This is a genomic window from Sedimentitalea sp., assembly GCF_039973035.1.
Lineage (GTDB): Bacteria > Pseudomonadota > Alphaproteobacteria > Rhodobacterales > Rhodobacteraceae > Sedimentitalea.
In genome coordinates this window covers 56,425-170,485 of sequence record NZ_JBDWLR010000020.1, presented here as the reverse complement: position 1 = coordinate 170,485, position 114,061 = coordinate 56,425, and the positions used below count along the sequence as shown (strand labels likewise).

Below are 114,061 nucleotides of genomic sequence, written 5' to 3'. Positions count from 1 at the left end.
GTCTCAGTTTTGCGTTGATGGGATTCATCATCGGGATCTGGGCGGGAAATTTTGAACAGCTGCAATTGGTGCCCCTGTTGATCGTGACGCCGTTGATCTTTCTGGGTGGGTCGTTCTATTCGATCTCGATGCTGCCGCCGATCTGGCAGACGATCACGTTGTTCAATCCGGTGGTCTACCTGATTTCAGGCTTTCGCTGGTCGTTCTTCGGAACCGCCGATGTGCCGGTTGGTCTGAGCCTGTTGGCGATCGCCGGGTTTACCGTGCTTTGCGTGACGGTGATCTGGTGGATCTTCAAAACTGGTTGGCGCATTCGGAGCTAGGTCTGCAACCCACGCGGTTGTTACTGTCGCGCGAAGTGGCAATTTTGCCCGACGTTGCGTGAATTGCGGGTAGGGCGCGGATCTGTTCGGGACGACATCTTGTTTGTCGGGGGGAGGCATTCTACATCGATTGCATGAACTTTCGCATCCCCTTCCGCAAAAAGTCTCCTCTGGTCTCTGTCGTCCGGTTGCACGGGGCGATTGGCATGGCCGGGCGACGGTCGCTTAGCGATCACGCCCTCGCACCGATCCTCGAAAAGGCGTTCCATCGCGGCAAGCCCGACATGGTAGCACTCGAGATCAACTCGCCCGGTGGCTCTCCGGTGCAGTCCTCGCTGATCGGCGCTCGTATCCGGCGGCTATCCGAGGAAACCAAGGTCCCCGTGGTCGCCTTTGTCGAAGACGTCGCCGCATCGGGCGGCTATTGGCTGGCTGCGGCGGCGGATGAAATCTGGGCTGATGAAAGCTCGGTGGTCGGGTCCATCGGCGTGATTTCCGCCGGGTTCGGCGCACAGGTGTTTCTGGCACGACAGGGGATCGAGCGGCGGGTCTATACCGCTGGGAAATCAAAATCCATGCTCGACCCGTTCCGCCCGGAAAACGAAGAGGATGTCGCCCGTCTGCGTGTCCTGCTCGGTGATATCCACGACAATTTCATTGCCCATATCAAGGCCCGCCGCGGGCACAAGCTGGATACCACCAAGGATCTGTTCACCGGCGAAATCTGGCTGGCGCGGCGCGCGACTGATCTAGGCCTGATCGATGGCGTCGGACATCTGAAACCCAAGATGAAGGCCCGGTTTGGCGACAAGGTAAAATTCCGGCGCCACGAAATACGCCGCCCGTTTCTGTCCCGTTTCGGCGCGCAGATCGTAGACGATGCGGTTTGCGGCATCGAGGAGCGCGCCGCCTTTGCGCGTTTTGGTCTCTGATTTGATCATCAAGATCGTCACCTTGTTCCTGATCGGCATGGGTGTGCTTGCCATGTTTGGCAAACTGCGCCTGCCGGGCAGCCGGCGGCTGGCTTCGGCTAAGTGCCCGTCCTGCGGCCGGTACCGTATCGGCAAAGGGCCATGTTCCTGCGGCCATGGAGGGCGCGGATGACTCCCTGGCTGTTGTCGATGTTGGGGCTGGTCATTCTGCTGATGGCAGGAGACGCCTTGGTGCGCGGGGCCGTGAACCTCAGCCTGCGGCTGGGTGTTCCGGCGCTGATTGTCAGCCTGACGATCGTGGCCTTTGGGACATCGGCGCCTGAATTGCTGATTGCGATCAGCGCGATCCAGGACAATGCACCGGGCATCGCACTTGGTAACGTGGTCGGATCGAACACCGCCAACATCCTGCTGGTGCTTGGTATACCGGCGATGATGACGACCTTGCACACCAGCGAATGTGACAGCCGTAAAACCTATGTCTTCATGATCGCCGCTTCGGTTGTTTTCATCGCGCTCGCGTTCTGCGGTACGTTTACGCTTGGCAGCGGGTTGATCCTGTTGGCGCTGCTCGGGTTGGTGCTGTTTGACATGATGCGCGAAGCCCGCGCCCACCGCCGCTGCGGTGTTCCCGATGGGATTGTAGATATCGATGAGGCCGATCCTGACATGCCCTATTGGCGCGTCGGCCTCTATCTGCTCTTGGGTCTGATCGGCTTGCCGCTTGGCGCGCATCTGTTGGTCGAAAACGCGTCGCTGATCGCGCAGGAATACGGTGTCAGTGACACGGTGATCGGGTTGACGCTCGTGGCGGTGGGAACATCGCTGCCGGAACTGGCAACCACGGTCATGGCAGCGCGAAGGCGGCAGGCAGACGTGGCACTTGGCAATGTCATCGGGTCGAACATGTTCAACCTGTTGGCGATTGTGGGTATCGCCACATTCTTTGGCGATATTCCAGTTGATCCCGAGTTCTTGCGAATGGATCTTTGGGTTATGCTGGGCGCGTCGTTGTTGTTGATCCCGTTTGTATTCTTCCACGTGAACATGACGCGCATCTGGGGCATTGCTCTGACCGCGCTCTATGCGGTTTACATCATCGCGATATTGATCTGACGAAGAGAACCCGCATGTCACGCAGTCTCGTCACCGGAGCAGGAAAACGACTTGGGCGCGCGATGGCGCTGTATCTTGCTGCACGCGGGTATGACGTCGCGGTACACTATGCGCATTCGGCTGACGAGGCAGATGCTGTCGTTTCCGAGATCAAGGCGATGGGGCAGGCCGCCGTCGCACTCAAGGCGGACCTGCTGGACGAAGCCCAGTCGACTGCGTTGCTGCCAGCCGCAGCAGAGGCCCTAGGCGGGCCCGTGACCTGTCTGGTCAACAATGCATCAATCTTCGAGTACGATTCCCTCCAGAGCGCCACGCGTGAAAGCTGGGATCGGCATATGGGCAGCAACTTGCGCGCCCCGTTCGTGCTGACACAGGCGATGGCAGAACAGCGGTTGGTTCCTGCGATCGACGACGCCGGGGAACCAATGGCCTCGGGTCTGATTGTGAACATGATCGACGAGAGGGTGCGCAAGCTGACGCCCGAGTTCATGACCTACACATTGGCCAAGATGGGACTTTGGGCATTGACCCAAACGTCGTCCCGCGCGCTTGCCCCGGCCATTCGTGTAAATGCGATCGGACCCGGCCCGACCCTGCAGGGAGAGCGCCAGTCCGGCGCGCACTTTGCCGCACAGCGGGCGGCGACGATTCTTGAACGCGGAGCAAACCCGAACGATATTACTGCTGCCTTGGGCTACTTTCTGGATGCTCCTGCGGTGACAGGTCAGTTGCTTTGCGTAGATGGCGGGCAGCACCTTGGCTGGCGCACTCCGGACGTTCTGGGGGTGGAATGACGGTCTCGCTTGACGCAAGTTTTGCACCGATCACCTGGATGTTACGTTTCTGATACAAATTTGTGTTGAATATCATTAACTTGCGTCGCGCCGTAAAAAGTTTCGTTGTATTTCAACGGCTTAAATATCTGCCTAAAAATTAGACAATTCGGCGAAATCAGCCGAAACTAAGGGAAATATCCCGATCCCCGAAAGATATCATCAGACTTATCCACACAATCAGTGGATTTGTTAGGGGTTGATCCGTCCGGGTCAAGATTGCAGCCAGACGCAGAGAATCATAAGTATGCCCAATGACAGACGAGATCGAACATACTGCGACTCCGGTGCCAACCGGGCATGCCCGAATTCAAGGGTATCTGAAGACGCTTGATACCTCGCCCGGCGTTTACCGGATGCTGGATTCCGAAAGCCGTGTTCTTTATGTGGGCAAGGCGCGCAATCTGAAAGCGCGGGTGTCCAACTATTCCCGACCCAGTGCGGCGCACAGTGGGCGGATCGACCGGATGATCCGCGAAACCGCCAGCATGATGTTTCTGACCACCCGTACAGAGACCGAGGCATTACTGCTTGAGCAGAACCTGATCAAGCAGCTAAAGCCGAAATACAATGTGCTCCTGCGTGACGACAAAAGCTTTCCCAACATTCTTGTGGCGCGCGATCACGCCTTTCCGCAGATCAAGAAACATCGGGGAGCCAAGAAGGAAAAGGGCACTTACTTCGGTCCGTTTGCAAGTGCGGGCGCGGTCAACCGAACGCTGAACCAGCTACAAAAGGCGTTCCTGTTGCGCAACTGTTCGGACGCGATGTTCGAAGGTCGCACGCGGCCATGCCTCTTGTATCAGATCAAGCGATGCTCCGCGCCTTGCGTCGGACTGATCTCTGAAACCGATTATGTCGAAAGCGTCCGTGACGCTGAGCTTTTCCTGTCCGGCCGATCCACGCGAGTGCAGGAGGAGTTGGCCGAACAGATGGCTGCGGCCTCGGACGCGATGGAGTTTGAACGCGCCGCCGCGCTTCGCGATCGCATTCGGGCGCTGACGCAAGTGCAGTCCACGCAAGGCATCAACCCGCGCGGCGTGGCCGAGGCGGATGTCATCGCCTTGCACATGGATGGCGGGCAGGCCTGTGTTCAGGTGTTCTTTATCCGCGCCAATCAGAACTGGGGTAATCGCGACTTTTACCCGCGTGTCGGGCCGGATGTGTCCGCCGCCGAGGTGATGGAAGCGTTTGTCGGCCAATTCTATGACAACAAGGAACCGCCGCGCCAACTGATCCTGTCCGATGCAATTGAAAATGTCGATCTGATGGCCGAGGCCCTGACGGGCAAGGCAGGCCGCAAGGTCGAGATTCTGGTACCTCAGCGCGGTGAAAAGGCCGAACTGATATCAGGCGCATTGCGCAATGCACGCGAGTCGCTGGCGCGTCGGATGTCCGAGAGCGCCACGCAGGCAAAACTGTTGCGGGGACTGGCCGAGGCCTTTGATCTGGATGCACCGCCCGAGCGGATTGAGGTTTACGACAACAGCCACATCCAGGGGACCAACGCGGTTGGCGCAATGATAGTGGCGGGGCCAGATGGGTTCATGAAGAACAGCTATCGCAAGTTCAACATCAAGGGCGATGATCTGACGCCCGGCGATGACTTTGGCATGATGAAAGAAGTTCTACACCGCAGGTTTGCGCGGCTATTGAAAGAAGACCCGGAACGGAACAAGGGACACTGGCCTGACTTGTTGCTGATTGACGGCGGGGCCGGGCAGGTCAGCGCGGTTGCCGAGATCATGCGGACCCACGGGGTTCAGGACATTCCGATGGTGGGCGTGGCCAAAGGTGTCGACCGCGACCATGGCAAGGAAGAGTTTCACCGCACCGGGGCGCGTCCCTTTGCATTGCAGCGCAATGATCCAGTGCTGTATTTCGTACAACGTTTGCGGGACGAGGCGCACCGCTTTGCCATCGGCACCCACAGGGCCAAGCGGGCCAAGGCCGTGGGCGCAACACCGCTGGACGAAGTGCCCGGCGTCGGAGCAACGCGCAAGCGGGCACTGCTCGCGCATTTCGGCAGCGCCAAGGCGGTGAGCCGCGCCAATCTGAACGACCTGAAAGCAGTAGATGGTGTTTCCAACAGCCTTGCCGAAATCATCTATGATTTCTTTCACGACAAGGGGTAACTTGTCGCCGCGCTTGGGATCGGTGTTTTCCGCCGGTGATCGGCGTTTGGACTGAACATACACTTTTATGTTCCAAATCCGCGATGTAGGGTTCGGGAATGACTTGGAACCTGCCAAATATCCTGACAATCCTGCGGCTGCTCGCGGCACCGGGGCTTGCCGTCATGTTCCTATATTTCCAACGGCCCTACGCGGATTGGTTCGCGCTGCTGTTGTTTGTCAGCGCATCCCTCACGGATTGGGTCGACGGGTACCTCGCCCGCGCGTGGAAGCAGGAGACCAAGATTGGTGCGATGCTGGACCCGATTGCCGACAAGGCCATGGTCATTATCGCGCTGATGGTAATCGTTGGATATTCGTCGATGTCGCCCTGGCTGGTACTGCCGGCGACCGTGATCCTGTTTCGCGAGGTTTTTGTATCGGGGCTGCGCGAGTATCTTGGGGACACGGCGGGCACGCTCAAGGTAACCAACCTCGCCAAGTGGAAGACAACCGCACAGATGGTTGCCATTGCCGTGTTGTTCTTGCAGGGCATACTCGAACACTATCTGGGGCTTTCGACCACAGGTTTGGATCCGCAGATGGTTGGTGAAATTCTGAATGGCGATGCTGCGGACTTGCGTGGCTTGCGTTGGAAATCCGCAGCGATGGAATGGACAGGGCGCGCCGGTCTTTGGCTGTTGTGGCTGGCGGCCGCATTAACCTTGCTGACCGGGTTCGACTATCTGCGCAAGGCATTGCCGTTTCTCAAGGAGGTGCGCTGATGGATGTTCTGTATTTTGCATGGGTGCGCGAGCGGATTGGTCTGCCGCGTGAAAAGGTCGAAACCAGTGCGACCACCGTGGCCGAATTGGTGGCGGAGCTGAGCAACCGCGAGGAACGCTATGCAATTGCGTTTTCCGACCTGAGCGCCTTGCGTGTCGCCATCGATCAGGAACTCGCCGACTTTGATGCGCCGATTGCGGATGCGCGCGAGGTGGCGTTCTTTCCGCCAATGACCGGAGGCTAGGCGATGCGCGTAAGCGTGCAAGAAGCTCCATTTGACCTTGCTGCCGAGCTGCATGGCTTTGGAGGCGACGGTATGGGAGCAATCGTAACCTTTACCGGCGTCGTGCGGGACAACGCACAGGGCAATCTGGTGGCGATGGAGATTGAGCATTATCCCGGCATGACCCAGAGTGCGCTGACCCAGATCGCAACCGACGCGATAGAACGCTGGTCATTAGGGGATGTGCTAGTGATTCACCGGCACGGGCGTTTGAAACCGGGAGAGCAGATCATGATGGTCGCCACCGCCTCGCGCCACCGCAAGGATGCCTTTGAGGCCGCAGAATTCCTGATGGATTATCTGAAATCCCGCGCGCCGTTCTGGAAAAAGGAAATCACCGGTGGCGGTGCGGATTGGGTCGCGGCGCGTGACGAAGACGAGGCGGCGCTGGATCGCTGGTAGCGGCGTGCCTGCTTTACCCCATCCGGCCGCGCAACTCTTCGGCCTCAAGGCGGGCATCACGCAATCCGTCCATTGCTGCGCTCAGTTCCGCCTCGGTTTGGGACAGCTGGTTGGTCAATTCGGATTCACGCTGCTGTAGATAGGTGATCGCCTGATCGCGGGTTTCTTCGGCCTCGTGCAATTCCTGGCTCATCCGGTCGAGATCGGCGACATCGCTCTGTTTCACGCGGGTAAAACGGTGGACCAGCCAGTTTGCGAACCAGCCTGCCGCAAAGGCGACAAACAGGATGATGGCCGTGGCAATGATGAACTCAGTTCTGTTCATTTTCTGATCCTTGTTCGTCGTCGCTGGATTCTTCGGTCTCGGCCGCATCCTCGTCAGCGTTGGCGTTTTCCGCAGCAGATTGTTCTGCCACCGCTTCGAGGGTGGTCTGCTTTTCCTTGATCGGCTCTGGCCGGATCAAACGGAATTCGATGCGCCGATTGGCTTCGCGACCGGCCTCGGAATCGTTGCTTTCGATCGGGTTGGCTTCACCATAACCGACAGCGACATAGGTCGAGGTCAAAACCCGACGCGCACGCAGCTCGTTCAGCACCGATTGCGCCCGCGCCTGGCTAAGCTGCTGGTTCATGCTTTCACGGCCCTGACTGTCCGTGTGCCCCTGAATTTCCAGCCGGATTTCACCGCAGGCTTTCAGCACGTCGGCAATATCGTTCATCGTATCCAGCGATTCGGCTGCGATGGTGGCAGACCCCGGTTCGAACTGAATCTTGTTGATCGCCTGGATCTCGGCCAGTTCTGCTTCGCAGACATCCGGGTCGGGCGGCACGTCAACCGGTGGCGGCGGAGGCCGATAGGTGACATCGATGCTATAGGTTTCTGCTTCGCCCAGCTTGTCCGACAACAGGCCCGAGATCGAGGCGTTGGCGTCGTCGCGGGTGCTGACGCCGCGCAGTTCGACTTTTTCAGGCGTGACGATCACAGCGCCATTGTTGAGAAGTGCCAGTGCCTCAAGCCCCGACAGAACCCGGATGGGCCAGTCCTGCGGCAGGTCACTGACCAGCCGCGTTGCAGTATAGACCACGTCCGAGCCAAACCGTGCCTTGGCATAGCTGTCCACGGCCTGTCGCAGGGTCTCGTCACTCAGCCGGCCACGCAGCTGTACCAGCCCTTCAGGGCTGAGCGTGGCAACAAACTCGGGTGGGCCGGACGGTAGATCTCCGGGAGGTTCGGGCAGGACCGCATGCAGCGCAAAGACATCAGGCAATTCGGTTTCAAGCTCGCCCACGACCCGATCAAACACTGCCGCATTGATACCTTGCGCGGCAACCAATGTGATATCTGCATCTGCGATTGTCACTGATCCGCCGCCCAGCTCGGCCAAGGCGCCAATCGCCAGTTCGCTGGCGCGGGACCATTGTGGCGATGGAACACCCATCCCGATGGTACAGCGATCATTGCCCGACAGGCCTGCGCGAAAGGCGGCATTTAGAATGCGGTCTCGTGATTTCTCGTTTTCGGCGGAGCACGCATCAAAGCGTGCGCCGTCCTCGTCGATCAGAAAACGCATGGTAAAGGGCGTGATGACCGGACGGGGCGCGGCGATATCCATCGACATGCGAAGTCCCGGTGGCGCTGCGCGGGTGAGTTCCTTTTCCAGTGCGGCGCGGGCCTCGGCGCTGTCTGATATCGCCGTGATCCGCACAAGACCGGCTTCGACAGACAGTTTCGAACGGGGCAGGCGCGACAGGGCGGTCGCGGCAAAGCCAAGGGCATCGTCCCAACCGCGTGGCACGGGATAGGCCGCGGTTTCCAGAAGATCCGTCACCGGCGTGTCGCCAGCGATTTCAGTCAGCCGCTCGATCAGTGCCTCGCGGTCAGTCTGTGCCGGGATCAGGCCGATGATCGAAATGCCGCTGTCGTTGCGAAGAATCTCGGCGGAAAACTGCGGAGCGGCAAGGGCGGCAGTCGGGCGCACATCCATCTGGTTGATGACTCGTGCGGCGTCGACCACGGTGCCGACCCGGCTGATGGCATCAAAGCGTTTTGCCTCGGTTGGAGAGGTGCCGGTCAGGACGACTTGCAGACCATCGGCCTCGACCTCGGCCCAATCATATTCCGCTTCATCAAGGACCCGGCGCACCTCGATCTCGGAACCGTCTTCGATCGCCGTGACTGCAAAGCTGGCCGTAACCAGACACAACGCGCCGCCGATGGCGAATGAAAGCAAGGCAATAAGAAACGGAGATTGGCGCATGGGCGGTGTAGATTTTCCTAGATACCCGGCTGTCATAACGGTCCAAGCGCCGGGGTTCAATCAAGCGAACAGCGCCGCGCAAAAGAAGATGAGCGGAATCAGGCCGGTGTCGCGATTGAGCCGAAACAGGTGAAGCATCCGTTTGTCATCACTCGTATCAAAGCCCCGTAACTGCCATGCCATGTGCCAGCCCATGGCCCACGGCCCGGTCAACGCCAGAATCAGGGCGAGCAGCGAGGCGTTTGGAACGGCCGCATCGACGACGCCAATGGCCATCAACGCGACAACGGCCACAAGGAAATACTTCAGCCAATGCGCGGTGTTGTCGCCAAACAGACGTGCCGTCGATTTCACCCCGATCAGCGCGTCATCCTCGGTATCCTGATGCGCATAGATCGTGTCATAGAACAGGGTCCAGCAGATTCCGGCGAGATAGAGCAGCACGGCTGCCAGCTCGACCTTGCCTGTGTGGGCCGTCCAGGCGAGCAGCGCGCCCCAGTTGAACGCGAGGCCCAGAAAAATCTGCGGCCACCAGGTAAAGCGTTTGGCAAAAGGATAGATCGTGACCAGCAGCAGCGACAGGATACCAAGTGATATCGCCATCCGGTTGAACGTCAGCAAGATACAGAAGGCCAGCAGGGATTGCGCGCACATCCAGATCACCGCGCCCCATACGCTGACCTGCCCAGAGGGGATAGGGCGCGACCGGGTGCGGGCAACCTTTGCGTCAATATCGCGGTCGGTGATGTCGTTCCAAGTACAGCCCGCCCCGCGCATCAGCCACGCCCCGAGAGCACACCCAAGCGCGATCCATGCGTCCTCCCAACGGGGCAACTGATCCGACAGCATGGCCAAGGCCAAACCCCACCAGCACGGGATCAGCAACAGCCATGTGCCAATGGGCCGATCCGCCCGGCTGAGCCGCAGATAGGGCCGCGTGGCTTCGGGTGCGTATCGGTCAACCCAGTTATCGCTGGGCGCGTCGGCGACCTGACCATCTGGCATTGGCGCTTTGCCTTGCATATGTAGTCTCTCATGAACGCGAAAATCAGACTGTTTGTAGAGCAGCCCTTGGGGCAGGGGCAATCGGTTCCTTTAAACCGGGAGCAGGCGCATTACCTATTCGGGGTGATGCGTCAGAGCGCTGGCAATGCCGTACTGTTGTTCAACGGGCGCGATGGCGAATGGCGCGCCACAGTGACCGAGGCGGGCAAGCGAGGCGGTGTCTTGACCTGCGAAGAACAGACACGCGCATTGATGATGCCACCCGATCTGTGGCTGCTGTTTGCCCCGATTAAAAAGGCCCGAACCGATTTCATTGTCGAAAAGGCTGCCGAGATGGGGGCCGCGCGCATCCTGCCTGTGCAGACCGCGTTCACCAATGCCGAACGAATTCGGCAGGATCGGCTGCAGGCTCATGCTGTCGAAGCGGCAGAGCAATGTGGCGGCACCTTTGTGCCCGAGGTTGCGCCCCTGCAAAAACTTGACCGGCTGCTGGCCGACTGGCCCAGCGACCGGCAACTCATGTTCTGCGATGAAGTCGAAGTTGGGGCGAAACTCGGCTTGGCGCCGGGGATCGCCGCGGGTCCGTGGGCGATTCTCATCGGTCCCGAAGGCGGGTTTTCGAACCCCGAACGCGCGCGTTTGGCAGCGATGCCTCAATCTCACGTTGTCAGCCTCGGCCCCCGAATCCTGCGCGCGGATACCGCAGCCGTAGCGGCGATGACCTTGTGGCAACAGGCACTGGGGGATTGGCGGTGAGCTTTATCCGCCCGGAACTGCGTGCCGCCCTCTGGCGGTGGCGCGAGGCTTTGGCCGGAGCGGCGATGATCCTGCTAGGGCTTTGGTGGGTGCTGGGGCCCGGAGGGTTGTTGGGCTGGGTCGGTGGCGCTTTGATGCTCGGTGGGGTGGCGCAGAGCTTTGTCGGCGTGCAAAAGGCTCGGTTCCGCTCGGGCGGTGGCGGGCCGGGCGTTGTGCAGGTGGACGAAGGCCAGATCACCTATTTTGGCCCACTTGGCGGCGGCGCGGTCGCGGTCGCGGATCTGAACAGTATCGTATTGATTCCCGGCGGAAAACCGGCGCATTGGGTGCTGGCGCAATCTGGGCAACCAGAGCTGCAGATACCGGTCAATGCCGAAGGGTCCGAGGCTCTGTTTGATGTCTTTGCGGCGCTGCCGGGTATCCGAACCGAGCGGATGTTGGCGGAACTCCAGAATGGGCCGCTACACCCGGTTGTGATCTGGTCGCGTGGTTCATTGCGCCCCGAACACCAAAGGCTGCATTGACAGCCCGGCGAATTCACCGCACTCCTGACCGCCAAAACATCGACAAAGGTTCGGAGCGTACTCATGTCTATTCCACAGTCCGGCGGCGGACAGATCGAACGTTACGAACAGCTTGCGGAATACCTGGCGGATGGGTGCAAACCCAAGACCGATTGGCGCATTGGCACCGAGCATGAAAAGTTTGGCTACTGCAAGGATACGCTTTTGCCGATTCCTTACGAAGGGAAACGGTCGGTCAGGGCGGTTCTGGAAGGGCTACGTGATGCGCATGGTTGGTCGCCAGTCGAAGAAGGTGGCAACCTAATCGGGCTGGAAAAGGACGGCGCCAATGTCTCGCTCGAACCGGGTGGGCAGTTGGAGCTGTCCGGAGCACCACTGGAAACCATTCACGAGACCTGTGACGAGGTGAACGAACACCTGCGCGAAGTGAAAGACGTGGCCGACAAGGTTGGTGTTGGCTTTATCGGGCTGGGGGCTGCCCCGGTCTGGTCGCACGAGCAAATGCCGCTGATGCCCAAGGGTCGGTACAAGTTGATGGACGGCTACATGCAAAAGGTGGGCACTATGGGCACTACCATGATGCGCCGCACCTGTACCGTGCAGGTCAATCTCGATTTCGCATCCGAGGTGGATATGGTTCAGAAACTGCGGGTGGCCATTGCCTTGCAGCCTGTGGCAACGGCGCTGTTTGCCAATTCACCGTTTCTGGATGGCAAGCCGAACGGGCATAAGTCCTGGCGCTCGCGGGTGTGGCGCGATCTGGATGCGGACCGTACCGGCATGGTGCCCTTTGTGTTCGAAGATGGGTTCGGCTTTGAACGCTGGGTGGAATACGCACTCGATGTGCCGATGTATTTTGTCTATCGCGATGGCGAATATATCGACGCGCTTGGCCAGTCTTTCCGCGACTTTCTGCGGGGCGAGCTGCCGGCATTGCCCGGGGAAAAACCGCAGCTATCGGATTGGGCAGACCATCTGACCACGCTGTTCCCCGAGGCGCGGATCAAGAAGTTCATCGAAATGCGCGGCGCTGATGGTGGGCCGTGGCGCCGTTTGTGCGCTCTGCCTGCGTTCTGGGTTGGGTTGATGTATGATCAGGCTGCGCTGGACGCGGCGTGGGACATCGCCAAGGACTGGGACAGCGAAATCCGTCAGGCGCTGCGTGTCGCCGCGAGCGAGCAGGGCTTGCAGGCCCGCGTCGGGGACATCCAGATGCACGAGCTTGCACGCGAAGTGGTGGCAATTGCCAACGCCGGATTGCAAGCACGGGCGCGGCCGGGGGCGGGGGGCATGGTCCCCGACGAGACCCACTTCCTGAACGCCCTCAAGGAAAGCCTCGAAAGCGGTCAGGTCCCGGCTGACGAACTGCTCTCCCGGTATGAGGGCGACTGGAATGGCGATCTTGACCGGATTTATGCGGATTACAGCTACTGAAACGCACATCAGCCGCAGCTAGATAAAGCTGCGGCTGATGCAATGATAGCCTTTTCCCGAGGCGCAATGTGAAATTCGCCTCGGGCAGGGTCAGGACGTCAGCTGATCGAAATCAGGCCCTGCGGCGTCGCCGTGCGGCAACTGCGCCCAAGCTGCCAATTCCCAACATGAGCATCAGCGCAGTCGCTGGGAGTGGAACCGGTGTGGTGGCGATTTCGCCTCGGAGCACATAATCCAGATCGCCGACAATACCCGAGAAAGCGCCGCTGCTGAGCCCGCTGATACCGTGCCCGTATGCCATCTGGTCTTCGTTCCCGAAGATCTGGGTTGTCGAGGCATTCTCACGATCGCCCATCACAAAATAATAGGTCGAGCCGGTTTCCAGCGTGACGTCCCGCTCGAAGGTCCAGAACCCATCTTCAAAACCGTTGCTCTGCGCCAAAAAGCCCGAAGTCGACGCACCAAGATCTGCAGGGGCGCCAAGATGGTCCTCGGTCAGAATAAAGAGATCGCCCTCGGAGTAGGGATCAAAGCCTGCGCCGCTCTGCATGTCGAACGCGAAAGAGATGGTGTCCCAATCGTAGCGCGTCCCGATGGTGATGCCTTGGCTGTAGTATTGTTGGTCAATACCGACCGAGTTGTGAGTTATGCTTTGAACTGTCGTCGCCTGTGCGGCAGTTGCACCGATCATCAAAGCCGCTGCTGACGACAGTGCCGCCAGAATACTGCTCATACTTACTTTCATAACTAGTTCTTCCTATCCCGCGAACACTTACACAAACAAACAAGGCGCCGCGAAACATGCGGGAATCTACGGGCCTTGCCATCCTCCAAAACTCAGCGGAGTAGCGCTCATTTATGTCAGCGTTCTTCCGAAATCAACCATATGATCCGGGGGGTTAACAGAAAGTTGTTCCAACGGACAAGATCTTGCAATCACCGCGCGAGCGCCTGAATTTCGGCACAATTTTAAGTGTGAAATAAGTGGATAATTGAGGGTTTGAATCCGCCCGCCCTCAACTTCGTTCCTATCCTTGCAAGCTCTTGACGCCAACGTCCCCTTCGGCCTGCGCCTTGATCGCAAGTGCCGCGGCGTGGCTGCCGGCGGCTGTGGTGAAATAGGGGATCTTGTCATAAAGCGAGATGGTGCGGATCGATTTGGAATCCTCGACCGCTTGCGCGCCTTCGGTAGAGTTCATCACCAACTGCACGCCACCGTCTTTCATCATGTCGGTGACGTCGGGGCGGCCCTCGTAGACCTTGTTGACGACACCGCAAGCAATGCCCTGATCCGCCAACCAGCTTTGCGTTCCGCGTGTGGCGACAAGGGTAAAGCCGAGGTCGGTCAGTATCTGCGCAGCCTCGATGATCTGTGGAGTCTTGTCGTCATCCTTAATCGACAGGAACGCGCAGCCCGAGGTGGGCAGCACCATGCCGGCCCCCATTTGCGCCTTGAGAAAGGCGCGGGGGAAATCGCGGTCCCAACCCATGACCTCGCCGGTCGAGCGCATTTCCGGCCCCAGAATGGTGTCGACGCCGGGGAAACGGGCAAAGGGCAGGACGGCCTCTTTTACCGAGAACCACGGCATGTTCGGATCGGCCAGCGTCATCGGGTCCGCCAGTGGCAATACCGTGTCATAGCCTGCGTCGACGTCATAGGGCGCGCGCATCGGGAAGTTTGACAGCGGTTCGCCCGCCATCACCCGGGCCGCGATCGATGCAATTGCGGAATCGGTGGCCTTGGCAACAAAGGGTACGGTGCGGCTGGCGCGGGGATTGACCTCGATCAGAAAGATCTCGCCGTTCTTGACCGCAAACTGGATGTTCATCAGGCCGACGACGTTCAGCGCACGCGCCAGTGCACTGGTTTGGGCTTTGACCTCTTCGATAATCGCAGGCTCCAGCGAATAGGGTGGCAGCGAACAGGCGCTGTCGCCAGAATGCACGCCGGCCTCTTCGATATGCTGCATGATGCCCGCGACATGCACATCAGTGCCGTCGCAAATCGCATCTACGTCCAGTTCAACAGCTCCGGAGAGATAGCTGTCAAGCAGCACCGGGCTGTCGCCGGAGACCACAACCGCTTCTGAGATATAGCGTTCAAGCTGCGCCTGATCGCGCACGATTTCCATGGCACGTCCGCCCAGAACGTAGGAGGGGCGAATGACCAAAGGAAAGCCAATGTCCTTGGCAATTTCAAAGGCCTGAGCGTCGGTGCTGGCGATGCCATTATGCGGTTGCTTAAGGCCAAGGTTCTGCACCAGTTGCTGGAACCGCTCGCGGTCCTCGGCCAGATCAATCGCATCTGGTGTTGTGCCAAGGATCGGGATGCCTTCGTCCTGCAGGGCATTGGCCAGTTTCAGCGGGGTCTGTCCACCGAACTGCACGATGACGCCATGCAGGGTGCCGTTCTGTTGCTCCACCCGCAGGATTTCGAGCACATGCTCCAGGGTGAGCGGCTCAAAGTATAGCCGGTCTGACGTATCATAATCGGTCGATACTGTTTCCGGATTGCAGTTGACCATAATGGTTTCATAGCCCGCGTCGGTCAGCGCATAGCAGGCGTGGCAACAACAATAGTCGAACTCGATCCCCTGACCGATTCGGTTCGGGCCCCCGCCGAGAATAACGACTTTCTTGCGGTCGGATGGGCGCGCTTCGCATTCGATCTCGCCCATCATCGGCATTTCGTAGGTCGAGTACATGTAGGGCGTCTGCGCCTCGAATTCGGCGGCGCAGGTATCGATGCGCTTGAACACGGCGGTGACATCAAGATTGTGCCGGGCGCGGCGGACATTGGCCTCGTCCCGCCCGGTCAGGAAACCAAGCCTTGCATCGGTAAAGCCCATGATCTTGAGCGCGCGCAGGTCTTCGGTGTTTGTGGGCAACCCAGACTTACGCAAATTTGCTTCGGTCTCAACGATCTCGCGGATACGGGCGAGGAACCAAGGATCGAACATGGTGACGGCGTGGATTTCGTCGTCGTCCATCCCGTGGCGCATGGCCTGCGCAATGGTGCGCATCCGGTCTGGCGTCTGCTGACTGATGGCCTTGATGACGGCGGCCTTGTCCTCGACAATGTCCCAAGTGCCAACGGTGACGCCGGGAATTTCGATCTCATCAAACCCGGTCAGGCCGGATTCCATGCTGGCCAGCGCCTTTTGCAGCGATTCGTGGATCGTGCGGCCGATCGCCATCGCTTCACCCACGGATTTCATCGCAGTTGTCAGATAGGGTGTGGAGCCGGGGAATTTCTCAAAGGCGAATTTCGGGATCTTGGTGACGACATAGTCGATGGTCGGCTCAAAAGATGCCGGCGTCACCTTGGTGATGTCGTTGTCCAACTCGTCCAGCGTGTACCCCACGGCCAGTTTCGCGGCGATCTTGGCGATGGGGAAACCGGTGGCCTTGGAGGCCAGCGCCGAGGACCGGGAAACCCGTGGGTTCATCTCGATCACAACCATACGGCCATCGGCGGGGTTTACCGCCCATTGCACGTTTGATCCGCCGGTTTCGACACCGATCTCGCGCAGCACGGCGATGCTGCCGTTGCGCATGATCTGGTATTCCTTGTCGGACAGCGTCAGGGCCGGGGCCACGGTGATCGAATCACCGGTGTGCACGCCCATCGGATCGACGTTTTCGATGGAGCAGACGATGATGGCGTTGTCGGCAGTGTCGCGCACCACCTCCATCTCGTATTCTTTCCAGCCCAGCAGGGATTCATCGACCAGGATCTGTCCCATCGGGCTGGCGTCCATGCCCGAGCGGCAGAAATGTTCATAATCGTCGCGGTTATAAGCGACGCCGCCGCCGGTGCCGCCCATGGTAAAGGCGGGGCGGATGATGGCGGGCAGACCGACCTCTTCCAGCGCCTCAAGCGCGATGCGCACGCCTTCGGCGAGATCTTTCTTGCCGTTCGCCCCTTTGGGCGCGGTGACAATGGTTGCCTTTGGGTTTTCGATGCCCAGACGGTCCATCGCGTCGCGGAACAGCTTGCGGTCTTCGGCCATTTCGATGGCTTCGCGCTTGGCGCCGATCATCTCGACCCCGTATTCCGCCAGAACTCCCATTTCTTCGAGCGCCAACGAGGTGTTCAACCCGGTTTGCCCGCCCATGGTCGGCAACAGCGCATCGGGGCGTTCCTTGGCGATGATCTTTGCGACGACTTCGGGGGTGATTGGTTCGATATAAGTCGCGTCGGCGAGTTCCGGATCAGTCATGATCGTCGCCGGGTTCGAGTTGACCAGAATGACCCGGTAGCCTTCTTCGCGGAGCGCCTTGCAGGCCTGAGCACCTGAATAGTCGAACTCGCAGGCCTGTCCGATCACGATGGGTCCGGCTCCGATGATCATGATCGACTGGATGTCGGTTCTCTTCGGCATGGCGCGGCCCCTTTTGGCTGGTGAATCTCAGGCACCCCCAATGTGCCCAAATTGTCCTGCGTTATAGGGATGGACCGCGCATGTGCAAGGCCAGAAGCGGCAAGAATCTGTAACGGCGCATATGCATTGGTTGCCGGGTTGCGACGATGTCGCTATGAGGGCGCGATTATCGGGGGTCTTTGACGCAGTTGGATATTCGCTTTGATCATGGGCCGCAGGCACTGGGCGACTGGTTTCGCGATCCGGTACAGCTGATCCGCGCAGATCGTCCAGACGAGGTCGCGACAGCGCTGGCCGAACTGGACGCCGCGCAAGCGGACGGGCGTTGGCTGGCCGGGTATTGCAGCTATGAACTGGGCTATGCGCTGGAACCTAAGCTGGCCGGGCTGATGCCGGATCAGCGGCGATTGCCGTTGATCTGCTTTGGGGTCTATGACGCTCCGAGTCAAGGAAACTTGAACCGCGGCCCGGCTGGTTTAGGGGCGTTTGAACCGGATTGGAGCCGCGAGCAGTACCGCATTGCATTCGAGCAGGTGCACAGCCTGATTCGCGCCGGGGACATCTATCAAGCGAACCTGACTTTTCCGTTGCGTGCGACCGCACATGGTGGAGCGCAGGATTTGTATGCGGCGTTGATGGAACGGCAACCTGTCGGGTTCGGCGCGTTGGTTGAACAGGATGGATTGCCCGACCTGCTGTGTCGTTCGCCTGAGTTGTTCTTTCGCACTGATGGCGCCGGGGCAATCGAGACAATGCCGATGAAAGGCACGCAGCCACGGGGCGCAGATGCCGCCGACGATGCCCGCCGAAAGGCGTTTTTGGAAAGTGACATCAAGAATCGTGCCGAGAACCTGATGATCGTTGACCTGCTGCGCAACGATCTGTCCCGTGTCAGCCAGCCGGGATCAGTGCAGGTGCCGCGCCTCTATCACGTTGAGAGCTATGCGAGTGTGCACCAGATGGTGTCACAAGTGACCGCGCAGTTGCGACCGGGGGTCGGGTTGAGTGAGATCGCCAAGGCACTGTTCCCCTGCGGTTCGATCACGGGCGCCCCCAAGATTCGCGCGATGGAGATTATCCGCGCATTAGAGAGCGATGCGCGCGATATCTATTGCGGCAGTATCGGCTGGGTCGCGCCGGATGGGCGGAGCAGCTTTAACGTCGCGATCCGCACGATCTTGCTTGAAGACGGGCAGGCGCGGCTGAATGTGGGTGGCGGCGTGGTCTATGACAGCGATGCGGACAGCGAATATGAAGAGGCGCTATGGAAAGCCCGGTTTTCGGCGATATCCCACCCGGTACACGGCTGATCGAAACCTTCGCCTGGCGGGCGGGGCAGGGTGCGATCAATGTCGATCCGCATCTGGACCGGATGGCAGGATCAGCGCGCGCATTGGGAATTGCATTCGATCACAACGTGGCGCGTTCACAATTGGAGTCGGTGGCAGGGGATCAATGGCAACGCTGTCGCCTGACGCTGGGCCTCGACGGTCGGTTTGATCTGACAACAACACCGCTGGGTCCACCTGCATCTGTCTGGACTTTGGCCGTGGCGCGCGATCGGGTGGCGTCGGCTGACCCATGGTTGCGTCACAAGACCACCAATCGCGACCTTTATGATCGCGCGCGCGCGGCATTGCCCGCGGGGGTGGACGAGTTGCTGTTTCTGAACCAGCGCGACGAACTTTGCGAGGGCACGATCACCAACCTCTTTCTTCGGCTCTGCGGTGGACGACACGTCACACCGCCCCTGTCCTGTGGTCTTTTGCCCGGGGTGCTGCGGGGGCGGTTGCTCGCAAGCGGTGACTGGACCGAACAGGTGCTGACATTGGATGATTTGGTGAATGCAGAGGCCGTTTGGGTCGGAAATGCGCTGCGCGGGCTGATCCGGTGCCGGTTTCAAGGCGCTGACGGGGTCATCACGGCTTGACTTTTGCGGCGCAGCCTTGTGTACCGGCGCGACGCCAGAAACCACCCAAAACGAGGCAAACCCCATGCACGCCTATCGCAGCCAAACCTGCGCCGAACTGACTGCCGCCAATGTCGGCGATTCCGTCCGCCTGTCCGGCTGGGTCCATCGGGTCCGAGATCATGGCGGGGTTTTGTTCATCGACCTGCGCGACCACTACGGCGTGACGCAGATTTTGTGTGACGGCGACAGCCCCGCCTTTGCAGAGCTGGAAAAGGTGCGCAGCGAGTGGTGCATCCGGATTGACGGGACCGTCAAGGCGCGAGACGCCGAGTTGATCAACGCCAAGCTGCCCACCGGCGAAATCGAAGTCTACGTGCGCGAACTTGAAGTTCTGGGCGCGGCGGCCGAACTGCCGTTGATGGTCTTTGGCGATCAGGAATATCCCGAGGAAACCCGCCTGCGGTATCGCTATCTCGATCTGCGGCGCGAGGCGATGCAGGCAAACATGACGCTGCGGTCCGATGTCGTGGCGTCGATGCGCCGCCGCATGTGGGATCGCAAGTTCCGCGAATACCAGACGCCGATCATCACTGCGTCCAGTCCCGAAGGCGCGCGCGATTTCCTCGTGCCAAGCCGCCTGCATCCGGGCAAGTTCTATGCGTTGCCACAGGCACCACAGCAGTTCAAGCAGCTGATTATGGTCAGCGGGTTCGACAAGTACTTCCAGATCGCGCCCTGTTTCCGCGACGAAGACCCGCGCGCCGATCGTTCGCCCACCGATTTCTACCAGCTCGACCTCGAGATGAGTTTTGTCACTCAGCAGGATGTGTTCGACACGATTCAGCCGGTCTTGCAAGGCGTATTCGAAGAATTCGGCGAAGGGGCCAAGGTCGACACTGACTGGCCACAGATCAGCTATCGCGACGCGGCCCTTTGGTATGGCACCGACAAGCCCGACTTGCGCAACCCAATCAAGATGCAGGATTGTTCCGAGCATTTCCGTGGATCCGGTTTTGCGATCTTTGCCAAGCTGCTGGAGCAGGACGGCACCGAGATCCGCGCCATTCCGGCACCCACTGGCGGGTCGCGCAAGTTCTGCGACCGGATGAATGCTTTTGCCCAGAAAGAGGGTCTGCCCGGGATGGGCTACATCTTCTGGCGCGATCAAGGGCAGGGCATGGAAGCCGCCGGACCGCTGGCCAAGAACATTGGCCCGGAACGTACCGAGGCGATCCGTGAACAACTGGGTCTTGGTGTCGGCGACGCAGCGTTCTTTCTGGGCGGCAAACCCAAGGCGTTTGAAAAGGTTGCTGGCAAGGCGCGCGATGTTATCGGAGTAGAGCTGAAGCTGACTGAACAGAACCGCTTTGCCTTTGCTTGGATCGTTGATTTCCCGATCTACGAACAGGACGAGGAAACCGGCAAGATCGACTTTGAACACAACCCGTTCTCCATGCCGCAGGGCGGGATGGAAGCGCTGGAAGGCGATCCGCTCAAGGTGCTCGGTTATCAATACGACCTGTCCTGCAACGGCTATGAGTTGGTTTCGGGCGCGATCCGGAACCACAAGCCCGAGATCATGTTCAAGGCGTTTGAGATCGCCGGATATGGCAAGGACGAAGTCGAGAAACGCTTTGGCGGCATGGTCAACGCGTTCCAATATGGCGCGCCGCCGCACGGTGGTTGTGCCGCCGGTATCGATCGCATCGTGATGCTGCTGGCGGATACGGCGAATATCCGTGAGGTTATCATGTTCCCGATGAACCAGCGTGCCGAAGACCTGATGATGAACGCGCCGAGCGATCCGACCAGCGATCAGCTGATGGAGCTTGGTTTGCGAGTGATACCGCAGGAAGACTGATGCTGGACCGGTTGCGCGAACTGGGATTTGATATCGCAACGCGCAACCATGCGGACGCTATCCTGTCGTTCGATTTTTCTGATGACCTCGCCGGGCTGGTGGCCCGGCTGGCCGATTTTCGCATCCACATCAGCGAGTTGATCGGTGGAGGCGGCGGTGAAAGTGGACAGACCCAAAGGCTGCGCCGCGCCTTGGATGCTGGCGGTTGGCGCAAGCATCATTTTTCTGTCGAAACCATCGTCGACGGCCAGACCCGCGCTGGCGTGAGCCACGAAGTCGACCATGTTCGCTTTGCGGGAAGCGGCACCTTGGCGCTTGAGATCGAGTGGAACAACAAGGACCCTTTCTTTGACCGCGATCTCGAAAATTTTCAACGGCTGCACGGGCTGTCGGCGATCTCGGTCGGGATCATTGTGACCCGTGGTGCGTCGATGCAGGACGCCTTCCTGCCACGGATCACCGGTTGGATGAAGGCACAGGGGCTGGACAGTGAAGAACATCTGGAACGCCTAGGCATCACCGAACGCACCCGTGCGCAACGCGATGCCGTTGCCCGTCAGGTGGAACGCGGCGTACCGTTTGCAGAGGCGTTTGCCAAGACCTTTGTCGCCAGTAAATTCGGGCAGGCTTCGACCCATTGGTCCAAATTGGACGACCGCGTGGCGCGGGGGGTTGGTAACCCTTGCCCCTTGTTGCTGGTCGGATTGCCTGCGGGTGTTCTGGTGGATTCGCCCGAGGACGTGAATGCCGATACCGCAGTCACCCCTGACTTGTTCAGCAGGGACAGCTAGGCCGTTACTCGGCGGCGACGCCGGAATTATAGGCGTATGTCTTCCACCCGGGTTTGTAATCGGCGTCCGCCTGATTGCCCCAGACGGTCCAGCCATCCCTCACACCACGTCCGAAAAGCTCCAGATATGGTCCCCAGGAGCAGCTTTCGATCAGATCATACTGTTCATCAGGCTTGCGCGAATGTTCACGCTTGCGGGTCTGCATCATGTTTACCTGCCGCCGCCCGGGCGCCAAAGTACGGGCATTCTTGCCGCGCGTGCCAAATAGCAAGATTTCGGTCACGTTGCGGAAATAGAATCCAACACCACGCCCATCGCTGCCGCCATCCTTGCGAATCTTGTGCCAGATGATGTTGGATTTGTAATCAAACCCCCAAGCGCTAAGCACCTGCAACCCTTCGGGTAGTAGCGCGTTGGGCACCCACAGATAGCAATGCGCGCGATCCTCAAGATGATCTGCAACCGGCAAGGCGCAGATGTCATCAAGTGTCATGGTCGGATAGCGCGCAAGACGCTTGTGTTCAGGCGCGACTTTGCCGGTGCGGTTGGTGAACCGCCACGGAGGATCGGCCATCACCGTCGCAAAACGATCGGATCCGAGGAATTTTGACAGATCTTGTGAGGGGCTATCAGACATATCCCACATATTGCTGGATCTCCGTCCTCTTGTCACTAGAACAATACGGAAACATGGCGGCTTTCACAAATGTTGAACGGTGGCGATTTAAGTGGCGCATGGCGTTTTCCTGCGCGGTGAGCGACGGAACGCCTGAAATATGACGTGTAATTCCAAAGGTCGGTGATCTGAGTCGCGACTTTGGTGTAGAAAGCGAAGTAACTGAACCCAAGACAGGTGCAACATCGTGCCCATATCTTCTGAACAGGCGTCGATCCGATTTGGTTGTGGGTTGTCGCCGGAATTGCCGGCCCAGACTGCTGACGACCTGCTTGCAGGGCTAAACGAACCGGACGGAATTGCGGAGCGTTTTCCCATCGAATCGTTTTCGGTCTACGCGCAAAATCTGGAGGCAGCCGCGCGCCTCCGGCACGAGATCAAGACGGCGAAAAAACAAGGCAAAACCAAACGTGCGATTGCGGCGCGTGACGAAATCGCCGCGATGCGCAAGACGCTCGCCAGTCAAAGCCATGGGTGGTATGCCAATACCCTCTTGCGGTGGAGTTGGACCGAGGTTCCGTTGCGCGAGCGTCTGGCGATGTTCTGGGCGGACCATTTCACCGCCAAGGGCAAGAATCCGATCATCATGCCGGCGACCTTTCCATATATCGAGGAATCGATCAGGCCAAATGTGAACAGGCGTTTCGGGGACCTGTTGGTTGCTGCCGTGACGCATCCGTTGATGTTGCACTTTCTCGATCAGTCCTATTCGGTCGGCCCGGGCAGTGCTGCGGCGGCGCGCTCCGAGCGGTTGGGCGGGTTGAATGAAAACCTGGCGCGCGAGGTGCTGGAATTGCACACGCTGGGCGTTAACGGGCCGTATACGCAAGGCGATGTGCGTCAGTTGGCCGAACTGTTCACCGGGCTGAGCTACAAGACTGACGGCACGTTCACGTTCCGGAAGGGTTTTGCCGAACCCGGTGCGGAAACGGTTCTTGGGGTGAGCTATGGCGAAGGAAAGACCGGCATCGAACCTGTCGTTGATGCGTTGCATGACATCGCCGTGCATCCGGTAACAGCAAAGCATATAGCGTGGAAGCTTGCGGTGCATTTCGTGTCGGATGATCCCGACCAGGCGCTTGTGGATCATGTCGCCGAACGGTTTGTTGAGACGGATGGCGATCTGCTCGAGGTTTATGCCGCATTGTTGGATCATCCTGCAAGTTGGGCAGAGGGCACAGGGAACGTCAAACCGCCGTTTGACCTGATTGCGTCGAGTTGCCGGGCGATTGCCGTCAAACCAAAGGTGATGCAGAATCTGGAACCGCGCGAGATCCGGCGCGCCCTTCTGCGGCCCTTGGCGGAGATGGGGCAGCCGTTGATGAACCCGGGTGGGCCGGATGGCTGGGCCGAGGAGGATGAGGCGTGGATTACGCCGCAGGGGCTTTCGGCGCGGCTGCGGTGGGCGATGTCCGCGCCCTCTGTCCTGCGGCCAAAGTTGCCCGAACCAAGCGCGTTTGTGGACACGGCACTTGGCCCCCTTGCGACAGAGCCGGTCCGTTTCGCGGCACGGGCAGCCGAGAGCCGGTCTGATGCCATCGGGCTGGTTCTGAGTTCCCCCGCGTTTCAGCGCAGATAGGAGATTGCCAATGTCATCCGTGCGAAATCTGAGCCGCCGTGCTTTTCTGGGCCGGTCTGCCCTGATCGGGTGTTCGGTGGCGGCCAGCCCCTTGTTGACACCTGTCAGCTTTGCAGCGGCCCCTTGGGATACCCGGCTTGTGGTGATTGTCCTGCGTGGTGGAATGGACGGCCTCGACGTGGTGCAGCCCTATGGCGCACCGGAGTACACGTCACTACGCGCCGATTTGAAAGGTGGGGCCAAGAACGGTGCGTTGGACCTTAACGGGTTTTTTGCGCTTCATCCGGGGCTTGCGCCGCTGATGCCGCTTTGGCGCAAGGACGAACTCGGTTTCGTACACGCGGTGTCGACCCCATACCGGGATAAACGCAGCCATTTTGACGGCCAAGATTTGCTCGAAGCAGGGACCCCAACGCTGTCAGGTGTACGTGACGGTTGGTTGAACCGGATGCTGGGGGAATTGCCGGGGGTGGAACCGCGCACGGCCTTTGCGATCGGGCATGGTGAAATGAAACTGCTCGAGGGCCCGGTCGAGGTGGCCGACTGGGCGCCGGATGCAGATCTTGCAATCAGCCCGCAGGCAATGCAACTCGCCGAATTGGTTATGCAGGAAGATCCCGCCTTTCACGCGGCGCTTAGCGAGGCAAGAATGCTGACCGGGTCAGGGGGCGGCGCCGCGCGCGGCAAGCCACACATCAAGGTGGCCGAGTTTGCGGCGGAACAGTTGCGGGGTGACACGCGCGTTGCGTCGTTTTCGATCAATGGTTGGGACACCCACAGACAGCAAGATCGCAACCTAAACCAGGCTTTGGGTCGACTTTCCGACACGATCCTGACGTTGCAATCGGGTCTTGGGCCAGAGGTCTGGGGCAAAACAGCGGTCGTCGCGATGACCGAATTTGGCCGGACCGTGCGCATTAATGGCACGGGGGGAACCGATCACGGAACTGGTGGTGCGATGGTACTGGCCGGTGGCGCGATCCGGGGTGGCCGGGTGCTGGGCGACTGGCCGGGGTTGGATGAGGCGGATTTGTATGACCGGCGAGATCTCATGCCAACTGGCGACGTGCGTGCCCCTGCAGCGTGGCTGATGCGTGGCCTTGCGGGGCTAGATCGTGGATCACTGGAACGCGTCGTTTTCCCAGGATTGGATATGGCGAACGATCCGGGGCTATTGCGATAGGAACGAAGGTTTCGGTACTCCGTGTGACTGTCGCACTGCGCAGCGCGACGGTCGTTCGCTCAGAATATCCGTATCGCGGGTTTCAGATCGCTCTCTTCTGTTCCAGCCTTTCCTGAACCAGCCCTGCGATGCGCGCCATATCGGTTGCGACCGGCCCACCACGCCTGCGCGCGGCTGCCAGCGAATCCGCTGCATTGGCCAGAGTGGCGTCCTGTGCACTGCGTGCGACCCCGCCGACAAACTGTGCGAGATAGTCCAAAACCTTGTCGCCGGCCAGATCGTTCAAAACATCGGCAACGTGTGCCATGTCATCGTGAAAGGCCATTTTGTCAGGTTCGATCACCTCATCGCGTATTACGCGCGGCCCGATTGGCTGTTGATTGGTCGGCAGGCGCGACAACACGGCTTGTTGAAAGGTGGTTAGCGAGGTAACCGGCTTGGTAAGAAAGCCATCGGCGCCGGCGGCAATAGCCGCGTTTTCGGCATGATCGTCGCCAGACGTGCCAAGGATGACTGGGACGCGAGGCGTCGCGTGCGCCACTTCATCGATCAAATCAATGCCAGACCCGTCCGGCAGTCCAAGATCGGCGACCAGGACCGACGGGCGATAAACCTGAAGATGCCGACGCGCCGATTTCAGGCAATCGGCCCTTCGGATTCGCGCGCCACTCCGCAAACAGAGGAGGCGCATCGCCTCGCAAGCAAAACGGCTGTCCTCAACAACAAGAATGGTTAGGCCCAGCAATGGCCGGTTGGCAGTCGGCGCACGGGGCGGGGCGGTGAACGGATCAAATTCGTCCATGGTGGGTTCCTCTCAGCAGACCCGACTCACGCTAGGCCGCGATGGCTAACGCAAGGTTAAGATCAGTGAGAATGTTCCCTAGAAGAGGTTTCCGAACCCCCCGCCGTGACGCAGGGGATTCAGCTTCCGGATGTGAGTGCCGTGGCCGGCCAAGTTAGCCCCACTCACCTGCGAACCCTTTGGGGATCAACAAGTTGTCCCTGCTGAGATCGGCTACATCCGTGACGCCACACAATCCCATGGACAGGTCCAATTCGTTATGGATCACCTCGAGTGCCTTGGTCACGCCTTCCTGTCCCATCGCACCGAGTCCATAGATATAGGCGCGCCCGATATAGGTGCCTTTCGCTCCCATTGCCAAAGCCTTCAACACGTCCTGACCTGATCGAATTCCGCTGTCCAGATGGACCTCGATCTTGTCGCCAACCGCTTCGACGATCTCTTCCAGTACCCGGATCGAGCTGAGCGCACCGTCCAGTTGCCGGCCGCCGTGGTTGGAGACGATGATAGCGTCGGCACCAACATTCAGTGCCTCGCGCGCGTCGCGGACATCGAGGATGCCCTTGATGATCAAAGGACCATCCCACATTTTACGGAATTGGCGGATGCGGTCCCAGTCCAGCGCCTGATCAAAGGACTCGTTGGTCCAGTTGCCCAGCGATGATGGGTCTTTGACACCCTTGGCGTGGCCGACAATGTTACCAAAGAAACGACGCTTTGTACCCAGCATGCCAAGGCCCCATTGGATCTTGGTCATCATGTTGGTGACGGATTTGACGGTCAGTTTTGGCGGAGCAGACAGCCCGTTCTTGAGGTCCTTGTGGCGCTGTCCGAGTAGCTGAAGATCGACGGTGATGACGGCAGCGGAGCATTTGGCGGCCTTTGCCCTGTCAAACAGCCGCTGCATGAAGTCGTCGTCTTTCAGCGTGTAGACCTGCAGCCAGAACGGTTTGTTGGTGTTTTCGGCAACATCCTCGATGGAGCAGATCGACATCGTGGACAGGGTATAGGGCACGCCAAAGAGCTCGGCGGCCTTGGCGGCCTTGATCTCGCCATCGGCGCATTGCATCCCGGTCAATCCGACCGGAGCCAGCGCCACCGGCATTGCCACATCTTGCCCGATCATCTGGCTGTTGGTCGTGCGCCCGGTCATGTCAATCGCAACCCGCTGGCGCAGGCGGATATCGGCAAAGTCGCTAGTGTTGTCGCGAAAGGTCTGCTCGGTCCAGCTGCCGCTTTCGGCGTAGTCAAAAAACATCCGCGGCACGCGCCGCTCATAGATGCGTTTGAGGTCTTCGATATTGGTGATCACCGGCATTCCGCAGCCATCCTTTCGCCTTGTCCCGCATATCGATAGCGGCGGGGCAAGGGAAACTCAATGCGGCAGGACCGTTCAGGCGCTATGCGCCCCGTCAGCCAGCGACTTTACGAACGCCAGCACTCCATCGACCGGTTCGCCATTGCCGATCTTTGCGACGATGGCAGAGCCGACAACGGCGCCATCAGCAACACCTGCAATCGCGCGCGAGGTCTCGGGTGACTTGATGCCGAAACCGACAATCACCGGCAGTTCGGTCTGCGACTTGATCCGCGCAACTTCGGGGGCGACGTCCACGGCCTCGGCCTCGGCTGCACCGGTGATCCCGGTGATCGACACATAGTAGACAAAGCCTGACGTGTTCTGCAATACCTTGGGCAGGCGTTTGTCATCGGTTGTCGGCGTCGCTAGGCGGATAAAGTTCAAGCCTGCCTGTTGCGCAGGAATGCACAGCTCGTCGTCTTCTTCGGGTGGCAGATCAACCACAATCAGCCCGTCGATTCCTGCGGCTTTGGCATCCTGCAGAAACCTTTCTACGCCCCGGCTGTAAATCGGGTTGTAATATCCCATCAGCACGATCGGCGTGGTGTCATCGCCCTTGCGGAATTCCGTGGCCAGTTGCAGTGTCCGTTCCAGCGTCATGCCTGCGTCCAGCGCGCGCTGTCCTGCAAGCTGAATGGTCGGCCCGTCGGCCATCGGATCAGTAAAGGGCAGGCCCAGTTCGATGACATCGACCCCGGCAGCCGGCATGCCTTTGACCACTTCCAGTGACGTGTCATAATCCGGATCGCCCGCCATAACATAGGCGACAAACGCCTTTTTGTTGTTTGCGGTCAGCTCTGCGAACTTGGCGTCGATGCGGGTCATGGGCGTATTCCTTGTGGCTTGTTCTGCCCATGCCAAATGCGGGCTCGGAAATCAATGAGCAACCTGTGGACACGGCCCAACTGACGCCTCCCCGAGATCCACGCCAGACTGGTCATTCTGTCGGCAATTGCGCCGTAGACACCGGGCTCGAAAGTTCCCATACGTCGTTTTAGTGTAACGATCATTGACGCTTGCAGGATCAACGGGGATCATCTTCTCGTTTTGATGGCGAGTACCAGAGCCCGAGATGGATAAAGAGTTGATGGATCAAGACGCACGGCATATCGCGCAGGATTTTCTTGATCGTCAGGGGGCTGTGACAATTTCGGGGGATGTGGAAGCGACTCTAGGCTGGTGCGACATTCCCTGCACACTCGAGAGTGCGGGGCAGCGCGTGATCGTGACGGAGCAGGCCGAAATGCGCTCTATCTGTTCGACATTCATCGACCGATTGCGGTCAAGACGGCTGACGCACATGATCCGTCGCTGTCTGGTCGCCAGCTATCAGGATGCTGATACCATTTCGGCGACCTATGAAACACGCTATGTGCGCGATGGCCATTTGCTGACCGAGGACCCCTATGCCGGTTTTGTCGTTCTCAGACGGAGGGAGTCCGGTTGGAAAATCAGCAACATGCAGTTTGATGTGAGCAGTGATAGCCCTGCGAACGCCACGCTGCGGGATCGACATTCTGACTGAGTAGCCGTTTGCGCTTGGAATTGAACTGAAGACCGATAAATGAGGCGCGTTGAACCTGAATGGGCGATCTGCTTGCAAGACTGGCGCTTGCGCCTCCTTGCTCCGGTCTCTAGAAGCAGGCCGAATTCAGACCGGAGGCCAGCATGGGCTTTAAGATGGGAATCGTGGGGCTGCCGAATGTCGGCAAATCCACCTTGTTCAACGCGTTGACCCGTACCGCCGCCGCACAGGCGGCGAATTTTCCGTTCTGCACGATCGAACCCAACGTGGGCGATGTTGCCGTACCTGACGCACGTCTCGACAAACTTGCCGAAATCGCAGGGTCCAAGCAGATCATCCCCACCCGCATGACCTTTGTCGATATTGCCGGTCTGGTCAAAGGCGCCAGCAAGGGCGAGGGGTTAGGCAACCAGTTTTTGGCCAATATTCGCGAAGTTGACGCAATTGCCCATGTGTTGCGCTGTTTTGAAGATGGCGACGTGACTCATGTGGAAGGCCGGGTCGATCCGGTCGCCGATGCCGACACGATCGAAACCGAACTGATGCTCTCTGATCTTGAATCGATCGAAAAGCGGCGCGCGAACCTCGTTCGCAAGCTCAAGGGCAACGACAAGGAAGCACAGCAGCAGGATCGCCTGCTCGCGGCGGCGCAGGAAATGCTGGAAAACGGCAAACCTGCGCGTCTAGTCGATGTTGATGACGAAGACCTGCGTGCCTGGAAACTGCTGCAACTTCTGACGACGAAACCGGTTCTTTATGTTTGCAACGTTGGCGAATCCGACGCCGCAGACGGCAATGAACATGCCGCCCGTGTCGCCGAAATGGCAGCGGCAGAAGGAAATTCGCACGTCATCATCAGCGCCCAGATCGAAGAAGAGATCAGCCAACTCGACTCCGAAGAAGCGCAGATGTTTCTCGAGGAAATGGGCCTGCAAGAAGCTGGCCTCGACCGTCTGATTCGAGCGGGCTATGAGCTGTTGCATCTCGAGACCTACTTTACCGTCGGCCCGAAAGAGGCCCGTGCCTGGACCATCCGCGCCGGGACCTCGGCACCGCGCGCGGCCGGGGTGATTCATGGCGATTTCGAAAAAGGGTTCATCCGGGCGGAAACCATTGCCTTTGATGATTTTGTCACGCTCGGCGGAGAGCAGCCCGCAAAAGAAGCCGGAAAAATGCGCGCCGAGGGTAAGAGTTACATCGTCAAGGATGGCGACGTTCTGCATTTCCTCTTCAATACCTGAGCGTAAAACACGCGTGAATGCGACGCGCCTGCGGTTTTATGGGCGCTTCGCTTGAAAAACGACCGTGAAATGGCACAATAGACTCCTATTACGTGTTAGGATTTATCTGGCTCGTGCCGTGACAAGTTGAGATGCCGGCCTCGCCGGCCAACCTGAACTCGGCATATCTGGCATGAGTGTCCTGATTTGGTTGGTTTGTTTGCGCGATGTATGAAACCTTTTTCGATCTGAAGACGTTACCGTTCAAGATCACGCCGGACCCGTCTTTTATGTACTGGGACGTTGCCCATAAGCGCGCCGCCAGCGTATTGGCCTTTGGCATCGAGCAATTGGTTCCGATCACCGTGGTCACTGGCGATGTCGGGACCGGCAAGACAACATTGCTACAGCACTTTCTTGAAGAGGCACCGCGCGAGACGACGGTCGGGATGCTCTCCAATTTCTGGAGCGGAATGGGCGGGCTTTATCAATGGATCCTGAGTGCCTTTGATATTCGCGCCGAAGGAACCACTGTTCAGCAATATCGGGCCTTTGAGGATTTCGCGATTGCTGAATATGCCGCCGGACGGCGCTGTGTCTTGATCGTCGACGAAGCACAGAATATTTCCGATGAAGATCTCGAACAATTGCGCATGCTGACCAACATCAATGCCCGCAAGGATTGCCTGGTGATGCTGTTTCTTGTCGGGCAGCCCGAACTGCGCGACCGTCTGAAACAGCCGAACAATCGCCAGATTGCACAGCGGGTCGGGGCCGCTTTTCACCTCGGGCCGATGTCTCTTGAGGATACCGGACATTACATTCGTCACAGGATCGCTGTCGCCGGCGGCACCCGTGAATTGTTTGACGAAGGTGCGATCGATCGTATCTACGAAGTGTCCGGCGGCATACCGCGTCTGATCAACGTGGTGTGCGAACTCGCGCTGGTCACTGCGTTTGGGGATGGTGTCGATCACATTGACGCCGTCTTTATGGATGAATTTCTCGAAGAGGCGTCTGAAACAGGCTTGATCGCACATCTCCCGATCAAGCCACCGACGACGGTGGGGGGCGCGAAACCGCCCAAGACCGTCAAAGGGCCGACAGGCAGTGCGAGTCCTTCTTCGTTTCGCAAGCCAGCCTCGCATGGCAATGGCAAACCGAGTATCAGACTGGTGTCCGATCCATGGGACACGCAAGAGACCATCAGCCCCGAGGACAATCCACAGGCGCCCGCCGCACGAGCCAATGAACCGCCCGAGGAGGAGCCGGAGGAGGTCATTGCAGACCCTGTAAAGGAAGAGATTGAAGCCGAAGCTCTGGCCGATGATGAGGCACTGGGATTGTCGTCGCCCGAGCCTTTGACGACTGTGGAGCCACAGGCGGAACCTGAGCCACTGCCCCAACCGACCGTCGAAGTTTTCGACGAGGAACCGGAACCAGAGTCGCAAGACGAAGTGGATGCTGATCTGGCCGCTGCCCTGCGAGAAGAGCCCGCGCAACAGCGCGAGCGCGCCCCTGTAATGCGCGGCCTTGGAGCGCGAATCCTTGACGATGGCTTTAACGTGGCGCTCATCGGTCTGACGGTCTTGGCCGTTTTTGGAGCAGGCATCTGGAGCGTGCGTGAATCAAGGCCCCGTGTGGTCGAGGATCAGGTAACTCCAGAAGAGCCGACTGAACTGGCGGAAACGCCAACTGAAGCTGTCGTTCCTGACGCCCCCGTAGAGCCATTTGACGGCGATACAAGTGCCCAGAACGCGCCTGTGGCGGAGGATACCGCCCTTTCGTTACCTGACAACAGCGCGCCCGGACCCGACGTGACGATCGCGGAAGACCCAGCGGTCGACACAACGAACGGGATCGTGTCATTGGATCATCCCACCGGGAGCGAGCTTCTTGAGAGCGCCCTGACTGCGAGCCCTTCTGATCCCTTTGCAGCTGTCATTGACTATTCGCGGGCGGCATTGCGGGGCGAGGATCAGGCCGCATATTATCTGGGCCAGTTGTTTGAGACCGGTGCAGGTGTCCCGCGCGACGTAGCCGCCGCCCGTGCATGGTACCAACACGCCCAACCCAACGTGCGCAGCGCTAAAAGGCGGCTTGCGGGTCTGGAACCGGTCGAAAGCACCGGGGCACTAGCGCCTCCTGTCCCCTTGCTTGGCGGCCCGCTGCCCGACGGCACGGCGGAATTCGTCTGGTCTGGTGGCATAGGCGCGGCTCCGGAGTATTTCGTGGTCGAATTGGCCGCCGCGCCGGATGCGCCTGCGGTCCGCCTTGATCCGACAGGCCTCACCGCCATCTCAACACCGGATATAAGCACCGAAGAGCAGGTCTGGCGCGTATTGGCAATCCGCCCTGCATTGTCGGATTACACGGTGTCGAATTGGTACGCGTTGGGTCAGGATGGCGAGCGCCTTACAATCGAAGCTAGACCGGTCCGCCCTGAGGTTTCACTGTCCTCTGTTGACGGAGCGGATAGCGACGCGATCGATGCAGCCATCGCCATTCTTAGCGAAGCGGGAATTGCATCGACAGCTGACGAAACGTCTGATGCTACTGTTGCTGGGGGCGTCGTCAGGTACGCCTACGACGCCGACCTTGCGGCGGCGGAACAGGTGATTTCGCTGTTGGGGAATGATCTGGAACTGGAGCAGATACCGGCACAGCCGTCAGGGAACACGCTGATCATGCCGGGGCAACTCTCGGTCATACTCAACTGATCCATCTCGATGCGTGAGAGCCAGCCCGGCACGGTTCACTGCGCTTGGGCGTGAGGCGGAGCGAGGGTTCCCTCCGCCTCGTCGTGTATCAGCAGCCGATGGTGGCGCAGATTTGGCGGCGATAGGCCGAATTGGCCTCGCTCTCCGGGGCAGACTGACCAGTCGCTGCAGTGGGCTCGTCGCCTTCGCATGCCAGCGGATAGTTCGGATCAAGCCCGGCATTCACACAGGAACCGATGTTCCAACCGGGGGGCAGGGCTGTCGGGTCTACCTGTTGCCACTTGGGATGGCCATTGGCTTGCAGCTCGCCAAACCGGGTGCTGATCAGGTGTGAAATGTCAGAGACCGCCTTACAGCTTTCGCGGTGGTAGGCATTGCGGTTCGGATCATATTCATAGGTCATCAACACGGCCTTGACCGCAACGACATCCACCGGATCGCTCTGGAACGGATAAGAGCCTGCCGGGATGGTGGCGGGCTCGTAAACTGCCTGCAGCGTTGGATCGCTGATGGGAACGAGATGGAACCGCGCCGGGTCAATGTCCGGAGACTGGAAAATCTTGGTCGGTGCACCCGCAACATAGAAGAACGCGTCGATCTGGCCGTCTGTCAGAGCCTTGAGCGAGGCATCCGCGTCAATTGTCAGGCGCTCGGCAGGATTGACCTGGGCAAGGTCCAGAACCAGTGATGCGGTCAGGAACGTACCGCTGTCCTCGACTCCGACGGCGATGCGTTTGCCGTCGAGATCAGCGAGAGAATTGATGTCCTTTGTGCCTAGAACATGCACTTCTTCGTTATAGAGCGGAAAGGCGATCCGGACCCCGAGGATGGCCCGCGCGACGCCGGGATCGTCAGCGGCAAAGGTCTTGAGGTACTCAAGAACATCCGATTGCACGATGCCGAACTGGGTAAACCGCCGCTTGCGGACGCCCAGAAAATTCTCCAACGAACCGGCGCTTTCCTGCACTTGCAGATCTACGCCGCATGCGGCGGCGATTTCGCTGACGTTGCGACCAAATTGAATGTATGTTCCGTTTGGCCCGCCTGTCAGGATGTTCTTTTCGAACACCTGCGCCTGCGCCGGCAGCGACATTCCAGTCAGCAAGACCGCAAGGGCGACGAACCGCGCCAGAATGGAATTCTTCTTTATCTTCATGTCATGCTCTCCAATTCAAACGATAAATGTTCGTCAGCATCCGCCCAGTGTCTTGATCAGATAGACCAGCGTATGCCGGTTGATCGCGCCAAATGATTGTTGCAGCGCATCGGTCGCGCAATTGCCCTGAACCAACAGATCGTAAAGCTGGTTGACCTGCGGCGTCCGCTGAGATGGCAGGCCGGGGGCGTTGCTGATCGCTGCATTTACTGCTCCTGGCGCGCGTGGGCTGCCTTGTTGCGCGGCGGCAGGTTTTGGCGTCACAGACGGCGTAGGTGCGGTCACGGGCTCGGGTGCCGGTGTCGCGGCCTGAGCGGCGGCGATTTGTTGTTGCAGCGCGGCAATGTCGGCTTCGCGTTCGGCCCGAGTCTGATCCAGCGCCGCAATCTCGGCCTGCATCTGCTCGCGCTGTTTCAACAGGTCGTCGGCAACCGACCGGTCGCCCTGAATCTGCGCCTGTAGGGTTTGGGTCTCTTTCTGCGCCGCCTCGAGCGCGGCTTCCTGCGCCTTGGCCTGATTGTTCAACTCTGCGACGCGGGCTTCCAGACGGGTGTGCTCCGCCTCTGCGGCCTTCTGCGCTTCGGCAAGCGCGGCACGTGCCTCGATCCGCTCTTCCAACGCGGCTTTGCGGGCCTCTCCGTCACTGATCTGGGCTTCAAGCTCCGTCAGCCTCGACCGTGCCGCGTCAGTCTGTTCTGACAGTGTCTTGTCGGCGTCTGCCACCATGGCGTCCAGCTCGGCCGTTTTGGCGGTCAGCGTATCGGATACCGTTGCTACCTGCGCGGACACATCCGCCAACTGCGCTTCTTTCTGCGCGATGTCACTGGACAGGCTGTCAAGATTGGCATTCAGGTCCGTCTCGCGCGCCCTAGCATCGGCAAGGCTTGCGTCGAGCGCCTCGGTCTGGGCCGTCAGTTCCGCGTTTTGTGTGCGGCTGGCCTCGGCGGCGGCTTCGGCTGTCGCAATCTCTTCGGTCAGCGCTGCCTTGCGCGTTTCTGCGTCACTCACCTCGGCTTGAACAGCATCAAGGGCCGTCTGCGCCTCTGTTTGGGCGCTCGCCAGTTCGGCGGCTTTGGCTTCGGCTTGTTCAAGCTCTGCGTTTTTGGCCTCAAGTTTGCTGTTCACATCTGCAAGTTCAGCCTGAGCCGCATCGCGGTTAGCTTCGGCCTCGGTACGTGCAGCCTCTGCCTCGCTCGACGCGCTCTGAGCGGCCTCCAAGGCGGCCTGCGCTTCGGTTTGTGCACTTGTCAGCTCTGCGGTTTTGGCTTCGGCCTCTGCCAGCTCTGCTCTGGCTGCTTCCAGTTTGCTGTTGATCTCGGCAAGTTCGGTTTCTGCGGCTTCGCGTTTGGCTTCGGCATCGGCACGCGCGGCTTCGGCCTCCGCTTTTGCGGATTGCGCCTGTGTCAATGCGGCTTGTGCCTCTGAAAGCTCTGCACCCTCTGATTCAGCGTTGGCCGTCTGGGCGGCATCGGCCGATGTGCTGGCATCGGCAAGTTCGCTTTGCACACGCTCTAGTTCCGCACGTGCGTCGTCGACTTCGGTCACGAGAGCGTCGCGCTGTGCCTGAAGGTCGGTGACAGCGGTCTGGGCGGCGTCGCGCTCCTGGATCGCGGCATCCCGCTGGGATGTCGCCGTGGCAATTGACTCATCCAACTCCGATTGCTTTGTTGCCGAGGATTGCTCGACCTCATCCAGTGCGGCCTGGGCCTGTGCCAGTTCAGCCTTAATCTCTTCGAGCTTTGCCGCCTCGGCGTCGCGTTCATCGCCTATCTCGGCAATGTCGGCTTCCAACGCTCCGATGTCTTCTTCCAACAAGCCTATAATTCGTCTGAAGGATTCGGCCTTCTGCGACAACTCAGCCGCGTCCGATGCGGCCTCCTGCGCGCTTCCTGTTGCTGGATCAAAAGTCGCCAATCCGAAAACCATGGCACTACACACTAAAATCTTGATGTGCCGCATGTCCAATTCGCCCCTCACAAATGCATTAACTTCTAGCATACGCAAAACTTGGCACACTTGTCACGGTTGGTCGAATCTTCAATGCAATGAGGCGTTGAATCTGTTTTTGCTCTCGTGGTTGAGCGAGGCATGACAATCGGCAAGCTATGGCAGTGGGCGCGGTTTACACCGAGTCGGGCAAACCCACTGGCTTGACCGGCTCAAATGTGATGTCGATCCGCAATCCCGGTGCGTTGTCGCGCAGAACCAGATTTGCTCCGTGCAGACGGGCCACGACCGAAACAAAGTTCAGCCCGAGGCCGCTGCCCGGCGTCATTCGGCTGCGGTCTAGTCGATAGAGTCGCTGCAGGACATTTTCGGTTTCCCCGTCAGGAATGCCCGGCCCGGTATCCGCGACACTCAGGACCACGCCGTCTGGCTGCTGTTTCAGTTCGAGCGTAATCTCGCTGCCCTCGGGCGTATGGCGCAGGGCATTTTCGATCAGGTTTGCCAGCAGTTGCAGCAACAGATTGCGGTCGCCCATGATCGGGGGTGTGTCCGGGGCAATGCGGGTGCTCAGATCATGGCGGCTATCGCTGGCTGACGGTTCATAAAGCTCGACGCAGGTGCCGATCAGATCTGCAAGGTCCAATGGCACAAAGGCCGATTTGGGAGTGCCGGATTCGATTTGCGCGATCTGCAGCAGCGACCGGAACACCGACACCACGCCATCCAGTTCGGTCCGCGCCTGATCGACCAAATCGCGCGCCGGAGGGGCCAACTCCTCGCGGTTGGACAGGTCCTCCAGATGCACGGCAACCCGCTGGATCGGCGTTTTCAAATCATGGGCAATATCGGACGACACTTGTCGGATTGCGGCAACCGAACTTTCCTGCGCGCGGGCCATCTCGTCGATCTTGGTGCCGATTTCGGCCAAGTCCTCGGACCAGTCGGATTCGGGTCGCACCCGTGCCTGCAAATCGCCCGATGTCAGCCGATCCAGCGTCTTGCCGACGGCCGCGACGTTGCGTGCGCTGCGCCGCGCCAGATAGACTGCACCCGAGAGTGCGATCAGGACGGTGGGCAGTAGGCTCAGCCCTAGAATGTTCAGAAACACGGCCCGCAATGCTTCGATTTCCGACAGGCTGCGTGCGATGGTCAACTGCCCCCCTTGCAGCGATGTGGTCAGGGCGAGGTAATCGCCGCTCAGATCGGGGCTTTCCTGTGACAACGACAGGACGTGATAGCCCTCGGCGTCCCGTGCGATCACGGCGTTGCCATATTGCCTGCGGTTGGGTGCGAGATAACTGAGGGCCAGTCGCTCAGGGTCGGTTTCGCGTGCTTCTGCCTCGACCAGCGTGGATAGGGCTGCGGCGGTGGGGGCCGCACGAAACCCTGCAATGCGTTGGCTCAGATCCGCGCGGATCGCCTGTTCGAAGGACCGTTCAGTCAAGACATAGCTCGCGGCAAGGCTGATCAGGCTAACGGTCGAGAACAGCACCACCAGCCCGAGGGCCAAGCGCAACGGCATTGATCGCAACAGGCTCGACAAGCGGCTGGTCACGCGTCGATCCGATAGCCGGCACCGCGCACGGTCTTGATCAATTCGTGATCAAAGGGCTTGTCCACTTTGGCGCGCAACCGGCTGATATGGGTTTCGACCACGTTGGTCATCGGATCAAAATTGATGTCCCAGATCGCCTCAAGCAACATCGTGCGGGTCTGAACCCGGCCCTTGCGGCGGATCAAGTGTTCGAGAATGGCAAATTCGCGCGGCAGCAAGTCAATCTCGACCCCGTCGCGTGTGACCTTGCGGGCGATCAAATCCATTTCGAGTGCGCCAGCCCGCAACACCGCTTCCTGTTCGACCGCCGGAGGGCGGCGCGCGAGCGCGCTGACCCGCGCCGACAGCTCGCCAAAGGCGAAGGGTTTGACGAGGTAATCATCACCGCCCGCGTTCAGCCCGCCGATCCGGTCCTCAACGCTTCCCAGTGATGTCAGAAATAGCACCGGTGTCCGATTGCCAGCGCCGCGCAAGGTCTTGACCAGAGTCAAACCGTCGATCTCCGGCAGCATCCGATCAACGATCATCACGTCATAACTACCACCGGTCGCCTGAATGAGCGCCTCGCGCCCATCTGTGACCAGATCAACCGAATGACCCTCTTCGCGCAATCCGCGCGAAATGAACGCCCCGGTGGTGGCATCATCTTCGACAGCCAATATTTTCATGCACCCTCGCAACCCTTGCGTCCGACAAGGGATAGTTAAGCAACCCTTGCGTCCGACAAGGGATAGTTAGGCGATGCAGGGCGGCCCGCCAACCGCCGCGTTTCACGATGACATATTTGTATAGTAAGCCAAAGACGCCTGTAAGGGCGGTCCCCCATCTGTTGTTGGTCAGTTTAACGAACGGAGCTACTCCATGACCACGACTTATTATAACAGCCGTCTTGCCAGCGTCACGCTGGTCGCGGCGCTCGCGTCCTCCAGTGTTCTCGCTCTGGCCCCCTCTACTGCGCTTGCGGTGCCTCCGGGTGGCTATGGCGACCTGGTCGAGGCGGTGTCTCCCAGTGTCGTCTTTATCGAGGTAACCGGCCAGAGTACCGGATCGGAAAAGACCAGCGGGTTGTCCCAAGGCATGCCCGAAGAACTGCGCAAGCAGTTTGAAAAGATGGTCCCCGGTGACCGCGACATGACCCCGCGCAAAGGCGTTGGTTCAGGTTTCATCATTTCCGATGATGGCCAGATCGTGACCAACCATCACGTTGTTGACGGTGCAGACAGCGTGACGGTCAAGCTTGCAGACGGTCGCAGTTTCGAGGCGACCGTTATTGGCAGCGACCCCATGACCGATGTAGCTTTGCTGCAGCTTGAAACCGAAGAAACTCTGCCGGTCGTTGCCTTTGGCGAGTCCGACACCATGCGTGCAGGTGACGAAGTGGTCGCGGTCGGCAACCCCTTTGGCCTTGGTGGCACGGTCACTTCGGGCATCATCTCGGCCGTGTCGCGTGACATTCATTCCGGCCCTTACGACGACTTCATCCAGACCGATGCCGCGATCAACCGGGGCAATTCGGGCGGTCCGCTCTTTAACAATGATGGCGAAGTCATCGGCGTGAATACGGCGATCTTTTCACCGGATGGCGGATCCGTGGGTATTGGCTTTGCGGTGCCATCGGATCTCGTGCAGACGGTTGTCGCTGATCTTCAGGATGACGGCATGATCACACGCGGCTGGCTGGGCGTGCAAATTCGTCCGATGTCAGAGGAAGTTGCCTCGGTTCTCGGGTACGACGGCCCCAAAGGCGCGGTCGTGGAAGCGGTCAGCGAAGACAGCCCGGCCAATAAAGGCGGTCTTGAAAAGGGTGACATCATTATGTCGTTCAACGGCAAAGAGATCGTGGAACTGCGCGACCTGACCCGGGCCGTCGCAGATACCGCACCCGACAAGTCAGCCGATGTCGAGATCTTGCGCAAGGGTGAGAAGATTACACGTCAGGTCACAGTCGGCACTCTCGGCCAACAGGACGCCTAAGCGTGTCACGATCAGGGTGAGCAATATCTCATCCTGATCGGGCAACACGATGAACAGCCATTCCATCTGCGGGCATCCGGCCCTCGTATGGATAGTCCCGCAAGACAAGGGATGTTGCAGTCCGGTGCTGGGGAGGCGCCGGGCTGCGATGTCGTTTTGCCAATGGCGTTCTCTGGAAATCCTGACCCCGTTCCAGTGTTAACGATATCTGCGCCCGTGAAAAAACTTTCCACTTTTGGTCAAACCCCCTGTATCAAAGAGATTAGTCGGATTCGCGTCAGGGGTCCGGAGCAAAGGGCACGGACATGAAACGGATAGCAACGCTTATCGCTGCATCAGCGCTCTTTGCCGGTCAGGCCAGCGCCCAAAGTTCGGAATGGAACTACACCGCGACGCTCTATGGCTGGTTTGCCGGGTTGGATACCTCTGTTGAAACCGATCTTGGTACACTCAACGCCGAGCTCAGCAGCAAGGATGTGCTGGAGAATGTCGATGCCACGTTGATGGCCGCCTTTGAGGCCCGTCGCGGGCCTTGGGGTTTTGTGATCGACGGTGTCTACAGCGATCTGTCTGCCAGCAAGAACTACCCATTCGGTGACGACTATTCCGAAGCGGTGGTCGAGACAAAGCTGAGTCAGGTGACCGGACTCGCGCTCTATCGCTTTCACTCAAGCCCAACCCTCAAATTTGACGCCGGGGCAGGGTTACGCTGGTTTGATGTCGACATGGGGATAACGCTCACACCTGGAGCGCTGGGCATGTCGCGCTCCTCTTCTGTGGGGGAGAGCTGGGTTGATCCGGTGCTCGCAGCACGCGTTATCGTACCGATCAACGATACTTGGACGGCGACAGCGCTTGTCGATTACGGCGGTACGGGTTCGGACGACAAAACATGGCAGGCTCTGGCCAGCGTCAAGTATCAATTCAACGACAAATGGTCCGCAGCCTTCGGATATCGCAGCATGAATTTGCAGCACGATATTGGTGGACGGGCAAACGAAATCACGCTGTCGGGCCCATTCGTTGCCGCCGGTTTCCGTTTCTGACAAGAAAGCGACGTGGAGCTGTGATACGGGAGATTGCAGTTTGAAACCTTGTCGGAATCTCTGCTATTAACTGACGCAATAGACCACATCTGCAAAGAACCGCCCGCGAGGGAACATCATGACCAGCGGCCCGACGCTGCCCTCGTTGAAACCAGTCAGTCTTCGCACCTTTCGGTGTGCAATTCTATTGGTCGCGGTGATGATCATTTCGCCGCAAGCTCCGATTTCGGCGGAAGAGAAAAAGATCGACCTCACCCCGTTTTCAGACGGAACGGGCGATTGGCGCACTCGTGAACTGTTTACCGGCGCACTGGTGACATTCTACGGGCAACTCTCGCCTGCAATTCTGAATTATGACGACGGCGCGGTGGGACGCACCTATGCACCGGTCGGAAACTCCAACAAGACATCGCGCATTGGTCTGCGCTGGCACATCCGGCAATTGGGGGATTGGCGCCCCGTGTTCCGGGCCGAAATCGGCATCACGCCGCGTCCTTCCAACAGTGTCAACCTTGACACACCACACAACGTGGACTGGATCGCGGATGAAACCAACATCCGCAAACTCGAACTGATCCTGAACCATTCGAGGCTGGGTGCTCTGAGTTTTGGACAGGGCAGCATGGCCACGGACAGTATCACCGAGGTCGATTACTCAGGCACCAAGGTTGCGGCCTATTCCGATGTGTCGGCCATTGCGGCGGCACAATTCCTGCGCCTTACGAATGGTACTCTGTCAACGGCGCAAGTGGGCGAATTCATCGACAACTTCGAGGGCTCCAATATCACCGGCACATATCCCGACGGTGACCGAAAAATGCGTGCGCGATATGATTCCCCTGAATTCCACGGTCTGATCTTTTCCGCAGCGGTCGGGAACGAGGTGCTTCGGGACGAAGGCGGAACCAACGCCGATGCGGCGTTGACCTATGAGAGAGAATTCGGAGATTACAAATTCGCGTCCGGCATCGGATACAGCTGGGAGTCGGATACGAAGGTCTTGTCAGGCTCGATGTCCGCGCTTCACAAACCCAGCGGACTCAATTTGACCATGGCACTGGGGGGGCAGGACGACGGTGGCGATTTCAGCTATTTCAAACTTGGCCTGTTGCGGTCCTATTGGGCGTTCGGCGAAAGCGCTCTGTCGATAGACTTCTATCAAGGGAACGATATCTATTCTGCGGGGTCCCGATCGCGGTCTGTCGGGCTTGCCTTCGTTCAATCCTTTGATCGCCTAAACCTGCAGGGCTTTGCCTTGCTGCGCCGCTATTCGTTCGATGCAGCCGACCTGGATTTTCTGGACAGTACGGCGATGATGACTGGTCTTCGCTGGGTCTTCTAACATCCGTCTCCGCGACTAGATGACGATGCGGTGAGATATCGCAAGCCAGGGCTGTGCCATGATGGGCGACAGTTACTGATGCGAGGTTAAACGCCGACAGGATCGCAACGTCGGCTGGGTTGCGGGGTGATATCTGCGCTAGGCACCGGTCGGACCTGAGCATCCACGGCAGGACGCTCCGGAATCGCAGGGTAACGATTAAGCTCGGAAGAGCACGCTGTCATTCAAATTCAACTACTTAACCAAGGGACCATATAATGAAGCTCAATATTCTAGCGGCAATCGTCTTCAGCGGACTTCTTGCGGCATGCGCCGATACGCCGGACACACCTGCCGCGCAGACTCCGGGCGATGGCGCTGATCTTGCCGGCTTTGCTGGTGCAAAGGCGGGGCAGGCCGAGAACGGATTGCAGGTGCGTGGCTATAACCTTGTGCGCACCGAAGGGCTGATCGGCTATTGGTACAATGCGACCAATTTGACCTGCGCCAAGATTGTGACCTCGCAAGGGCTGTACAGTTCGGTCGACGTTGTCCCCTTGAGCAATTGCGACCTTTAGAACCGCACCATGCGCCTGTGTTGAAGGGGCAAACTATCCCTCAAGGCGGGTGATGGCGGCTCCGATCGCCGTCAATTCTGCCGGCTTCAGTCGCGCAGGGCAGGCAGCCCCACTCCGGTGCTCTCGAACCCGCCATCAGAGGCAATGATCTGACCGGTGACATAGCTTGCCTTGTCCGAGCACAGGAAGGTGATGACCTCTGCAATCTCGCGCTCGGAGCCATATCGGTTGAGCGGGATAGCGTCGTGGTAACTGGCGATGATTTCCGGGGAGTGTACCGCCATCGCCAGTTTCGTGCGCACAGGACCGGGGCAGACGCAGTTTGCGCGGATGCCATATTCACCCAGTTCGGCAGCTTGTTGTTTGGTCAACTGAATGACGGCCGCCTTGGATGTCCCGTAGGCGACTCGTAGGGTAGAGGCCCGCAAACCAGAGATCGACGCGATATTCACCAAGGCACCACGCGTTTCACGTAAGGCGGCAATGCAGGCTTGCGATACCAGAAAGACTCCGTCCAGATTGGTCGCCATGACTGTGCGCCACCGGTCAAACCCGGTGTCTTCGATGGGGCCAAAATCGGCGACACCGGCATTGTTCACGACCGCATCGATCCGTCCAAATGTCTCGCGGACACCGTTCACCATGTCGTCGACCTGCGTGGGGATCGAGACGTCAAATTCAAACGGGCTGGCTTTGTTCAGCCCCGAGGCCGCATCCTTTAGGGCATCTCCGTCGCGATCAACCATCGCCACACGCCAGCCCTGCTCGATGAACAAATGCGTGGTCGCAAGGCCGATCCCGCGGGCCGCTCCGGTAACTAGGACTACTTTTTCCGACATTCTTGGCCTTTCGTGGATCGCTGCGGTTTCTATTGCATTATCGTCGATCAAACTTCGTGCAAAGCGCAATCCCTGTTTCGCTATTTTCTTGATGTCGCACTCACTATGAAAGAACTGTTTGCGCCCGCAACCTCCGGTGCCATAGACGTTGATTTTCCGGTTCCTGTCCAGAATCCGAGAAACGGATTGCCCATTGCGCCCTTGGGGTAAGCGGGTAATCTGCAACGCAGCATTCTGGAGGGCACCCATGGGTCATGTGATCGCTATCGCACAGCAAAAGGGCGGGTCAGGCAAGACAACGCTTGCTGTGAACCTCGCCGTCGCATTTGCGCGCGATGGCAAGTCGGTGGCCTTGATCGATACCGATCCGCAAGGCAGCGCCGGGCGTTGGTTCATGATGCGATTGGAAGCAATGGAAGATCCGGGGATCGAGTTTTCCACTGCCTCGGCCTGGGGTATTTCCTATGAATGTCGCAAGCTGGCGACAAGCCATGACATCGTGATCATTGACACGCCGCCCAAGGCCGACAGCGATCTGCGCCCGGCCTTGCGGGCCGCTGATCTGGTGCTGGTGCCGGTGGCAACCTCTCATGTCGATCTCTGGGCGGTCGAGGCCGTTCTGGAACTGGCTGAACGCGCAGGAAAACCGGCTGTCATGGTGATGACCCGCGCGCGCGCCGGGACGCGGTTGTCGGCGGATGTGGGCGAGAAAGCCGCCGAGATGGCAGCGGATATTGTCGATGCGCCGATGAACAATCGGGTGGTCTATGCCGAAACGCTGGGGCAGGGCCGTGCCGCGCTGGAAGCACCGAAAGGACCGGCACACGCCGAGATGCAGACGCTGATGAATGAAATTTCGGCAAGGCTGCCACAGGTGTGATAGTCTGAACCTGTAGCGAGGAATAGGCCGATGCAAACCATCATCAAAGACAGCGGACACCAAACCGTCATAACCACTTTTGAAATGTCACCGGGAACTTGTCAGGACCTGCTGGATGCGCTCACCGACGCCTATGAGGCGTTTATCAGCAAGCAACCCGGGTTCATTGCCGCAAGCCTGCATGTCAATGACGCGCAAACCCGGATTGCCAACTATTCCCAATGGAACCGGCGCGAAGATTTTCAGGCGATGCTGCGCAGCGACGAGATGCGCAAGCGCAACCGCAAGATAAACGAGCTGTGCCGGTCCTTTGAGCCGGTGATGTACGAAGTTGCGGGCACTTTTGGCTGAACGCGGCGCGCGTTCTGTTTTCTGACTTGGATCAAGGATAGATATGTCTGATTGATGCATCCTCTCCTTGAACATATGGAGGGTTTCTCATGTATCAGAACATACTTGTACCGATCTCTTTTGACGCCGAGCGCGACACGTCTGGCCCACTTAAGCTGGCGCAATTGCTGGCGTCGCCCGGTGCAAAGATCACGCTGTTGCACGTCGTCGAGCATATCCCGGGATATGCGATTTCCTATATGCCCGAGGACTATCTGAAAGCAGCACGGGATGCGATTCAGGAGCAGCTTGATGACATGGCCGCAACGTTGCCAAACGCCACCGGCACTGTGATTGAAGGGCATTCGGGCCGGTCGATTCTGGAATGGGCAGAGAGCAACTCACCAGATCTGATAATCATAGCGTCCCACCGGCCGGGGATGCAGGACCTGCTTTTGGGCTCGACCGCCTCGCAGGTGGTGCGTCACGCGGCCTGTGCGGTGCATGTGGTGCGCTAAAGTCAGGTTTACGAGCGCAGGAATACCTTTTCCGAATCCAACGCGCTGGCGATCCGTGCAAAGTGATCGCCGCTGGAGCCGGCAGATCGGAGCAACTGGGTTGTGGCTTCGTCAAGTGCCTCCGTAAAGGCAGCCTTGGACCTTGGGATGGCGGCCTCTGATATCGCGGCATAGCGCTTGCCCCGGCGTCGCAGTGGTTTTGCCGCCGGGTCAGCATTGGCGTTCAGTACACCCGCCAGCGTGTTTTCCACATCGCGCAGCGCCTGTTGGGCAGGCGCATAGGCGGGGTTTCCGGTGAGTTGCTTCCCTGCGGCCTGATAGTTCTGGCGGTAACAATCATAGCGATACACCGAGTCCAGCGCCTGGCATTGCCGCAAGCCCTGTTCCAGGAGACGTACGACGCGATTGGTCGTGCGATCACTCAGACCTGACTTGGAATTCCCGTAACCATAGCCTTGCGCATGGCTAAGTGTTGTCGTGAGTACAAGGATCAGAATGGCAGGGAGCAGACGGGGCATACTACAAGGTCTCTCTGGGTTCATGGGCGAGTGCCGCAGCGCGATTCTCAGGCACTCGATTCCATCCTATCAGGCATAGACGCCTTCTGCGGCTTCGCGAATGGCGCGGATATTGGTGCCGTAAGGATCGGGGTTCGTGACGGACCCGCCCCGGAATACTGCCGACCCGGCGACCAGCACGTCGGCTCCGGCACGTGCCACCAGCGGTGCAGTGGTCGGATCAACGCCGCCGTCGATCTCAATATGCACCGGGCGCTCTCCGATCAACGCGCGCAGACCGCGAATCTTGTCGGTCATGTCGATGAATTTCTGTCCGCCAAAGCCGGGGTTTACGGTCATCACACAAACCAGATCGATCATGTCGAGCAGGGGTTCAATCGCGCTCGCCGGCGTGCCGGGGTTGAGCGCGATGCCTGCCTTGGCACCGGCTGCGCGGATCGCCTGTAGGGTGCGGTGGATATGTGGACCCGCCTCGATATGGGCGGTGATCACATCGGCTCCGGCGGCCGCAAAGGCGTCGATATAGGGGTCAACCGGCGCGATCATCAGATGCACGTCCATCACGCCCTTGATATGCGGGCGGATGGCTGCGCAGGTCGCCGGCCCAAAGGTGATGTTAGGCACGAAATGCCCATCCATCACATCGACATGCACCCAATCAGCGCCCTGTGCCTCGATTGCTTCGCACTCCGCCCCGAAATTGGCGAAGTCGGCGGCGAGGATGGACGGGGCGATCTTTATCTTGCGGTCAAAAGTCATGGGGCACCTTTGGGCTGAGTTGACACCCATATAGCCCCGCGGGCGCGCAGGCGGAAGGGTCAGCTACGATAGAACAGATAGCGGTCAGGCGCGATGGTGTCGGGGCCGGTGATCTGTTTGAAACCGACCAGGGGCTGGCCCGACACAATCAATCCGCCCGGGCGCATGACCTGCGCGAGCAACGGGCTGAGCCGCGCGGCTTCGGCTACGTCGTCGGCCTTGATGCCCGATCCGAAATCGTAGTGTGCCAGAGCAAACTGTGCACCAAGCTCTGCCAGGCGTTGCAACATCGGTTCAGCTTCGCCTTCCAGAAAATCTTTGGCGGGCGGTGTGCAGGACGGGTGGCATTGCAGCACGCGGTCGATCACGCGAATGCGTCGGTCGGGCAATATCTCGCGCAGATGGTCATAGGTGCGACCGTTGCCGAGCCCCAGATCAAGCACGTCTCCGGGCAGTTCTGCGATCTGCTCGGCAGCCCAGTTCAGCCCGTCTCGCTGGGCAGTAAAGCGGCGCAACATCGAATCAAGTCGGCTCATTCAGGGTCTCCGTGGGCTGTGCGGTCCAGATTTGAACGGGGCCTTGCAAGAGGCGTGAGAGCAGCGCCTCGGTAAAGTCCCAGATTGAGCTGTCATGAACCAGATGATGGGTCAGGATGCCATAGGGTTCATCGCGATCGGCCCGGTTTTCGCGCCTGTCCACCAATTGGGTCGCGACCTGCCGTATCAATACATCGGGGTCGTGCAAACTCTTGCCCGCACGCCAGTTGATCGGATCAAGATGAGTGTTGATTTGGATCAGGCCCGGCGCGGCAAAGGCGTTGTCGCGGGGGGTGAATGTGGACAGAACCTCGTAACCCCGAGTTGGCAGGATCGGGAGAAGATCGGCGGCGACGCGGTTCCACGGTGGAACGAACATCGGCACAAGCGCGTCACCAAACAAGGTTCGCAGTCGGGTCAGGCCCTGGGCGGTTTCAGCGCACATTGCTTCAATTGTACGGTGCGCGCCGAATTCGGCCTTTTTCGCGCCATCCGGAGCGTGATTGGTGTGAGACCAGCCATGGACCACCGGAATCAGGAAAGGATCGATCACTTCGGCAAGCGACGCCTCGGCCTCTGCCGGGATCACGGCCATATGGACCGGCATGGACAGGCGCTGGGCGAGGCCATGCAAATAGTCCAAGGCAGATGTCCGGGCAACAGCGTCGTCATCGCGCCACCAGAGCGAGAGTGTCAGACCCTCTGTGCGCCAGCGATCGAGTTCGATGTCAAGCGGCGTCCAGTCCGGTGTCATGTGCGTGCCTCTGCCATGCTGGTCGCGATTGCCACGGATTGCGCCGCGCCGTCAAATCGCAGGCTGCCCTGTTCGCGCCGTGGCGCAGCCAACACCTGCCTGACCGTGGCGCAGAGCGCATCAGCGGTCAATTCGGCGCTTTGCAGGGTCGCGATGCCTGACAGATCCGACAGGCTGCTTGCGCGAAGGGATTGTTCGACCTCGTTGCCATCATCAAAGGGGACGAACACGGCGGGCGCACGCGTCTGCAACACATCCATCGCGGTGTTATAGCCACAGAGGCTGACCGAAGCGGCGGCCCCCGCGAGCATGTTGCGAAAATCCGGGCGGGCCGGTTCGACGATTGTGGAACTGTCTCGTGCCAGATCGCGTAACCTTGCGACCCGCTCAGCATCGCCCGCGACAAGCAGCCGCCAGCGATACCCGGGCATCAGCCTTGCCGCCGCAATCGCGGTTTCGAAAAGGGCGGTTCCGACATTGCCGCCACCTGCACTGACCAGAATTTCGCCTTCGCCTATGCGCTCTGGATGCGGGGTTGGGGGCGGTTGGGTGACGTAGCCGGTATAACGCAGCTTGGCTGACACGGCTTCGCTAATTGGCCAGCTTTGGTCGAGCGTGGTGCCATGGGGGTCCGAATGCACTAGGACGGCATCATAGTAGTTCGTGATCAATTCTTCTGCCCGCTCGGCTTTGGAGGGTTTGGATGGCGGTGCAAGGATGTCGCGGATCGAAGACAGGATCACCGGAGGCGACGCGCGCCTTTGGGCCGCGTCGAGCAGTGCGATGAACTCTGCACTCAACACGCGACGACCAAACGGAAAAAGCTCTGTGATCAGGATATCGGGTTCGAAATCCGCAATTGCATCACAAAGCATGGTTTGGCGACGGGCCAGCCCTGCATCATCTGCAAGCTGGTCCGCATCGTCCAGAAGCCGGGAGAAGTTGACGCCGTCCGATCGCAGCGGCGGCAGCTGCAAGATCCGGGTCCCGTCTGGTGTGGGCAAGTTCAATGGCATTCCACCGCTGGCCAGCAGCACGCGGTGCCCAACGGCGGCGAACGCATCGGCGAGCACCAGAGCGCGGCGTAAATGTCCTGTGCCAAGCAAATGCGTGACAACGATCATCACATTCATCCGCACCGCTCCAGCCGTACAGGGTCAGGATCGGCGGTTAGGATGCCATCAGAAAACGTAAGTAGGAACAAGCGGTTGCGTTTGATGCGGAACGGGGCGCCGCCCGCGAAATTCCAGCCATGCGCACGGGCAAGCAGCACCCGCATGACGCCGATATGGCAGACCACCACCGCGTCTTGGGTCAGCCCCGCGAGCCAGGGACGCAGGCGATCTTCGAGTTCTGCAGGGCTTTCGCCACCCGGCGCGCGATAGTCCCAGCCCCAGTCTTCAATGTGGCGAAAGCCCGAGTCCGGCTGTGTCAGCAGGTCAGCGCCGCGCAACCCTTCCCAATCGCCCCAATGCATCTCGGTCAGGGCATCCGCGATGCGCGGTGCGCGGCCAGCGACGATCCGGGCCGTTTCGGCGGCACGTGTCAGAGGACTGGACCAGAGTTCTGCGTGTTGCCATGGAGCCGGCAGACGAAACTGGCGCAGTTCCTTGCGGGCGTCGTCGTCCAGTGGGATATCGCTGCTGCCTTGTATGCGGCCAGCGCGGTTCCACTCGGTGTGACCGTGGCGCAAGAGTGCGATGCGGATCATAACTTGCGATCCAGCAGGGGCGTTACGGAAGACCAGAAGGTCGCATGGGCGCTGCCGATAAGGTGGTTGCGGGCAATCGACTTTCGCGCTGTCGCCCCAAGTGTGCGGCAAAGCTCTGCATCTTTCAGAATGCGAGTGATCTGTGAAGCAAGGGCGGCAGGCCCATCCTCAGGCGCCGGGTAGGTGCCGGGCGCCAGGACGTCGCGGACGCCGGGGCGGTCCTGCGCAACCACTGGTACTCCGGCCGCCTGCGCTTCGAGATAAACCATGCCAAAGCCCTCGTTTATTCCGGGCCAGAAAAACACGGCCGCGTGGTTATAGGCATCCGCCATCTGTTCGGCATCGAGTTGCCCGAGAAACTGAACCTGGTCGCCATAGGGGGCCATGAGGCGCTCGACCTCGGGACGGGCGGGGCCATCGCCCGCGATATCGAGTTGCCAGTCGATGCCATTCAGACAGGCGAGCGTTTCGGCGATTATCTGGTACGAGCCGAGCTTGTCCCCATGGCGCATCATGCCCGCGGTCAGCATCCTTGGCCGGTTCCGGGCCGGATCTGCAGCGTCTGGCAATTCATCGTGAGGCAGAAAGGGTTTCAGGTTGATCAGGCGCTGCCTCGGCGGACAGTGCCGTTCAAGAGTGATCAGATCGTTGGCGGTGAGGTAAAAGACCATATCGGCGGCGTCTATAGCGGCCTCGGCGGCGGTGGCGAACGCGCCCCATGGTCCTGTCAGGCGCTTTTTGGCACGGCTCGCTTCGATCTGGACATAGGGTATTCCGAGAGCGGAGGTGACGGCATGGCCGATGAAATCCGGAGCCTTGTAGTAGTTGTGATAGGTGACCCAAAGGTCTGGCGGCTCGGTCGCAAACTGATTAATCAATCGGGTGGCTTCTGCGTCGGCAGCGGCACGCAGAATGTCCTGTCGTGCAGGATCCCCTTTGCTATCATGTGTCTGGACGGTCGAAACCAGATTGATCTCTGTGTCACCGGTTGTAATCGCGGCCATCAGCGCACGGGCAAAGGCGCGATCACCCGAAGGCACTGGGTGGGTCGGGGGTTTCATCGGGGCGTAAAAGGCCACGCGGGGCATGGATCAGACGCCTTCGGTCAGGCTGGTCAGTCGCTGTGACAGACGCACGATACCCGGTTCCATCACAAACTCGGCGCGCAGGCGGGCGAGTGCGGTGTCGGCCATCTCGCGCGCCCCGGCAGGTTTAGAGGCAAGCCTAGTGATGGCGGCAGCGAGAGCGTCTGGTGTGTCTTTGGACAAGGTGCCGTGAACGCCGTCGTCTATGAATTCAGGGATCGCCGAAACGGCGGTGGTCAGAATTGGCAGGCGCTGGCTTGCAGCTTCCATCAGTACGTTCGGCAAACCATCGCGATCGCCGTCTTCGGCAATACGGCTGGGGAGCACGAACAGATCGGCGTTCCGCATATGGTCAATGACCTGCGGTTGATCACAGGGGCCGCACCAGGTGATCCGTGCGGCGATGCCTGCGGTTTCAGCCTGTTTCTCCAGCGGCTCTGACAACGGTCCGCCGCCGATATGGGTCCAGTGCCAATCCAGCGACGAAGGCAGCTGCGCTAGTGCGGCGATCAACCGGTCAAAGCCTTTTTTTTCCACAAGTCGGCCCACTGAAACGAGGCGCAGCGGATCATCGGCCCGGCGCGGCGCGTGATCGGGTGGGTCGGGAAAGCGGCTGAGATCGAGACCATGATAAACCAGATCAATCCGTGCCGGGTCGGCAGACAGGCGGCGCAATTGGGCGGCGCCGTAGGCCGTGCAGGTGGCCCCGAAGGTGGCACCGCTGGAGGCATCTGAGAGCTTCTCAGAGATCTCCCAATCGGGTGAGGTCCAGATATCTTTGGCGTGGGCGGAAAAGCTCCAAGGCAGGCCCCGCATGATCGCGGCATAGCGGGCAACAGAGGCCGGGGTATGAAGAAAATGTGCATAGAGACCGCGTGTTTCGGCGGGCAATTCGGCGGCCAGCACGCAGGCCTGTCCGAACCGGCGAATGCGGTTCTTGTCAAGATCGCGGGCCAGATCGCGTCGCCAGATGTCATAGGCGGCGGCGTATCCGGGCAGGGTTTTGGCAATGGCGCGGGCCTGCCAGACGCGAGCCGGGTCGTGGTGAAGGTATTCCGGAAGATAGCGCACCTTTGCCTTCAGCCGATCATGCAGCGGATGGGTCTTGGTGTCGGTCGGATGACGCAAGGACCAGATATCAAGGTCATGGCCCGCCTCTTCGAGAGCGACCAGTTCTTGCGCGATAAACGTTTCGGATAGACGCGGCCAACCCTTGACTACAACAGCGAGTTTTTGGGTCATTCTGCCGCCTTGTCTGCACTGCGGGCCAACAGCGCTGCAACGCGCTCAGTGACATAGCTGAGCCCGTCAAGCAGCCCGTCGGAATGCGCCTCGGAAGGTTTGGGTTGATTTGGTAGGGATCGGATCGCGTCGATCATGGACTGCGTGTCCATATCGTCGCCGGTGTCGCAAAGCATCTGCACCAGGCCCAATTCCTCGGCGCGGCTGGCACGAATGTATTGTTCAAGCCGGGGCACCGTACGCGGCACGATCACGGCGCGTTTGTCAAACGACAGAACCTCGCAAAACGTGTTGTATCCGCCCATGCTGACCACGCCGTCCGCTCCGGCAAACAGTGACTCGATTTGCGATTCGAACCCCACAGCGGTCACGCGCCCGTTCAGGTTGGCAACGCGGGTTTCAAAGTCGGCGCGCGTATCGCCTGACAGAAATGGCCCATAGACCAACACCGCACGGGGGCCGAGCGTCGGGTCCTGTTCATAGGAAGACAGGACCAGATTGACCATGGATTGCCCGTCGCCACCGCCACCCGGCGTCACAAGAATATAGGGATCGGTGACTTTGGGGCTTTTGGTGTTCAACCCGCGACGCAGATAACCGGTCCAGTGCATGCGTCGTTTGATGCTGTCACTCAACGCGAGGCCCTGGGTCGGGTCATAGATCGAGCGCAGCCCGTAAATCCAGAGTTCGTCATAATAACGTTCGGTGGCTTCAATCGCACCTTTGCGGTCCCATTCTACGGCGAGAACGGCGGGTTCGTCCAGCACATCGCGCAGACCAAGCACCATCCGCGCGCGCCCCTGTCCGGACAAAAGGTCCAGCGTCGGCAGCAGTTCTCCGCGAAAGCCGGTTGGCTCCTTGTCGACGATCAGGATGTCGGGATCGTACTGCTCTGCCGTCGCCCGGATCAGACCTGCGCGCAATTCGGTGGTTTGTTCGATATCCATGCCCAGTGTCTGGGATTCATAGCTGCCATCACGCAGCTTGGTCACGCCCGGCAGGCGGACGTGGTCGACACGGGTGGGAAATGTAAATCTCCCGGCCACGGGAGAGCCGGTGAGGATGAGCGCCGATGCCGTAGGATTTGCACGGGTAATGGCCTCGGCCAAGGCGCGAGAGCGGCGAAGATGCCCCAGCCCGAACGTGTCGTGGCTGTAGAGCATGATGCGAGGGGGGCGGTCTGCCTGCACGGCGCCGGTTCGGGTCATGACATCCCCCGATGCATTCGGACGAGTAGCCTCTGATATCTGGCGGGCACCGTGAGGCGCGCATGTCGAAAAAGTACCATGTCGTGTCTTGTGCCTGCCTTTGTGGCCGACCCGGGACGGCCACAACCTTGGTTTCGCATATCCGGGCCAAACGATGCCGTCCGGCAGGACTGGCAGTTCATCTCGGACCGCCCTTTCCCTACTAGTAGACCTGCCGTTGGTTGCAAACCACAAATTGTTCAAGAAATGCAGACTGTGACCAAAGCGGTTTGCACAGACATAGACGCTCCTATAGCGTTTGCAGGCAAAATGCCCTTGGGAAATTCAATGCGAACGAGCCGTGTACTGCTTCAACTGGCGATGGTCTTGTGCCTCGCCTTCGGTTTCGCGGCCTCCGGCAGTGCGCAAACGCTGCTCGGATTTGGCTCCAGCAGCAGTTCGCGCGAGGCCGATAGTGCGGACAGCGAACTGAGTGCCGCGATCAAGCAGGCCGCCGAAAGCGGTGTGAATGTCATCATCCTGGATGGAAACGGCAAGCTGGTTGCTGCGGCGGCACCAAAGGATCCAGCACCTACCACGCCAGATGCGACTGGCCAGCCAATGGATCGTGCATCGCCGCTGATGCAAACACAGGCCGAGGTGAACCAGTTCCGCGAAACGCTGGCCAACCGCCTCGCGGCATTGCCCAATTCGGTAAACGAGGTCGCGTTCATCCTGCGCGCCACCAGCCCGGACGGTCAGATTTCAACGTATCTCCGGGTGTTGGTGATAACCCTTGGACTGTTCGTTGTGGCCTGGTTCGCCATGCGCGAGATTTATGGAAAGCGGATCGTAAGAGATTTCGTGGTCTCGCGGGTTCTCGAGAATCCGCAGGGGTATCGCGAAAAGATGCCGTTTCTCGTCTTTCGCTTTTTCATGGGGATTGGTGGCACGCTGTTTGCTATGCTGGTGGCCTATCTGCTCGGGGCGCTGTTTTTCAGGGAAGAGCCGGACCAGTCGATCCAGCTTACGGTTGCTGCGATCTTTCTGACGTTTTTTCTGGCGCGAACACTGGCCGATCTCTGGCGGATGCTCTTGTCGCCTTTCCTGCCGCAATACCGCATTCCGGTTCTGTCGGACAAGGATGCGCTGCGCTTACATCGATGGGCGGTGATCCTGGGAAGTTATAGCATCGCAGCGATCATGTTCAGCACCTGGATCGCGGATTTCGGGCTGAACTATAACGTCTACGCGATTCTTTACGGCGCGCTCGAACTGGTGGCCGCATTGGGCAACATCGCGATGATCTTGTTCAATCGGCGGGCGATTTCAAACGCCATCCGGGGCGGACGTGAAATGTACGAACTGCCCTGGCTGATCCGCACTCTGTCCGTGGCCTGGGCGCCGGTGCTGATCGGATATGTGATTTTTGGCTGGTTTGAGCTGGCCTTTGATCTGGTGATGGAGCGGAACGAGTCGATCCCGTTGGTTGCTGGTGCCTATTTGGTGTTCCTGTCCATCGTCGTGGTCTACGGCGTCATCAACTATGTGATCGAACGTCTGTTCGAGCGTATCCGCCATGTCGAACAGATCAATACCGAACACGACGCCGCCGAGGCGGTAGAGCGGATCGAAGACCTGCCCGATGACGACGACGCGCCGCGCGAAGCGCCAGTAAAGCGGCATCTCATGACCTATGAAGCCTTGGCGCGTCGGGTCTCGGGAATTCTGGCTTTCGTGGCTGGTGCATACGCCTTGCTGCGGGTCTGGGACCCGGAGAACCTGTTGCTGCCGGATTCGGTGATTGGTCGGTTGCTGGATGTCGTGAGCATCCTCTTCATCGGCTATATCGTCTACAACTTCTTCCGCATCTGGATCGACAGCAAGATCGCAGAGGAATCGGTGGACGAAGCCGAGGCCGAACTGGGCGATGAAGGCGGAGCCGGAAGTGCCAGCAGACTGGCCACCCTTTTGCCGTTGTTCCGGGGGGCGATTTTGGCGATCGTGCTGGTGTCGATTGCGCTGATCGCCCTGCTGGAACTCGGTATCAACGTCAGTCCGCTTTTTGCCGGTGCCGGTGTTGTCGGACTTGCCGTCGGCTTTGGCGCGCAGACATTGGTGCGCGATATCTTTTCCGGGGCCTTCTTTCTGATCGACGACGCATTCCGCAAGGGCGAGTACATCGACATTGGGGATGTAAAGGGAACCGTGGAAAAAATCTCTGTCCGTTCATTCCAATTGCGCCATCACCTTGGCGCGCTGAACACCATTCCATTCGGCGAAATCAAGGTGCTGACCAACTATTCCCGCGACTGGGTGATCATGAAATTGCCGCTGCGTGTGACGTATGACACCGATGTTGAACGGGTGCGCAAGCTTATCAAGAAACTTGGGCAGGAATTGCTTGAGGACGCGGTGATTGGCGACAACTTCATTCAACCGCTCAAGAGTCAGGGTGTGATTGAAATGCAGGACAGCGCGATGATCATCAGGGTCAAATTCATGACCAAGCCTGGCGATCAATGGCTTGTGCGCAAGAAGGTTTACGAAGACATCCGTGCGCTGTTTGCGCGCGAGGGCATCCATTTTGCGCATCGTGAAGTGACGGTACGCTTGGCGGATGCAAAACAGGATGATCTGACGCTAGCCCAGAAAGAGGCCGTTGCAGGCGCTGTGCACGGTGCGATCGACGAAGATTATCTGGACGATATAGGACCCGGCGGAGACGACCGTTAATCAAAGAAGGAGAGATCTGTGCAAATGAGCATCGTACGCGGCGCCATAATCGCTTCCACCATTGGCATGGCATCTTCAGTATCGGCCCAAGAGGAAACAGGCGTTAGCTATCTCTTCGGGGTGGACATCGTTTCCAACTATGTTTCGAACGGCGTTACCCAATCCGACGGCAAGCCGGCGATTCAGCCCTATTTCGAGGTTGGGTTTAATGGGTTCTATGCAGGAACATGGATGTCCAATGTGGACTTTGGCGACAATGACGATTGGGAAATCGATCTCTACCTCGGCTACCGGAACCTGCTTGCGAACGATCTGTTCGTTGACGTCGGCTATGCGCGATACCTTTACGATCACAGTGGCGATTGCTGCGGAGAGGCAAAGCTGACGCTGGGCTACCCGCTTACGGATCAGTTCGGCGTGACGGGGTATGTTGCCTATAATCCAGAGTCCGAGAACTTTAACCGGAACATGACACTAGCTTACGAACCGACACCCGATTTTGGTCTTGCCGCCGTATACGGTTACAGTGACTCTTATGCGCACGAATACTGGAGCGTCGGCGCGTCCTATTCGTTTGACGAGATTTGGTCAGCCGGGCTCAAATACGAAGGGTCCGGATCGGGTGACGAGGGGCTCGTGTTCCGTATCTCGCTGGGCAACCTGCAAACGCCGCTGGTGCGTCTGTTGGCGGCGCCGTTCCAGCGGTAGGTTCTGCGTTCTACGCTATGCGTGGGGCCGTGGCATCAACCGGGCGGTTGTCGCTTCGACACAGGGCTTGCCAAGACGTTCGGTCAATGATGCAAAGCTGTGGCCAAGAAAGGCGCAGGTGCACAGATCGATACCGGTTTCTTCGTTTACGAGGATCAGGCGTTCGCCTTGAAAGACAAGGCCAAAGCCTTGATCCGCCAGTTCCCGAACAAGATTACTCCAGTCAGCGGCGTTCTTGAATGTCGGGCTGAGGTGGCAGGCCAGCGATACAGCTGTCTCGCAATCCAGCGCACTTTCGTCGCGACCGCGGCTGAATTCTGTCCAAAGGTTGGGGAGGGGCCTGTCGGGCCGGTTGAAACGCTCACTCATTACAATACTCATAATAATCACCAATCGTTACACTACAAACTGAACTAAAACATGTTCATGTTACTACATGGGTAAGAATCGGGCAAATTCAAGATGGCCCTGTGAAACATTGTTACGCGATTGTGATGTTTTGACGGGCTTTGTCCCTAGTCCGGGCATCCAAACGGGACAAACGTGCTGGCCATGCCTTCGTTCATCGACAGGACGGTGAGCAGGTTCGCAAGGTCAATATCCTCTGGCGAAATGGCGCAGATCCGCATGCCCTCGGGGCAGCCCAGTGCTATGAAATTGCGGTTCTTTTCCAGAAAGTCATCGCTGACGCCAGCCATATCCTGCGATGCCTCTACGTCCTGCCATGCTGCACTGTAGAGATCGCATTTCTGTCGAGTCCAGTCGTCGGTCTCTGCCGATTGAGAGACTGCTCCGCCAACCCAGAGGCAATACAGCATGGGCGCGAAAATCAGGTGGAACAGGTCAGTCCGCATAGGGATCGAGCGAATCCCGCAACCCGTCACCCAGGAAATTGAACGCCAGAACGATCACGATGATCGGCAACATGGGAATCGCTGTCCAGGGATAGATCTCGATGCTGGCTAGGTTCTGCGCATCATTCAGCATGACACCCCAACTCACCGCCGGCGCGCGCAGGCCGAGGCCGAGGAACGACAGCGCAGTCTCGCCAAGGATCATCGCGGGGATCGACAAGGTGGCCGAGGCGATCAGGTGCGATGTGAAATTCGGCAACAGATGTTTGCGGATCACCCGACCCGAGCTGGCCCCCATCATTTCGGCAGCCCGGACGTATTCCTCTTCACGCAGCGACAGGAACTTGGCCCGCACCGCACGGGCGAGGCCCGGCCAGTCGAGTATGCCCAGAATGATCGATATGATGAAGAATACCGAGACCGGCCCCCAGTTTGACGGCACAGCAGCGGACAGCGCCAGCCAGAGCGGCAGTTCTGGCAGGGAGCGCAGGATTTCAATGACCCGATTGATCACCCAGTCGATGCTGCCACCGAAATAGCCCGCGATGCTGCCAAAGCCGATGCCAAGGATGAAGGACACGGAAATCCCGATGAGACCCACGGTCAGCGACAATTGCGCTCCGTAAAGAATTCGCGAAAACACGTCTCGACCCAGTCGGTCCGAGCCCCAAAGAAACACGGTCGCACCATCCGGTGCACAGAACAGGTGGGTTTTTGAAGGGATCAATCCGGCGATCTTGTATTCGGACGCTTCGCAGAAAAACTCCAGCGGCATTGGCTGCGTTTCGTCGGTCACGAATTTCCATTGAAACGTCACGAGATCGGCTTCTGCCACAGTCGGGTAGACAAAGGGGCCAATGAATTCGCCCTCGTGGAACCAGTTGACCGATTGCGGTGGCGCATAGAGGAAATCGGAATTGCGCTCGTTCGGGGTGTAGGGTGCGATGAAACCGGCGACCGGCAGCATCAGATAGCAGATCAGCAGGAAGATCCCCGACACAAGACCCAGCTTGTGTTTGCGGAACTTGCGCCAGACCAGCAACCATGCCGGGGCGTCAAGATCCTTGCGCTCAAGCTCTTGTATGTTGGCGACCGGATCAAACGGTTCATCATCGACATATCGGCCATCGGGCAGTTGGGTCATGTTTCGCGCCCCTCGTACCGGATACGCGGATCAAGCAGCACCAGCAGCACATCCGAAACCATCGTGCCGATCAGTGTCAAAAGCGCCACGAACATCAGAACAAACCCCGCCAGGAACTGATCCTGCGTCTTGAGCGCAGTCAGCAATGTCGGGCCGATGGTCTGAAGCCCGAGCACCACCGACACCAGAACCGAACCGGACACCATCGACGGCAGCAGGTTACCGATATCAGCAACGAACGGGTTGAATGCCATGCGCAGCGGGTACTTGGTAAGCATGCGCGGCGGGCTCATCCCCTTGGCGATGGCGGTTTCCACATAGGGTTTGCCAAGCTCGTCCAGCAGGTTCGCACGCAGACGCTGCATCATCGCCGCCGCGCCGGATGTGCCGATCACAAAAGTAGGCACGATCAAGTGGATCAGGATCGATTTGACCTTGCCCCATGTCATCGGCTCGCCTTCGTAAATCGGGTCCATAAGGCCGCCGATGGGCAGGTCAAAATACTTGTGTCCATAATAAAACATGATCAGGGCGAGCAGAAAGTTCGGCGTAGCGAGGCCGAGATACCCCACAAAGGCAGACGTATAGTCGACCCATGTTTTGGATTTCGCCGCCGCCAGCACGCCGAGGGGAAGGGCGATCAGATAGACGAACAGGACGGCTGCAAGGTTGACCAGAACCGTCAGCCACAGGCTCTCGCCGACGATATCGGCAACCGGGCGGTCAAATTCAAAGGACCATCCGAAATCACCCTGGATCAGTCCGGAAAAGCCGTTTGGACCGGGAATGAAGCCGATCCAGATGAGGTACTGTTGATACAAAGGTCGATCCAGCGCGTATTCCTTGCGCAGGAATTCAGCCTTGTCGATGCCCGCAGATTGACCCGTCGCGCGTAGTTCGGCGATCTGGTTGGACAGGTAATCGCCGGGGGGGAGGTTGATGATCAGGAACACCAATGCTGACACCACCAGAAGGGTCAGCAGCATCGTCGCAAAGCGGTAGAGCGCGTAGCGCAGTATGCTCATCAATCGGTCCCGTCAGGGGCAAAATAGAACTCGTCGGGCCGATGAATACCGAAATGTGCGCCGGGATCCCACGCCCAAAGGGCCGTTTCCGGCACATTGCGCAGCCGCTTGTTGACCACGACAGGCTGTGGCGCCTCGGCGAGCGTGCCGATGGCAAACACGTTGTCGGCGTGGATTTTCAACATCTCGGTCCAGGCGGCACTGCGCTCATCATCGTTGGTGGCAAGCTCCCAGTCATGCAGCAATTCCATGAGGCGTATTGCAGGTTCCATGTCGGGCGCTTCGCCAGCTTCTTGATTGGTTTGATAGTACTGACCCCATTTTGGCCAGGCAAAGAACACCTGATCCGTCGGGGCAACATAGGCGGGCGAAGTGTAGGGGCGCGGAATGCCGTTGTCCCAGCCATACCAGACCGACGCCATGGTTTCTCCGGAATAGACCCGATTGCGCAGGATATCGCGATCCAGCGGACGCATGATCAGCTTGACGCCAATGCTGCGCCAGTCGTCGGTGATGATTTGCAGAGCATTTTCAACCTCTTGGCGTTCGCCTGCGGTTTCGATCACGACCTCCATCGGGCGGCCATCAGGCAATAGCCGAATGCCATCGGCGCCACGTTGATCCAGCCCTGCCTCATCCAGCATGGCGCTGGCGGTCTCGGGGTCATAGGCGGCCCAGGCATCGCGATTTTCCTGCGTAAAGAATGGGCTGGCAGGCAGAACAGCCATCGCGCCGGGTTTGGCCAGTTTGAAATACAGCGCTTTGTTTATGGTATCGCGATCAATTGCCAGCGACAGCGCCCGGCGCACATTCACGTTGCGCAGCACTTCGCGCCATGCGGGATCGTTGTAGTTCAGATCGGGATAGATCGCGATCTGCGACGCAACAGCATTGCCCCAGAGCAATGTCTTGTAGTTGCTGCCATCGGCCTCGCCCTTGCGGAGAATAGAGATGTCACGAAAGTCGAGCCCACGCGCCTGAAGATCGGTCTCGCCTGCATTGGCCTTGGCCGCGATCAGTCCGGGGCTGACGATCTCCATTTCGACCACGTCGATATAGGGGAGCTGTAGCCCGTTCGGGTCAATACGGTGGAAATAGGGATTGCGCACGAACAGGTGCCGGATCTTTTTGCCCGAACTCGAGTTGATCCAGGGTTGCAGAGTTGGCAATTCGTGATTGTCGAACTGGTACATGTTGTCCAGCTTGTTGTGCAGCGACGCCCAACTGCGGGCGCGAACGTCTTCGATCGCTTCGGCCAGCGCCTCGGGCTCTGCATAGTCGCCGTGAAACTGTTTCAGGAAATGCGCAGGGCGGAAGATGAAGGGCGGGCGGGCCTGTGCGAGGCTGGCAAGGAAATTGGGGTTCGGGCGGTCCCATTCAAAGACGATGGTTGTCTCGTCCGGGAACGTGACCGTGGGCAATTCACCTTCGACACGCAGAAAGTCTGGCGGGCCAGACGGGCTGAGCATTTCGTTGTTGGCAACATCGTTCCACCAGTATTCGAAATCTGCCGATGTGAATGGCGCGCCGTCCGACCATTTGTGACCCGGACGCAGCCGCAGGGTGAAAACCTTGTCATCTTCGTTGTCATAGGACAGCAGGATATCGGGCTGCAGGTTGTAATTCGCGTCATATCCAATCAGCCTTGAGTAGCCATAGACGACCATCTGGCGGATGTCCTTGCTGCGGCTGACAAGCGTCTTCAGCGTGCCGCCCTGAATGCCGGGCGTTCTTCCCCGGCTTTCCAGATCAACGATCAGCGGCGTTGAAGGCAGGCGCTCTGCCAGCGGTGGCAAGTCGCCGCGGTCGACCTCGGCGGACCAGAACGTGCTTTCGACCAGATCAGGCAGGGGTGACGCGGCCAGCACCGGCGCGGCCAGCAAGCATACTGCGGCCCCCAGCAATATGCGTCGGGTTGAATTAAACATGACAACGTACCTTGTGACCGGGTTCCATTTGCGTGAGCGAAGGTATCACGGTGTTTGAAAAACGAAAGGCCTCGGGCCACGAGTCCGGCGACCCCGCCCCCTGTGCAACCAGCTTGAGATTGATCGGCCTGTCGATGTCGGGCTCGGGCTGAGCCGCGATCAGCGCTTTGGTGTAAGGGTGCTGCGGATTGTAGAACAGCGTCTCTGGCGGAGCTTGCTCCACTACCAGCCCCTGGCGCATGACGGCGACCTCGTCGGCAATCCGGGCAACAACCGCGAGATCATGGCTGATGAAGAGGTAGGAGAGGTTCATTTTGTCCCGAATATCTTCGAGCAGGGTCAGGATCTGCTCCTGGACGCTGACATCAAGCGCGCTGGTCGGTTCGTCACAAACGATCAGCGCCGGGTCGAGCATCATCGCCCGCGCAATCGACAGTCTCTGACGCTGACCACCGGAAAACGCATGCGGATAACGTTGCAGCATGTCGGGGTTCATCCCGACCGCACGCAACCGTTCTGCCGCCATCTCGCGGCGTTCGGAATGGGTGCCGATCTTATGAATGTCCAATGGTTCGGTGAGGGCGTCGAGAATGCGCATCCGCGGGCTGAGCGAGGAATAGGGATCCTGAAACACCATCTGTGCCTGTTTCTGGAACGCGACCCGCTCAGCCCTGTCCATCTTGTGAACGGCAATTGGCTCGCTGTCGGGGGTGGCGCGAAACAGCACCTCGCCGCCCTTGTCAGGTGGTTCCGCCCCAAGCGCAATGCGCGCGGCAGTGGTCTTGCCCGAGCCGCTTTCGCCGACGATCGCCAGCGTCTTGCCGCGCGGCAGGTTCAGATCAACCCCCCGGCAGGCATGGATCAGCAAGTCGGATTTCCACATCGACTGACTGCGCATTGTGTAGGTTTTGGAAACAGAATTCAGTTGCAGGATCAGATCGTCCTGCTCCAATGGCGGTGCCAGCTTGGGTTCGGCCGGAATCGCCGGAGCCGCATCAAACAATTGTTGTGTATAGGGATGGGCAGGCGCGCCCAGCATGGCCTCGGCCGCGCCGGATTCCATCACGCGGCCTTTGTTCATCACCACAACCTGTTCGGCCATGTTGGCGACGACGCCCAGATCATGGGTCACGAGAATCATCGCCATGCCCATTTCGGCCTGAAGCTCTTTCATCAACCCCAGCACCTGCGCCTGAGTTGTCACATCCAGCGCAGTGGTCGGTTCATCCGCGATCAGCAGATCCGGCTGGCTGACCATTGCCATGGCGATCATCGCCCGCTGGCGCATCCCGCCGGACATCTCGAATGGATAGGAATCATACGCGCGTTCCGGATCAGGAAAGCCCACACGCTCGAATTTCTCGAGCACGATTCGCCGCGCCTCGCGTTCGCTGGTGTTCTTGTGCAGCCAGAGCACTTCGCTGACCTGATTGCCGATTTTATGCAACGGCGACAACGACCGCATAGGTTCCTGAAAGATCATCGACACCGCATCGCCGCGTATGTCCCGCATCCTGCGTTCTTTCAGGCTGGTCAACTCCAACCCGCCGCTTCGTCCGTTCAGAGTGATCTTGCCGCTGCGAATTTGGGCGATACGCGGCAGGATGCGTAATATGGCGCGGCAGGTCACGGTCTTGCCCGATCCCGATTCGCCGACCAATGCCAGCGTCTGGCCGGGCATCACGTCAAAACTGACATTCTTGACGACATCCGGCCCGTTGCCAAAACCGATGCTGAGATCCTTGACCGACAAGAGCGGGGTCATTCAGGCGTTTCCGTCTGGCTGTGTCTGAACCGCATGTTGTCCCTGCAAACCTCAATTGTGCTTTTGCGCTACCTTCGCTTGGCGATGTGTCGGTAGTCAAACATGAATTGTCATCAGAGCAGCCGAACGCGGGAAATCGCGAGCCGGGTCTACACATTGGCGCAGTTCTTTGTCATGAGGGCAACATCCCGGATCAAAGAAGGACGCGCCATGACCAGCCGCCTGGACCTTTTCATCGACCGTATGGTGTCGCAACGCGCTTGCCTTGACTTTGCGATCGCCCAAACCGCCATGATGCAGGGACCAGTGTTTGAACTGGGTCTTGGCAATGGCCGGACCTATCATCACATGCGCAACCGTATCCAATCGCGCGACATCTATGTCTTTGAACGCGCCGTTGCCTCGCATCCGGACAGCACGCCACCGGAAGAACTGACAATTCTCGGCGATGTGAACCAGACATTGCCTGAAACCCTGACCCGGATGGGCGCGGTCGCCAGCCTGATCCATGCCGATCTGGGCGGACATAACCGCGAAAAGAATGATATCTTTGCGCGCAAGGTTTCGCCATTGATCGAACCGCTTCTGGCACCGGGCGGCATGATGGTGTCCAGTGACAGAATGTATTTTGCGGATCTCTTCGAGGTTGCATTACCCGAAGGCGCCGTGCCGGAACGCTGCTTTATCTATCAAAAACCGCAAGACGAGGCCTGAACCGGCCAGAGGTCGTCGATAAGTTAAAGAATATGCATGTCTTTTCACGAATGACCGGCGATTGTCGTCTAAAGTGGCCTTGCGTGCGCAAACCCGTTAGGCGTTGGTAAACTCAGTTCTTGCGGGGGCTTATGCAGAATATTCCTTATGACGAGCTTGTCATCGGCATGGAGGCCGAAGTCTCGCGCCTGTGCCGGGCCGATGACCTTTATGTGTTTGCGAATGCGTCGGGCAATCTGAACCCGATGCACTTGCCCAAGGCGGATGGCGACGGGGACGGAGAGCCTGAATCCATCGCGCCGTCGATGTGGGTCGCATCCTTGATCTCGGGCGTTCTGGGCTGTCAGTTACCCGGACCCGGCACCCTGTATCATCAGCAATCCTTGCGTTTTATCGGACGCGCGCAGGCGGGCGATACGCTAACGGTCAAGGTGCGGCTGGTGGCCAAGGGCGACAACCGGAGGGTGCGGTTTGATACCTGGGTCGAGGCGGCAAATGGGACGCGAATTGTCGAGGGCGAGGCCGAGGTGATCGCACCCGAACGGTCCATCCGGTTTGATGCGTCAGATGTGCCGGGGCTGACGGTCCAAAGCCACCGGCATTTTGAACGGCTGCTGGAACTGGCCGAACCATTGCCTGCGATGCCCACCGCCGTGGTGGCGCCGGAAAAACCGGACGCATTGGGGGGCGCCATTCTGGCCGCCCAACATACGCTGATCGACCCGATCCTGATTGGACATCCCGACCGGATCGCCGAAGCGGCAGAGGCCGAGGGCATTGACCTCGCGCCCTATCGCATCGTTGAGGCTCGCGATCATCGACTCGCGGCCCAGGCGGCCGTTCGCATGGTGCTGGATCAACAAGTCTCCGCGATCATGAAGGGGCATTTACATACCGACATCCTGCTAGGTGAAATCGTCAAACGCGAAGGCGGGCTGCGCCGGGGTGGGCGGCGGATCAGCCATGTCTTTGTGATGGATGTACCCGGGCTGGATCATCTGCTGATGGTAACGGATGCTGCAATCAACATCGCACCCGATCTCAGAACCAAGGCGGACATCGTTCAGAATGCAATAGATCTTGCGCTGACGTTGGGCATCGAACAGCCCAAGGCGGGAATACTGTCGGCTGTTGAGACGGTGAACCCGGCGATTCCGTCGACGCTGGATGCGGCGATCCTGTCCAAGATGGCGGATCGTGGGCAGATCACCGGCGGTTTGGTCGATGGCCCGTTGGCGATGGATAACGCGGTTGATCTTGGCGCGGCGGCAACCAAGGGGATCACCTCGCTGGTGGCGGGGCGCGCCGATATCCTCGTCGCTCCAAACATGGAAGCGGGCAATATGTTGGCCAAGGAGTTGACCTTTCTCGCCCAGGCCCGCGCCGGGGGCGTGGTGATGGGGGCGAAATGCCCGATCATTCTGACGAGCAGGTCTGACGATGAACAATCGCGCCTGGCATCCTGTGCCATCGCGGCGCTGAACGCAGCGGGAGGTGCGGCATGAGCGCGATCCTGACGCTGAACGCGGGGAGTTCATCGCTAAAGTTTGGGCTGTATCGCGCGGCATCAGAACCCGAAATTCTGCAATCCGGACAGGTCGAAAATATTGGCCCGGTCGCGCGTCTGTCGCTGCATGACGGTACCAAGCGTGAAATCGGCCCGGCCGATCATGCGGTAGCGGTGCGTGCCATCCTGACCGCCTTGGAGGGTGATCTCAAAGGACATCAGGTCGAGGGCGTCGGTCACCGGATCGTGCATGGGGGCAAGGCCTTTGGCGCGCCTGTCGAATTGACCGAAGAGGCGCTCGAACAGCTTGAAACGCTTGTGCCCTTGGCTCCGCTGCACCAACCGCACAACCTTGCCGCCGTGCGTGCAGCGCAAGCCGCGTTTCCGGCAGCGCGTCAGATCGGGTGCTTTGATACGGCCTTTCACCGGGGGCACCCGTTCGTGAATGACGCGTTTGCGCTGCCCCGTCGGTTTTATGATCAAGGCGTCCGCCGCTATGGGTTTCACGGTCTGTCCTATGATTACATATCCAGTGTGCTGAAACGCGATTGGCCGGATCTGGCGCAGGGCAGGGTGGTTATCTGCCATCTTGGCAATGGGGCATCCATGTGTGCGGTGGCGCAGGGCCGCAGCCGGGGATCGACTATGGGCTTTTCCGCGCTGGATGGTTTGCCCATGGGCACGCGCTGTGGGCAACTCGACCCCGGCGTGTTGCTCTATCTGATGGCGCAGGGCATGACCCACGCCCAAATCGAACAGATGCTTTATTCCGAAAGTGGCCTATTGGGCCTGTCGCAGATCAGCCACGATATGCGCACGCTGCTGCAAAGCGATGATCCACACGCCGCAGAGGCAATTGACTACTACGTCTTTCGCATCCGCCGGGAATTGGGCGCGATGGCTGCCGTGCTGAACGGTTTGGACGGCGTTGTCTTTACCGGTGGCATCGGTGAGAACGCCGCCCCCATCCGTGCGCGCGTGATTGAGGGGCTGGACTTTCTGGGTCTGGAACTGGACGCTGACGCGAACGCCACGGGTGCGGTGTCTATCGGGGCAGGGGCCGCCAAGATCCTCACCATCAAGACCGACGAAGAGCGCGTGATCGCGCGCGCCGTCGCCAGCGCCCTTGCCGCCTGACCGAAAGGAAACACATGCTGTTCTACGACTGCTCTACTGCTCCCAGCCCGCGCCGCGCGCGCATGTTCATCGCAGAAAAAGGGCTGGCGATCGAGACTCATGATATCAGCATTGCCGAGGGGCAACAGCTCCAGCCGGAGTTTCTCGCGGTCAACCCGCGCGCGACACTGCCGGTTCTGGTAACCGATGAGGGGACAACGCTGACCGAGAACCTCGGGATTGCCGCCTATCTCGAAGCCCAGTACCCGGAACCGCCGCTGATGGGCCGCACACCCGACGAAAAGGGTCTTGTCCTGATGTGGAACGCGATTGCCGAACAGCAGGGCGGCCAGCCAATCGCCGAAGCATTGCGCAATTCAAATCCGCATATGAAAAGCCGGGCGATCCCGGGTCCGCAGAATTATGAACAAATCCCCGAACTGGCAGAACGCGGCAAGGCGCGGGTTGCCACGTTCTTTGATGTTCTCGAAGCGCGGCTGCAGGAGAGTCCGTTTCTTGCCGCCAATCATTTCACCCTAGCCGATATCACCGCATTTGTGTTTGTCGACTTTGCACGGGTCATCAAGATGCGCATTCCCGAAACCAATACGGCGAGCCGCACCTGGTTTGACAACATCGCCGCCCGGCCAAGTGCCGGGTAATAGGCCTATGGCGTGGCATTTCATCTGCCCACGCCACTTTCCGGAGGAGTAACACCCATGCCAGACGCCTATATCGTCAGTGCCACCCGCACCGCCGGGGGCAAACGTGATGGCCGAGTTTCGGGATGGCACCCGGTTGATCTTGCCGCCGCCGTATTGGACGAAACCGTTGCCCGTGCAGGTGTCGCGCCGGATGCCGTGGATGATGTGATCATGGGGTGCGTCAGCCAGGTTGGCGAACAGGGCCTGCATTTCGGGCGCAACGCTGTGCTCGCCTCAGGGCTTCCCGAAACTGTGCCTGCTGTGACCATTGACCGGCAATGCGGCTCGTCCCAGCAATCCATTCATTTCGCCGCGCAGGCGGTGATGTCGGGAACGCAAGATGTGGTGATCGCCGCCGGAGCCGAGAGTATGAGCCGTGTCGCCATGGGGTCGACCGGACGATGGGCGCGACGCGCTGCTCCGGGCAGCCCGACCAGTCCGAAACTCGCGCGCAATTACCCCGAGGTGATGTTCAGCCAATTCACCGGCGCCGAAGCCATTGCAAGCAAATGGAACCTGTCTCGTTCGGATCTGGACGCCTATGCCCTGCAAAGCCACCGGCGCGCGGCGCAGGCGACAGATGCCGGTGCCTTCAAGGCCGAGATCCTGCCGCTTCGGATCATGACCGACGGAGGTGCAGATGTGCACGAAATCGACGAGGGCATTCGCCGGGATGCGACGCTCGACAGTATCGGTGCGGTAAGAACGCTCAGCGAAGATGGTGTCATCACCGCCGCCAATGCCAGCCAGATTTGCGACGGTGCGGCGGCCGTGATGATTGTGTCTGAAGCCGCGTTGAAATCTCATAACCTGACGCCGCTGGCGCGCATTCATGCGCTGACAGTCACCGCTGGTGATCCTGTGATCATGCTCGAAGAACCGCTCTTTGCCACCGACCGCGCGTTGGCCCGTGCCGGGCTCAAAATCGATGACATTGATCTCTTTGAGGTCAACGAGGCCTTCGCACCTGTCCCTCTGGCCTGGCTCAAACAAACCGGCGCCGACCCAGATCGGTTGAACGTGAACGGCGGTGCCATCGCCCTCGGCCACCCGCTCGGTGGGTCCGGAGCGAAACTGATGACCACGCTCATCCATGCGCTGCGCGCTCGTGGCAAACGCTATGGGCTGCAAACCATGTGCGAAGGCGGCGGCATCGCGAATGTCACCATTGTCGAAGCGCTCTGACGTTCGTTTTTCTTGCGAGAAATACCCCGGGGAGCGCGAGGGGCAGCGCCCCTCGCCTGTCGCGCCGCCAAAGGCGGTGCAATATCTCCTGACGAACGATACGTAACTCGAACGCCAAACCGTTTCAGGTCAGTGTTTTCATCACGTCGGCCACGTCATTTTTCGCGTCCGCCGCCGCCTTCTGTCGCACAGGACCATACCCGCGAATTTCATCCGGTGCTGCGAGAACACGCATGCAGGCATCTTGCGTCTCTGCGGACCACGCGCCGGCAACGCGAGGCAAGAGAGCTTCGTACCAAGTCAGTAGATCGCGATGCATCCGCGCCTCTTCATGATAGCCAAGGGGGTTCAACGCGGTTCCCCGCAGCCCTTTCATTCGCGCCAGCATTTTCAGCGCTGGCGTCATCCAGGCCCCGAATGCGTGTTTTGCCGGACGACCGCGTGCATCAGTCTTGCGGCTGAGCAGTGGCGGCGCAAAGTGATAGCTGACCTTGAAATCGCCTTCGAACTGCGCTTTCAGTTCATCGGCAAAACGGCCATCAGTCTGCAGGCGCGCGACCTCGAACTCATCCTTATAGGCCATAAGCTTGAAGAGCGAACGAGCCACCGCGCGCAGCGCATCTTCGGGCAAGGTGGCACGAAGAGTGTTCAGTTGATCACGATACCGCGTGGCATAAGCATCATCCTGATAGGCAACAAGGAATGCTGCGCGCTGTTCGATCATTGCGTCCAATGTTTCTTCTTCGGGCGTGGCGTCGTCAAGGTGGCGGGCAAGCTGTTCGGGTGATGCTGCCAAAACCCGGCCAAGTGCAAACGCCGTTCGGTTTTTTTCGATCTGAACCCCGTTGAGTAGGATGGCCTGCTGCAAACTGCCATCACTGACAGGGACCAACCCTTGTTGCCACGCATATCCTAGCATCATCACGTTGGCATAGACCGCATCGCCCAGCAGGCGTTCCGCCGCGCGATTGGCGTCGAACGTCGACAGGTTCGCAGCACCGATGGTGCGCGCGATCAACTCTTCGCGTTCGTCCGTGCGCAACGAGGCATCGCGGTGCAGCACCAGATCGCCGGTCGGCATTTCCGCCCTGTTCAAAACCATGCGGGTCTGCGGCCCGTAATGGAGCGAGGCCTTGGGTGCCGAACTCACCACTATATCGCAGCCAATGACAGCGTCCGCCGCACGTTCGTCGATCCGGACCTGATTGACCGCATCGGGCCGGTCCGCAAGCCGGATATAGGATAGAACCGTGCCGAATTTCTGCGCGAACCCAGTAAAGTCCAGCACCGATGATCCTCGCCCCTCCAGATGTGCCGCCATGGTGATCAGTGCCCCAACGGTCACGACGCCGGTGCCGCCAACACCTGTGACCAACAAGTCGAAGGGTTCCGTCAGCGATGGCAGCTTGGGCGCAGGCAGATTGTTGGTCAACGCCGGCAAGTCAAGATCGACCGCTTCGGGCTTGCGGCGCGTCGCGCCGGTGACAGTGACAAAGCTTGGGCAGAACCCATTGAGGCAGGAAAAGTCCTTGTTGCAGGAATTCAGGTTGATCTTGCGTTTGCGCCCCAGCGGCGTCTCGCGGGGTTCGACCGACAAACAGTTGGACTCGACCGAGCAATCGCCACAGCCTTCGCAAACCAGATCGTTGATCCATGCAAATTTCTGTGGATCCTCTAGCGTGCCGCGCTTACGGCGGCGACGTTTCTCGGTGGCGCAGGTCTGTTCATAGATAATGGTGGTGACGCCCGGGATGTCGTGCAGTTCTCGCTGCACGATATCCAGTTCGGCGCGGTCGTGAAATGACGTGCGGGCGGGAAAATCAGAGCGGTTGAACTTGTCGAGGTCATCGCTGACCAGCGCGATCCGTTCGACGCCTTCGGCGCGGCAGGTCTGCGCGATACCGGTGACAGAAACCGGCCCATCGACCGGCTGCCCGCCGGTCATGGCGACGGCATCATTGTAGAGGATTTTGTAGGTGATATTGGTCTTTGCAGCGACCGCCTGCCGAATGGCGAGGCTGCCGGAATGATACCACGTGCCTTCGCCGAGGTTCTGAAAGATGTGCTTGCCGCCATTGAACTTGCTTGCCGCGGTCCAGGGAACTCCTTCGCCGCCCATCTGGGCATAACCGACCGTGTCGCGATCCATCCAACTGGCCATGACATGACAGCCGATTCCGCTGGCTGCGGTGGACCCTTCAGGCACCTTGGTGCTGGTATTATGCGGGCAGCCCGAACAGAAATAGGGTGTCCGGGTGGCGCCCGGAACGTTCAGCAAAACAGGCGGTGTTTCGGTCAGCGCCTTGGCTTTGGCGGGCAGGTTCTCATCGGGAAAGAAACGATCCAGTCGGGCCGCCACGATGGGCGCGAGAATCTGGGGCGACAGCTCTCCAGTCCACGGGATCAACGGGTTCATCTGGCTGTCGTATTTGCCGACCATGCGCTCTGGCTTGGCACCGGGCCAGTCATAGAAATGCTCTTTGAACTGGCTTTCGATGATGCCGCGCTTTTCCTCGACAACCAGGACTTCCTGCTTGCCGGACACGAAATTCAGCGCATCGCGATGGGCGAGCGGCCAGACCATGCCGACCTTGTAGATATCAATCCCAAGTCGGCGGCAGGCGGATTCGTCCAGCCCCAACAGGCGCAGCGCCTCCATCAGGTCCAAATGTCCTTTGCCCGTGGACACAAAACCAAAACCGGCATCCTTGATGTCATAGATGGCGCGGTCGATCGGGTTGGCCTCGACAAACGCCTCTACGGCCTTCAGCTTGTGACCGATGCGGGTCTCGATCTCGGGGCTGGGCAGGTCGGATCGGCGCACATGCAGGCCACCCGGAGGGCCGGTAAATTCGGGTTGTACAAAGTCGCGGTCGGCCTTCAAGGCAACCGAGCGCGCGGATTCCACGGTTTCTGACACCGCTTTGAACCCGACCCATGTGCCGCTGAAACGCGAGAGCGCGATACCGTATTCGCCGTATTCAAGGTATTCTTCGACCGAGGCCGGGTTCAGCGTGGGCATGAACCAGGCCATGAAGGCCACGTCGGACTGGTGTGGCATTGACGAAGACACACAGCCATGATCATCGCCCGCGACGACCAGCACGCCACCCTTAGGGGCCGACCCATAGGCGTTGCCATGTTTCAACGCATCGCCTGACCGGTCCACACCCGGCCCTTTGCCGTACCACATGCAAAATACGCCCTCGACCTCGCAATGAGGATCGAGGCTGGCCTGCTGTGCGCCCAGTACTGCGGTGGCGCCGAGGTCTTCGTTGACCGCTGGCATGAAAGTGATCTTGGCCTCTTGCATCCGTTTCTTTGCGCGCCAGAGTTCGAGGTCCAGGGCTCCAAGCGGAGAGCCGCGATAACCGGAAATGAAGCCCGCAGTATTCCGACCCGCCGCTTTGTCGCGCCGCGCCTGATCCAGCATGATCCGCGCCAACGCCTGAGTGCCGGTCAGAAACACGCGCCCCTGCGTCAGCGCATAGCGATCATCAAGTTGGTAGGTGGTGAGATTCGGGTTTGGGTGGGTCACGGCAGCCTCCTGCGGTCTTTGACCTCGTACGTTACCGTATGTCGGGTGAAAAGTCCTGTCAGAGTGATGCGGCTTCCCTTGTGTTTTTGGTCGAATTATCCAGTAATTCTGGCTGAATCGAAAAACGGAACCAGTTTGATGCAAATAGATGACCGAGATCAGCGAATTCTAACGCTCTTGCAGAAGGATTGCCGGCTCTCAAATGCCGAGCTGGCGGATGCCGTTGGGATGTCGGCTTCGGCGCTTTGGCGGCGGGTGCGCAGCCTCGAAGACGCGGGTGTTATTGAACGATACGGCGCACAGGTGAACCCGGCGCGCATGGGGTTGGAGTTTCAGGCCATCTTGCATGTCCAGCTGACGCGACATGATCACGAGGGACCAGAGGCGTTCATTGCTGCCGTGCAGAACCGGGCGGAGGTGCAGGAATGCTATGCCACAACCGGGCAAAGCGATTATCATCTGCGGTTGCTCTGCCGCGATCTGACTGCGTTCAACCGGTTTCTCGAAGAGTTTCTGTTTCGACAACCGGCTGTGGCCAGCGCCCAGACCAACGTGGTGTTGCGGACGGTCAAACGGAGCGGGCCGGTGACGAGTGACTAGATATCGAGTGCGACGCCGCTTTTAACCGCATCCATCGACACAAAGGTGCGGAACTTGCGGACGTTTCCACTCTGAAAGAACATGCGGCGCGTAAACTCTTCGTAAGTGGCCATACTCTCGACAACGAGCACCAGAATGAAATCGGTGTCGCCGGTCACATAATAGCATTGCTGCACTTCCGGGGCATCGCGAAACCGGGTCTTGGCCGCATCGATATCGTCGGGCGTTTCGCTGACCAGTTCCACCTCGACAAAGATAGTCAGCGTCAACCCAACAGCCTCGGGGGTGATCCGGGCGACGTTGGCGGCGATCACGCCATCGGTCTCCATCCGCCGAATGCGGCGTTGCACGGAAGGCGCGGACAGATTGACGGACTGCCCGATCTCCCGCTGGGTCATCAGGTTGTTCTGTTGCAAGAGTCGCAAGATGGCGAGGTCAAAGGAATCAAGTGGGGTCATGGCGCGCGCATTGAGTGTCTTGTTTTGAGTTTCGGATGGATTGGCGGTATCGGTGAAACAAACTTGCACGATTAGGCCAAAAATCCAGCCCTTCTTTCGCGGTGGCTGCACTATATCTTCGGAAACACGGAGGAACGCCGAAAATGTATCTGAAGAATCAAATGCCTGCCCATCATATGCCGTTGGACCCGCGTGATGCCGAGACGCTGAGTGTCAAAGGCGCGGCTGATGTCGCTCGGGTGCTGGCCCTTCGCGACAACAACGCCGCCACGCCTTTGCATGCCCTGCCGGGGCTGGCCGCAGAACTGGGTCTGGGTGCGCTTCATGTGAAGGACGAAGGCTATCGGTTGGGGCTGGGCAGTTTCAAGGCGCTTGGCGGGGCCTATGCGTTGATGCGACTGGTTCAGGATGCAGCATCAGAGCAGCTTGAGCGCGATGTCGCCGCGGATGAGTTGATGTCAGAAGAAGTGCGCGGGGTGGCCGCCGGATTGACGTTCGCTTGCGCAACCGATGGCAATCATGGGCGGTCCGTTGCGCAGGGGGCGCAATTGATCGGGGCCAATGCGGTGATCTTTGTGCATGCCGGGGTCAGTGATGCACGGGTAGACGCGATTGCAAGCTTTGGAGCGCGAATGATCCGGGTGGATGGTAATTACGATGACTCAGTCACCGAAGCCTCGCGCGTCGCCGAGCAAGAAGGTTGGACCGTGCTGTCGGATATGTCGTGGTCGGGATACGAGCGGATTCCTGCGCTGGTGATGCAAGGCTACTCTGCGATTGTGCAAGAGGCGCTGGATCAGCTGGATGCGCCGCCAACGCATGTGTTTTTGCAGGCGGGCGTCGGTGGGTTCGCGGCTGCAATTGCCGGGCATATGGCCGTGGTGCTCGGGGAGGGCCGCCCGCATGTGATCGTTGTTGACCCACAGCGCGCCGCGTGCCTGTTTGAAAGTGCCAAGGCCGGGCGAGCCATCAAGGTCGAAGAGGGCCAGGCCACGGTCATGGCAATGCTGGAATGCTATGAGCCATCGTTGGTAGCGTTTCGCGTGCTCGAACGGGTCGCCGATGGGTTCATGACGGTTGACGAGGAGGATGCGATTGAAGTGATGAAACGGCTGGCTAACCCGGTTGCCTCGGACCCGCCGGTGGTATCGGGAGAAAGCGGTGGCGCAGGACTTGCCGGATTGATCGCGATGCGGCGGCAGCCAGACCTCGCCGAGACGATCGATCTCGGGCCTTTCGCGCGGGTGCTGGTCATCAATACCGAAGGTGCAACTGATCCAGAGCTGTATGAGCAACTTGTTGGGCGCAGTCCGCAAGATGTGTTGCGCGGGGCGATCGCATGAGTGCGGCGGCAGATATCAACAGGCGAATGGTCGAATGGCGGCGCGACTTGCACCGACACCCGGAATTCGGGTTCGAAGAAACCCGCACTGCCGCCTTTGTCGCCCGAACTCTTCGGGAACTCGGGGTGGAAGTCGCCGAAGGGATTGGTGGAACCGGCGTTGTTGGCACGCTGAAGCGAGGCACATCGAACCGCGCCATCGCCTTGCGCGCAGATATGGATGCCTTGCGCATTACCGAGAAAACAGGCGCTGAATGGGCGTCGCGGACCGAGGGACTCATGCATGCTTGTGGCCACGATGGACATACCGCCATGTTGTTGGGTGCGGCGCAGATGCTGGCCACCGAGGGCGGATTTGACGGCACCGTGCGCTTTCTGTTTCAGCCCGCAGAGGAGTGGGGCCGTGGAGCGCTGGCGATGCTTGACGATGGCTTGATGGAACGGTTCCCCTTTGACGAGGTCTATGGCTTGCACAATATGCCGGGCGTCCCTGTGGGGCATGTTCGGACTCGCGAAGGTGCGGTGATGTCAGCCGAAGACATTTTCGAGATTACTCTGACGGGGCAGGGCGGCCATGCCTCGCAACCCCATCTGCTGCGCGAGGTGATGGTGCCCGCCTGCGCATTGGTTCAGGATCTGCAGACCATCGTGGCGCGCCGCCTTAACCCGGCGGATACGGCGGTGGTCTCGGTGACCGAACTGTTGACCGACGGAACCCGCAATGCCTTGCCCGGAACCGCGCACATTCTGGGCGACGTGCGCAGCTTTTCCCCGCGCGTTTCCGAAACAGTCGAATCCGAGATGCGCCGCATTGTTGCAGGACGCGCGGCGATGCTCGGTCTGACAGCAAAGGTCTCCTATACACGGGAGTTTGTTCCCCTGATCAATGATGGCGACCTGACACGGGCGGCGGCAGATGCGGTGCGCGCGGTGTCAAAGGACGTGGCTGAACTTGGCGCACCGATCACGGCATCCGAGGATTTTGCGCGTTTTCAGGACCATGTGCCGGGCAGCTTTATCTTTATTGGCGCGGGCGAGGGATCAGCGCCCTTGCACAGTCCGGCCTATGATTTCAACGATGACAGCCTGATGCACGGCGCGCTCGTGCATTCGGCGATCGTGCGCAATCGCCTTGCGCCCAAGGCTTGAACTCGGGCAGGCTCGCCGCAATGCTTGGCAACACATTTTCCGAACAGGAGACCGGTCATGTCGCACCCGATGCTGACACAAGAGGACATCGAAACCTTTCAGCGCGACGGGGTCGTTTTGATCCGGGGGCTCTTTGCAGATCATGTGGAAACCCTTCGCGCAGGCGTCGCGGCCAACATGGCAGCGCCTGGGCCCTATGCATCGGAAAACCGCAAGGAGGGGCACACAGGGCTCTTCTTTGATGATTATTGCAATTGGACCCGGATACCCGAGTTTGCCGAGGTGATCCGTACCTCCGAGGCTGCAGCGGTGGCGGCGGACCTGATGGGGTCCGACAATGTGCAGGTGTTTCACGACCATGTTCTGGTGAAAGAGCCGGGAACCTCGATGGCGACGCCCTGGCATCAGGATGGGCCCTACTATTTTGTGCAGGGGCAGCAGACGGTCAGTTTCTGGTCGCCGCTGGATGAGGTCAGCGAAGCATCGCTGCGCTGTGTTGCGGGATCACACCGCTGGCCCAAGGATGTGTTGCCGACCCGCTGGGTGTCTGACGAAGGCTTCTTTGCCGACGAAGGGCAATACATGCCGGTCCCTGATCCGGAGGCCGAAGGGATGCGCATTGTCGAATACGCGATGCAGCCCGGCGATGCCGTTGCCTTTAACTATCGAACCCTGCATGGCGCGCGTGGCAACACCAGTAACGCAAGGCGGCGGGCGTTTTCACTGCGGCTGATCGGCGATGATGCGCGGTACACCGAACGGCCCGGCCCGACGTCGCCACCCTTTCCGGGGCATGACATGAGACCGGGGCAGAAATTGCGACAAGATTGGTTCCCGGTGATCTGGACCCGGCGAGACGCCGCGGAATGACGTTGCCCGCTTACCCGGCGTGCTCCGGCAACTGGTCTGCGAATGGATGACCTGAAACAAACACTGAGGGCGCTCTATACCGGTTCATCCCGGCGGGCGCAGATGTTCCGGTATTTTCTGATCGCCTTTGACGCGGTCACGATCCTGTTCTTTCTCGTTTCCGCGCCCATGCGGTTATCGCCGGCAATGGAGATGCTCAGCGCGCTTATCGGCATTCTGATCCTGATGGATTTTTCCGCACGTCTCTGGATTGCGCCAAACCGGCGTCACATGCTGCGCCAAGTCTATGCGATCGCCGATGTGATTGTGATAGCCAGTCTGCTTCTTGCGCCGTTCCTGCATGACGATCTTGCTTTCTTGCGAGTCCTGCGGGCGCTCAGATTGATCCAATCCTACCATTTGCTGCACGACCTGCGCCGGGTCAGTACGTTCTTTCGACGCAACGAGGATACGGTCATTGCGTTGATCAATCTGCTGGTCTTTGTGTTTTTCACCGCCTCTTTGGTTTTTGCGCTGTTCGGTCAGGAGGATGCTGGCTTTGCGGGCTACGTGGACGCGCTGTATTTCACAGTGACAACGCTGACGACGACCGGGTATGGCGACATTTTGCCAACAACCGTGACACAAAAGCTGCTGGCGGTGTTCATCATGGTGGTCGGTGTGGCGCTGTTCGTGCGGCTGGCGCAGGCATTGATCCAGCCGACCAAGGTCAGCTACAAATGTCCGACCTGTGGCTTACTCAAGCACGACACCGATGCTGTGCATTGCAAGCATTGCGGTGAGACCCTGAAAATCGAAACCACCGGTATGAGCTAGAACCACTGTCCGGGCTCCATCAATCCTAGGTCCATCAATTGACGGGACTGCCATTGAAACCGGGTGGAGTTGCGCCACTGAAAGCTGTTGATCGCAAAGGCCGAGCCCGGATTGCGCTTGAGGGCCTTGGCTGCGCGGAACGAACAGACTGAGGCGGTCAGATTGTGGTGCCAGGGGCAAGAGACGGTGTTGTACTCGGCGATGTTGAAGGTGTGATCCTGCAGCAGACGCAGGTCCTTTTGCGCGCGAAACAGCGATACTCTGTCGATCTTGCGGCTGCCCCAGTCGACGTGTTCCTCAAATCGCCAGCGCAACCCGCCAAAGAAATCCATCTGCCGGTCAAGCGGTTTTCCGGCGTTAGGCGTTTGGCGAGTCAACGCATAATAGCCGTGTTGATCCAGATAAGCCTCGTCTCGCGAAACCGCGTCTGGGTGGGCGTTCAGATCATCGGCATAGAGATCAACCACATAGGTCAGCATCGCATCGCGGCGTTCTTCGGTGTGAAATGCGAGCAACTCGCCCACGCTGCGTGATTCACAAAAAGGATAGAACAGATATTCGGCATTGTAGCAGTAGTAGAACCATGTTCCCGGAGCCGCTGCGGCAATCAGTTGGTTGATCGCGTCGAACACCATGCCGGGGCTGCTGCATTCAAAGTTGATGCGGTGCACTCTGGCTTCGATCTCGGACGGCACGGCAAAGGCATCGGGCATGAGGGCAAGAACCGAACGAAATCCTTGATCAAGGTGATGGGACAGCGTGCTGACAAGTTCGGTATCGTCTTCGGCAAAGATCAGCGCGACTGGTCCCCGGGTCAGGACATCTCTGTCACCGGCAACAAACGCATCTACAGAATTATACGGCATGTTGGTGATCCCGGTGCGACCTGCTGGCAGATTCGCGCAAAATCGGTTAAATCCGGGTGCATTGCAAGGCGACACCAAACGGTCTAGTGCAGGCCGCTGATCAAACCCCGAAAAGGCAACACGTATGACCGCCCCCAAGAAACTGTTCATCAAGACCTATGGCTGCCAGATGAACGTCTATGACAGCGAGCGCATGGCCGAAGCCCTGGGCGGGCAGGGGTATGTCGAAACCAAGTCGGCAGACGATGCCGATATGATCCTGCTGAACACCTGTCACATTCGGGAAAAAGCGGCGGAAAAAGTTTACTCCGAGTTGGGGCGGTTCAGGGGGCTGAAAGACGAAAATCCCGATCTTAAGATCGGGGTCGCCGGCTGTGTTGCGCAGGCCGAAGGCGAAGAGATCATGCGCCGTCAACCGCTGGTGGATTTGGTGGTTGGGCCGCAAAGCTATCACCGCTTGCCCGAGATGGAGGCCAAGACCCGCGCTGGAGAAAAGGCGCTGGATACGGATTTTCCCGAAGAGGACAAATTCGAAAAACTGAAGTCACGGCCCAAGGCGGCGCGTGGGCCAACCGCATTTCTGACGGTTCAGGAAGGTTGCGACAAATTCTGCGCCTTTTGCGTGGTGCCTTACACACGCGGGGTCGAGGTGAGCCGTCCGGCGGATCGCATCCTCACCGAGGCGCGCGATCTGGTGGAGCGGGGCGTGCGGGAAATCACATTGCTTGGCCAGAACGTCAACGCATACCACGGCGCGGGAGCTGACGGGGATCTGACGCTGGCACAGCTGATCTGGGAGCTGGACAAGATCGACGGGCTTGCGCGCATACGCTTTACGACCTCGCACCCCAACGACATGGCCGATGATCTGATCGACGCGCATGGAACCTGCACCAAGCTGATGCCCTATCTGCATCTGCCGGTACAATCCGGCAGCGATCACATTCTCAAACGGATGAATCGCAGCCACACCGCCGACAGCTATCTGCGCCTGATCGAACGTATCCGTAAGGCTCGTCCCGACATCCTGTTGTCGGGCGATTTTATCGTCGGCTTTCCAGAAGAAAGTGATGCGGACTTTCAGGCTACGCTCGATCTGGCGGAAGAGGTTGGATATGGCCAAGCCTATTCCTTCAAATATTCAACCCGCCCTGGCACGCCTGCTGCAGAGCGGCCACAAGTGGATGAGAATGTGAAATCGGAGCGTTTGCAGCGCCTTCAGACGCTGATCACCCGCCAGCAACGTGACGTTCAGGACAGCATGGTGGGCAAGAACGTCAACGTGCTGTTTGAGAAACCCGGTCGGCGAGAGGGGCAGATGGGCGGCAAGTCCGAGTATCTGCACGCGGTCCATGTTGCGAACGCCAACGTGAATGTAGGTGAAATCCGCAAGGTGCGGATAACCGACTCAGGCACCAATTCACTAGGTGGTGTGCTGGTCTGAGAGGGTCGCGGAAAACCCTATTTTTGCCTAGATCGACCGCGGCGCGCCATTCGCATGTTACATTTGCATGAAAATCACGCACTATCGCTTGCATGGGCGCACGGAACTTGTCACGTTTGAAGAAAATTGCCAGAGCGGCAAACGAGGAGAGCTGATTGGCCACAAGCGCCCTGACCCCGCCATCGACCGATACGACACCTCCCGAGGTGTTGATCGAATTCCCAGACAATCGTCTATTGATTGACCTCTGCGGGGAACATGACCGCAATCTCGTCGATATCGAAGCCAAAACAGGCGTGCAGATCGTACGCCGAGGCAATCAGCTTTCGATTCTTGGGGATGCGGACAGCCAGAAACAAGCGTCAGATGTGCTGAATTCACTATATGGTCGGCTCGAGAGCGGCCGCGAGGTGGAAACCGGCGATATCGACCGCGAATTGCGCATGGGCGGTTCCGACAAGGGCACCGGCACCCGCGATGGCGACCAGCTCGAGATGTTTCGGGGCGGCAAGGTCGAGATCAAGACCCGTAAAAAGCTGGTCGAGCCACGCACAGATGCGCAAAAAGCCTATGTTCAGTCGCTGTTCGAGAACGAGCTGGCCTTTGGAATCGGCCCGGCCGGCACCGGTAAGACCTATCTCGCAGTTGCGGTTGGTGTATCGATGTTCATTGGCGGTCAGGTCGACAAGATCATCCTGTCGCGTCCGGCGGTCGAGGCGGGCGAAAAGCTGGGCTATCTGCCGGGCGATATGAAGGACAAGGTCGATCCCTACATGCAGCCGCTCTATGACGCGCTGAACGACTTTCTGCCGGGCAAGCAGTTGGCCAAGTTGATCGAGGACAAGCGGATCGAGATCGCACCGCTGGCCTTCATGCGCGGTCGGACGCTGGCCAATGCGTTCGTGGTTCTTGATGAGGCGCAGAATGCGACAGCGATGCAGATGAAGATGTTCCTGACTCGCCTTGGCGAAGGCAGCCGGATGGTCATCACCGGTGACCGCAGTCAGGTGGATTTGCCGCGCGGAGTCCCGTCAGGGCTTGCGGATGCAGAGCGGTTGCTGACGGCGATTCCCAAGATCAGCTTTAACTACTTCACCTCCAAGGATGTGGTACGGCACCCGCTGGTTGCCGCGATCATCGAGGCTTACGAGGCGGACGTCTGAGCTCGCAGTTTTCGGTCGCCGGTTTCGCGGGCTAGGACCGCCCCCTGTGCTGAGCGCCCGCTGAGAAAAGAGTCTGCCATCTTGCACGATGCGATCAGTCGGACTGGCTCTCTTAGGAGCACAGAGCGACTTGGATCCGCCTACGCCGGGTAGAGAACTAAACAGGCTCTCGACGCGCCGGGCCTTTCTCAGCAGGAACATAATGAAAATCTGATTTTGACTTGAGTATTTGACGTTGTCTCGCAACAACGACACAAGTCCGGCACTGGATGACGATGAAATGATGTTATCCAGTTTGTCTTCAGGGAGGGACCAGATGAAGAATGTAGTTCTTGGCGCAATATCCGCAATTGCGTTTGGCGTGACCGGCGCGCTTGCCGACGATTACCCCAGCAAGGAAATTCAAGGGATCATTCAGTGGGGCGCGGGCGGTTCGACGGACGCTGTGATGCGTTCGGTCACACCGCACGCGGAAGAGGCGTTGGGCGGCACGGTTGTCATGCAGAACATGACCGGAGCAGTCGGCGCTATCGCGTTGAACCACGTCGCCGACAGTGCGGCTGACGGCTATACGCTGATGATGGGCGCGGAAAACCCGATGCTCTACAAGGTCATGGGACTTGGCGACAAGGACTATGGCGACTTTATCCCGATCAGCATTCTGGCGCGTGGCACACCGATTCTGGTTGCCAACAAGGATGCGCCCTTTGATGACTATGCGGGCATGATGGAACACATCCGGGCGAACCCCGGTTCAATACGTTTTGGGGCGACCGGACCGGGTGGCCTGCCATCGGTGATCACCGCAATGATCAACAGTGTCGAAGGCAAGTTGGACGTGATTGCCGTTCCTTATGACGGCGATGGCCCGGCGCTGACCGCGCTGCAGGGCGGCGCAATCGACGTGATGCCTGCCGTTCTGGGCGTCGCTATCGAAGGTATCCGCGCGGGCAACATGAAGTCTCTGGCGGTTTTTGACACGTCGACGATTGAGAAACTGCCTGACGTTGCAGCAGTGACTTCGTTCAACGAAGCGTACAACACCTATCTGCCATGGGGCCCGTTCTTTGGCGTGTTCGTTCCCAAAGGAACGCCGGATGACGTGGTCGCCAAATTGTCTGCGGCCTATGCCGAGGGCGTGAAGAATCCCGAATTCGTTGACCTGATGGAGGGCCGAGGCTTTACCCTGATGGGCATTTCCGGTGAAGAGGCAAGCGCCTTTCTGAGCAAATGGCAGCAAGGCACCGCATGGTTGATGCAGGACGCCGGTCTGACCAAAGCGTCACCGGAAGAGTTCGGCATCGCGCGCCCCGGCGAGTAACACCTGATTGGCGACGGCAAACGTTGCCCCAAAAGGTGAACGCCGCGTTTTCGGAAGAGACGCGGCGTTCTCAATTCCACGGGCAACGATAGACGGGTAAGGTAGGATACCATGAATAGGACGGAATCGGACCACCCTGAAGGCGAGTCCGCCGCCAATCCCGACGGCGAGGATGAACACCGCCGCCCCGGAGAATTGGCGTTTGCAGTTTTCTTGCTGATCGCAAGCTGTGGCTTGCTGTGGAGCGCATACGGCATAGCCGGGTTCGAGGCGCTGTCGTCACCCGGCGCCATCCCGATGGCCACGACTGCGGTGATGGTTGTGACCTGCCTGATCGTCGTTGTGCGCACCGCGAGGCTGACGCAAGCACAGAATGAATCGCTGCGGCGCGATATCCTGCCTCTGACAGTTGTGTTGTTCGTGCTTCTGCTGGTGATCTATGGCGTTTTGATGAAGCCGCTTGGTTTTCTGCCGACCTCTGCATTGTTCCTGGTGATCGCGATCAAGGTTCTGGCGAAAAGAAGCTGGGCGTGGACCATTATGATCTCGCTTTGCAGTCTCTTGCTGATCTGGCTCGTCTTCCGGATCGTGTTTTCCGTTCTTATGCCGTCGGGCATTGTGCCTGAGGCGGAGTTCATTCAGATCTTTCGCGATTTGTTCAGCCGGGGGGCAGAACACTGACCGGTCTCATGGATTTTCTAACCGTCCTGACACACCCGCAGTTGTTGATGCTGGTGGGGCTTGGCACCTTTGCTGGCATCTATGTCGGTGCGATTCCCGGTCTGTCGGTGACGATGGCTGTGTCGATCCTGATCTCGTTTACGTTTTCCTGGGATGTATATCCGGCGATTTCGCTGATGATCGGGATCTATATGGGCGGCGTCTATGGCGGGTCGCGCACCGCGATCCTCTTGAACATTCCGGGTGCGCCATCGGCGATCGCCACGGCGCTTGATGGCTATCCGATGGCCAAGCGTGGCGAGGCGGGGACCGCGATTGGCGTTACCACTGTCATGTCATTCTTTGGCGGGTTCATCGGAATTGCGGTGCTCGCGCTTGCCGCTCCGCTGGTCTCGGATTTTGCCCTCAGATTTCAGTCGCGCGATTACATGTTGCTGGCGGTGCTGGGCATTCTGCTTGTCGGCTCTCTTTCAACCGGAAGTCTGGTCAAAGGTATCTTTGCCGGTGCTTTGGGAATTGCCATCGGGGCCGTGGGCCGCGACCCGCTGACCTTTACCGAGCGATTCACCTTTGACTTTCAACTGATGGAAGGCGGGATTTCCTTTATCGCCGTAATGATCGGCATGTTTGGCGTGTCCGAGGCGTTGACGCAGCTGCAACATGTCAACAAGGATGCCGTCCGGCAAAAGATAGGCCGGATCGTGCCATCGTTCGCGACGGTCAGAAAATACCTGCCGTTGTCGTTACAGACATCTTCTATCGGCGTGATCATCGGCGCGTTGCCCGGCACAGGCGGTGATATTGCCGCCTTGATGGCCTATGACCATGCGAAACGCGTAACAAAGAACCCCGATTGCCCCTTTGGAACCGGTGCCATGGAAGGGCTTGTTGCGCCTGAAACCGCCAACAACGCTGCGGTTGGTGGAGCCTTTATCCCGATGATGACCCTTGGCATTCCGGGTGACGCGGTCACGGCGATCATGATCGGCGCGCTGTTTATCCACGGGCTGAATCCCGGCCCGATGCTGATGATCGACCAGCCTGACATATTCTGGTTCATCGTGGGGGCGTTGGTCGCCGCCAATTGCTTCATGCTGCTTTTTGGTCTGACTGGCATCAAACTTTTCACCAAGATCGTCGAGATGCCGCGGTCCGTGCTGATACCGCTGATACTCCTCTTGTCCATCGTCGGGGCCTACGCGGTGAACAATTCGATCTCGGATGTATACTGGATGCTGGGATTTGGGGTCTTTGGTTACTTCATGCGCCACTACGGCTATCCGCTGGGGCCGGTCATTCTGGGCGTGATCCTGTCGCGGCTTCTGGATGACAACTGGCGACGCGCGATCATTTCAGAGCGCGAGGATCTGGGCCGCTTCTTTGAAGGTATCGTAACAAGCCCATTGTCGCTGGTGCTGTTAATTTCGGTGATCCTGATCTTTGTGTCGCAAACGCCGATATGGCGATGGGCCAAGGCCCGCGTCTTTGGCAAGAAAGAGAAGCTTTGACCAAGACCCTCAAACTTGGGCTTATTGGCGACCATATCGAAAGGTCGCGGTCACCGCTTCTGCATCGGCTGGCCGGAAAGCAGCACGGGATAGATGTTCAGTACGATCAGCTTATTCCCCGGGACCTCGGTCAAGATTTCATTCGGGTCTTCGATGCGTGCCGAACTGGTGGCTATGCCGGGATCAACATCACCTATCCCTACAAGGAAAGGGTGTTAGCTTTGATTGCGCAGAACGATCCGATGGCGGCAGCGATGGGCGCGGTGAATACTGTCGTCTTTGGAGAGCAGGGACCGCGTGGGCATAACACGGATTATCTGGGCTTTGTCGCAGCCTATCGCCGTGTGATGGGAAACGCACCCACTGGGCCGGTACTGATGATCGGAGCCGGCGGGGTTGGCCGGGCCATTGCCTTTGGTCTCGTTCAACTGGGCGCGCGAGAACTGCGTCTGGCTGACCATGAGACTTCCAAGGCCGAAGCGCTGGCCAAAGCTCTTTTGGCCTATGCACCAGACGTTTCGGTTAGGGTCTGGCCGTCTACGGAACGCGCAGCCAATGGGGTGGATGGCGTGATCAACTGTACGCCGGTGGGAATGGCCGGACACGATGGCACGCCGCTTTCACGCGACGCCATGGCAGGTGCGAAATGGGCGTTTGACGCGGTCTATACGCCGGTGGACACGCTATTCCTCAAGAACGCGGCGGCCGAGGGAATGGCGATACTCTCCGGGTGGGAACTGTTTTTTTATCAAGGCACTCACGCCTGGAGGCTGTTTTCCGGGCTGGATTTGGACGAAGTCGCGTTGCGACACGATCTTTTGATGCCCGAAGATGCCGGTTAACCACCGCATTCACGATGGGCTTGGAATGAGGCTTGCTGCCTCTCGGACCGAATAATCCCGTCAAGTGCCCTATTTTTACCGGACATCTTTCATTGCGGCACTGAATGCATCGGCTAACGCGCGGACGCGCCGGGGCTGTGCGCGACCGGGTGGAAACATCATCTGGAGCGGATTGGGCGGGGCAGCGTAATCTTCGAGAAGGGCGATCAGCCGTCCGGATTTAAGGTCATCTGCGACATCGTTCTCTGCTTTCAGGACTATTCCGTGCCCTTCCAACGCCCATTGCCGGACGAGGGAGCCATCGTTCACGATCTTGTCGCCACGAACGGTGACAGTGTGCGGTTTCTTTTCGGGGCCAAAGTGCCAGACATTGTCGAGGTTTGCACCAAACCGCATGAGTAGGCAGTTGTGCTGCGTCAGCTCGCTGGGCGTCAGCGGTGCGCCCTTGACGTCAATATATGAAGGCGCGGCACAGACGATCCGGCGGAACTGCCCCAGACTTCGGGTCCGAAGCGTGCTGTCAGTGACTTTGCCAAAACGCAGGGCGAGGTCAAAGCCCTGACCGACCATATCGACATAGCCATCCGACAGAAATAATTCGATCGATATTGCCGGATGCTGCCTGGTGAAGCATGAAATCACCTTTGAAACGAAATTGCGGCCAAGGTCGATCGGGGCGCTGACGCGGATCGGCCCGGACAACGTTTCTGCCCCAAGCCGAATACGGGTTTCAAGATCATCGATTTCCGCAAGAACGACTTTGGCACCGCTAAGCAGGGTGCGCCCTTCATCCGTCAGGCTCAGCGATCGTGTCGTGCGGTTGAACAGGACTACACCGTAATGCGACTCGAGCGCGGCAAGCCGCTCCGACACCGTGGTAGCAGAGCGTCCGATTTCCCGTCCTGCTGCCACAAGGCTGCCCTTTTCCGCGATTGTCAGGAACAGGCGGATATTGTCGACCAGCATTATACGTATTTTCCGGATTATCAATTCGAATTGTGGCTGTTTATTCGCATTCATCGCGTTTGTATATCGCGTTCAACACACCTGCCACTCAATGGAACGATCCAATGTCAAAGCTAGTTGCCACCTTTAATCCCGAGCAAATGTCTCTGCTTGTCGAATCTGGCGGACGTGTTGTGGTTCTGAACCAGAACTCTCAGGACCCGTCGCCCCATGACCTTTCAGGCATCCGGAACAGTGGTTCTGCGATGATGGCGATCGATCTGGCGGGGTGGTTCGGTCGTGCGCCAAGGCTGGCCTGACCGGCCCATCGAACAAAACCACCAATTTTTCCCCGTTCAGGGGCAACCGGGCAAATTGCCCATGCAAATCTCAAGGACAAAGACCATGACCATCCATATCACCGACTTCGCAAAGAAACGTCACACCGCCAAGGCGTATACCCCACGCCGAATCTCTGATGATGACATGGCGCAGGTACGTGATCTTCTGCGCTTCAGCCCTTCATCCACCAACCTTCAGCCCTGGCATTTCGTGATCGCCGAAACCGAAGAAGGCAAGGCGCGGGTGGCCAAGGCTGCTGCCGAGAAATTCCCGTTCAACGTTGCCGCGATCCAGAACGCGTCGCATGTCATCGTTTTTGCGAGTCGGATCGAGGCAGATGAGGCATATCTGCTGAAAGTGCTCGAGCAGGAAGAGACCGACGGCCGGTTTGCGGGTAATCCTGATGAATTCAAGCCAGCCATGCACAACGGCCGATCGATGTTTGTCGACATCCACAAAAGCCAGATTGGCGATGCGCCAAGCTGGTTGGCGCACCAAGTCTATCTGAACTTGGGTCAATTCCTTCTGGGTGTCGCTACACTCGGGATCGATGCAACGCCGATGGAAGGTGTGGATACCGACGTTCTCGACGCCGAATTCGGTCTTCGGGACAAAGGGTATACCAGTCTCTTCGTGGTGCCGATTGGCTATGCCGATGCGCAGGCCGATTACAACGGTGCGCTGCCAAAGTCCCGCCTGACCGAGGCCGAAATCATCACCAGCGTGTAAGGCTGTACGGCCTGCCAGACACTGACCCTTGTGGCGCAGCGCCAGGTTCAGAAAGCGCGAAAGCCAATCCAAAAATGGAGACCCCAATGAAAGCTATCGGTTATACCATCAACGGCGCGATTGATCGCCCCGACGCCTTGAAAAACATCGAGATCGAAAAGCCAAAGGCAACCGGGCATGACATTCTCGTCAAGGTCGAGGCTGTCTCGGTGAACCCCGTAGACGTCAAGATCCGTGCGAGCCGGGCTCCCGAAGGCGATACGCCAGTGGTTCTGGGTTGGGACGCCGTCGGAGAAGTCGTTGAAACCGGTGACAAGGTCAGCCGGTTCAAGACGGGCGGCAAGGTCTGGTATGCGGGTGCGATCAATCGTCCCGGCACCAATTCCGAATTTCATCTGGTTGATGCGCGTATCGTCGGGCATGCGCCAAAGTCGATCGAAACGGCTGCCGCTGCCGCCTTGCCGCTGACAACACTGACAGCGCAGGAGATGATCTTTGACCGTTTGAAAGTCACAGAACCCGTGCCCGGTGCCGCAAATGCCATCGTGATCATCGGCGGAGCGGGCGGCGTCGGCTCTATCGCGATCCAGCTTTTACGCGCACAGACCGACCTGACCATCATCGCAACTGCATCGCGTCCTGAAACGCAGGACTGGGTAAGGGAACTGGGCGCTCACCACGTTGTTGATCATTTTAAACCGCTGCCTGAGCAGATTGCGGCCTTGGCGATTGGCGCGCCGGCCTTTGTCTTTTCGACCAACCATTCCGAGAGCTACGTTGGGCAGATTGCCGAGTTTATCGCTCCGCAGGGACGTTTTGGCCTGATCGACGATCCCGTCGGCTTTGACATCATGCCGTTCAAGGGCAAAGCGGTATCCATCCACTGGGAACTTATGTTCACGCGGTCCTTGTTCGCGACCGAAGATATCGCCCGCCAGGGTGAAATTCTGGACACTGTTGCGGGCCTGATCGACGCGGGAAAAGTGCGGTCAACCGTGACCGAGACCTTTGGCACTATCAATGCCGAGAACCTCAAGCGTGCCCATGCGTTGATCGAAAGCGGCAAGGCCAGGGGAAAGATTGTGCTGGAAGGCTTCTGATCTCATGCATCGCAACCTCGGGCGCCTCTTGGGTTGCGATGCTGACCGCCCCTAGGGAAGGTTCTTAAAGAAGGGTAGGTCGCACAAGATCCTGTGATGTCGACCTGCCTTTGAACCGATACGGCCATTGCGACACACCATTCATCAGCCGGTCGTATTCGCCATCCGGATCACCATAGGATACGGGCATCAGCACGATGTTATGGGGTGAAAACGCAATCGCCCGCTGCGCAATCGACGCCTCATAATAGGGTGATACGCGAAGCAGGGTATTAGGGCCAACTTTTAACATGGGATGTCCCTCTTCCGATGTGCATCTGGGTGAGTGTTTGACTGGCGGTGTCCTACTATCCACCGGGCGCGCATCTATGCGCGGTCGCGGGATGCGCGGATTGCCACTCGATTGCGGAAAAGACCATTGAAATGCTCGCTCAATTCCATCGGGAGCGGCAAATCCGAATTGCCGGTTGATTACCTGTTAGTGCGCTTTGTTCCGATCGGAGCGAAAATTTGGTGCGGCGTTGAAGATCATGCACGGATCCCAAATTGGCCCGGATTCAGAAGGTGCGATCACAGTTTTCATAAAGCACCGCGCATGAATCAATACGGTTTCCGGCTTGCGGTTCCGGCGGCAGGCGGTCACGTTCGGGCCAAAGCCAAGAGGATGCCATGACTCAGATTATTACAGCACTCAGCGATGTCTCAGACCGCTACAAAGCCATGTTCGTGGACCTGTGGGGCTGTGTTCACGATGGTGTACAGGCACTCCCCGATGCGGTGGCAGCGCTGCAGGCCTATCGCCAGTCCGGCGGTACGGTTGTGTTGGTTACCAATTCGCCCAAACCGCGCGCCGGGGTGCGCGACCAACTTGGCATCTTTGGCGTGCCAGATGATGCTTGGGACAGCATTGCCTCGTCCGGCGACAGCGCGCGGTCAGCGATGTATCGCGGCATCGTCGGCAACAAGGTCTGGTTCATGGGCGAGGAAGAGCGTGATGCGGGCTTTTTCGAACCGATCCGGGTGGTAGAAGACCCGGTAGAGATCACCCGTGTGCCGCTGGATGAGGCCGAAGGTATCGTCTGTTGCGGTCCGTTCGATGCGACCGCCGACCCATCGGTGAACCGGCCAGAGTTTCTCTATGCCAAGCAAAAGGGGCTGAAACTGCTTTGTGCTAACCCGGATATCGTGGTGGATCGCGGAGAGGTTCGCGAATGGTGTGCCGGAGCTTTGGCACAGCTCTACACCGAGATGGGCGGTGAGAGCCTGTATTTCGGCAAACCGCATCCACCGATCTATGATCTCGCCCGCCGGCGGTTGGCCGAACTGGGCAAGATGGTGCCTGATTCGCAGATTCTGGCCATCGGTGATGGTATCGGCACCGACATCGCCGGTGCCATGGGTGAAAATCTTGATTCGCTGTTCATCACCGGAGGGCTGGCCGCACGAGAAACCAGAACCAGCGAGCAACCGGACCCGGGCGCGCTGGAGCAGTATTTGGGTGATCAGCAGATGTCACCGAGCTATGCGATCGGGTTTCTGCGATAGGACGCATGTCTCGCCCGCTGCGGCGGACATTCTCGTAAGGATCCCAACGGCCCAGTCGCAGTCGTATCAGTGTCATTTCGTCAAAGCTGTTCATGATATGCACCCTTGTTGCAAACAACGTTGGGTCATCATCGCCGATGGCTCCTGACACATGCTGTCAGGTGAGGGTGATATAGTGGCAGCAGGTTACCAGAGGAAATCGAGTTACCATGCCCCGTTCCAGTCGGCTTTTTGAAATCATACAAATCCTGCGCACCGCAGAGAGGCCAGTTACCGCAGCTGAGCTGTCTGACGCACTCGAAGTGTCGGTCCGCACGATCTATCGCGATATTGTGGCGTTGCAGGGGATGCGCACGCCAATCGAGGGCGAAGCGGGCATGGGGTATCTCATGCGCAAAGGTTACGATCTTCCACCATTGAACTTTGACACGGATGAGGTCGAAGCCTTGCGCGTCGCCTTTGCGATGCTGGCCCGCACCGGTGACAGTGCCTTGCAACGAGCGGCACAAAGGGTGTGTGGCAAGATCGACGCGCTTCATGGCCCTGCAGACTGGCTCGAAATCGTACCTTGGGGGGCACCTTCGGACGACAGCGCGCCGGATTGCGTTTCAAAGGCTACGCTGCGCAGTGCGATCCGCGAAGAGGCCAAGCTGGAGTTGCTCTATCGTGACGAACAGGACGTCGAGACCCGCCGTGTCGTCAGGCCGCTTGTGCTGATCTATCACCTGAACTGTGTGATGCTGGCGGCCTGGTGCGAAGCGCGAGCCTCGTTTCGGCATTTCCGGGCAGACCGGATATGGGAATGCACCCTGACCGGTACCAACTTCAAAGGCGAAGGCGAGGTTCTGCGCAGGATCTGGCGCGAGCAATACGAAGCCGAGGAGTCGAGTGTCGGGGCAACGGGTACGGGATAGAGGCGTCCTGATGCGCAAAAACGCAGCGAATCACTTGATTTTCTGCGACTGCAAAGTAATAAAGTTGCGAAAGGCCGTTTTCTTAGGAAGTAAAATTACCGCGCCGATGACGAATGAGGACACCATGTTGGACAATTTGCCTCGCGGCACGATCTGTATCGAAGATATCGAGATGGGCATGTCGCGCCACCTGCGTAAGACTGTGACCGACGAAGATATCGAGATGTTCGCACAGATATCGACCGATCGGAATCCTGTGCATCTGGATGATGATTATGCGCGTGACACCATCTTTGAAGGGCGCATCGCGCACGGTATGCTGACCGCCGGGCTAATTTCCGCGGTGATCGGCGAGCAGCTTCCGGGGCATGGTACGGTTTATATGGGCCAGTCGCTGAAATTTCTTGCGCCGGTCCGTCCGGGTGACACGGTTTATGCCGAGGTCAAAGTCGTTGATATCGATGTGGGCAAGCGCCGGGTGAAACTGGATTGTCACTGCGCTGTGGATGGCAAGAAGGTGTTGATCGGCGAAGCGATGGTGCTCGCGCCCAGTCGCAAGTTCGACTAGGCCACCGGCGCACTTGCGCGCAGGCGCGTTGGCGGCTACGCAACGCAAATGCGGATCGTGCGAGACTATCAGTTTGTCCAGTCAGCAGATCGCGGCGCTAGCGTCGCGATTGGCAATTTTGACGGCGTCCATCTGGGCCACCAGACAGTGATCGACATTGCCCGACGGGCGGCCCCGGATGCGCCTTTGGGTGTTTTGACGTTTGAACCACATCCCCGAGAGTTTTTTGCCCCTGATGCACCGCCATTTCGCCTGATGGGGCGCGAGGCGCGCACGAGTCGCCTTGCAAAGCTGGGTGTTGAGCGGCTGTACGAGCTGGCCTTTAACGCCTCGCTGGCCGCGCTCAGCCCCGAGGCGTTTTCGCGCAATGTGATTCGCGACGGATTTGGCCTGGAACACGTGGTTGTCGGAGAAGATTTCTGCTTTGGCCAGGGTCGTGCGGGTACGGCTGCGGACCTCGTGCGTCATGGCGCCGAAATGGGGTTTGGCGTGACCATCGCGCCGCTGCTTGAAAACGCGGATCGGACAGTGTCGTCCACGGCGATTCGAACCGCACTCAGCGAAGGGCGCCCACGTGATGCGGCGGCGATGCTGGGACACTGGCATCGGATCGAAGGCGAAGTGATCACCGGCGAGCAACGGGGCAGGGAGCTTGGCTTTCCCACGGCCAACATGTCGATCGCCGGTATTCACCCGCCTGCCTTTGGGGTCTATGCGGTGCTGGTTGATGTGGTCGATGGCCCACATGCTGGGAGCTATCATGGTGTTGCGTCGCTGGGTGTGCGGCCGATGTTTGGCAAGAACCAGCCAAACCTTGAAACCTTCCTGTTTGATTTTACCGGCGATCTTTATGGCGCAACCCTGTCCGTTGGACTGGTCGACTATCTGCGCCCGGAGCAGAAATTCGATGGGCTGGACGATCTTGTCGCGCAGATGCGGTCCGATTGCATCCGCGCACGTGACATTCTGGCGGCCACATGAACGATCCGATTGATCGCGCCGGCCTGACGCCCCGATTCTGGGAACGCAAGCCGCTGCGCAAGCTGAACCAGCAGGAATGGGAGGCGCTGTGTGACGGTTGTGGCAAGTGCTGCCTGAACAAGCTTGAAGACGAGGAAACCGGCGAGGTGGCTCTGACCCGTGTGGCCTGTCGGTTGCTGGATGACGCCTCTTGCCGCTGTGCGCAATACGATATTCGGCACCAATTTGTGCCGGAATGTATCGTGCTGAAACCCGATAACCTCGACAGCCACGCCTATTGGATGCCGCAAACCTGCGCCTACCGGCTGCTTTGGGAAGGCAAACCACTGTACGACTGGCACCCGCTGATCTCGGGCACCGCGCAGTCTGTGCATGACGCGGGTGTATCGGTTCAGGGCTGGACAGTACCGGAATTCGAGGTGCCCGAGGACGATTGGGAAGACCATATCATCGAGGAGCCGATCTGATGTTCTTTGCTTCTGACAATTCTGGCCCGGTTCACCCACAGGTGCTTGCCGCGCTGAGCGAGGCCAACGACGGTTTTACAATGGGGTACGGGGCTGACCCGCTGACGCTTCAGGTGCAGGAGCGCATTCGCGATGTCTTTGAAGCGCCGGACGCGGCAGTTTATCTGGTGGCGACCGGAACGGCGGCAAATGCGTTGGCGCTGGCGACCCTGTGCGAGCCGTTTGAGACCGTATTCTGCTCGCCTGTGGCGCATATCCATGAGGACGAGTGCAACGCACCAGAATTTTTCACAGGCGGTGCCAAGCTGACGCTGGTACCGGGTGGCGACAAGATGACGCCCGAGGCGCTGGGCGCAACCATTGCCAAGGAAAACACCCGTGGCGTGCATGGGCCACAACGCGGTCCGGTGTCGATCACGCAGGTGACCGAGCGGGGTTCGATCTATTCGCTGGACGAGTTGCAGGGCCTGACGTCCGTTGCTCGCGATTATGATTTGCCAGTGCATCTGGACGGTGCGCGCTTTGCCAATGCGCTGGTGCGGCTTGAGTGTTCACCTGCCGAGATGTCCTGGCGGGCAGGAGTGGATGCGCTTTCGTTCGGAGGCACCAAAAACGGATTGCTTGGTGTCGAGGCGGTGATTTTCTTTGACCCAGACAAGGCATGGGAGTTCGAACTGCGGCGCAAGCGGGGCGGGCATCTGTTTTCCAAAGGTCGCTATCTGGCGGCACAGATGGCGGCCTATCTGACCGACGATCTGTGGCTGACCTCGGCCCGCGCGGCGAACGCGGCCTGCGATCGGTTGGCGGCCGGTCTGCGTGCCGCTGGGGCGCAGTTTGCGCATGAACCCGACGCCAACATGATCTTTGCTTCCGTGCCGCGTGCCACGCACAAGCGGTTGCACGACGCAGGCGCGGTGTATCACCTGTGGGATGGGTCGCTGGACGGAGAGGATTCTGATGAGATGCTCACTGCGCGGCTGGTCTGTGACTGGTCGATCAGCAACACACAGATCGACCAGTTCTTGGATGTGTTAAACGGCTAACGATCAGTTTCGTCGGCAACGCTCGCAAAGTGCTCGCGCAGAAGGGTTGCCGTTTCGCCTGGATTTGTAATCGGCAACATATGCCCAGCCCCCTCGACGACTTTGGACTGCGCCTGCGGTATCCGCCGGGCGAGACCCTCATTTACCACAGTGATGAGGTCCTGTGTGCGGCTTCCCCGCAACAACAGCACCGGCATTTTCAACGATTGCAGAACGCCGGGTCGCAGCAGGCCGGGCCGGTCCGCGTAGATCGCCGAGTTGCTTGCCGGGAGGATATGGATGCCACGGATCATCGCCGCACGGGATTCTTCGCGCAGATCAGGCCAGCGTGTCCCGCCATCCCCCCAATCCCTGTTGAACAGGCGCGCTGCGAGGGCAGCGTCGCCGGCCTCTAGCGCTTCGAATACCGGGCGCATGGCCTCTGACTGCCGCGGCGCGAGTTCGGGGGCATCCTGCGCCGCGACGGCAAAGAACACCGGTTCGATCAAGGTCAGGGTTCGCACCAGACCGGGATGTTTAACAGCAAGACGGAGGGCGAGCATGGCGCCAAACGAATGACCGACCACATCCATGGGGCTGTCCAACAGATTTGAAACGGCCCGCGTCATTAGGTCTGGAAAGTCTCCCTGACCATCCCAATCGGGGCTGCGCCCATGTGAAAACATGTCAGGCGCAACAAAGGTCGCTTCGTTCTCCATCAACGCGGCGACACCCCGCCACGCACCGGAGTGCGCTATGGTGCAATGCAGGGCCAGAACCTGTCGCGCGCCATGCCCAAAACTTCGGCTGAACAGCGTGTCCGGATCAGTGGTGGTGACAGTCACGTGGGATTGGCCGACAGATACGCGTCGAGATCGTCGAGCCTGTCCTGCCCCCAGAACCGTTCGCCATCCGCCGTCACATAGAAAGGTGCCCCGAACACGCCCTTTTCGACCGCTTCTTCAAGGTTGGCGGCATAGGTTTCCGCCCCTTGCAGCAATCCACTGTCGGCAAGGGCGGGATCAAACCCTGCACTGCTAAGGCAGTCACGGACCACGTCATCTTGGGCGATATCCTTTTCCTCGACCCAGCATGCGCGCAGAAACGAGCGCACCAAAGCACCCAAATTTCCGCCGCCTGCCGCCTGAGCGGCGATGATTGCGTATGAGGAGGGCGCCATATTGGTCGGGAAATGTGCTGGCTTGAGGTTAAACGGCATGTTCAACCGCTTTGCCCGCCGCAGCAGATCCTGGCTTCGATATTCCATGCGCGAAGGGTGCCGGTCCTTTGGTGCGACTCCGCCGGTTCGGCCAAACAGGGCCATCAGGTCCAGTGGTTTGTAGGTGATAGATGCGCCATGTTTTGCCGCCAACTGTTCAAGCTGATCATCGGCCAGATAGGTGAATGGCGATATTGTCGCAAAGTAGTAATCAATGTTGGTCATCTTCTGAATTCTCTCCGGCTATTTCTTTGCGGGACGGTAAGGCCATGCTAAGCGGTGTCAACATTACGAATCTGTCACAATTGCCCTACGCACCGGGAACCCCTGCATATGCCTCAGTCGACCGAACCAAAGCTGATCGCCGGAAACTCCAATCTTCCCTTAGCCAACGGGATCGCAAAACGAATGACCATGCACCGGGGTATCCATACCGGTCTAGTGGATGCCCGGGTCGAACGGTTCAACGACGGCGAGATCTTTGTCGAAGTTTACGAAAACGTCCGCGGCGAGGATATGTACATCATCCAGTCAACGTCGAACCCGGCGAATGACAACCTGATGGAACTGTTGATCATGGCCGATGCGCTGCGCCGGTCGAGTGCCGCGCGCGTGACGGCAATTTTGCCCTATTTTGGCTATGCGCGTCAGGACCGTCGCACCAAGGCAAGAACGCCGATTTCCGCCAAGCTGGTCGCCAATATGATGGTTGGCACTGGAATTGAACGGGTACTGACGATGGACCTGCATGCCGCGCAGATTCAGGGCTTTTTCGATATTCCGGTCGATAACCTTTATGCCTCTCCTGTATTCGCGCTGGATATCAAGACCCACTTCAAGGACCACATGAACGACTTGATGGTGGTGTCGCCCGATGTCGGCGGTGTGGCACGGGCGCGGGAACTGGCCAAACGGATCAATTCCCCCCTCTCGATCGTCGACAAACGCCGTGAAAAGCCCGGTGAAATCGCCGAGATGACAGTGATCGGAAACGTAGAAGACAAGATTTGCCTGATCGTCGACGACATGTGCGACACGGCCGGGACGCTTTGCAAGGCGGCCGAAGTCCTTTTGCAAAACGGTGCGCGCGAGGTGCATTCCTATATTACTCACGGCGTCATGAGCGGGCCGGCAGTCGAGCGTGTCACCAACTCGGTGATGAAGTCGCTGGTCCTGACGGATACTATTCAGCCGAGCGAGGCGGTCCTTGGCGCAAGTAACATTCGCATCGTGCCAACCGCGCCGGTGTTTGCCCAGGCAATTCTGAACATTTGGAATGGCACATCGGTCTCGTCGCTGTTTGATGATGCGACGCTGACCCCGATCTACGAATCGCTTTACTCAGCGGCCTGATGGGCGGCTCTGAACCTCAGTAAAGTTCCCAGTCGTCGTCGTGTGGAAGCGTACCAATCGCAGTCCACGCGGCGCGGATGCGGGCAACGCGGGTATCGGCCCAGGTTCTGAACACGATATCAAACCCTTGCTCTGTCACATCGCGCGCAACCACTTCGGCCCGAAAGGCCGTCGTCGTTTTCACGTCCCATAGCGATATGGATACCTGCACGACGGGAGGCGTGCGGTAGGGCTGGCTGAATTCGACATGTTTGCGGCATTCGCGGGGGCCGGTTCCGGCCCACATTTCACCATCGTTCTCGAAATCGGAAAACAGCACGACATCGCCCTGATCGATGCCAAGTGGATGGGAATCAAGTCGTCTCATGCGGTTGGTCTGGTACTCGTGTGTTACAGGCGATCCTAAATATCCGCGTTTTCGTTCAAATGCTAGGCACTTGAATGGCAAAGTTGCGTCAATTGGGTGCAAAGAAAAACCGGCCCCAAAAGGGCCGGTTCAAATCTTTAGGTCGCGGGCAGGGCCGGATCAGACGTTGATGTGATCGCCCAAGGCGACCATGTCCGACAACAGCTTGGCTGCGTCGTCCACAGGGCCCGGCTCGTTCTTGAAGGTTTCCTTGGCCGTTTCGTGCGCGGCGCGGGCCTCTTCAATCATCTCGTCGATCTGGCCACGAGTGACCTCACCAATCGGCATCGCCTTTTCGGCGAGAACCGACAGGCTGGTTGCGTTGATTTCGGCAAAGCCACCGGAAACCAGGTACTCCGCCTGCCCGGCGGGGCCATCGATCCGTAATACGCCGGGGCGAAGGGTGGTGATGACGGGGGCATGATCGGGCATAGCCGTCATGTCGCCGTCCGCACCCGGGACCAGGACCGAGGTCACCTCGAGCGAAGCGAGGCTCCGCTCGGGGCTGACCAGGTCAAATTGCATTGTATCTGCCATCAGGCTGCTCCTCAGGCTGCGTCAGCGGCCATGCGCTCGGCTTTGGCGATAACCTCGTCGATGCCACCAACCATATAGAACGCACCTTCGGGCAGGTGGTCATACTCGCCAGCAACAACCGCCTTGAACGAGGCGATGGTGTCGTCGAGCGGAACCTGCACACCGGGCGAACCGGTGAAGACCTGTGCAACGTCAAACGGCTGCGAAAGGAAACGCTGGATTTTCCGGGCACGAGCCACGGTCAGTTTGTCCTCTTCCGACAGTTCGTCCATGCCGAGAATGGCGATGATGTCCTGCAGCGACTTGTAGCGCTGAAGCGTTTCCTGGACGTCGGTGGCAACCTTGTAGTGCTCTTCGCCAACAACCGCCGGATCGAGCAGACGCGATGTCGAGGCCAGCGGGTCCACAGCCGGGTAGATACCCAGTTCGGAAATCGCACGGTCAAGAACGGTTGTCGCGTCAAGGTGCGCAAACGATGTGGCCGGCGCGGGGTCGGTCAAGTCATCCGCAGGCACGTACACGGCCTGAACCGAGGTGATCGAGCCAGCCTTGGTCGAGGTGATGCGTTCCTGCATCGCGCCCATGTCGGTGGCCAGTGTCGGCTGATAGCCCACGGCCGAAGGGATACGGCCCAACAGGGCGGACACTTCGGAACCGGCCTGGGTAAAGCGGAAGATGTTGTCCACAAAGAACAGAACGTCAGCACCGGTTTCATCGCGGAACTGCTCGGCCAGTGTCAGGCCGGACAGAGCAACACGCATACGGGCTCCCGGAGGCTCATTCATCTGGCCATAGACCAGAGCGATCTTGCTTTCTTCGAGGTTGTCCGGAACGATAACGCCCGATTCAATCATCTCGTGGTAAAGGTCGTTGCCCTCACGTGTCCGCTCGCCCACACCGGCGAAGACCGACACACCCGAGTGCACCTTGGCGATGTTGTTGATCAATTCCATGATCAGAACTGTCTTGCCCACACCGGCACCGCCGAACAGGCCGATCTTACCGCCTTTGGCGTAGGGAGCCAGCAGGTCGATCACTTTGATGCCTGTTGTCAGAACTTCGGATTCAGTTGCCTGATCCGCGAATTCGGGCGCTTCCTGGTGGATGGCACGGCGGGCGGCCGCGTTGACCGGGCCTTTTTCATCCACAGGTTCGCCGATCACGTTCATGATGCGGCCCAGAGTGGCGGTGCCGACGGGAACCGAAATCGGCTCGCCCAAGTCGGTGACTACGGCGCCACGAACCAGGCCCTCTGTTGCATCCATAGCAACGGTCCGCACGGTGTTTTCTCCGAGGTGCTGAGCAACCTCGAGGATCAGGCGGTTGCCATTGTTGTCGGTTTCAAGCGCGTTCAGGATTTCGGGCAGGTGGTCGTCGAACTGAACGTCCACCACGGCGCCGATGACCTGAGTCACTTTGCCTTTTGCGTTTGCCATGTGTTTGTCTCCGGTTCTTTAGAGCGCTTCCGCGCCCGAGATAATTTCGATGAGCTCATTGGTGATCACAGCCTGACGCGACCGGTTGTACTGAATGGTCAGTTTGTCGATCATTTCACCAGCATTGCGGGTCGCGTTGTCCATTGCGGACATCCGTGCACCCTGTTCACTGGCCCCGTTTTCCAACAGAGCGGCAAAGATCTGCGTGGCCACGCCGCGCGGAAGAAGGTCGGCGAGAATGGCCTCTTCATCCGGTTCGTAGTCATAGATCGTGCTGGCTCCGCCGTCTTCGGGCACGTCGAAATCAGCGGGGATGATCTGTTGTGCGGTCGGAACCTGAGTGACGACGTTGACGAACCCTGAAAAGAAGATGGTCGCTACGTCAAATTCACCGGCGTCAAACCGGGCCAGAACATCCTTGGCGATCCCCTGAGCGTCGGAATAGGCAACACGCTTGATCTCTGTCATGTCGACATGGCCGACAAAGTTGTCCTTGAGATCACGCTTGAGCTGATCCCGGCCTTTTTTGCCAACGGTCAGAATCTTGACGGTCTTTCCAGCCCGCTGCAATTCCTGCGCCTTGGCACGGGCCAGTTTCGCGATGTTGCCGTTAAAGCCGCCGCACAGACCGCGTTCTGCGGTCATGACGATCAGCAGGTGAACCTGATCGCTTCCCGTGCCGCTGAGCAGCTTGGGGGCGGAATCAGAACCACCAACCGACGCAGCCAATTGCCCCATGACGGCATTGAACCGTTCTGTATAGGGGCGTGACTGTTCGGCACTTTCCTGCGCGCGGCGAAGTTTCGCCGCGGCAACCATTTGCATGGCCTTGGTGATCTTACGCGTGCTTTTCACACTCGCGATCCGGTTTTTAAGGTCCTTTAGATTTGGCATCTGACAGGCCCCTTACGCGAAATCGGCGGCGAATTCGTCGAGAGCTGCTTTTACTTTCTCTTCGGCGTCACCTTTGATCTTGGGATCTTCGTCGGTGATGAACTGCAGCAGATCAGCATGCTTGCCACGCAAATGCGCCAGCAGACCGGCTTCAAAGCGGCTAACATCGCCAACCGGATGCTTGTCGAGATAGCCCTTTGTACCCGCATAGATCACGCAGACGATTTCTGCGTTGGTCAGCGGCGAATACTGCGGCTGCTTCATCAGTTCTGTCAGGCGAGCGCCACGGTTCAGAAGCTGCTGGGTCGCGGCATCAAGGTCGGAACCAAACTGCGCAAAGGCCGCCATTTCGCGGTACTGGGCGAGTTCAAGTTTCACCGGACCAGCAACCGATTTCATCGCATTGGTCTGAGCGGACGAACCCACTCGAGACACCGACAGACCGGTGTTCACCGCAGGACGGATACCTTGGTAGAACAGTTCGGTTTCGAGGAAGATCTGGCCATCGGTGATCGAGATCACGTTGGTCGGAATAAACGCCGAAACGTCGCCACCCTGGGTTTCGATGACCGGCAGAGCCGTCAGCGAGCCCGCGCCGTTGTCTTCGTTCAGCTTGGCCGAACGCTCGAGCAGGCGGGAGTGCAGATAGAAAACATCGCCAGGATAGGCTTCACGTCCGGGTGGACGACGCAGGAGCAGGGACATCTGGCGGTAGGCAACGGCCTGTTTGGACAGATCATCATAGATGATGAGCGCGTGACGGCCGTTGTCGCGGAAGTGTTCTGCCATAGCGGTCGCGGCATAGGGCGCGAGGAACTGCAGCGGGGCAGGCTCGGACGCGGTTGCGGCAACCACGATCGAATATTCCATCGCACCGTTTTCTTCCAGCTTTTTGACCAGCTGAGCAACGGTGGATCGCTTTTGACCGATGGCGACATAGACGCAGTACAGCTTTTTGCCTTCGTCGTCGCCAGCGGCGTCGTTATAGGTCTTCTGGTTCAGAATGGTATCCAGCGCCACGGCTGTCTTACCGGTCTGACGGTCGCCAATGATCAGTTCCCGCTGGCCACGGCCAATCGGGATCATCGCGTCGACCGATTTCAGGCCGGTCGCCATGGGTTCGTGCACGGATTTACGCGGGATGATGCCCGGCGCCTTGACGTCGGCAACGCCGCGCTTGGTCGACTTGATCGGGCCCTTGCCATCCAGCGGATTGCCCAGACCGTCAACAACACGACCCAGCAGTTCGTCACCAATTGGCACGTCCACGATGGAGTTGGTGCGCTTGACGGTGTCGCCTTCTTTGATGTCCCGGTCAGAACCAAAGATCACGACGCCGACGTTGTCGCTTTCCAGGTTCAGGGCCATGCCCTGAATGCCACCGGGAAATTCGACCATTTCACCGGCCTGCACGTTGTCGAGGCCATAGACGCGGGCGATCCCGTCACCGACGCTCAGCACGCGACCGACTTCGGCCACCTCGGCTTCCTGACCAAAATTCTTGATCTGGTCTTTCAGGATCGCAGAAATCTCTGCTGCTTGGATACCCATTTATCCGACCTCTTTCATTGCATTCTGAAGGGAGTTGAGCTTGGAGCGGATCGACGTATCGATCATCTTCGAACCCACTTTGACGATGAGACCGCCGATGAGGGATTCATCGACGGTTGAATTGATGGTGACGGTCTTGCCGACCCGCTCCTTGAGCGTGCTGGCGAGTTTTTCGGACTGTGCCTTGGTCAGGGCCTTGGCGCTGGTGACTTCGGCAGTCACCTCGTCACGTTCCTGTGCGATCAGTTCGCGTAGGGCGCTAATCAGCTGCGGCACAACGAACAGGCGTCGTTTCTGCGCCATCAGCGACAGGGATTTGGCAAGAACCTCGTTCAGGCCCATCTTTGCGGCAATCGCCGTGATGGCACCTTCCTGCTCGCCGCGGGAAACCAGCGGCGATTGGATCAGGCTGCGCAATTCCGCGCTTTCACCCAGAGCGGCTGCCAGATCGTTGATGCTGGTTTCGAGGCTGTCGAGATTCTGGTTCTCTTGTGCGATCTCAAAGATCGCCGTGGCATAGCGCTCAGCTATGCCTGCGGAAATCGAAGCTGGTTCGGACACGTCCACCCTTCCGATATTTGGCCCCGGTTTGCCGCGATTTTTCGCGATCTCCGGGGGCGTGAAGAGACCTTGCGGTCCGCAAGGCGTCAAAATCAGCGTGGATGTAGCAGAGCGTACTCTTCCCCGCAACATACTATAGCGATTCCACCCTCACCGAATAATGCCGTGATTCTAGTGTTTTAGCCCGCCTGCGACGGTTTGCGCGGAAATAGGTGAGCAAAAAATGCAGGGTTTTGGCCCGGTTGCGCGATTCCTAGGCACAAAATCTTGAATGTCAGGCGCTAACACCTACTGCGGTTCTGGTTTGGGCAGCGCCATCGCATTGGCGGGCTTTGCCAAGCCTTCGAGTGCTTTGATCGGGCGGTTTGCAAGACCGCGCACGATGGTTCCGGTGGGGGGCTGCACTCGCTTTGTTGCCTCGACCATGAATGCGCCACCGGGAAACGCACGGGGCACATGGCTCCCGTATTTCTCAAAAAGAGGGGCCGATTTCAGCCAGAAGCGTTTGGTTGACGGCGGTTGATAAAGCGCGGCGCCGTATCCTTCGGGTAGGAAGTGATGGCGCTTGAGTTGCGTTTCCAACTGGCTGAGCGTGTACGGGCGGCCAAAGCCGAATGGTGTGCGATCGCTGCGCGACCATAGTCCGGCACGGTTGGGCACGATGAACAGCGCCTTGCCCCCCGGACCGAGCACCCGCCAACATTCTTCCAGCAGGCGCGTGGGGTGTTCCGATGTTTCAAGCCCGTGCATCACCAACAGCTTGTCCACATGCCCGGTTTCGATCGGCCAAAGTGTTTCCTCGGCCAGAACCGACACGTTCGGCATTCCGGCGGGCCAGGGCATCACCCCCTGCGGTGCCGGCATCAATGCCATGACACGGCGCGCGTCAGTCAGGTAGGGCCGCAACAGAGGTACGGCAAAACCAAAGCCAGCTACGGTCTGCCCCTTTGCTTCAGGCCACAGTTTCAACATGCGGCCGCGAATCGACGCCTGCGCCGCGCGGCCCAGCGTGCTGCGGTAATAGAAATTCCGTAGGTCCTGCACATCAAGATGCATTGCGGGCGTCCGTCTGATCAGCCAAGCTGAGCGCAGTCTAACAACGAAAAGGCGAAACACCATGCCTCTTAAGATTCTCACCATCCCCTGTCTGAGCGACAACTACGCCTTTATTGCCCATGACCCGGAAAGCGGGGAAACCGCATTGGTCGATGTGCCAGAGGCCGCACCGATCCTCGCAGTGTTAAATGAACGTGGCTGGACCTTGAGCCATGTGCTGCTTACGCATCACCATGCGGATCACGTTCAGGGACTGGACGAGATACTGGCCGTGCAACCGGCCAAGGTTATCGGTGCCGCCGCCGACGCGCACCGTCTTCCGCCTTTGGACATTGCGGTTGCCGAAGGCGATACCGTGCAGGTGGGCGGCGAGGCAGGGCATGTGCTTGACGTATCCGGCCATACGGTCGGGCATATCGCCTTTCACTTTCCCGAAAGCAACGCGGTGTTCACCGCGGACAGTCTTATGGCTCTCGGGTGCGGCCGTTTGTTTGAAGGCACCGCCGAACAGATGTGGACGTCGCTTGGCAAACTTGCCGCGCTGCCAGCCGAGACTGTGGTCTATTCCGGACATGAATACACGCAGGCCAATGGCGCCTTTGCCGCGACGGTCGATCCGGACAATCCGGATCTTGCGGCGCGGATCAAGGATATCGCCGATGCTCGCGCCCGGTCAGAGCCGACGGTGCCGTCGCTCTTGTCGTTAGAGCTGGCCACAAACCCGTTTTTGCGCGCCACCGATCCGAAGGTGCAGGAAAACGTTGGAATGTCCGGAGCGGACCCGGTTGCCGTATTTGCAGAGATTCGTGGGCGCAAAGACCGGTTCTGATGCTTGGATTGTGCACGCTTTGACAACGCTCATCGCGCAATTCGGTAAAAAAAGTGAGAAAAGCCTTGAAGCCGGGGCCTGATCAACCAAACTCTAATACTATGAGGACATGGTTGGTCCCGGAAGCAGCAGTGTCTGTTATCCGCCCGACCCAGATAAAAAGGAGCGCGCGCGTGCCTTCATTCTCGAGCACACTAGAACAGGCCATTCACGCCGCGCTTGCGCTGGCGAACGAGCGGCGACACGAATTTGCAACGCTGGAACATCTGCTTCTGGCGCTGTTGGACGAACCCGATGCAACCCGCGTCATGAAGGCGTGCAGCGTTGATCTGGACGAATTGCGGAGTACGCTGGTTGAATTCATCGACGAGGATCTTTCGAACCTCGTGACCAACGTGGACGGATCAGAAGCGGTGCCGACGGCGGCGTTTCAGCGCGTCATTCAACGCGCCGCGATTCACGTACAGTCTTCGGGGCGAACCGAGGTGACAGGGGCCAATGTCTTGGTGGCCATTTTCGCCGAACGCGAAAGCAATGCCGCCTATTTCCTGCAGGAGCAGGAGATGACCCGTTACGATGCGGTCAATTTTATCGCACATGGTGTCGCCAAGGATCCGGCATTCGGCGAAGCGCGCCCAGTAAGTGGCGCGCCGGAGGCCGAGGAAGAGCCGCAAGGTGTCACTGAGGGAGAAAAGAAAGAGAGCGCGCTTGCCAAGTATTGCGTCGATCTGAACGCCAAGTCGCGTGAGGGCGATATCGATCCATTGATCGGGCGCGATGAAGAGGTCGAGCGCTGTATTCAGGTGCTTTGCCGCCGTCGCAAGAACAACCCGCTTTTGGTAGGCGACCCCGGCGTTGGCAAGACGGCGATTGCCGAAGGGTTGGCCCGCAAGATCGTGGCAGGCGAAACACCCGAGGTTCTCTCCGAGACGACGATCTACTCGCTGGACATGGGCGCATTGCTTGCCGGGACCCGATATCGTGGTGATTTCGAAGAGCGTCTCAAGGCGGTCGTGACCGAGCTTGAAGATCATCCCGACGCGGTGCTGTTCATCGACGAAATCCACACTGTGATTGGTGCCGGAGCGACATCCGGTGGCGCGATGGATGCATCCAACCTGCTGAAACCTGCGTTGCAGGGGGGCAAATTGCGGACCATGGGGTCGACGACCTACAAGGAATTCCGTCAGCATTTTGAAAAGGACCGGGCGTTGTCCCGCCGCTTCCAAAAGATTGACGTCAGTGAACCTTCGGTCGAGGATTCCATCAAGATCCTGCGCGGGCTGAAGCCCTATTTCGAAGAGCATCACCGGGTGAAATACACAGCGGATTCGATCAAGACCGCCGTGGAACTGGCCGCGCGCTATATCAATGACCGCAAGTTGCCTGACAGCGCCATTGATGTCATCGACGAGGCTGGCGCGGCGCAGCATCTGGTGATCGCTGCCAAACGGCGTAAGACCATCGGCACCAAGGACGTCGAGGCCGTGGTCGCCAAGATCGCGCGTATTCCACCCAAGAACGTCAGCAAGGACGATGCAGAGGTTCTCAAGGATCTGGAAGCGTCGCTCAAGCGTGTGGTGTTCGGCCAGGATGATGCGATTGATGCATTGGCGAGCGCGATCAAGCTTGCGCGCGCCGGATTGCGCGAACCTGAGAAGCCTATCGGCAACTACCTTTTTGCCGGACCTACGGGTGTCGGCAAGACAGAGGTCGCCAAGCAATTGGCGGATACGCTGGGTGTCGAGCTGCTACGGTTTGACATGTCTGAATACATGGAGAAACACGCGGTCAGCCGTCTGATTGGTGCGCCACCGGGCTATGTCGGATTTGATCAGGGCGGCATGTTGACGGACGGTGTCGATCAACATCCGCATTGCGTGTTGCTGCTGGACGAGATCGAAAAGGCGCATCCGGATGTCTACAACATCCTGTTGCAGGTCATGGATCACGGTGAATTGACAGATCACAACGGACGCACTGTAAGCTTCCGTAATGTGGTCTTGATCATGACCAGCAACGCCGGTGCCGCCGAACAGGCGCAATCCGCGATCGGCTTTGGCCGTGATCGCCGTGAAGGCGAGGATACCGCCGCGATCGAACGCACGTTCACGCCGGAATTCCGCAACCGTCTGGACGCGGTGATCTCCTTTGCGCCATTGCCAAAATCGGTAATTCTGCAAGTCGTCGAAAAGTTCGTGCTGCAACTCGAAGCGCAGTTGATGGATCGCAACGTGACCATCGAACTGACCAAACCCGCTGCGGAATGGCTGGCGGACAAGGGGTACGATGACAAGATGGGCGCGCGCCCTCTGGGCCGTGTCATTCAGGAACACATCAAGAAGCCGCTGGCCGAGGAACTGTTGTTTGGCAAGCTCGCCAAAGGCGGTGTGGTCAAGGTGGGCATGAAAGATGGCAAGCTTGAGCTTCGCATCGATGGGCCGGACAAACCCCGCCTGCCGGGCGACAAACCGCCATTGCTGACCGCAGACTGATGCGCGTGGCCTTGGCCGCACTGATGCTTTCGCCCGCCGCCACTGTTGCGGCGGGCGATTTCCGTCTGTACCTTCCGATTGACTGTGTGCCGGGCGAAACCTGCTATATCCAAAGGTATGTAGACCACGATCCCGGACCGGGTGTCCGCGATTTTCGCTGTGGCAATCTGAGTGGGGACGGCCACAAGGGGACCGATTTTGCCTTGCATACGCTTGCGGATCTGCGCCGTGGCGTCGAGGTTCGTGCAGCTGCATCCGGCGTTGTTGCCGGGATGCGCGACGGCGTTTCGGATCGGATCTACGAGCCGGAGCATGCGCACGAGATCGACGGGATTGAGTGCGGAAACGGGGTTGTCTTGCAGCATGACGACGGCTGGGAGACGCAGTACTGCCATCTCAAGTCCGGCTCCATCACCGTCAAAGCGGGCGATCAGGTTGAACAGGGCGGCGTTTTGGGGCTGGTCGGGTTAAGCGGTCTGACGAACTTTCCGCATGTGCATCTGAGCGTTCGTCACAACGGAACCGAGGTCGATCCCTTTCGCCCGGATGCCAGCGCGAATTGTGGTCCGCCCGCCGCTTCCATGTGGCATGAGACACCTGACTACACGCCGGGGGGGGTGATCTATGTCGGTTTTGCCGACCATGTGCCCGAGTACGAGGCGGTTGCAGTTGGTACAGCGGCAATGCCAGAGATCGGGCCCGATGCGGACGCGCTCGTCGTGTTTGCCTTTGCCTATGGGGGGCAAGAGGGTGATGTTGTCCGGTTATCTATCGATGGTCCAAACGAGACAGTTGTCGAGACCGATATGACGTTGGACAAGGCGCAAGTTCGCTATTTCCGCGCGGCCGGCAAGCGGCTGACGCTCGCGGCATGGCCCAGCGGTTCATATGCTGGCACGGCTACGTTGTTACGAAACGACGTGGAACTGGATCATCAAATCGTGCATCTGACCCTCCCCTGAACGGGGTCACTTCTCTGTCAGCTTCAACTCGATCCGACGATTCTGCGCCCTCGCTTCTGGCGTATCCGCAGTGTTTAATGGCTGATACTGACCAAACCCGTTGGCCGACAAACGGTCTGGCGCAATGCCAAGGAAATCGACCATATAGCGCACCACAGACAGGGCGCGCCCTTGGCTGAGTTCCCAATTGTCACGATAGCGTCCATAGCTGATCAGCGGTACGTCGTCCGTGTGCCCATCAACGCGGATCACCCAGTCGATTTCAGCGGGGATTTCGGCGGCGATGCTGCGCAGGATGCGGGCAACCTTGGCAATCTCTGCCTCGCCTTCAACTGAAAGGTCGGCGCCACCCGGGGGGAACAGGACTTCGGACGAGAACACGAACCGGTCGCCTTCAATACGTACGCCGTCTTGGTTGCCAAGAAGATCACGCAGCCGTCCGAAAAATTCTGACCGGTATTTTTGCAAGTCCTGGGCCTGTGCCTCCAACTCCTGACTTTTGGCTTGCAGCGCACGCGCCTCTTCCTCAAGCCGTTTGCGTTCGGATTCCTCCAACAAGCGACGACGGCGCTCTTCCGACGCCGCACGGGCCAATGCGGCGTTCAGGTCGGACCCGAGGTTTTCCAACTGGACCTTGGCGGCGGCATCGCGTTCTTCATAGTCGTCCAACAACGCCTGTAGCCCGCCCAGTTGCGTGCGCAACGCGGCGATCTGTTGATTGAGCAATGCGGTCTGTCGTTGCGCCTCGGCTGAAATCTCTTTTTGCTCAGACAGGGTTTGCCGGGCCTGTTCCAACAGGTTGGCGCGTTCTGACGCGGTGGCTTCCGCCTGATTCTGCGCGGCAAGCGCCGTCGCAAGACGTGCCTGAAGCACTTCCTGATCGGTGGCAGCAATTTGCGCGTGCTCCAACGCTTCGAGCGCCTTGAGCAAGCGCGCTTCTACCTCGGCGCGATCTTGCGCTGTGCTCGATGCTGATTGACGCGTGGCGTTCAGATCGGCCCGTGCTTGGTCAAGATCTGCCTGCAAGCCTTCGCGCGCGGCGTTGGCCTCGGCAAGCTGAGTGCGCAGGGTTTCTTGCGCCGTCTCGCTGTCGGATTGCAGCGTAGCAAGACGGGCTTCCAATCCGCGCCGGATCTCGGTGTTTTCCTGTTGAAGCCGCGCCAGTTCTGTTTCGTAATCCGATTGGCTTTGCACTGTTTGCGCCCGCTGCCGGGCAAGTTCGGTCTCAAGCGCGTCGCGGGTGTCTGCGGCGAGGGTCTGTGCCGTCGCCAACTGGCCGCGCAAATCAGCCTCGGTCGCAGCGCTCTCTTGTCGAACGCGCACGAGGTCGTTTTCCAGCGCGGCCAGCGAACGACTGTTCTCGGCCTGGCTGATCTCCATCTGGTTCAGCACGTTGGTGAGACGGTCCACCAGTTCGTCGCGCTTTCCGGCTTCGGTCTGTGCTGCGGCAATCGCGGCTAGCGCTTCGGTCAGATCGGTATCCAACGTACTGCGTGCCGCTTCGGCAGCGGCGAGCAGGGTCAGTGTCTCCTCTGCCTCTTTGCGCTGCGCTTCGAGCGACAGAGTCATCGCCGTAAGTTCGGCATCGGCGTTCTGCAGGCGTTCGCGCAGCGCGTTGGCAGCGGCGGCTTCGGTCAGACGCGCGGTTTCCTCATCAGACAGTTGTTGCTGCAGGGCGGCGATATCTTCGGCGCTTTGGGCTGTGTCCCGTTCCAGATCGGCGACCATCGCCTCAAGGGCCTCTCGCCGAGCGGCGGCAAGGCGGGCGGCTTCGGACTGGGCGTCTATCTCGGTGCGGCTTTGGGCAAGGGCAAGGTTCAGCGCCTCTTGTTCAGACAGCATATTGGCGCGTTCGGCGGTCAGATCAGAGATGTTCTGCTGCGCACGGTCTTGATCCGCCAAAAGGGTCGCGACCTGCGCTTCAAAGCCGGTTATTTGTGCTTGCGCCTGTTGCAGGGCTGCGGCCTGGCTGTCGCGTTGGGTCGTCAGTGCGGCAATGACAGAGGTCTGATTGGCGATCTGTTGCCGGGCCTGATCCAAAAACGCCTCGGTCTGGGTCAGGGTTGCGTTCAGCGCGCCCACCTGTTCGGACAAATCACCCGAACGGCGCTCTTCCAGCCCCAGAGCATCGGCCAGCGCAGTCACTTCGGCAGAGAGCACATCAAGCTCGCTTTCTTGTCCGGAAATGGTTTCGCGAAGGACGTATTGGACCACCATGAAGATGGTCAACAGGAACATGAGAACCAGCAAAAGGCCCGTCATCGCGTCCACAAACCCCGGCCAGATCGAGGCCTGAAACCGGTTTCCGGTGCGGCGCGAGAGGGCCATACTCTAGACCTCGCCGCTTTCGTTGCCCGCCTGCGGCCTGCGTCCGTCGCCACGTGGCCGATCCAGCGCCTTGGCCAGCAGTTCGATATCCTTGCGCAACTCGGCGAGGCTTTCCTGACGTCCGGCCGAAATCTCTTCGAGAATGCGCAGCATCTGCACATCGATCGAGCGCAGGCGCATCCGGCTCTCGGCGTCGATCCCGTCGCTGGCCTGTTCGCGCAGGGTCTCGTTCAAGGCTTCCTGTCCGGTTGCCACACGGTCAAGTGCGGTGCTTATCTGGCCGGACTGGTTTTGCCGTGCCATCTGATCGAGCAGGGCAGCGAGCTGCTGATCAACAGCGGCGCGGCTTGCTTCGGATCGGGCCACCACCTGTTGTAAGGTTTCCATCTGTTCGGCCATGTGATCGAGAACACCGGACATCGAGCCGCTATCGGTCTGAGCGTCGTCGCCTGACGAAAAGCCGACCCGCGTGATCGAGGACAGCCATTCCTCAAGCTCGCGGTAAAACCGGTTCTGTCCGTGCCCTGCAAAGAGTTCCAGCAAGCCGACAATCAACGATCCGGCAAGCCCCAGAAGGGAACTGGCAAAGGCAACACCCATGCCGCCCAGCTGTTTCTCAAGCCCGGTCATCAGCCGGTTGAACACATCGAGCCCCTGTTCGCCTTCTTGCGGCGCAAGGCTGCGGATGGTTTCGACCACGGCGGGGACGGTGGTGGCCAGCCCGTAAAACGTACCCAGCAGCCCGAGAAAGATCAGCAGGTTAACGATGTATCGGGTTATGTCACGCTCTTCGTCGATGCGGCTCCCGACCGAGTCGAGGATCGACCGGGTCGAAGATGAATTGAGCTGCATCCGTGCGCCGCGTGCGCGCAACAACGACGCAAGCGGTGCCAATAATTGCGGTGGCGCGACGCTGGAATCTGTTTGCCCTGCCGCAAACCGCTCGATCCAGCGGACTGAACCGATCAGTTGCAGGACCTGATAGAAGGTGGCCAGAACTCCGACGACAAAGACAAACAGGATGAACCCGTTCAGGTAAGGATTGGCTTCGAACACCGGCAACACACGGGGTAGGGCGACGAACACGCCAAAGCCTGCCAGCCCAAGCGCTGTCAGCATCAACAAAATTTGTCGCACAGGCTGACTGAACTGCGGCCTGGGTTTGCGGTCTGGTTCGGCCATACGCCCCGGTCCTGACACTTATCTGCTCCCCACCAAGACTATAGAAGAAATCGGGGGTACGCCAAGGAATTATGCCGCAAGTGCACGGACGCGCTCGGCTAGCCATTCCAGATCGGGATCGTGCAACCCGATTTCCGCCAAATGGGACGTGGTGTTGAACAGGTATTCCGTGTTCGGCCCACGCCCGCCGGCCGCGCGGGCGATGATCTGCGCCTGTTCCTCAAGCGGCAGCCCACCGCAATATTGCACGTGGTGTGGGTCGATCACATAGGTGACGGCGGTGACGTGCTGCCCGTCCGCCAGTGCAATCGACAGGTCTTTTTCCAGATAGGCGGAGGAGATCAGTTCGCGTTCGCGCAGGTAATCCAGCGTCTGCGCCTCTTCTCCGTTTTCCACCGCCAGCGCGATGCCGCGGCAATGGGCACCTTGCACTTCATCAAGTGCCAGAACAAGGCCGGGATCAGCCTCGGTACCGCGATGATGGATGGAGCGCATGCAAAATGACCGGGCATAGTCATCAAGTGTCGCAACCATGCTGTGGGCCACCGGAAACCCGGGGTTCCACAGTAACGAGCCATATCCGAACACCCACATCGTCATCTTGCTGGTCCTTGTCGATTTCGCCCTATAAACAGCAAAGCAACGGCGGGGAAAAGGGGCAGGGCGTGATCCGGTTGCTGAAAATTCTGGTGGTTCTGGGACTTGTCTGGTCCACCTATTGGTACGGCGCCGCATATGTTCTGCGTCAGGGTGTAACCAAATGGTTTGCTGCGCAGACCGAGCGCGGCTGGCAGGCGGATTTTTCCGACATCATGACTTCGGGCTATCCGACGCGCCATATCATGACGCTGCAAAACCCGGCGCTGGCCGATCCCGCGACCGGGGCCGCGTGGCAGGCCGACTGGCTGAACATGGACAGCCCGGCGATCTGGCCCGGACGGCAGACGTTGGCGTTTCCGGCGACGACGCAATTGCTGTCCTATTTCGATCAGACCGTGGCTTTGCGCGCCGAAGGCATGGTCGCAGATCTGCACCTGAAGCCCGGGCGGAATCTGGCGGTCGACCGCATGGCGCTGACCTCCGGGCCCTGGCAGGTCGATGACGCGACCGGCGAGGCTCTGGCGGCGGACGCAATCGTTTTGTCGATGCAGAGCACAGATCAGGCCGAAACCTATCAATTCAACGTGGATGCACCGCAATTCGTACCCGGAGCCGCACTGCGGCGTTTTGTGCGGCCATCAGCGGCCCTGCCAGACAGTTTCGAGACGCTTGAGCTGGACATGAAGGTGCGGTTTGATCGTTCGTGGGATCGCCGCGCTTTGGAAGATCGTCGACCGCAGCCGGTGGCGATCGATCTGAAACTGGCGCAAGCGAAATGGGGCGCATTGGCGCTGTTCGCGGCGGGGCAGGTTACTGTCGATGGAAATGGCGTTCCGACCGGAGAGTTGTCGATCAAGGCAGAGAACTGGCGTGACATGCTGACGATTGCACAGGGGGCAGGCGCGTTTCCAGAGTATGCCATCGGCGCGACCGAACGGGTCTTGAACCTGTTGTCAAACATGAGCGGCAACCCCGAAACGCTGGACGTCAACCTGACCCTGCGCAATGGGATGGTGACGCTTGGGCCATTTCCACTGGGGCCCGCGCCCTACATCTATTTGCGTTAACGGCAGTAAGGCCCACTGCGATAGCTGGCGGTATCAAAGTGAAAATGGTCACGGTGGTATCCGTCAGATCCCGGACCCAGCGTGGTTCCGAAAGTACCGCAAGCGCGCGAATAGGCTTTGCGCAGCGGCCTCAGGGTCGTGCCCTGACCCCAGCCTTTCAGCACCGTAATCACTTCGCCGTCTTTCATGGTAAAGGCCGACAGGTCTATCGCGTTGCCCTTGCCGTGTTCCGATATCCGCCCGCCCCGCTTGTTGTTGCGGGTGCGGCAGGCATAGTGCGCGGCCACTCTCATCTCGACGACTGGGCCGCGTTGACGAAACGCAGGTTTCAATCCTTTTTCGGTCCATTCCCGCAGGGCCGTCGCCGTTTTGCAGTTCATCAGCGCCGGCGGGTTCAGGCGCACACCAGCCACGGTGTTGACGCGGACCGCATCCTTGATGCCACAGGCCTTGATCCGACCGGGGACATAGCCGACATTCTCGCCTTGAATCTCGAGGTCGCCACACACAGCACCCTTGCGGCGCAGTTTCCGCTTTGCCATTGCCTGTTTTTCGATCGACGGAGGCCGCGGCCATGGGCGGGCTGAGATATCAGGCGATAGGAATGCGAGGTTCACGGGGCGGGCGGCGGCGGTGATCGTCTGCTCTGACACTGGACGTAGATGTGGGCGCATCCGGGCGACGGCGAGCACCTTGGTCGCGGCCGCTGTGGCATCAGCGATCGGCCGAGACAATGGGCGTGGCGAGGTCTCGGGCGCATCAGCGGTAAGGGGGAGCGCCCAGATCGCGCAGGCCAGTGTGCTGATCATCCGGCGCAACATCATTGAGGTGCCTTTTTTCGGCCAAAATCGGGGGCATCAGTATCCTGCCCCGCCTCGATGATGCCCCGGCGGATTGCACGGGTGCGGGTGAAATAGGCGTGAAGATGATCGCCATCACCCGTGCGGATGGCGCGCTGCAACGCGAACAGTTCCTCGGTGAACCGGCCCAGAATTTCGAGCGTGGCATCCTTGTTGTTCAGGAAAACGTCACGCCACATCGTGGGATCACTGGCCGCGATGCGGGTGAAGTCGCGAAACCCGGCAGCGGAATATTTGATGACCTCAGTATCCGTCACCCGGCGCAGATCATCTGCGACCCCCACCATCGTGTAGGCGATCAGGTGCGGCGCGTGGCTGGTCACTGCAAGCACCAGATCGTGGTGATCGGCGTCCATGACCTCAACATAGGCACCGATGCCCTGCCAAAACTCCTGAAGTCGCGCAACAGCGGCCTCGTCAGAGTTTTCGACCGGCACGAGCAACGTCCAGCGATAGTCAAACAGCTCAGCAAAGCCGCTTTCCGGTCCGGAATGCTCGGTCCCTGCCAGCGGGTGACCGGCGATAAAATGCACGTTTTCCGGCAGGTGCGGCGCGACAGCGTCGATCACCGCGCGTTTTACCGACCCGACATCAGTTACAGTGGCACCGGGTTTCAGATGGGGTCCGATCTCTTGCGCAATCTCAGCCATTGCGCCGACGGGCACGGCCAGCACAACCAGATCGGCGTCCTTGACGGCCTCGATGGCGCTATCGCAAATGCGGTCGCACAGGCCGATGCGGCGTGCGGTGTCGCGGGTTTGCTGCGAGCGGGCATACCCGGTGACCTCGCCAACCAGTCCGGCGCGTTTGATGGCCCAGAACATCGACGACGCGATCAGGCCCAGCCCGATAAACGCAACGCGGTTGTAGATGACACCGCTCATGTCGCGCCGCCTTTGAACGCGGCGATCGCCGCCACGACCCGCCGACAGGCGATTTCGTCACCAACCGTGATGCGAAGGGCGCGGGGCAGGTTGTACCCGGCCACCCGGCGCACGATCAGCCCCTGAGTCTGCAGGTAAGTGTCGCAGGCTTCGGCCTCCGCCTGATCAGCAAAGCGAGCGAGGATGAAATTTGCGCAGGACGTGTCTGACGGAACGCCAATTTTAGCCAAGGCCTCGGCCAGCCAGGTTCTCCAGCGCGCGTTCAGGGCGCGGCAATATTCAACATAGGGAATGTCGTGGATCGCGGCCTCGGCGGCGGCGAGTGCTGTGCCCGACAAGTTGAACGGCCCGCGCACACGGTTCAGCACATCGATAATCGCCTGCGGGCCATAGCCCCAGCCAACGCGCAGCCCGCCCAGCCCGTAGAGCTTGGAGAACGTGCGGGTCATGACCACGTTGTTGCGTTCGGCAATCAGCGCGGCCCCGCCATCGAACCCTTCGACAAACTCGGCGTAGGCTCCGTCGAGC

108 protein-coding genes (2 of these 108 running past the window's edge) are annotated in these 114,061 nt (G+C 59.2%); 59 read left to right on the top strand and 49 right to left on the bottom strand.

Annotated elements, in window-relative coordinates; all coding sequences use genetic code 11:
• The 8 genes from ABJO75_RS03595 to ABJO75_RS03560 all read left to right on the top strand — a co-directional run.
• A protein-coding gene (locus ABJO75_RS03595; protein ID WP_348131184.1) for an ABC transporter permease crosses the window boundary here: on the top strand, nt 1-323 show its final stretch. The gene continues 439 nt to the left of window position 1, outside the view; the window shows 323 of its 762 coding nt (coding positions 440-762); the start codon falls outside the window, past its left edge; the stop codon is at nt 321-323.
• A gap of 134 nt (nt 324-457) precedes the next feature.
• Complete coding sequence (locus ABJO75_RS03590; protein ID WP_348131183.1) at nt 458-1,255, top strand: S49 family peptidase; 798 nt, start codon at nt 458-460, stop codon at nt 1,253-1,255.
• 168 nt (nt 1,256-1,423) lie between these two features.
• Nucleotides 1,424-2,371 (top strand): calcium/sodium antiporter, encoded by a 948-nt coding sequence (locus ABJO75_RS03585; protein WP_348131180.1) that lies wholly within the window; start codon nt 1,424-1,426, stop codon nt 2,369-2,371.
• Nucleotides 2,372-2,385: 14 nt separating this feature from the next.
• Nucleotides 2,386-3,165, top strand: a complete 780-nt coding sequence (locus ABJO75_RS03580; protein WP_348131178.1) for an SDR family oxidoreductase — start codon at nt 2,386-2,388, stop codon at nt 3,163-3,165.
• 293 nt (nt 3,166-3,458) lie between these two features.
• On the top strand, nt 3,459-5,339 hold the full coding sequence (gene uvrC, locus ABJO75_RS03575) for an excinuclease ABC subunit UvrC (protein WP_348131175.1): 1,881 nt from the start codon (nt 3,459-3,461) through the stop codon (nt 5,337-5,339).
• Between the two features lie 98 nt (nt 5,340-5,437).
• Nucleotides 5,438-6,103 (top strand): CDP-diacylglycerol--glycerol-3-phosphate 3-phosphatidyltransferase, encoded by a 666-nt coding sequence (gene pgsA, locus ABJO75_RS03570; protein ID WP_348131172.1) that lies wholly within the window; start codon nt 5,438-5,440, stop codon nt 6,101-6,103.
• Complete coding sequence (gene moaD / locus ABJO75_RS03565) at nt 6,103-6,348, top strand: molybdopterin converting factor subunit 1 (RefSeq protein ID WP_348131169.1); 246 nt, start codon at nt 6,103-6,105, stop codon at nt 6,346-6,348. Before pgsA ends, moaD begins: the two co-directional genes overlap by 1 nt.
• A gap of 3 nt (nt 6,349-6,351) precedes the next feature.
• Entirely contained in the window at nt 6,352-6,789 is a 438-nt protein-coding gene (locus tag ABJO75_RS03560) for a molybdenum cofactor biosynthesis protein MoaE (RefSeq protein WP_348131166.1), read from the top strand.
• 13 nt (nt 6,790-6,802) lie between these two features.
• Here the strand turns inward: ABJO75_RS03560 and ABJO75_RS03555 are convergent, their stop codons facing one another.
• From ABJO75_RS03555 to ubiA, 3 genes are read right to left on the bottom strand one after another with little or no spacing between them, the layout of a single operon-like run.
• Nucleotides 6,803-7,114 (bottom strand): hypothetical protein, encoded by a 312-nt coding sequence (locus tag ABJO75_RS03555; protein ID WP_348131163.1) that lies wholly within the window; start codon nt 7,112-7,114, stop codon nt 6,803-6,805.
• A complete protein-coding gene (locus tag ABJO75_RS03550; protein ID WP_348131160.1) occupies nt 7,101-9,047 on the bottom strand; it encodes an OmpA family protein in 1,947 nt (648 codons plus the stop codon). The genes ABJO75_RS03555 and ABJO75_RS03550 overlap by 14 nt, the downstream gene beginning before the upstream one ends.
• Before the next feature lie 60 nt (nt 9,048-9,107).
• A complete protein-coding gene (gene ubiA / locus ABJO75_RS03545) occupies nt 9,108-10,070 on the bottom strand; it encodes a 4-hydroxybenzoate octaprenyltransferase (protein ID WP_348131157.1) in 963 nt (320 codons plus the stop codon).
• A 12-nt stretch (nt 10,071-10,082) separates the two neighbouring features.
• Here ubiA and ABJO75_RS03540 point away from each other — a divergent pair, with 12 nt between their 5' ends.
• The 3 genes from ABJO75_RS03540 to ABJO75_RS03530 all read left to right on the top strand — a co-directional run bounded on the left by ABJO75_RS03540 (nt 10,083) and on the right by ABJO75_RS03530 (nt 12,766).
• On the top strand, nt 10,083-10,808 hold the full coding sequence (locus tag ABJO75_RS03540) for a 16S rRNA (uracil(1498)-N(3))-methyltransferase (RefSeq protein WP_348131154.1): 726 nt from the start codon (nt 10,083-10,085) through the stop codon (nt 10,806-10,808).
• Nucleotides 10,805-11,332 carry a hypothetical protein gene (locus ABJO75_RS03535; protein WP_348131152.1) on the top strand — a complete coding sequence of 176 codons (528 nt, stop codon included), beginning with the start codon at nt 10,805-10,807 and terminating at the stop codon, nt 11,330-11,332. Before ABJO75_RS03540 ends, ABJO75_RS03535 begins: the two co-directional genes overlap by 4 nt.
• A 63-nt stretch (nt 11,333-11,395) precedes the next feature.
• The gene (locus ABJO75_RS03530) at nt 11,396-12,766 is read left to right on the top strand and encodes a glutamate--cysteine ligase (protein WP_348131149.1); all 1,371 of its coding nucleotides are present in this window, start codon (nt 11,396-11,398) and stop codon (nt 12,764-12,766) included.
• A gap of 112 nt (nt 12,767-12,878) precedes the next feature.
• Here the strand turns inward: ABJO75_RS03530 and ABJO75_RS03525 are convergent, their stop codons facing one another.
• Both ABJO75_RS03525 and carB read right to left on the bottom strand, forming a co-directional pair.
• Nucleotides 12,879-13,499: a VPLPA-CTERM sorting domain-containing protein gene (locus ABJO75_RS03525; protein ID WP_348131147.1), complete on the bottom strand. Its 621-nt coding sequence runs from the start codon at nt 13,497-13,499 to the stop codon at nt 12,879-12,881.
• 295 nt (nt 13,500-13,794) lie between these two features.
• Entirely contained in the window at nt 13,795-17,151 is a 3,357-nt protein-coding gene (carB, locus tag ABJO75_RS03520) for a carbamoyl-phosphate synthase large subunit (RefSeq protein ID WP_348131144.1), read from the bottom strand.
• A 188-nt stretch (nt 17,152-17,339) separates the two neighbouring features.
• Between carB and ABJO75_RS03515 the strand changes: the two genes are divergently transcribed.
• The 4 genes from ABJO75_RS03515 (at nt 17,340) to ABJO75_RS03500 (ending at nt 21,715) form a co-directional block, all read left to right on the top strand.
• Nucleotides 17,340-18,461 (top strand): aminodeoxychorismate synthase component I, encoded by a 1,122-nt coding sequence (locus ABJO75_RS03515; protein ID WP_348131141.1) that lies wholly within the window; start codon nt 17,340-17,342, stop codon nt 18,459-18,461.
• On the top strand, nt 18,416-19,081 hold the full coding sequence (locus tag ABJO75_RS03510; protein WP_348131138.1) for an aminotransferase class IV family protein: 666 nt from the start codon (nt 18,416-18,418) through the stop codon (nt 19,079-19,081). The genes ABJO75_RS03515 and ABJO75_RS03510 overlap by 46 nt, the downstream gene beginning before the upstream one ends.
• A 64-nt stretch (nt 19,082-19,145) precedes the next feature.
• Nucleotides 19,146-20,924, top strand: a complete 1,779-nt coding sequence (aspS, locus tag ABJO75_RS03505) for an aspartate--tRNA ligase (RefSeq protein ID WP_348131135.1) — start codon at nt 19,146-19,148, stop codon at nt 20,922-20,924.
• Nucleotides 20,924-21,715 (top strand): BglII/BstYI family type II restriction endonuclease, encoded by a 792-nt coding sequence (locus tag ABJO75_RS03500; protein WP_348131132.1) that lies wholly within the window; start codon nt 20,924-20,926, stop codon nt 21,713-21,715. The genes aspS and ABJO75_RS03500 overlap by 1 nt, the downstream gene beginning before the upstream one ends.
• Before the next feature lie 4 nt (nt 21,716-21,719).
• Here ABJO75_RS03500 and ABJO75_RS03495 read toward each other — a convergent pair whose 3' ends face one another.
• The gene (locus ABJO75_RS03495) at nt 21,720-22,352 is read right to left on the bottom strand and encodes an MT-A70 family methyltransferase (RefSeq protein WP_348131129.1); all 633 of its coding nucleotides are present in this window, start codon (nt 22,350-22,352) and stop codon (nt 21,720-21,722) included.
• A 226-nt stretch (nt 22,353-22,578) separates the two neighbouring features.
• Here ABJO75_RS03495 and ABJO75_RS03490 point away from each other — a divergent pair, with 226 nt between their 5' ends.
• Nucleotides 22,579-23,970 carry a DUF1800 domain-containing protein gene (locus ABJO75_RS03490; protein ID WP_348131126.1) on the top strand — a complete coding sequence of 464 codons (1,392 nt, stop codon included), beginning with the start codon at nt 22,579-22,581 and terminating at the stop codon, nt 23,968-23,970.
• Between the two features lie 10 nt (nt 23,971-23,980).
• Complete coding sequence (locus ABJO75_RS03485) at nt 23,981-25,153, top strand: DUF1501 domain-containing protein (protein WP_348131124.1); 1,173 nt, start codon at nt 23,981-23,983, stop codon at nt 25,151-25,153.
• An 82-nt stretch (nt 25,154-25,235) separates the two neighbouring features.
• On the opposite strand, the gene ABJO75_RS03480 is transcribed toward ABJO75_RS03485, so the two are convergent.
• The 3 genes from ABJO75_RS03480 to trpA form a co-directional block, all read right to left on the bottom strand.
• A complete protein-coding gene (locus ABJO75_RS03480) occupies nt 25,236-25,955 on the bottom strand; it encodes a response regulator (protein WP_348131121.1) in 720 nt (239 codons plus the stop codon).
• 154 nt (nt 25,956-26,109) lie between these two features.
• The gene (locus ABJO75_RS03475) at nt 26,110-27,273 is read right to left on the bottom strand and encodes an alpha-hydroxy acid oxidase (protein ID WP_348131118.1); all 1,164 of its coding nucleotides are present in this window, start codon (nt 27,271-27,273) and stop codon (nt 26,110-26,112) included.
• Nucleotides 27,274-27,348: 75 nt separating this feature from the next.
• Nucleotides 27,349-28,140 carry a tryptophan synthase subunit alpha gene (gene trpA / locus ABJO75_RS03470; protein ID WP_348131115.1) on the bottom strand — a complete coding sequence of 264 codons (792 nt, stop codon included), beginning with the start codon at nt 28,138-28,140 and terminating at the stop codon, nt 27,349-27,351.
• A gap of 247 nt (nt 28,141-28,387) precedes the next feature.
• Here trpA and ABJO75_RS03465 point away from each other — a divergent pair, with 247 nt between their 5' ends.
• The 3 genes from ABJO75_RS03465 to ABJO75_RS03455 all read left to right on the top strand — a co-directional run bounded on the left by ABJO75_RS03465 (nt 28,388) and on the right by ABJO75_RS03455 (nt 32,780).
• Nucleotides 28,388-28,840, top strand: a complete 453-nt coding sequence (locus ABJO75_RS03465) for a hypothetical protein (protein WP_348131112.1) — start codon at nt 28,388-28,390, stop codon at nt 28,838-28,840.
• A 143-nt stretch (nt 28,841-28,983) separates the two neighbouring features.
• Nucleotides 28,984-30,081: a redox-regulated ATPase YchF gene (gene ychF, locus ABJO75_RS03460; protein ID WP_348131110.1), complete on the top strand. Its 1,098-nt coding sequence runs from the start codon at nt 28,984-28,986 to the stop codon at nt 30,079-30,081.
• Between the two features lie 206 nt (nt 30,082-30,287).
• On the top strand, nt 30,288-32,780 hold the full coding sequence (locus ABJO75_RS03455; protein WP_348131108.1) for an AAA family ATPase: 2,493 nt from the start codon (nt 30,288-30,290) through the stop codon (nt 32,778-32,780).
• 88 nt (nt 32,781-32,868) lie between these two features.
• Here the strand turns inward: ABJO75_RS03455 and ABJO75_RS03450 are convergent, their stop codons facing one another.
• The 4 genes from ABJO75_RS03450 to ABJO75_RS03435 all read right to left on the bottom strand — a co-directional run bounded on the left by ABJO75_RS03450 (nt 32,869) and on the right by ABJO75_RS03435 (nt 38,106).
• On the bottom strand, nt 32,869-33,936 hold the full coding sequence (locus tag ABJO75_RS03450; RefSeq protein WP_348131105.1) for a TAXI family TRAP transporter solute-binding subunit: 1,068 nt from the start codon (nt 33,934-33,936) through the stop codon (nt 32,869-32,871).
• 33 nt (nt 33,937-33,969) lie between these two features.
• Nucleotides 33,970-35,751, bottom strand: a complete 1,782-nt coding sequence (locus tag ABJO75_RS03445; protein WP_348131104.1) for a hypothetical protein — start codon at nt 35,749-35,751, stop codon at nt 33,970-33,972.
• Nucleotides 35,752-36,058: 307 nt separating this feature from the next.
• Nucleotides 36,059-37,438 (bottom strand): HAMP domain-containing sensor histidine kinase, encoded by a 1,380-nt coding sequence (locus ABJO75_RS03440; RefSeq protein WP_348131101.1) that lies wholly within the window; start codon nt 37,436-37,438, stop codon nt 36,059-36,061.
• A complete protein-coding gene (locus tag ABJO75_RS03435; protein WP_348131098.1) occupies nt 37,435-38,106 on the bottom strand; it encodes a response regulator transcription factor in 672 nt (223 codons plus the stop codon). Before ABJO75_RS03435 ends, ABJO75_RS03440 begins: the two co-directional genes overlap by 4 nt.
• A 193-nt stretch (nt 38,107-38,299) precedes the next feature.
• On the opposite strand from ABJO75_RS03435, the gene ABJO75_RS03430 reads away from it, so the two are divergent.
• The 4 genes from ABJO75_RS03430 (at nt 38,300) to ABJO75_RS03415 (ending at nt 42,357) form a co-directional block, all read left to right on the top strand.
• On the top strand, nt 38,300-39,412 hold the full coding sequence (locus ABJO75_RS03430; RefSeq protein ID WP_348131096.1) for a trypsin-like peptidase domain-containing protein: 1,113 nt from the start codon (nt 38,300-38,302) through the stop codon (nt 39,410-39,412).
• Between the two features lie 305 nt (nt 39,413-39,717).
• A complete protein-coding gene (locus ABJO75_RS03425) occupies nt 39,718-40,458 on the top strand; it encodes a hypothetical protein (protein ID WP_348131094.1) in 741 nt (246 codons plus the stop codon).
• A gap of 118 nt (nt 40,459-40,576) precedes the next feature.
• Nucleotides 40,577-41,800, top strand: a complete 1,224-nt coding sequence (locus ABJO75_RS03420) for a hypothetical protein (protein WP_348131091.1) — start codon at nt 40,577-40,579, stop codon at nt 41,798-41,800.
• Nucleotides 41,801-42,057: 257 nt separating this feature from the next.
• Entirely contained in the window at nt 42,058-42,357 is a 300-nt protein-coding gene (locus tag ABJO75_RS03415) for a hypothetical protein (RefSeq protein ID WP_348131089.1), read from the top strand.
• Between the two features lie 86 nt (nt 42,358-42,443).
• On the opposite strand, the gene ABJO75_RS03410 is transcribed toward ABJO75_RS03415, so the two are convergent.
• On the bottom strand, nt 42,444-43,196 hold the full coding sequence (locus ABJO75_RS03410; protein WP_348131086.1) for an SDR family NAD(P)-dependent oxidoreductase: 753 nt from the start codon (nt 43,194-43,196) through the stop codon (nt 42,444-42,446).
• A 247-nt stretch (nt 43,197-43,443) separates the two neighbouring features.
• On the opposite strand from ABJO75_RS03410, the gene parA reads away from it, so the two are divergent.
• The 3 genes from parA to ABJO75_RS03395 all read left to right on the top strand — a co-directional run bounded on the left by parA (nt 43,444) and on the right by ABJO75_RS03395 (nt 44,924).
• Nucleotides 43,444-44,076, top strand: coding sequence for a ParA family partition ATPase (gene parA / locus ABJO75_RS03405; protein WP_348131084.1), 633 nt, complete (start codon nt 43,444-43,446; stop codon nt 44,074-44,076).
• A gap of 30 nt (nt 44,077-44,106) precedes the next feature.
• Complete coding sequence (locus ABJO75_RS03400; protein WP_348131082.1) at nt 44,107-44,427, top strand: antibiotic biosynthesis monooxygenase family protein; 321 nt, start codon at nt 44,107-44,109, stop codon at nt 44,425-44,427.
• Nucleotides 44,428-44,516: 89 nt separating this feature from the next.
• The gene (locus ABJO75_RS03395; protein ID WP_348131079.1) at nt 44,517-44,924 is read left to right on the top strand and encodes a universal stress protein; all 408 of its coding nucleotides are present in this window, start codon (nt 44,517-44,519) and stop codon (nt 44,922-44,924) included.
• A gap of 8 nt (nt 44,925-44,932) precedes the next feature.
• Here the strand turns inward: ABJO75_RS03395 and ABJO75_RS03390 are convergent, their stop codons facing one another.
• From ABJO75_RS03390 to ABJO75_RS03350, 9 genes are all read right to left on the bottom strand, one after another.
• Nucleotides 44,933-45,442, bottom strand: coding sequence for a hypothetical protein (locus ABJO75_RS03390; protein WP_348131076.1), 510 nt, complete (start codon nt 45,440-45,442; stop codon nt 44,933-44,935).
• Nucleotides 45,443-45,511: 69 nt separating this feature from the next.
• Nucleotides 45,512-46,201, bottom strand: coding sequence for a ribulose-phosphate 3-epimerase (gene rpe, locus ABJO75_RS03385; RefSeq protein ID WP_348131073.1), 690 nt, complete (start codon nt 46,199-46,201; stop codon nt 45,512-45,514).
• A gap of 59 nt (nt 46,202-46,260) precedes the next feature.
• Nucleotides 46,261-46,737 (bottom strand): class I SAM-dependent methyltransferase, encoded by a 477-nt coding sequence (locus ABJO75_RS03380; protein ID WP_348131070.1) that lies wholly within the window; start codon nt 46,735-46,737, stop codon nt 46,261-46,263.
• Nucleotides 46,724-47,491, bottom strand: a complete 768-nt coding sequence (locus ABJO75_RS03375) for a polysaccharide deacetylase family protein (protein WP_348131068.1) — start codon at nt 47,489-47,491, stop codon at nt 46,724-46,726. Before ABJO75_RS03375 ends, ABJO75_RS03380 begins: the two co-directional genes overlap by 14 nt.
• A complete protein-coding gene (locus tag ABJO75_RS03370; RefSeq protein WP_348131065.1) occupies nt 47,488-48,624 on the bottom strand; it encodes a glycosyltransferase in 1,137 nt (378 codons plus the stop codon). Before ABJO75_RS03370 ends, ABJO75_RS03375 begins: the two co-directional genes overlap by 4 nt.
• Complete coding sequence (locus ABJO75_RS03365) at nt 48,621-49,202, bottom strand: histidine phosphatase family protein (RefSeq protein ID WP_348131062.1); 582 nt, start codon at nt 49,200-49,202, stop codon at nt 48,621-48,623. The genes ABJO75_RS03370 and ABJO75_RS03365 overlap by 4 nt, the downstream gene beginning before the upstream one ends.
• On the bottom strand, nt 49,199-50,290 hold the full coding sequence (locus ABJO75_RS03360; RefSeq protein WP_348131059.1) for a glycosyltransferase family 4 protein: 1,092 nt from the start codon (nt 50,288-50,290) through the stop codon (nt 49,199-49,201). The genes ABJO75_RS03365 and ABJO75_RS03360 overlap by 4 nt, the downstream gene beginning before the upstream one ends.
• Before the next feature lie 3 nt (nt 50,291-50,293).
• Nucleotides 50,294-51,529 carry a glycosyltransferase gene (locus tag ABJO75_RS03355; protein WP_348131057.1) on the bottom strand — a complete coding sequence of 412 codons (1,236 nt, stop codon included), beginning with the start codon at nt 51,527-51,529 and terminating at the stop codon, nt 50,294-50,296.
• Nucleotides 51,526-52,737 carry a glycosyltransferase gene (locus ABJO75_RS03350; RefSeq protein ID WP_348131054.1) on the bottom strand — a complete coding sequence of 404 codons (1,212 nt, stop codon included), beginning with the start codon at nt 52,735-52,737 and terminating at the stop codon, nt 51,526-51,528. The genes ABJO75_RS03355 and ABJO75_RS03350 overlap by 4 nt, the downstream gene beginning before the upstream one ends.
• 327 nt (nt 52,738-53,064) lie before the next feature.
• Here ABJO75_RS03350 and ABJO75_RS03345 point away from each other — a divergent pair, with 327 nt between their 5' ends.
• Both ABJO75_RS03345 and ABJO75_RS03340 read left to right on the top strand, forming a co-directional pair.
• Nucleotides 53,065-55,452 (top strand): mechanosensitive ion channel domain-containing protein, encoded by a 2,388-nt coding sequence (locus tag ABJO75_RS03345; RefSeq protein WP_348131051.1) that lies wholly within the window; start codon nt 53,065-53,067, stop codon nt 55,450-55,452.
• A 24-nt stretch (nt 55,453-55,476) separates the two neighbouring features.
• Entirely contained in the window at nt 55,477-56,160 is a 684-nt protein-coding gene (locus tag ABJO75_RS03340; RefSeq protein WP_348131049.1) for a TorF family putative porin, read from the top strand.
• Between the two features lie 15 nt (nt 56,161-56,175).
• Here ABJO75_RS03340 and ABJO75_RS03335 read toward each other — a convergent pair whose 3' ends face one another.
• The 6 genes from ABJO75_RS03335 to ABJO75_RS03310 form a co-directional block, all read right to left on the bottom strand.
• Nucleotides 56,176-56,529 carry a hypothetical protein gene (locus ABJO75_RS03335; protein WP_348131047.1) on the bottom strand — a complete coding sequence of 118 codons (354 nt, stop codon included), beginning with the start codon at nt 56,527-56,529 and terminating at the stop codon, nt 56,176-56,178.
• 146 nt (nt 56,530-56,675) lie between these two features.
• Complete coding sequence (locus ABJO75_RS03330) at nt 56,676-57,014, bottom strand: hypothetical protein (RefSeq protein WP_348131045.1); 339 nt, start codon at nt 57,012-57,014, stop codon at nt 56,676-56,678.
• The gene (locus ABJO75_RS03325; RefSeq protein ID WP_348131042.1) at nt 57,004-58,158 is read right to left on the bottom strand and encodes an ABC transporter permease; all 1,155 of its coding nucleotides are present in this window, start codon (nt 58,156-58,158) and stop codon (nt 57,004-57,006) included. The genes ABJO75_RS03330 and ABJO75_RS03325 overlap by 11 nt, the downstream gene beginning before the upstream one ends.
• Nucleotides 58,155-59,183: an ABC transporter permease gene (locus ABJO75_RS03320; RefSeq protein ID WP_348131039.1), complete on the bottom strand. Its 1,029-nt coding sequence runs from the start codon at nt 59,181-59,183 to the stop codon at nt 58,155-58,157. Before ABJO75_RS03320 ends, ABJO75_RS03325 begins: the two co-directional genes overlap by 4 nt.
• Nucleotides 59,183-61,111 carry an ABC transporter substrate-binding protein gene (locus tag ABJO75_RS03315; protein ID WP_348131036.1) on the bottom strand — a complete coding sequence of 643 codons (1,929 nt, stop codon included), beginning with the start codon at nt 61,109-61,111 and terminating at the stop codon, nt 59,183-59,185. The genes ABJO75_RS03320 and ABJO75_RS03315 overlap by 1 nt, the downstream gene beginning before the upstream one ends.
• Nucleotides 61,104-62,876, bottom strand: a complete 1,773-nt coding sequence (locus ABJO75_RS03310) for an ABC transporter ATP-binding protein (protein WP_348131033.1) — start codon at nt 62,874-62,876, stop codon at nt 61,104-61,106. The genes ABJO75_RS03315 and ABJO75_RS03310 overlap by 8 nt, the downstream gene beginning before the upstream one ends.
• A gap of 210 nt (nt 62,877-63,086) precedes the next feature.
• Between ABJO75_RS03310 and ABJO75_RS03305 the strand changes: the two genes are divergently transcribed.
• From ABJO75_RS03305 to ABJO75_RS03285, 5 genes are all read left to right on the top strand, one after another.
• Nucleotides 63,087-63,590, top strand: a complete 504-nt coding sequence (locus ABJO75_RS03305) for a class I SAM-dependent methyltransferase (RefSeq protein WP_348131030.1) — start codon at nt 63,087-63,089, stop codon at nt 63,588-63,590.
• Nucleotides 63,591-63,721: 131 nt separating this feature from the next.
• Nucleotides 63,722-65,095, top strand: coding sequence for a bifunctional enoyl-CoA hydratase/phosphate acetyltransferase (locus tag ABJO75_RS03300; protein ID WP_348131027.1), 1,374 nt, complete (start codon nt 63,722-63,724; stop codon nt 65,093-65,095).
• Nucleotides 65,092-66,234 carry an acetate/propionate family kinase gene (locus ABJO75_RS03295; protein ID WP_348131025.1) on the top strand — a complete coding sequence of 381 codons (1,143 nt, stop codon included), beginning with the start codon at nt 65,092-65,094 and terminating at the stop codon, nt 66,232-66,234. The genes ABJO75_RS03300 and ABJO75_RS03295 overlap by 4 nt, the downstream gene beginning before the upstream one ends.
• A 14-nt stretch (nt 66,235-66,248) precedes the next feature.
• Nucleotides 66,249-66,875, top strand: a complete 627-nt coding sequence (locus tag ABJO75_RS03290) for a glutathione S-transferase (protein ID WP_348131022.1) — start codon at nt 66,249-66,251, stop codon at nt 66,873-66,875.
• Nucleotides 66,876-66,932: 57 nt separating this feature from the next.
• A complete protein-coding gene (locus ABJO75_RS03285) occupies nt 66,933-68,102 on the top strand; it encodes an acetyl-CoA C-acetyltransferase (RefSeq protein WP_348131020.1) in 1,170 nt (389 codons plus the stop codon).
• 124 nt (nt 68,103-68,226) lie between these two features.
• On the opposite strand, the gene ABJO75_RS03280 is transcribed toward ABJO75_RS03285, so the two are convergent.
• Nucleotides 68,227-71,640, bottom strand: a complete 3,414-nt coding sequence (locus ABJO75_RS03280) for an indolepyruvate ferredoxin oxidoreductase family protein (protein ID WP_348131017.1) — start codon at nt 71,638-71,640, stop codon at nt 68,227-68,229.
• A gap of 138 nt (nt 71,641-71,778) precedes the next feature.
• On the opposite strand from ABJO75_RS03280, the gene ABJO75_RS03275 reads away from it, so the two are divergent.
• Nucleotides 71,779-72,240: an Lrp/AsnC family transcriptional regulator gene (locus ABJO75_RS03275; RefSeq protein ID WP_348131014.1), complete on the top strand. Its 462-nt coding sequence runs from the start codon at nt 71,779-71,781 to the stop codon at nt 72,238-72,240.
• On the opposite strand, the gene ABJO75_RS03270 is transcribed toward ABJO75_RS03275, so the two are convergent.
• On the bottom strand, nt 72,237-72,698 hold the full coding sequence (locus ABJO75_RS03270) for an Lrp/AsnC family transcriptional regulator (RefSeq protein ID WP_348131011.1): 462 nt from the start codon (nt 72,696-72,698) through the stop codon (nt 72,237-72,239). The genes ABJO75_RS03275 and ABJO75_RS03270 overlap by 4 nt on opposite strands.
• Before the next feature lie 143 nt (nt 72,699-72,841).
• Here ABJO75_RS03270 and ABJO75_RS03265 point away from each other — a divergent pair, with 143 nt between their 5' ends.
• Genes ABJO75_RS03265 through ABJO75_RS03250 form a run of 4 tightly spaced genes read left to right on the top strand, consistent with a single transcriptional unit; the run spans nt 72,842 to nt 76,875 of the window.
• Nucleotides 72,842-74,041, top strand: a complete 1,200-nt coding sequence (locus ABJO75_RS03265; protein ID WP_348131009.1) for a diaminopropionate ammonia-lyase — start codon at nt 72,842-72,844, stop codon at nt 74,039-74,041.
• A complete protein-coding gene (locus ABJO75_RS03260) occupies nt 74,038-75,189 on the top strand; it encodes an amidohydrolase (RefSeq protein ID WP_348131006.1) in 1,152 nt (383 codons plus the stop codon). The genes ABJO75_RS03265 and ABJO75_RS03260 overlap by 4 nt, the downstream gene beginning before the upstream one ends.
• Before the next feature lie 57 nt (nt 75,190-75,246).
• The gene (locus ABJO75_RS03255; protein ID WP_348131003.1) at nt 75,247-76,059 is read left to right on the top strand and encodes a phytanoyl-CoA dioxygenase family protein; all 813 of its coding nucleotides are present in this window, start codon (nt 75,247-75,249) and stop codon (nt 76,057-76,059) included.
• 42 nt (nt 76,060-76,101) lie between these two features.
• Nucleotides 76,102-76,875 carry an ion transporter gene (locus tag ABJO75_RS03250; RefSeq protein ID WP_348131000.1) on the top strand — a complete coding sequence of 258 codons (774 nt, stop codon included), beginning with the start codon at nt 76,102-76,104 and terminating at the stop codon, nt 76,873-76,875.
• Here the strand turns inward: ABJO75_RS03250 and ABJO75_RS03245 are convergent.
• The gene (locus ABJO75_RS03245) at nt 76,872-77,741 is read right to left on the bottom strand and encodes a hypothetical protein (protein ID WP_348130997.1); all 870 of its coding nucleotides are present in this window, start codon (nt 77,739-77,741) and stop codon (nt 76,872-76,874) included. The two genes, ABJO75_RS03250 and ABJO75_RS03245, sit on opposite strands and share 4 nt — an antisense overlap.
• Before the next feature lie 124 nt (nt 77,742-77,865).
• Between ABJO75_RS03245 and miaB the strand changes: the two genes are divergently transcribed.
• From miaB to ABJO75_RS03215, 6 genes are all read left to right on the top strand, one after another.
• The gene (gene miaB, locus ABJO75_RS03240; protein ID WP_348130994.1) at nt 77,866-79,185 is read left to right on the top strand and encodes a tRNA (N6-isopentenyl adenosine(37)-C2)-methylthiotransferase MiaB; all 1,320 of its coding nucleotides are present in this window, start codon (nt 77,866-77,868) and stop codon (nt 79,183-79,185) included.
• A gap of 155 nt (nt 79,186-79,340) precedes the next feature.
• Nucleotides 79,341-80,348, top strand: coding sequence for a PhoH family protein (locus ABJO75_RS03235; RefSeq protein WP_348130991.1), 1,008 nt, complete (start codon nt 79,341-79,343; stop codon nt 80,346-80,348).
• A 316-nt stretch (nt 80,349-80,664) separates the two neighbouring features.
• Nucleotides 80,665-81,669, top strand: a complete 1,005-nt coding sequence (locus ABJO75_RS03230; protein ID WP_348130988.1) for a tripartite tricarboxylate transporter substrate binding protein — start codon at nt 80,665-80,667, stop codon at nt 81,667-81,669.
• A gap of 111 nt (nt 81,670-81,780) precedes the next feature.
• Entirely contained in the window at nt 81,781-82,350 is a 570-nt protein-coding gene (locus ABJO75_RS03225; RefSeq protein WP_348130985.1) for a tripartite tricarboxylate transporter TctB family protein, read from the top strand.
• Nucleotides 82,351-82,358: 8 nt separating this feature from the next.
• Nucleotides 82,359-83,858: a tripartite tricarboxylate transporter permease gene (locus ABJO75_RS03220; protein WP_348130983.1), complete on the top strand. Its 1,500-nt coding sequence runs from the start codon at nt 82,359-82,361 to the stop codon at nt 83,856-83,858.
• The gene (locus ABJO75_RS03215; protein WP_348130980.1) at nt 83,855-84,700 is read left to right on the top strand and encodes a shikimate dehydrogenase; all 846 of its coding nucleotides are present in this window, start codon (nt 83,855-83,857) and stop codon (nt 84,698-84,700) included. Before ABJO75_RS03220 ends, ABJO75_RS03215 begins: the two co-directional genes overlap by 4 nt.
• 75 nt (nt 84,701-84,775) lie before the next feature.
• On the opposite strand, the gene ABJO75_RS03210 is transcribed toward ABJO75_RS03215, so the two are convergent.
• Nucleotides 84,776-85,666: a LysR family transcriptional regulator gene (locus ABJO75_RS03210; RefSeq protein ID WP_348130977.1), complete on the bottom strand. Its 891-nt coding sequence runs from the start codon at nt 85,664-85,666 to the stop codon at nt 84,776-84,778.
• A gap of 104 nt (nt 85,667-85,770) precedes the next feature.
• On the opposite strand from ABJO75_RS03210, the gene ABJO75_RS03205 reads away from it, so the two are divergent.
• The 3 genes from ABJO75_RS03205 to ABJO75_RS03195 all read left to right on the top strand — a co-directional run bounded on the left by ABJO75_RS03205 (nt 85,771) and on the right by ABJO75_RS03195 (nt 87,816).
• Entirely contained in the window at nt 85,771-85,965 is a 195-nt protein-coding gene (locus tag ABJO75_RS03205; protein ID WP_348130976.1) for a hypothetical protein, read from the top strand.
• Nucleotides 85,966-86,050: 85 nt separating this feature from the next.
• A complete protein-coding gene (nfsB, locus tag ABJO75_RS03200) occupies nt 86,051-86,716 on the top strand; it encodes an oxygen-insensitive NAD(P)H nitroreductase (protein WP_348130973.1) in 666 nt (221 codons plus the stop codon).
• 86 nt (nt 86,717-86,802) lie between these two features.
• Complete coding sequence (locus ABJO75_RS03195) at nt 86,803-87,816, top strand: zinc-binding alcohol dehydrogenase family protein (RefSeq protein ID WP_348130970.1); 1,014 nt, start codon at nt 86,803-86,805, stop codon at nt 87,814-87,816.
• A 64-nt stretch (nt 87,817-87,880) separates the two neighbouring features.
• Here ABJO75_RS03195 and ABJO75_RS03190 read toward each other — a convergent pair whose 3' ends face one another.
• Entirely contained in the window at nt 87,881-88,108 is a 228-nt protein-coding gene (locus tag ABJO75_RS03190) for a hypothetical protein (protein WP_348130968.1), read from the bottom strand.
• Nucleotides 88,109-88,485: 377 nt separating this feature from the next.
• Between ABJO75_RS03190 and ABJO75_RS03185 the strand changes: the two genes are divergently transcribed.
• The 6 genes from ABJO75_RS03185 (at nt 88,486) to ABJO75_RS03160 (ending at nt 93,334) form a co-directional block, all read left to right on the top strand.
• Nucleotides 88,486-89,361: a TIGR01459 family HAD-type hydrolase gene (locus ABJO75_RS03185; protein WP_348130965.1), complete on the top strand. Its 876-nt coding sequence runs from the start codon at nt 88,486-88,488 to the stop codon at nt 89,359-89,361.
• Nucleotides 89,362-89,570: 209 nt separating this feature from the next.
• Nucleotides 89,571-90,275 carry a YafY family protein gene (locus ABJO75_RS03180; RefSeq protein WP_348130964.1) on the top strand — a complete coding sequence of 235 codons (705 nt, stop codon included), beginning with the start codon at nt 89,571-89,573 and terminating at the stop codon, nt 90,273-90,275.
• 124 nt (nt 90,276-90,399) lie between these two features.
• Complete coding sequence (locus ABJO75_RS03175; protein ID WP_348130961.1) at nt 90,400-90,843, top strand: MaoC family dehydratase; 444 nt, start codon at nt 90,400-90,402, stop codon at nt 90,841-90,843.
• A gap of 48 nt (nt 90,844-90,891) precedes the next feature.
• Complete coding sequence (locus tag ABJO75_RS03170) at nt 90,892-91,824, top strand: bifunctional riboflavin kinase/FAD synthetase (RefSeq protein ID WP_348130958.1); 933 nt, start codon at nt 90,892-90,894, stop codon at nt 91,822-91,824.
• Nucleotides 91,821-92,291, top strand: coding sequence for a YcgN family cysteine cluster protein (locus ABJO75_RS03165; RefSeq protein ID WP_348130956.1), 471 nt, complete (start codon nt 91,821-91,823; stop codon nt 92,289-92,291). The genes ABJO75_RS03170 and ABJO75_RS03165 overlap by 4 nt, the downstream gene beginning before the upstream one ends.
• A complete protein-coding gene (locus ABJO75_RS03160; protein WP_348130953.1) occupies nt 92,291-93,334 on the top strand; it encodes a beta-eliminating lyase-related protein in 1,044 nt (347 codons plus the stop codon). The genes ABJO75_RS03165 and ABJO75_RS03160 overlap by 1 nt, the downstream gene beginning before the upstream one ends.
• Here ABJO75_RS03160 and ABJO75_RS03155 read toward each other — a convergent pair.
• Nucleotides 93,331-94,158 carry an alpha/beta hydrolase gene (locus ABJO75_RS03155; RefSeq protein WP_348130950.1) on the bottom strand — a complete coding sequence of 276 codons (828 nt, stop codon included), beginning with the start codon at nt 94,156-94,158 and terminating at the stop codon, nt 93,331-93,333. The genes ABJO75_RS03160 and ABJO75_RS03155 overlap by 4 nt on opposite strands.
• Nucleotides 94,155-94,757, bottom strand: coding sequence for a 2-hydroxychromene-2-carboxylate isomerase (locus tag ABJO75_RS03150; RefSeq protein ID WP_348130948.1), 603 nt, complete (start codon nt 94,755-94,757; stop codon nt 94,155-94,157). Before ABJO75_RS03150 ends, ABJO75_RS03155 begins: the two co-directional genes overlap by 4 nt.
• 108 nt (nt 94,758-94,865) lie before the next feature.
• On the opposite strand from ABJO75_RS03150, the gene ABJO75_RS03145 reads away from it, so the two are divergent.
• Nucleotides 94,866-95,885: a ribose-phosphate pyrophosphokinase gene (locus ABJO75_RS03145; RefSeq protein ID WP_348130945.1), complete on the top strand. Its 1,020-nt coding sequence runs from the start codon at nt 94,866-94,868 to the stop codon at nt 95,883-95,885.
• Nucleotides 95,886-95,901: 16 nt separating this feature from the next.
• Here the strand turns inward: ABJO75_RS03145 and ABJO75_RS03140 are convergent, their stop codons facing one another.
• The 7 genes from ABJO75_RS03140 to ABJO75_RS03110 form a co-directional block, all read right to left on the bottom strand.
• The gene (locus ABJO75_RS03140; RefSeq protein ID WP_348130942.1) at nt 95,902-96,252 is read right to left on the bottom strand and encodes an H-type lectin domain-containing protein; all 351 of its coding nucleotides are present in this window, start codon (nt 96,250-96,252) and stop codon (nt 95,902-95,904) included.
• 159 nt (nt 96,253-96,411) lie between these two features.
• Nucleotides 96,412-96,828, bottom strand: a complete 417-nt coding sequence (locus tag ABJO75_RS03135; protein WP_348130940.1) for a F0F1 ATP synthase subunit epsilon — start codon at nt 96,826-96,828, stop codon at nt 96,412-96,414.
• An 11-nt stretch (nt 96,829-96,839) separates the two neighbouring features.
• Nucleotides 96,840-98,264 carry a F0F1 ATP synthase subunit beta gene (gene atpD, locus ABJO75_RS03130; RefSeq protein ID WP_348130937.1) on the bottom strand — a complete coding sequence of 475 codons (1,425 nt, stop codon included), beginning with the start codon at nt 98,262-98,264 and terminating at the stop codon, nt 96,840-96,842.
• A gap of 18 nt (nt 98,265-98,282) precedes the next feature.
• Nucleotides 98,283-99,158, bottom strand: coding sequence for a F0F1 ATP synthase subunit gamma (locus tag ABJO75_RS03125; protein ID WP_348130934.1), 876 nt, complete (start codon nt 99,156-99,158; stop codon nt 98,283-98,285).
• A 12-nt stretch (nt 99,159-99,170) separates the two neighbouring features.
• Entirely contained in the window at nt 99,171-100,709 is a 1,539-nt protein-coding gene (gene atpA / locus ABJO75_RS03120) for a F0F1 ATP synthase subunit alpha (RefSeq protein WP_348130931.1), read from the bottom strand.
• Entirely contained in the window at nt 100,710-101,270 is a 561-nt protein-coding gene (locus ABJO75_RS03115) for a F0F1 ATP synthase subunit delta (protein ID WP_348130928.1), read from the bottom strand.
• A 288-nt stretch (nt 101,271-101,558) separates the two neighbouring features.
• Nucleotides 101,559-102,326, bottom strand: a complete 768-nt coding sequence (locus ABJO75_RS03110; protein ID WP_348130925.1) for a methyltransferase domain-containing protein — start codon at nt 102,324-102,326, stop codon at nt 101,559-101,561.
• A 61-nt stretch (nt 102,327-102,387) separates the two neighbouring features.
• Between ABJO75_RS03110 and gloB the strand changes: the two genes are divergently transcribed.
• The 3 genes from gloB to ABJO75_RS03095 all read left to right on the top strand — a co-directional run bounded on the left by gloB (nt 102,388) and on the right by ABJO75_RS03095 (nt 106,612).
• Nucleotides 102,388-103,155, top strand: coding sequence for a hydroxyacylglutathione hydrolase (gene gloB / locus ABJO75_RS03105; RefSeq protein WP_348130922.1), 768 nt, complete (start codon nt 102,388-102,390; stop codon nt 103,153-103,155).
• Nucleotides 103,156-103,328: 173 nt separating this feature from the next.
• Nucleotides 103,329-105,650, top strand: coding sequence for an ATP-dependent Clp protease ATP-binding subunit ClpA (clpA, locus tag ABJO75_RS03100; RefSeq protein WP_348130919.1), 2,322 nt, complete (start codon nt 103,329-103,331; stop codon nt 105,648-105,650).
• A gap of 5 nt (nt 105,651-105,655) precedes the next feature.
• The gene (locus ABJO75_RS03095) at nt 105,656-106,612 is read left to right on the top strand and encodes a M23 family metallopeptidase (protein WP_348131911.1); all 957 of its coding nucleotides are present in this window, start codon (nt 105,656-105,658) and stop codon (nt 106,610-106,612) included.
• A gap of 6 nt (nt 106,613-106,618) precedes the next feature.
• On the opposite strand, the gene ABJO75_RS03090 is transcribed toward ABJO75_RS03095, so the two are convergent.
• The 3 genes from ABJO75_RS03090 to ABJO75_RS03080 form a co-directional block, all read right to left on the bottom strand.
• Nucleotides 106,619-108,940, bottom strand: a complete 2,322-nt coding sequence (locus ABJO75_RS03090; RefSeq protein WP_348130916.1) for a peptidoglycan -binding protein — start codon at nt 108,938-108,940, stop codon at nt 106,619-106,621.
• A gap of 3 nt (nt 108,941-108,943) precedes the next feature.
• A complete protein-coding gene (locus tag ABJO75_RS03085) occupies nt 108,944-110,122 on the bottom strand; it encodes a biopolymer transporter ExbB (protein WP_348130913.1) in 1,179 nt (392 codons plus the stop codon).
• A gap of 69 nt (nt 110,123-110,191) precedes the next feature.
• Nucleotides 110,192-110,722 carry a gamma-glutamylcyclotransferase gene (locus ABJO75_RS03080; RefSeq protein WP_348130911.1) on the bottom strand — a complete coding sequence of 177 codons (531 nt, stop codon included), beginning with the start codon at nt 110,720-110,722 and terminating at the stop codon, nt 110,192-110,194.
• A 65-nt stretch (nt 110,723-110,787) separates the two neighbouring features.
• On the opposite strand from ABJO75_RS03080, the gene ABJO75_RS03075 reads away from it, so the two are divergent.
• Entirely contained in the window at nt 110,788-111,789 is a 1,002-nt protein-coding gene (locus ABJO75_RS03075) for a DUF2125 domain-containing protein (protein ID WP_348130908.1), read from the top strand.
• Here the strand turns inward: ABJO75_RS03075 and ABJO75_RS03070 are convergent.
• The 3 genes in view from ABJO75_RS03070 to hisC are tightly spaced (each overlapping or abutting the next) and all read right to left on the bottom strand, a layout consistent with a single transcriptional unit that may run on beyond the window.
• The gene (locus ABJO75_RS03070) at nt 111,786-112,613 is read right to left on the bottom strand and encodes an extensin family protein (protein ID WP_348432377.1); all 828 of its coding nucleotides are present in this window, start codon (nt 112,611-112,613) and stop codon (nt 111,786-111,788) included. The genes ABJO75_RS03075 and ABJO75_RS03070 overlap by 4 nt on opposite strands.
• Nucleotides 112,610-113,533: a prephenate/arogenate dehydrogenase family protein gene (locus tag ABJO75_RS03065; protein ID WP_348130902.1), complete on the bottom strand. Its 924-nt coding sequence runs from the start codon at nt 113,531-113,533 to the stop codon at nt 112,610-112,612. The genes ABJO75_RS03070 and ABJO75_RS03065 overlap by 4 nt, the downstream gene beginning before the upstream one ends.
• Nucleotides 113,530-114,061 carry the final stretch of a histidinol-phosphate transaminase gene (hisC, locus tag ABJO75_RS03060; protein ID WP_348130899.1) on the bottom strand. Its footprint extends 554 nt past the window's final position, so the window shows 532 of its 1,086 coding nt (coding positions 555-1,086); its start codon lies off the right edge, out of view; it ends in the stop codon at nt 113,530-113,532. The genes ABJO75_RS03065 and hisC overlap by 4 nt, the downstream gene beginning before the upstream one ends.

Bases quoted from the DNA above. Each gene is read 5' to 3' on its own strand.
- ABJO75_RS03590 (WP_348131183.1), top strand. From the start codon at position 458: ATGAACTTTCGCATCCCCTTCCGCAAAAAGTCTCCTCTGGTCTCTGTC.
- ABJO75_RS03585 (WP_348131180.1), top strand. From the start codon at position 1,424: ATGACTCCCTGGCTGTTGTCGATGTTGGGGCTGGTCATTCTGCTGATG.
- ABJO75_RS03580 (WP_348131178.1), top strand. From the start codon at position 2,386: ATGTCACGCAGTCTCGTCACCGGAGCAGGAAAACGACTTGGGCGCGCG.
- uvrC (WP_348131175.1), top strand. From the start codon at position 3,459: ATGACAGACGAGATCGAACATACTGCGACTCCGGTGCCAACCGGGCAT.
- pgsA (WP_348131172.1), top strand. From the start codon at position 5,438: ATGACTTGGAACCTGCCAAATATCCTGACAATCCTGCGGCTGCTCGCG.
- moaD (WP_348131169.1), top strand. From the start codon at position 6,103: ATGGATGTTCTGTATTTTGCATGGGTGCGCGAGCGGATTGGTCTGCCG.
- ABJO75_RS03560 (WP_348131166.1), top strand. From the start codon at position 6,352: ATGCGCGTAAGCGTGCAAGAAGCTCCATTTGACCTTGCTGCCGAGCTG.
- ABJO75_RS03555 (WP_348131163.1), bottom strand. From the start codon at position 7,114: ATGAACAGAACTGAGTTCATCATTGCCACGGCCATCATCCTGTTTGTC.
- ABJO75_RS03550 (WP_348131160.1), bottom strand. From the start codon at position 9,047: ATGCGCCAATCTCCGTTTCTTATTGCCTTGCTTTCATTCGCCATCGGC.
- ubiA (WP_348131157.1), bottom strand. From the start codon at position 10,070: ATGCAAGGCAAAGCGCCAATGCCAGATGGTCAGGTCGCCGACGCGCCC.
- ABJO75_RS03540 (WP_348131154.1), top strand. From the start codon at position 10,083: ATGAACGCGAAAATCAGACTGTTTGTAGAGCAGCCCTTGGGGCAGGGG.
- ABJO75_RS03530 (WP_348131149.1), top strand. From the start codon at position 11,396: ATGTCTATTCCACAGTCCGGCGGCGGACAGATCGAACGTTACGAACAG.
- ABJO75_RS03525 (WP_348131147.1), bottom strand. From the start codon at position 13,499: ATGAGCAGTATTCTGGCGGCACTGTCGTCAGCAGCGGCTTTGATGATC.
- carB (WP_348131144.1), bottom strand. From the start codon at position 17,151: ATGCCGAAGAGAACCGACATCCAGTCGATCATGATCATCGGAGCCGGA.
- ABJO75_RS03510 (WP_348131138.1), top strand. From the start codon at position 18,416: ATGGAAAGCCCGGTTTTCGGCGATATCCCACCCGGTACACGGCTGATC.
- aspS (WP_348131135.1), top strand. From the start codon at position 19,146: ATGCACGCCTATCGCAGCCAAACCTGCGCCGAACTGACTGCCGCCAAT.
- ABJO75_RS03500 (WP_348131132.1), top strand. From the start codon at position 20,924: ATGCTGGACCGGTTGCGCGAACTGGGATTTGATATCGCAACGCGCAAC.
- ABJO75_RS03495 (WP_348131129.1), bottom strand. From the start codon at position 22,352: ATGTCTGATAGCCCCTCACAAGATCTGTCAAAATTCCTCGGATCCGAT.
- ABJO75_RS03485 (WP_348131124.1), top strand. From the start codon at position 23,981: ATGTCATCCGTGCGAAATCTGAGCCGCCGTGCTTTTCTGGGCCGGTCT.
- ABJO75_RS03480 (WP_348131121.1), bottom strand. From the start codon at position 25,955: ATGGACGAATTTGATCCGTTCACCGCCCCGCCCCGTGCGCCGACTGCC.
- ABJO75_RS03475 (WP_348131118.1), bottom strand. From the start codon at position 27,273: ATGCCGGTGATCACCAATATCGAAGACCTCAAACGCATCTATGAGCGG.
- trpA (WP_348131115.1), bottom strand. From the start codon at position 28,140: ATGACCCGCATCGACGCCAAGTTCGCAGAGCTGACCGCAAACAACAAA.
- ABJO75_RS03465 (WP_348131112.1), top strand. From the start codon at position 28,388: ATGGATAAAGAGTTGATGGATCAAGACGCACGGCATATCGCGCAGGAT.
- ychF (WP_348131110.1), top strand. From the start codon at position 28,984: ATGGGCTTTAAGATGGGAATCGTGGGGCTGCCGAATGTCGGCAAATCC.
- ABJO75_RS03455 (WP_348131108.1), top strand. From the start codon at position 30,288: ATGTATGAAACCTTTTTCGATCTGAAGACGTTACCGTTCAAGATCACG.
- ABJO75_RS03450 (WP_348131105.1), bottom strand. From the start codon at position 33,936: ATGAAGATAAAGAAGAATTCCATTCTGGCGCGGTTCGTCGCCCTTGCG.
- ABJO75_RS03435 (WP_348131098.1), bottom strand. From the start codon at position 38,106: ATGAAAATATTGGCTGTCGAAGATGATGCCACCACCGGGGCGTTCATT.
- ABJO75_RS03430 (WP_348131096.1), top strand. From the start codon at position 38,300: ATGACCACGACTTATTATAACAGCCGTCTTGCCAGCGTCACGCTGGTC.
- ABJO75_RS03425 (WP_348131094.1), top strand. From the start codon at position 39,718: ATGAAACGGATAGCAACGCTTATCGCTGCATCAGCGCTCTTTGCCGGT.
- ABJO75_RS03420 (WP_348131091.1), top strand. From the start codon at position 40,577: ATGACCAGCGGCCCGACGCTGCCCTCGTTGAAACCAGTCAGTCTTCGC.
- ABJO75_RS03415 (WP_348131089.1), top strand. From the start codon at position 42,058: ATGAAGCTCAATATTCTAGCGGCAATCGTCTTCAGCGGACTTCTTGCG.
- ABJO75_RS03410 (WP_348131086.1), bottom strand. From the start codon at position 43,196: ATGTCGGAAAAAGTAGTCCTAGTTACCGGAGCGGCCCGCGGGATCGGC.
- parA (WP_348131084.1), top strand. From the start codon at position 43,444: ATGGGTCATGTGATCGCTATCGCACAGCAAAAGGGCGGGTCAGGCAAG.
- ABJO75_RS03400 (WP_348131082.1), top strand. From the start codon at position 44,107: ATGCAAACCATCATCAAAGACAGCGGACACCAAACCGTCATAACCACT.
- ABJO75_RS03395 (WP_348131079.1), top strand. From the start codon at position 44,517: ATGTATCAGAACATACTTGTACCGATCTCTTTTGACGCCGAGCGCGAC.
- ABJO75_RS03390 (WP_348131076.1), bottom strand. From the start codon at position 45,442: ATGCCCCGTCTGCTCCCTGCCATTCTGATCCTTGTACTCACGACAACA.
- rpe (WP_348131073.1), bottom strand. From the start codon at position 46,201: ATGACTTTTGACCGCAAGATAAAGATCGCCCCGTCCATCCTCGCCGCC.
- ABJO75_RS03380 (WP_348131070.1), bottom strand. From the start codon at position 46,737: ATGAGCCGACTTGATTCGATGTTGCGCCGCTTTACTGCCCAGCGAGAC.
- ABJO75_RS03375 (WP_348131068.1), bottom strand. From the start codon at position 47,491: ATGACACCGGACTGGACGCCGCTTGACATCGAACTCGATCGCTGGCGC.
- ABJO75_RS03370 (WP_348131065.1), bottom strand. From the start codon at position 48,624: ATGAATGTGATGATCGTTGTCACGCATTTGCTTGGCACAGGACATTTA.
- ABJO75_RS03365 (WP_348131062.1), bottom strand. From the start codon at position 49,202: ATGATCCGCATCGCACTCTTGCGCCACGGTCACACCGAGTGGAACCGC.
- ABJO75_RS03360 (WP_348131059.1), bottom strand. From the start codon at position 50,290: ATGCCCCGCGTGGCCTTTTACGCCCCGATGAAACCCCCGACCCACCCA.
- ABJO75_RS03355 (WP_348131057.1), bottom strand. From the start codon at position 51,529: ATGACCCAAAAACTCGCTGTTGTAGTCAAGGGTTGGCCGCGTCTATCC.
- ABJO75_RS03350 (WP_348131054.1), bottom strand. From the start codon at position 52,737: ATGACCCGAACCGGCGCCGTGCAGGCAGACCGCCCCCCTCGCATCATG.
- ABJO75_RS03345 (WP_348131051.1), top strand. From the start codon at position 53,065: ATGCGAACGAGCCGTGTACTGCTTCAACTGGCGATGGTCTTGTGCCTC.
- ABJO75_RS03340 (WP_348131049.1), top strand. From the start codon at position 55,477: ATGAGCATCGTACGCGGCGCCATAATCGCTTCCACCATTGGCATGGCA.
- ABJO75_RS03335 (WP_348131047.1), bottom strand. From the start codon at position 56,529: ATGAGTGAGCGTTTCAACCGGCCCGACAGGCCCCTCCCCAACCTTTGG.
- ABJO75_RS03330 (WP_348131045.1), bottom strand. From the start codon at position 57,014: ATGCGGACTGACCTGTTCCACCTGATTTTCGCGCCCATGCTGTATTGC.
- ABJO75_RS03325 (WP_348131042.1), bottom strand. From the start codon at position 58,158: ATGACCCAACTGCCCGATGGCCGATATGTCGATGATGAACCGTTTGAT.
- ABJO75_RS03320 (WP_348131039.1), bottom strand. From the start codon at position 59,183: ATGAGCATACTGCGCTACGCGCTCTACCGCTTTGCGACGATGCTGCTG.
- ABJO75_RS03315 (WP_348131036.1), bottom strand. From the start codon at position 61,111: ATGTTTAATTCAACCCGACGCATATTGCTGGGGGCCGCAGTATGCTTG.
- ABJO75_RS03310 (WP_348131033.1), bottom strand. From the start codon at position 62,876: ATGACCCCGCTCTTGTCGGTCAAGGATCTCAGCATCGGTTTTGGCAAC.
- ABJO75_RS03305 (WP_348131030.1), top strand. From the start codon at position 63,087: ATGACCAGCCGCCTGGACCTTTTCATCGACCGTATGGTGTCGCAACGC.
- ABJO75_RS03300 (WP_348131027.1), top strand. From the start codon at position 63,722: ATGCAGAATATTCCTTATGACGAGCTTGTCATCGGCATGGAGGCCGAA.
- ABJO75_RS03295 (WP_348131025.1), top strand. From the start codon at position 65,092: ATGAGCGCGATCCTGACGCTGAACGCGGGGAGTTCATCGCTAAAGTTT.
- ABJO75_RS03290 (WP_348131022.1), top strand. From the start codon at position 66,249: ATGCTGTTCTACGACTGCTCTACTGCTCCCAGCCCGCGCCGCGCGCGC.
- ABJO75_RS03285 (WP_348131020.1), top strand. From the start codon at position 66,933: ATGCCAGACGCCTATATCGTCAGTGCCACCCGCACCGCCGGGGGCAAA.
- ABJO75_RS03275 (WP_348131014.1), top strand. From the start codon at position 71,779: ATGCAAATAGATGACCGAGATCAGCGAATTCTAACGCTCTTGCAGAAG.
- ABJO75_RS03270 (WP_348131011.1), bottom strand. From the start codon at position 72,698: ATGACCCCACTTGATTCCTTTGACCTCGCCATCTTGCGACTCTTGCAA.
- ABJO75_RS03265 (WP_348131009.1), top strand. From the start codon at position 72,842: ATGTATCTGAAGAATCAAATGCCTGCCCATCATATGCCGTTGGACCCG.
- ABJO75_RS03260 (WP_348131006.1), top strand. From the start codon at position 74,038: ATGAGTGCGGCGGCAGATATCAACAGGCGAATGGTCGAATGGCGGCGC.
- ABJO75_RS03255 (WP_348131003.1), top strand. From the start codon at position 75,247: ATGTCGCACCCGATGCTGACACAAGAGGACATCGAAACCTTTCAGCGC.
- ABJO75_RS03250 (WP_348131000.1), top strand. From the start codon at position 76,102: ATGGATGACCTGAAACAAACACTGAGGGCGCTCTATACCGGTTCATCC.
- ABJO75_RS03245 (WP_348130997.1), bottom strand. From the start codon at position 77,741: ATGCCGTATAATTCTGTAGATGCGTTTGTTGCCGGTGACAGAGATGTC.
- miaB (WP_348130994.1), top strand. From the start codon at position 77,866: ATGACCGCCCCCAAGAAACTGTTCATCAAGACCTATGGCTGCCAGATG.
- ABJO75_RS03230 (WP_348130988.1), top strand. From the start codon at position 80,665: ATGAAGAATGTAGTTCTTGGCGCAATATCCGCAATTGCGTTTGGCGTG.
- ABJO75_RS03225 (WP_348130985.1), top strand. From the start codon at position 81,781: ATGAATAGGACGGAATCGGACCACCCTGAAGGCGAGTCCGCCGCCAAT.
- ABJO75_RS03220 (WP_348130983.1), top strand. From the start codon at position 82,359: ATGGATTTTCTAACCGTCCTGACACACCCGCAGTTGTTGATGCTGGTG.
- ABJO75_RS03210 (WP_348130977.1), bottom strand. From the start codon at position 85,666: ATGCTGGTCGACAATATCCGCCTGTTCCTGACAATCGCGGAAAAGGGC.
- ABJO75_RS03205 (WP_348130976.1), top strand. From the start codon at position 85,771: ATGTCAAAGCTAGTTGCCACCTTTAATCCCGAGCAAATGTCTCTGCTT.
- nfsB (WP_348130973.1), top strand. From the start codon at position 86,051: ATGACCATCCATATCACCGACTTCGCAAAGAAACGTCACACCGCCAAG.
- ABJO75_RS03195 (WP_348130970.1), top strand. From the start codon at position 86,803: ATGAAAGCTATCGGTTATACCATCAACGGCGCGATTGATCGCCCCGAC.
- ABJO75_RS03190 (WP_348130968.1), bottom strand. From the start codon at position 88,108: ATGTTAAAAGTTGGCCCTAATACCCTGCTTCGCGTATCACCCTATTAT.
- ABJO75_RS03185 (WP_348130965.1), top strand. From the start codon at position 88,486: ATGACTCAGATTATTACAGCACTCAGCGATGTCTCAGACCGCTACAAA.
- ABJO75_RS03180 (WP_348130964.1), top strand. From the start codon at position 89,571: ATGCCCCGTTCCAGTCGGCTTTTTGAAATCATACAAATCCTGCGCACC.
- ABJO75_RS03175 (WP_348130961.1), top strand. From the start codon at position 90,400: ATGTTGGACAATTTGCCTCGCGGCACGATCTGTATCGAAGATATCGAG.
- ABJO75_RS03170 (WP_348130958.1), top strand. From the start codon at position 90,892: ATGCGGATCGTGCGAGACTATCAGTTTGTCCAGTCAGCAGATCGCGGC.
- ABJO75_RS03165 (WP_348130956.1), top strand. From the start codon at position 91,821: ATGAACGATCCGATTGATCGCGCCGGCCTGACGCCCCGATTCTGGGAA.
- ABJO75_RS03160 (WP_348130953.1), top strand. From the start codon at position 92,291: ATGTTCTTTGCTTCTGACAATTCTGGCCCGGTTCACCCACAGGTGCTT.
- ABJO75_RS03150 (WP_348130948.1), bottom strand. From the start codon at position 94,757: ATGACCAACATTGATTACTACTTTGCGACAATATCGCCATTCACCTAT.
- ABJO75_RS03145 (WP_348130945.1), top strand. From the start codon at position 94,866: ATGCCTCAGTCGACCGAACCAAAGCTGATCGCCGGAAACTCCAATCTT.
- ABJO75_RS03140 (WP_348130942.1), bottom strand. From the start codon at position 96,252: ATGAGACGACTTGATTCCCATCCACTTGGCATCGATCAGGGCGATGTC.
- ABJO75_RS03135 (WP_348130940.1), bottom strand. From the start codon at position 96,828: ATGGCAGATACAATGCAATTTGACCTGGTCAGCCCCGAGCGGAGCCTC.
- atpD (WP_348130937.1), bottom strand. From the start codon at position 98,264: ATGGCAAACGCAAAAGGCAAAGTGACTCAGGTCATCGGCGCCGTGGTG.
- ABJO75_RS03125 (WP_348130934.1), bottom strand. From the start codon at position 99,158: ATGCCAAATCTAAAGGACCTTAAAAACCGGATCGCGAGTGTGAAAAGC.
- atpA (WP_348130931.1), bottom strand. From the start codon at position 100,709: ATGGGTATCCAAGCAGCAGAGATTTCTGCGATCCTGAAAGACCAGATC.
- ABJO75_RS03110 (WP_348130925.1), bottom strand. From the start codon at position 102,326: ATGCATCTTGATGTGCAGGACCTACGGAATTTCTATTACCGCAGCACG.
- gloB (WP_348130922.1), top strand. From the start codon at position 102,388: ATGCCTCTTAAGATTCTCACCATCCCCTGTCTGAGCGACAACTACGCC.
- ABJO75_RS03090 (WP_348130916.1), bottom strand. From the start codon at position 108,940: ATGGCCCTCTCGCGCCGCACCGGAAACCGGTTTCAGGCCTCGATCTGG.
- ABJO75_RS03085 (WP_348130913.1), bottom strand. From the start codon at position 110,122: ATGGCCGAACCAGACCGCAAACCCAGGCCGCAGTTCAGTCAGCCTGTG.
- ABJO75_RS03080 (WP_348130911.1), bottom strand. From the start codon at position 110,722: ATGACGATGTGGGTGTTCGGATATGGCTCGTTACTGTGGAACCCCGGG.
- ABJO75_RS03070 (WP_348432377.1), bottom strand. From the start codon at position 112,613: ATGATGTTGCGCCGGATGATCAGCACACTGGCCTGCGCGATCTGGGCG.
- ABJO75_RS03065 (WP_348130902.1), bottom strand. From the start codon at position 113,533: ATGAGCGGTGTCATCTACAACCGCGTTGCGTTTATCGGGCTGGGCCTG.